At 46.5% G+C, this 115,343-nt stretch carries 92 protein-coding genes, 6 tRNA genes, 1 other RNA gene and 2 pseudogenes (2 of these 101 cut by a window edge); 43 read left to right on the forward strand and 58 right to left on the reverse strand.

All coding sequences use genetic code 11. From position 1 onward, the window contains the following. The 4 genes in view from GA693_RS07335 to GA693_RS07350 are tightly spaced (at most 59 nt apart) and all read right to left on the reverse strand, a layout consistent with a single transcriptional unit that may run on beyond the window. Positions 1-1,298: the 5' portion of an aromatic/alkene/methane monooxygenase hydroxylase/oxygenase subunit alpha gene (locus GA693_RS07335; RefSeq protein ID WP_075168172.1), read on the reverse strand. It extends 229 nt beyond the left edge of the window; only the first 1,298 of its 1,527 coding nucleotides appear in the window; it begins with the start codon at positions 1,296-1,298; the stop codon falls past the left edge of the window. Positions 1,299-1,357: 59 nt separating this feature from the next. Next, positions 1,358-1,627: an MmoB/DmpM family protein gene (locus GA693_RS07340; protein WP_075168171.1), complete on the reverse strand. Its 270-nt coding sequence runs from the start codon at positions 1,625-1,627 to the stop codon at positions 1,358-1,360. An 11-nt stretch (positions 1,628-1,638) separates the two neighbouring features. Further along, a complete protein-coding gene (locus GA693_RS07345; protein ID WP_160241155.1) occupies positions 1,639-2,643 on the reverse strand; it encodes an aromatic/alkene monooxygenase hydroxylase subunit beta in 1,005 nt (334 codons plus the stop codon). 18 nt (positions 2,644-2,661) lie between these two features. Further along, on the reverse strand, positions 2,662-2,952 hold the full coding sequence (locus tag GA693_RS07350; protein ID WP_075168169.1) for a phenol hydroxylase subunit: 291 nt from the start codon (positions 2,950-2,952) through the stop codon (positions 2,662-2,664). Between the two features lie 394 nt (positions 2,953-3,346). On the opposite strand from GA693_RS07350, the gene mobR reads away from it, so the two are divergent. Further along, positions 3,347-5,020, forward strand: a complete 1,674-nt coding sequence (gene mobR, locus GA693_RS07355; RefSeq protein ID WP_160241154.1) for a phenol degradation transcriptional regulator MobR — start codon at positions 3,347-3,349, stop codon at positions 5,018-5,020. A gap of 127 nt (positions 5,021-5,147) precedes the next feature. Here the strand turns inward: mobR and GA693_RS07360 are convergent, their stop codons facing one another. The 5 genes from GA693_RS07360 to GA693_RS07380 all read right to left on the reverse strand — a co-directional run bounded on the left by GA693_RS07360 (position 5,148) and on the right by GA693_RS07380 (position 25,862). Further along, positions 5,148-19,448, reverse strand: coding sequence for an Ig-like domain-containing protein (locus GA693_RS07360; RefSeq protein WP_160246260.1), 14,301 nt, complete (start codon positions 19,446-19,448; stop codon positions 5,148-5,150). A gap of 73 nt (positions 19,449-19,521) precedes the next feature. Then, on the reverse strand, positions 19,522-20,472 hold the full coding sequence (locus GA693_RS07365; protein ID WP_160241152.1) for an OmpA family protein: 951 nt from the start codon (positions 20,470-20,472) through the stop codon (positions 19,522-19,524). Between the two features lie 594 nt (positions 20,473-21,066). After that, on the reverse strand, positions 21,067-22,305 hold the full coding sequence (locus tag GA693_RS07370) for an HlyD family type I secretion periplasmic adaptor subunit (RefSeq protein WP_075167724.1): 1,239 nt from the start codon (positions 22,303-22,305) through the stop codon (positions 21,067-21,069). 59 nt (positions 22,306-22,364) lie between these two features. Then, positions 22,365-24,599: a type I secretion system permease/ATPase gene (locus tag GA693_RS07375; RefSeq protein WP_160241151.1), complete on the reverse strand. Its 2,235-nt coding sequence runs from the start codon at positions 24,597-24,599 to the stop codon at positions 22,365-22,367. 45 nt (positions 24,600-24,644) lie between these two features. Further along, positions 24,645-25,862 carry a TolC family protein gene (locus GA693_RS07380; protein WP_160241150.1) on the reverse strand — a complete coding sequence of 406 codons (1,218 nt, stop codon included), beginning with the start codon at positions 25,860-25,862 and terminating at the stop codon, positions 24,645-24,647. 457 nt (positions 25,863-26,319) lie between these two features. Between GA693_RS07380 and GA693_RS07385 the strand changes: the two genes are divergently transcribed. The 4 genes and pseudogenes from GA693_RS07385 to GA693_RS14965 all read left to right on the forward strand — a co-directional run bounded on the left by GA693_RS07385 (position 26,320) and on the right by GA693_RS14965 (position 28,904). Then, complete coding sequence (locus GA693_RS07385) at positions 26,320-27,027, forward strand: IS5 family transposase (protein ID WP_160246261.1); 708 nt, start codon at positions 26,320-26,322, stop codon at positions 27,025-27,027. A 55-nt stretch (positions 27,028-27,082) separates the two neighbouring features. Next, positions 27,083-27,376, forward strand: a pseudogene (locus tag GA693_RS14955) (transposase); the annotation flags it as partial. Positions 27,377-27,379: 3 nt separating this feature from the next. Beyond that, positions 27,380-28,081 carry an amidohydrolase family protein gene (locus tag GA693_RS14960; protein WP_407646729.1) on the forward strand — a complete coding sequence of 234 codons (702 nt, stop codon included), beginning with the start codon at positions 27,380-27,382 and terminating at the stop codon, positions 28,079-28,081. After that, on the forward strand, positions 28,005-28,904 hold the full coding sequence (locus tag GA693_RS14965; protein WP_171502402.1) for an amidohydrolase family protein: 900 nt from the start codon (positions 28,005-28,007) through the stop codon (positions 28,902-28,904). Before GA693_RS14960 ends, GA693_RS14965 begins: the two co-directional genes overlap by 77 nt. Before the next feature lie 118 nt (positions 28,905-29,022). Here GA693_RS14965 and GA693_RS07400 read toward each other — a convergent pair whose 3' ends face one another. The 4 genes from GA693_RS07400 to GA693_RS07415 all read right to left on the reverse strand — a co-directional run bounded on the left by GA693_RS07400 (position 29,023) and on the right by GA693_RS07415 (position 32,208). Then, positions 29,023-29,316 (reverse strand): DUF4298 domain-containing protein, encoded by a 294-nt coding sequence (locus tag GA693_RS07400; protein WP_228151496.1) that lies wholly within the window; start codon positions 29,314-29,316, stop codon positions 29,023-29,025. 220 nt (positions 29,317-29,536) lie between these two features. Beyond that, positions 29,537-29,626 (reverse strand) — tRNA-Ser (locus GA693_RS07405). An 87-nt stretch (positions 29,627-29,713) separates the two neighbouring features. Beyond that, complete coding sequence (locus GA693_RS07410; RefSeq protein ID WP_171502401.1) at positions 29,714-31,750, reverse strand: NADPH-dependent 2,4-dienoyl-CoA reductase; 2,037 nt, start codon at positions 31,748-31,750, stop codon at positions 29,714-29,716. 104 nt (positions 31,751-31,854) lie between these two features. Continuing rightward, positions 31,855-32,208 carry a hypothetical protein gene (locus tag GA693_RS07415; protein WP_160241146.1) on the reverse strand — a complete coding sequence of 118 codons (354 nt, stop codon included), beginning with the start codon at positions 32,206-32,208 and terminating at the stop codon, positions 31,855-31,857. A 221-nt stretch (positions 32,209-32,429) separates the two neighbouring features. On the opposite strand from GA693_RS07415, the gene argG reads away from it, so the two are divergent. After that, entirely contained in the window at positions 32,430-33,770 is a 1,341-nt protein-coding gene (argG, locus tag GA693_RS07420; protein WP_005179184.1) for an argininosuccinate synthase, read from the forward strand. A 58-nt stretch (positions 33,771-33,828) separates the two neighbouring features. On the opposite strand, the gene GA693_RS07425 is transcribed toward argG, so the two are convergent. Then, positions 33,829-35,100, reverse strand: coding sequence for a GGDEF domain-containing protein (locus GA693_RS07425; protein ID WP_160241145.1), 1,272 nt, complete (start codon positions 35,098-35,100; stop codon positions 33,829-33,831). 148 nt (positions 35,101-35,248) lie between these two features. Between GA693_RS07425 and pyrC the strand changes: the two genes are divergently transcribed. From pyrC to GA693_RS07475, 11 genes are all read left to right on the forward strand, one after another. After that, positions 35,249-36,283, forward strand: coding sequence for a dihydroorotase (gene pyrC / locus GA693_RS07430; protein ID WP_034597856.1), 1,035 nt, complete (start codon positions 35,249-35,251; stop codon positions 36,281-36,283). Then, positions 36,268-36,927, forward strand: coding sequence for a ribonuclease T (rnt, locus tag GA693_RS07435; RefSeq protein ID WP_075167718.1), 660 nt, complete (start codon positions 36,268-36,270; stop codon positions 36,925-36,927). Before pyrC ends, rnt begins: the two co-directional genes overlap by 16 nt. A 20-nt stretch (positions 36,928-36,947) precedes the next feature. Next, positions 36,948-37,023: transfer RNA gene (locus GA693_RS07440), tRNA-Glu, on the forward strand. A 125-nt stretch (positions 37,024-37,148) separates the two neighbouring features. Beyond that, positions 37,149-39,674: a TonB-dependent receptor plug domain-containing protein gene (locus GA693_RS07445; RefSeq protein ID WP_228718922.1), complete on the forward strand. Its 2,526-nt coding sequence runs from the start codon at positions 37,149-37,151 to the stop codon at positions 39,672-39,674. A gap of 83 nt (positions 39,675-39,757) precedes the next feature. After that, positions 39,758-39,916, forward strand: a complete 159-nt coding sequence (locus GA693_RS14765; RefSeq protein WP_168382599.1) for a hypothetical protein — start codon at positions 39,758-39,760, stop codon at positions 39,914-39,916. A gap of 229 nt (positions 39,917-40,145) precedes the next feature. After that, positions 40,146-40,221: transfer RNA gene (locus GA693_RS07450), tRNA-Glu, on the forward strand. 113 nt (positions 40,222-40,334) lie between these two features. After that, positions 40,335-41,753, forward strand: a complete 1,419-nt coding sequence (locus GA693_RS07455) for an amino acid permease (protein WP_005179201.1) — start codon at positions 40,335-40,337, stop codon at positions 41,751-41,753. Positions 41,754-41,843: 90 nt separating this feature from the next. Then, complete coding sequence (locus tag GA693_RS07460) at positions 41,844-42,749, forward strand: alpha/beta fold hydrolase (RefSeq protein WP_171502400.1); 906 nt, start codon at positions 41,844-41,846, stop codon at positions 42,747-42,749. Between the two features lie 133 nt (positions 42,750-42,882). Next, positions 42,883-42,958: transfer RNA gene (locus GA693_RS07465), tRNA-Glu, on the forward strand. A gap of 24 nt (positions 42,959-42,982) precedes the next feature. Then, positions 42,983-43,058: transfer RNA gene (locus tag GA693_RS07470), tRNA-Glu, on the forward strand. A gap of 44 nt (positions 43,059-43,102) precedes the next feature. Further along, positions 43,103-43,178 (forward strand) — tRNA-Glu (locus GA693_RS07475). 256 nt (positions 43,179-43,434) lie between these two features. Here the strand turns inward: GA693_RS07475 and GA693_RS07480 are convergent. The 6 genes from GA693_RS07480 to GA693_RS07505 form a co-directional block, all read right to left on the reverse strand. Beyond that, positions 43,435-44,679, reverse strand: coding sequence for an NADH:flavin oxidoreductase/NADH oxidase family protein (locus GA693_RS07480; protein WP_160241144.1), 1,245 nt, complete (start codon positions 44,677-44,679; stop codon positions 43,435-43,437). 100 nt (positions 44,680-44,779) lie between these two features. Next, positions 44,780-46,366: an ABC transporter ATP-binding protein gene (locus tag GA693_RS07485; RefSeq protein WP_160241143.1), complete on the reverse strand. Its 1,587-nt coding sequence runs from the start codon at positions 46,364-46,366 to the stop codon at positions 44,780-44,782. Further along, a complete protein-coding gene (locus tag GA693_RS07490; RefSeq protein WP_075167714.1) occupies positions 46,341-47,354 on the reverse strand; it encodes an ABC transporter permease in 1,014 nt (337 codons plus the stop codon). Before GA693_RS07490 ends, GA693_RS07485 begins: the two co-directional genes overlap by 26 nt. Next, positions 47,354-48,424, reverse strand: coding sequence for a microcin C ABC transporter permease YejB (locus GA693_RS07495; RefSeq protein WP_005179212.1), 1,071 nt, complete (start codon positions 48,422-48,424; stop codon positions 47,354-47,356). The genes GA693_RS07490 and GA693_RS07495 overlap by 1 nt, the downstream gene beginning before the upstream one ends. A 29-nt stretch (positions 48,425-48,453) precedes the next feature. Next, a complete protein-coding gene (locus GA693_RS07500) occupies positions 48,454-50,292 on the reverse strand; it encodes an extracellular solute-binding protein (RefSeq protein WP_005179213.1) in 1,839 nt (612 codons plus the stop codon). 27 nt (positions 50,293-50,319) lie between these two features. Further along, complete coding sequence (locus tag GA693_RS07505; RefSeq protein ID WP_160241142.1) at positions 50,320-53,529, reverse strand: lytic transglycosylase; 3,210 nt, start codon at positions 53,527-53,529, stop codon at positions 50,320-50,322. Positions 53,530-53,735: 206 nt separating this feature from the next. On the opposite strand from GA693_RS07505, the gene dnaQ reads away from it, so the two are divergent. The 3 genes and pseudogenes from dnaQ (at position 53,736) to nudC (ending at position 57,758) form a co-directional block, all read left to right on the forward strand. After that, positions 53,736-55,223, forward strand: coding sequence for a DNA polymerase III subunit epsilon (dnaQ, locus tag GA693_RS07510; RefSeq protein WP_160241141.1), 1,488 nt, complete (start codon positions 53,736-53,738; stop codon positions 55,221-55,223). 125 nt (positions 55,224-55,348) lie between these two features. Then, entirely contained in the window at positions 55,349-56,992 is a 1,644-nt protein-coding gene (locus GA693_RS07515; protein WP_005179216.1) for a hypothetical protein, read from the forward strand. Beyond that, a pseudogene (gene nudC / locus GA693_RS07520) lies at positions 56,992-57,758 on the forward strand (NAD(+) diphosphatase). Before GA693_RS07515 ends, nudC begins: the two are co-directional and overlap by 1 nt. 11 nt (positions 57,759-57,769) lie before the next feature. Here nudC and GA693_RS07525 read toward each other — a convergent pair. The 4 genes from GA693_RS07525 to GA693_RS07540 form a co-directional block, all read right to left on the reverse strand. Then, entirely contained in the window at positions 57,770-58,654 is an 885-nt protein-coding gene (locus GA693_RS07525; protein ID WP_160241140.1) for an alpha/beta hydrolase, read from the reverse strand. Next, positions 58,644-59,327 carry a BON domain-containing protein gene (locus tag GA693_RS07530; protein ID WP_016659235.1) on the reverse strand — a complete coding sequence of 228 codons (684 nt, stop codon included), beginning with the start codon at positions 59,325-59,327 and terminating at the stop codon, positions 58,644-58,646. Before GA693_RS07530 ends, GA693_RS07525 begins: the two co-directional genes overlap by 11 nt. 61 nt (positions 59,328-59,388) lie before the next feature. After that, positions 59,389-59,811: a YraN family protein gene (locus GA693_RS07535; RefSeq protein ID WP_016659236.1), complete on the reverse strand. Its 423-nt coding sequence runs from the start codon at positions 59,809-59,811 to the stop codon at positions 59,389-59,391. Further along, on the reverse strand, positions 59,812-60,780 hold the full coding sequence (locus GA693_RS07540; RefSeq protein ID WP_160241139.1) for a penicillin-binding protein activator: 969 nt from the start codon (positions 60,778-60,780) through the stop codon (positions 59,812-59,814). Positions 60,781-60,791: 11 nt separating this feature from the next. Between GA693_RS07540 and rsmI the strand changes: the two genes are divergently transcribed. Next, positions 60,792-61,637 carry a 16S rRNA (cytidine(1402)-2'-O)-methyltransferase gene (gene rsmI, locus GA693_RS07545; RefSeq protein WP_005179227.1) on the forward strand — a complete coding sequence of 282 codons (846 nt, stop codon included), beginning with the start codon at positions 60,792-60,794 and terminating at the stop codon, positions 61,635-61,637. Positions 61,638-61,690: 53 nt separating this feature from the next. Here the strand turns inward: rsmI and GA693_RS07550 are convergent, their stop codons facing one another. The 3 genes from GA693_RS07550 to ubiH form a co-directional block, all read right to left on the reverse strand. After that, the gene (locus GA693_RS07550) at positions 61,691-61,939 is read right to left on the reverse strand and encodes a hypothetical protein (RefSeq protein WP_005179228.1); all 249 of its coding nucleotides are present in this window, start codon (positions 61,937-61,939) and stop codon (positions 61,691-61,693) included. A 176-nt stretch (positions 61,940-62,115) separates the two neighbouring features. After that, positions 62,116-63,357, reverse strand: coding sequence for an FAD-dependent monooxygenase (locus GA693_RS07555; protein WP_160241138.1), 1,242 nt, complete (start codon positions 63,355-63,357; stop codon positions 62,116-62,118). Further along, complete coding sequence (ubiH, locus tag GA693_RS07560) at positions 63,354-64,562, reverse strand: 2-octaprenyl-6-methoxyphenyl hydroxylase (protein WP_160241137.1); 1,209 nt, start codon at positions 64,560-64,562, stop codon at positions 63,354-63,356. The genes GA693_RS07555 and ubiH overlap by 4 nt, the downstream gene beginning before the upstream one ends. Positions 64,563-65,050: 488 nt before the next feature. Here ubiH and GA693_RS07565 point away from each other — a divergent pair, with 488 nt between their 5' ends. Next, positions 65,051-65,272, forward strand: a complete 222-nt coding sequence (locus tag GA693_RS07565; RefSeq protein WP_160241136.1) for a hypothetical protein — start codon at positions 65,051-65,053, stop codon at positions 65,270-65,272. A gap of 88 nt (positions 65,273-65,360) precedes the next feature. On the opposite strand, the gene pepP is transcribed toward GA693_RS07565, so the two are convergent. Together pepP and GA693_RS07575 are read right to left on the reverse strand one after the other, a co-directional pair. Further along, complete coding sequence (pepP, locus tag GA693_RS07570) at positions 65,361-66,689, reverse strand: Xaa-Pro aminopeptidase (protein ID WP_160241135.1); 1,329 nt, start codon at positions 66,687-66,689, stop codon at positions 65,361-65,363. Between the two features lie 48 nt (positions 66,690-66,737). After that, a complete protein-coding gene (locus GA693_RS07575; protein ID WP_160241134.1) occupies positions 66,738-67,367 on the reverse strand; it encodes a UPF0149 family protein in 630 nt (209 codons plus the stop codon). A gap of 64 nt (positions 67,368-67,431) precedes the next feature. Between GA693_RS07575 and GA693_RS07580 the strand changes: the two genes are divergently transcribed. The 3 genes from GA693_RS07580 (at position 67,432) to ssrS (ending at position 68,554) form a co-directional block, all read left to right on the forward strand. Beyond that, positions 67,432-67,983, forward strand: coding sequence for a hypothetical protein (locus tag GA693_RS07580; RefSeq protein ID WP_005179239.1), 552 nt, complete (start codon positions 67,432-67,434; stop codon positions 67,981-67,983). Positions 67,984-67,985: 2 nt separating this feature from the next. Next, a complete protein-coding gene (locus GA693_RS07585) occupies positions 67,986-68,273 on the forward strand; it encodes a cell division protein ZapA (protein WP_160241133.1) in 288 nt (95 codons plus the stop codon). Positions 68,274-68,370: 97 nt separating this feature from the next. Then, positions 68,371-68,554: non-coding RNA, 6S RNA (gene ssrS / locus GA693_RS07590), on the forward strand. Positions 68,555-68,763: 209 nt separating this feature from the next. On the opposite strand, the gene GA693_RS07595 is transcribed toward ssrS, so the two are convergent. The 3 genes from GA693_RS07595 to GA693_RS07605 all read right to left on the reverse strand — a co-directional run bounded on the left by GA693_RS07595 (position 68,764) and on the right by GA693_RS07605 (position 72,347). Continuing rightward, a complete protein-coding gene (locus GA693_RS07595; RefSeq protein ID WP_160241792.1) occupies positions 68,764-70,344 on the reverse strand; it encodes a sensor domain-containing diguanylate cyclase in 1,581 nt (526 codons plus the stop codon). Between the two features lie 217 nt (positions 70,345-70,561). Further along, the gene (locus GA693_RS07600; RefSeq protein ID WP_160241132.1) at positions 70,562-71,059 is read right to left on the reverse strand and encodes a hypothetical protein; all 498 of its coding nucleotides are present in this window, start codon (positions 71,057-71,059) and stop codon (positions 70,562-70,564) included. Positions 71,060-71,096: 37 nt separating this feature from the next. Then, entirely contained in the window at positions 71,097-72,347 is a 1,251-nt protein-coding gene (locus GA693_RS07605; RefSeq protein WP_160241131.1) for a YncE family protein, read from the reverse strand. A gap of 274 nt (positions 72,348-72,621) precedes the next feature. Between GA693_RS07605 and GA693_RS07610 the strand changes: the two genes are divergently transcribed. Further along, positions 72,622-73,230, forward strand: a complete 609-nt coding sequence (locus GA693_RS07610; protein WP_160241791.1) for a 5-formyltetrahydrofolate cyclo-ligase — start codon at positions 72,622-72,624, stop codon at positions 73,228-73,230. 126 nt (positions 73,231-73,356) lie between these two features. Further along, positions 73,357-75,783: an endopeptidase La gene (lon, locus tag GA693_RS07615; RefSeq protein ID WP_016659256.1), complete on the forward strand. Its 2,427-nt coding sequence runs from the start codon at positions 73,357-73,359 to the stop codon at positions 75,781-75,783. A gap of 236 nt (positions 75,784-76,019) precedes the next feature. Here lon and GA693_RS07620 read toward each other — a convergent pair whose 3' ends face one another. Then, complete coding sequence (locus GA693_RS07620) at positions 76,020-76,982, reverse strand: M28 family peptidase (RefSeq protein ID WP_005179272.1); 963 nt, start codon at positions 76,980-76,982, stop codon at positions 76,020-76,022. Positions 76,983-77,134: 152 nt separating this feature from the next. Between GA693_RS07620 and rlmH the strand changes: the two genes are divergently transcribed. The 3 genes from rlmH to GA693_RS07635 all read left to right on the forward strand — a co-directional run bounded on the left by rlmH (position 77,135) and on the right by GA693_RS07635 (position 79,423). After that, positions 77,135-77,617, forward strand: a complete 483-nt coding sequence (rlmH, locus tag GA693_RS07625) for a 23S rRNA (pseudouridine(1915)-N(3))-methyltransferase RlmH (protein WP_005179274.1) — start codon at positions 77,135-77,137, stop codon at positions 77,615-77,617. A 112-nt stretch (positions 77,618-77,729) separates the two neighbouring features. Beyond that, complete coding sequence (locus GA693_RS07630) at positions 77,730-78,506, forward strand: dioxygenase family protein (protein WP_075167693.1); 777 nt, start codon at positions 77,730-77,732, stop codon at positions 78,504-78,506. 155 nt (positions 78,507-78,661) lie between these two features. Then, the gene (locus tag GA693_RS07635; protein ID WP_160241130.1) at positions 78,662-79,423 is read left to right on the forward strand and encodes an META and DUF4377 domain-containing protein; all 762 of its coding nucleotides are present in this window, start codon (positions 78,662-78,664) and stop codon (positions 79,421-79,423) included. 78 nt (positions 79,424-79,501) lie between these two features. Here the strand turns inward: GA693_RS07635 and gdhA are convergent, their stop codons facing one another. Then, positions 79,502-80,845 carry an NADP-specific glutamate dehydrogenase gene (gene gdhA / locus GA693_RS07640; RefSeq protein WP_160232379.1) on the reverse strand — a complete coding sequence of 448 codons (1,344 nt, stop codon included), beginning with the start codon at positions 80,843-80,845 and terminating at the stop codon, positions 79,502-79,504. A gap of 341 nt (positions 80,846-81,186) precedes the next feature. On the opposite strand from gdhA, the gene GA693_RS07645 reads away from it, so the two are divergent. Further along, positions 81,187-81,984: an RnfABCDGE type electron transport complex subunit B gene (locus GA693_RS07645; protein WP_104470011.1), complete on the forward strand. Its 798-nt coding sequence runs from the start codon at positions 81,187-81,189 to the stop codon at positions 81,982-81,984. Between the two features lie 3 nt (positions 81,985-81,987). After that, positions 81,988-82,698, forward strand: coding sequence for an endonuclease III (gene nth, locus GA693_RS07650; protein WP_045796358.1), 711 nt, complete (start codon positions 81,988-81,990; stop codon positions 82,696-82,698). Positions 82,699-82,791: 93 nt separating this feature from the next. Here the strand turns inward: nth and GA693_RS07655 are convergent, their stop codons facing one another. From GA693_RS07655 to GA693_RS07670, 4 genes are all read right to left on the reverse strand, one after another. Beyond that, positions 82,792-82,998, reverse strand: coding sequence for a hypothetical protein (locus tag GA693_RS07655; RefSeq protein ID WP_160241129.1), 207 nt, complete (start codon positions 82,996-82,998; stop codon positions 82,792-82,794). Between the two features lie 88 nt (positions 82,999-83,086). Then, complete coding sequence (gene adk / locus GA693_RS07660; RefSeq protein ID WP_005179287.1) at positions 83,087-83,746, reverse strand: adenylate kinase; 660 nt, start codon at positions 83,744-83,746, stop codon at positions 83,087-83,089. An 82-nt stretch (positions 83,747-83,828) separates the two neighbouring features. Continuing rightward, the gene (locus GA693_RS07665) at positions 83,829-85,145 is read right to left on the reverse strand and encodes a hypothetical protein (RefSeq protein WP_005179289.1); all 1,317 of its coding nucleotides are present in this window, start codon (positions 85,143-85,145) and stop codon (positions 83,829-83,831) included. A gap of 62 nt (positions 85,146-85,207) precedes the next feature. Further along, on the reverse strand, positions 85,208-85,726 hold the full coding sequence (locus tag GA693_RS07670) for a hypothetical protein (protein WP_104484164.1): 519 nt from the start codon (positions 85,724-85,726) through the stop codon (positions 85,208-85,210). A 239-nt stretch (positions 85,727-85,965) separates the two neighbouring features. Between GA693_RS07670 and mrdA the strand changes: the two genes are divergently transcribed. Then, positions 85,966-87,978, forward strand: a complete 2,013-nt coding sequence (gene mrdA / locus GA693_RS07675; RefSeq protein ID WP_160241128.1) for a penicillin-binding protein 2 — start codon at positions 85,966-85,968, stop codon at positions 87,976-87,978. Between the two features lie 3 nt (positions 87,979-87,981). After that, a complete protein-coding gene (gene rsmD, locus GA693_RS07680) occupies positions 87,982-88,536 on the forward strand; it encodes a 16S rRNA (guanine(966)-N(2))-methyltransferase RsmD (protein WP_160241127.1) in 555 nt (184 codons plus the stop codon). Positions 88,537-88,588: 52 nt separating this feature from the next. On the opposite strand, the gene GA693_RS07685 is transcribed toward rsmD, so the two are convergent. The 10 genes from GA693_RS07685 to GA693_RS07730 all read right to left on the reverse strand — a co-directional run bounded on the left by GA693_RS07685 (position 88,589) and on the right by GA693_RS07730 (position 96,406). Next, positions 88,589-89,020 carry a hypothetical protein gene (locus GA693_RS07685; protein WP_160241126.1) on the reverse strand — a complete coding sequence of 144 codons (432 nt, stop codon included), beginning with the start codon at positions 89,018-89,020 and terminating at the stop codon, positions 88,589-88,591. Between the two features lie 340 nt (positions 89,021-89,360). Continuing rightward, positions 89,361-89,975 carry an urease accessory protein UreG gene (gene ureG, locus GA693_RS07690; RefSeq protein WP_005179298.1) on the reverse strand — a complete coding sequence of 205 codons (615 nt, stop codon included), beginning with the start codon at positions 89,973-89,975 and terminating at the stop codon, positions 89,361-89,363. Between the two features lie 148 nt (positions 89,976-90,123). Beyond that, positions 90,124-90,789, reverse strand: coding sequence for an urease accessory protein UreF (locus GA693_RS07695; RefSeq protein ID WP_160241125.1), 666 nt, complete (start codon positions 90,787-90,789; stop codon positions 90,124-90,126). Then, positions 90,776-91,261 (reverse strand): urease accessory protein UreE, encoded by a 486-nt coding sequence (gene ureE, locus GA693_RS07700; RefSeq protein WP_160241124.1) that lies wholly within the window; start codon positions 91,259-91,261, stop codon positions 90,776-90,778. Before ureE ends, GA693_RS07695 begins: the two co-directional genes overlap by 14 nt. Positions 91,262-91,388: 127 nt before the next feature. Further along, positions 91,389-91,598, reverse strand: coding sequence for a hypothetical protein (locus tag GA693_RS07705; protein WP_104499707.1), 210 nt, complete (start codon positions 91,596-91,598; stop codon positions 91,389-91,391). Positions 91,599-91,779: 181 nt separating this feature from the next. Then, a protein-coding gene (locus GA693_RS07710) for an IS3 family transposase (protein ID WP_160241123.1) occupies positions 91,780-92,939 on the reverse strand; the annotation gives its coding sequence in 2 pieces (ribosomal slippage) (positions 91,780-92,687 and positions 92,687-92,939; 1,161 coding nt in all). Positions 92,940-93,041: 102 nt separating this feature from the next. Continuing rightward, on the reverse strand, positions 93,042-94,742 hold the full coding sequence (gene ureC, locus GA693_RS07715; RefSeq protein ID WP_160241122.1) for an urease subunit alpha: 1,701 nt from the start codon (positions 94,740-94,742) through the stop codon (positions 93,042-93,044). A 12-nt stretch (positions 94,743-94,754) separates the two neighbouring features. After that, on the reverse strand, positions 94,755-95,063 hold the full coding sequence (locus tag GA693_RS07720; RefSeq protein ID WP_160241121.1) for an urease subunit beta: 309 nt from the start codon (positions 95,061-95,063) through the stop codon (positions 94,755-94,757). Positions 95,064-95,072: 9 nt separating this feature from the next. After that, positions 95,073-95,375 (reverse strand): urease subunit gamma, encoded by a 303-nt coding sequence (gene ureA / locus GA693_RS07725; RefSeq protein WP_005179314.1) that lies wholly within the window; start codon positions 95,373-95,375, stop codon positions 95,073-95,075. Between the two features lie 155 nt (positions 95,376-95,530). Beyond that, entirely contained in the window at positions 95,531-96,406 is an 876-nt protein-coding gene (locus GA693_RS07730; protein ID WP_160241120.1) for an urease accessory protein UreD, read from the reverse strand. 143 nt (positions 96,407-96,549) lie between these two features. Between GA693_RS07730 and GA693_RS07735 the strand changes: the two genes are divergently transcribed. Both GA693_RS07735 and GA693_RS07740 read left to right on the forward strand, forming a co-directional pair. Further along, positions 96,550-97,311 carry a 3-oxoacyl-ACP reductase gene (locus GA693_RS07735; protein WP_016659275.1) on the forward strand — a complete coding sequence of 254 codons (762 nt, stop codon included), beginning with the start codon at positions 96,550-96,552 and terminating at the stop codon, positions 97,309-97,311. Between the two features lie 124 nt (positions 97,312-97,435). Then, positions 97,436-97,768, forward strand: coding sequence for a hypothetical protein (locus tag GA693_RS07740; RefSeq protein WP_127800581.1), 333 nt, complete (start codon positions 97,436-97,438; stop codon positions 97,766-97,768). A gap of 164 nt (positions 97,769-97,932) precedes the next feature. On the opposite strand, the gene GA693_RS07745 is transcribed toward GA693_RS07740, so the two are convergent. After that, positions 97,933-98,526, reverse strand: coding sequence for a 1-acyl-sn-glycerol-3-phosphate acyltransferase (locus tag GA693_RS07745; RefSeq protein ID WP_127800579.1), 594 nt, complete (start codon positions 98,524-98,526; stop codon positions 97,933-97,935). A gap of 264 nt (positions 98,527-98,790) precedes the next feature. On the opposite strand from GA693_RS07745, the gene GA693_RS07750 reads away from it, so the two are divergent. Both GA693_RS07750 and GA693_RS07755 read left to right on the forward strand, forming a co-directional pair. Continuing rightward, positions 98,791-99,255 (forward strand): copper resistance protein NlpE, encoded by a 465-nt coding sequence (locus tag GA693_RS07750; protein WP_160241119.1) that lies wholly within the window; start codon positions 98,791-98,793, stop codon positions 99,253-99,255. A 178-nt stretch (positions 99,256-99,433) separates the two neighbouring features. After that, positions 99,434-100,198, forward strand: a complete 765-nt coding sequence (locus GA693_RS07755; protein ID WP_005179324.1) for a copper resistance protein NlpE N-terminal domain-containing protein — start codon at positions 99,434-99,436, stop codon at positions 100,196-100,198. Between the two features lie 143 nt (positions 100,199-100,341). On the opposite strand, the gene GA693_RS07760 is transcribed toward GA693_RS07755, so the two are convergent. Then, positions 100,342-101,943: an isocitrate lyase gene (locus GA693_RS07760; protein ID WP_005179327.1), complete on the reverse strand. Its 1,602-nt coding sequence runs from the start codon at positions 101,941-101,943 to the stop codon at positions 100,342-100,344. A gap of 637 nt (positions 101,944-102,580) precedes the next feature. On the opposite strand from GA693_RS07760, the gene GA693_RS07765 reads away from it, so the two are divergent. Further along, positions 102,581-103,570, forward strand: a complete 990-nt coding sequence (locus tag GA693_RS07765; protein WP_075167072.1) for a LysR family transcriptional regulator — start codon at positions 102,581-102,583, stop codon at positions 103,568-103,570. 124 nt (positions 103,571-103,694) lie between these two features. Further along, a complete protein-coding gene (locus GA693_RS07770; protein ID WP_005179329.1) occupies positions 103,695-105,011 on the forward strand; it encodes a hemolysin family protein in 1,317 nt (438 codons plus the stop codon). Positions 105,012-105,085: 74 nt separating this feature from the next. Here GA693_RS07770 and GA693_RS07775 read toward each other — a convergent pair whose 3' ends face one another. From GA693_RS07775 to GA693_RS07785, 4 genes are all read right to left on the reverse strand, one after another. After that, a complete protein-coding gene (locus tag GA693_RS07775; RefSeq protein ID WP_016659280.1) occupies positions 105,086-105,592 on the reverse strand; it encodes a hypothetical protein in 507 nt (168 codons plus the stop codon). A gap of 141 nt (positions 105,593-105,733) precedes the next feature. After that, the gene (locus GA693_RS07780) at positions 105,734-106,630 is read right to left on the reverse strand and encodes a helix-turn-helix transcriptional regulator (protein ID WP_160241118.1); all 897 of its coding nucleotides are present in this window, start codon (positions 106,628-106,630) and stop codon (positions 105,734-105,736) included. Positions 106,631-106,798: 168 nt separating this feature from the next. Continuing rightward, entirely contained in the window at positions 106,799-106,969 is a 171-nt protein-coding gene (locus GA693_RS14770; protein ID WP_005179332.1) for a hypothetical protein, read from the reverse strand. 224 nt (positions 106,970-107,193) lie between these two features. Further along, entirely contained in the window at positions 107,194-108,186 is a 993-nt protein-coding gene (locus GA693_RS07785) for an NAD(P)H-quinone oxidoreductase (RefSeq protein ID WP_160241117.1), read from the reverse strand. A gap of 130 nt (positions 108,187-108,316) precedes the next feature. On the opposite strand from GA693_RS07785, the gene GA693_RS07790 reads away from it, so the two are divergent. After that, the gene (locus GA693_RS07790; protein WP_160241116.1) at positions 108,317-108,679 is read left to right on the forward strand and encodes a thioredoxin family protein; all 363 of its coding nucleotides are present in this window, start codon (positions 108,317-108,319) and stop codon (positions 108,677-108,679) included. 469 nt (positions 108,680-109,148) lie between these two features. Here the strand turns inward: GA693_RS07790 and cysN are convergent, their stop codons facing one another. Together cysN and cysD are read right to left on the reverse strand one after the other, a co-directional pair. Then, positions 109,149-110,762, reverse strand: a complete 1,614-nt coding sequence (gene cysN, locus GA693_RS07795; protein WP_160241115.1) for a sulfate adenylyltransferase subunit CysN — start codon at positions 110,760-110,762, stop codon at positions 109,149-109,151. Between the two features lie 103 nt (positions 110,763-110,865). Then, complete coding sequence (gene cysD, locus GA693_RS07800) at positions 110,866-111,780, reverse strand: sulfate adenylyltransferase subunit CysD (protein ID WP_005179347.1); 915 nt, start codon at positions 111,778-111,780, stop codon at positions 110,866-110,868. A gap of 324 nt (positions 111,781-112,104) precedes the next feature. On the opposite strand from cysD, the gene GA693_RS07805 reads away from it, so the two are divergent. Then, on the forward strand, positions 112,105-112,647 hold the full coding sequence (locus tag GA693_RS07805) for a hypothetical protein (protein WP_016659284.1): 543 nt from the start codon (positions 112,105-112,107) through the stop codon (positions 112,645-112,647). 94 nt (positions 112,648-112,741) lie between these two features. On the opposite strand, the gene lysS is transcribed toward GA693_RS07805, so the two are convergent. After that, entirely contained in the window at positions 112,742-114,268 is a 1,527-nt protein-coding gene (gene lysS, locus GA693_RS07810; RefSeq protein ID WP_005179355.1) for a lysine--tRNA ligase, read from the reverse strand. Between the two features lie 256 nt (positions 114,269-114,524). Between lysS and GA693_RS07815 the strand changes: the two genes are divergently transcribed. Then, on the forward strand, positions 114,525-115,031 hold the full coding sequence (locus tag GA693_RS07815; RefSeq protein WP_168384305.1) for a YqiA/YcfP family alpha/beta fold hydrolase: 507 nt from the start codon (positions 114,525-114,527) through the stop codon (positions 115,029-115,031). A gap of 53 nt (positions 115,032-115,084) precedes the next feature. On the opposite strand, the gene GA693_RS07820 is transcribed toward GA693_RS07815, so the two are convergent. After that, positions 115,085-115,343, reverse strand: partial view of an adenine phosphoribosyltransferase gene (locus GA693_RS07820; RefSeq protein WP_005179368.1) — the 3' end only. The gene runs 284 nt beyond the window's last position; only the last 259 of its 543 coding nucleotides appear in the window; its start codon lies beyond the right edge, outside the window; its stop codon occupies positions 115,085-115,087.

Consider the following 115,343-nt stretch of genomic DNA (forward strand, 5'->3'; position numbering starts at 1 on the left):
CGCTCGCCCTGATAGATGCTGTCGCGATAACTGAACATGGTCGGGTCGCCGCCCATTTCGGTAAAGGTCATTGGAATCTGGCAGACCTGACACAATTGCGGTAAACCGGCGCTATAGAAGCGTTTGCCTTCGGCTTCCATCTTGCGGGCCAGTTCCCAGCGTGGACGGTAATATTTGTCAAAGGTGTCCGGATACTTGGCCGACAGCCAGTCCATTTCTTCATCGGTTGGAATCCAGGTGTGGAAACCGGCAGCATGGCCAAAGTTATAGAAAATCCACCAGGCCTGATGCGACACATGCTCTTTTTCTTTCTCGATCACTTCCGAATATTTCGGCATACGGATGCCATAACGGCCCAGGTCTTTAAACAGTGCCCCGCCCGCTTCTTCAAAGTAGGTTTCCCAGGCTTCTTTCCAGGACATGACTTTATTTGGCAGCATGTAGTCCATCATCATGCCGACAATTGACAACAGACGTGTGCCGCGCCAGAACCATTTATCAATCCATTCCTGCACAATTGGCACGTTATCTTCATGCTGTTCCAGCAGGAATTTGACAATTTCCAGGCCCAGGGTCATGTGACGTGCTTCATCGGACTGAGCACTAAAACCAAAAGTCACGGTGGCCATATCACCGTTATAGGCCGCACCAGACATAAATGGCACAAACAGCAGGTTGGTCAGCACATATTCAAAGGCAAAGCTGATCGCCAGCAGGAATTCAAATGGCCCGGCTGAACGTGCATCTTCAAAGAATGATTTAGGCACAGATAAATACCAGACCCGGTCATGCATATGCGCCCAGTCCTGAAAGCCATCAAAGAACTTGTTGTAATGGCTCATGGCATGAATCTGGGTCTGTACATGACGCAGCTCATCAATCGACTGCATTTGCGAGGCAATCCGCGCACCAATACCACTGAACTGACGGCCGACATGGGCATAACCCTGATAGGCCTGATATTCTAGCGGGGTAACCGCGGTTAAAAACAGCTTGATCGCATTTAAATAACGTTCATTGGAGACATTCATCTGACCGTTGTTCTGCGCGAATGCATCAAAAATGGCGTAGAGTTTTTTCTCTTTTTCGGCCTGATATTTCCAGTAGGCATCCATGGTTAAACGGAACGGATCTTCCCATTTTGACCAGTCGGTAATTTTAATGCCTTCAAATTCTTCATACGGAAATGCGGCTTTACGGTCGGCATAGGAAAAATCCCAGTCCAGATCACGGGTCAGCATCCGGTAACGGTCTTTGGCATTCAGTTTTTTCTGTGCAGTTTTGGCTTGTGTATTCATTTTGATCATCCTGTTCAATTTTCCCAGTGCAGGCACTCAGGCCTTGGCATGTTGTCTGTTTAATTCCATTTCAGCTGGAAGCTGTCATCATCTTCCTCGACATTGCCGCCCAGAGTAATCATGTTGAGCTGCAATTCCTGGATGTCCCAATCCTGACCCAGTTTTTCTGACACGGTTTCAGCCCGTACAATCAGACCGGTTTCGCTTTCAATGCGGATCATGGCCGGCAAATACTGGATGCTGGCATCCGGGTTGTCTTGTTCAATCGCTTCGACGATATAGCGTGAGGTGTCGTTATCTTGCAGGGCTAAATAAACTTTTGAGCTCATGAGGCATCTCCTTATGCGGCTGAGGCGTGTTGAATCTGTAAACCGGCTTTCTTGCAGCGTTCCTGAATCAGGTTCATGGCAGATTCCACCGATGTACTACCCAGCGCGAGCGTAGCCCAGCTGGAAAAGGCCTGTTCCACTTGGGGCAGCAGTTCTTCAATCCAGCCCTGAATCAGCTGCTGGTTATGCTCCGATTCTGCGACTGCAGTTTTAAACACACTGTCAGACCATTTACGTAAATCGTTCAGGCAGTCCTGCATAAACTCGGTCAGCATGGCAATATCGCGTGCGCCCTGCTCGACCAGCCACTGATCCAGCTCGCCATACACCAGCTGCTGCAACATGCTGTCGATCATCAGGTTTTGTAATAAAAACAGTTTGAACCAGTCCTGCTCGGTCAGGCTGACTTCACATAAACGGCGCAGCGGCTGCCAGGCGGCATCTTCCATCCAGGCAGTTTTGGCGTGCTGCAAAGCCTCACCACGATTGCCATCGAGCAGCAAACCAATTCGTGACAGATACTGCGCCATGCCCAAACGGTCCATTGCGGCAAAAATACAGGCCTGGGTGATGACCGTGCCATAGCCATAGGCACTGCCCGACATCATGTGCAGATTGGCAGTCTGTTCGACATAACGAAATGGCAACAGGCACTGCATCAGTTTTTGCTGAACTGCCTCGGACAGGTTCGCCACCAGTTCGCGCTTTTCAAAAAAGGCATAATTGCTTTCGGCAATATCCTGCAAACGCGCGCGATGCTGCACATAGGCGCCATAATAAAACTGGCGCGGATCTTTAAAGGCATACCAGTCCTGCATCAGCAGTGCGGTATGGGTTGGATCATTTAAGGTTTTTTCCGGTTTCCATAGCGGACGATAATGGAAATTGGCCGCCGCCTGCACATCAAAGCTGACTTCCTGATAACGTGTGGCCGGTTTGTTGCCAAAACGGCGTTCAATATAGGCATAGGTCTGGCGGATGGGTTCAACGCTGGACGTTTTAATTTCTAAAGTCATCATTATCTCCTTATCGACTTAAGACTGATCTTCTTGATCTGACAGATACTGTGTCGGGCGCACCATGCTCGGTTCTACGCCATAACGCCATTTATCTTCCTGGGCATCATTCCAGGCCTGTTGTGCGGCGCTCATTTCCACCACCTGATGCATGGCACAAAATTCCTGGAAAGCCTGCTGGGGCAGAACCAGCTCGACAAATAGCGTCGGGTCCTGAATGGCAAAATCAAATTCGACAAATTTGGCCTGTGGATCACCGGTAATCCGGATGTATTTGGTCAATGCCGTTGGGCGTACGGTGTGCGTCATCATGACCTTCCTTTTTCATTGCCACCAAAATCATTTCAGTGTGGCAAGCACGGAGCTTGCAGCTTTATTTACTTAAAGCATTTCAAAAGGCGTGCCAACTTTTGTAAATTATTGATATTTATATTTTTATTTAAACTATCTTAAAAATACAGAGATGAGATGGACGAGAATTTTCATGTTTTGCTGAAAGATGTTTTGCTGAATTTCAGCATTTGATGAAATTAAACTCGCACTGAAGTTTTAGACATTTGTATATCGCTAAAATTTCAACCTATTGATTTATAATCACTATATTTAAAAGGTATAAGATTATGCACTTTAAATCCTCACCTCCGTGGTCGGAATTGGTTAAGATCAACCCATGCTTGTGACTTGCCAAAATGGATGATTGGCTATGCCCCATACCCAGGACCTTAAACACTACAAACAGCTGCTGGAACACAATCAGGACATTCAGGATCTGCTCGACAAAATCCAGTTTGATACCGAACACGGTCAGATCTGGTTTGAAGAAAACCGGATGCTGCTGATTCATAGCGGCATCATGGGCTATTTGCGCAAAGACCTGTATCAGATGCTGGGCTATGAACGCACCAAACACTTTTTTATCCGCTGCGGCTATCAGGCCGGGATGCGCGATGCCGAAGTCACCTCACGACTGCGCCCGAACTTAAATGAAGTGGAAGCCTTTATGGCCGGCCCGCAGATGCACGGTATTCGCGGCATGGTCCAGGTTACAGTCAATGACCTGCGTTTAAGTCATGACCAGCATCAGTTTTATGCCGATTTTAACTGGCTTAACTCTTTTGAAGCCGAAGTGCATTTATCTGAATTTGGCGCAGCCGATGAACCGGCCTGCTGGATGCTGCTCGGTTATGCCTGCGGCTATAGCAGCTATGTGATGGGTCAAACCATTATTTATCAGGAAACCCATTGCGTGGCCAAAGGCGATGACTGCTGCCGGATTATCGGCAAACCGCTGGCCGACTGGGAAAATGCCAATGAACTGATCCGCTTTATGTCACCCGATCCGGTGTCGGACAAGATTATTGCCTTGCAGGCAGAGCTGAACCAGCTGAAACAGACCATCTACACCGATGCTGAAGCCGACTACACCATGTTTAATGCTATCGGTGAATCGGCGGCCTATCGCAAGGTCTGCGACCTCCTGAAAAAGGCCGCAGGCAGTAAAGTCGCAGTCCTGCTACAGGGCGAAACCGGGGTCGGTAAAGAAGCCTTTGCCCGCGGGATTCATCAGGCCAGCCAGCGCCGCCAGCAACCGTTTGTCGCAGTCAACTGTGCCTGTATTCCTCCCGACCTGATTGAAGCCGAACTGTTCGGGGTGGAAAAAGGTGCCTATACCGGCGCCAACCAGTCACGTGCAGGCAAGTTTGAACGCGCAGATGGCGGCACCATTTTTCTGGATGAAGTGATTGAACTGTCACCGCGTGCGCAGGCCGCTCTGTTACGCATGTTACAGGAAGGCGAATTTGAACGGGTTGGTGATTATCAGACCCGCAAAGTAGATGTGCGTATTGTCGCCGCCACCAACGAAGATCTGGAACAGGCAGTCAAAGCCGGACGTTTCCGTGCCGATTTATTTTATCGGCTGAATATTTTTCCGGTACAGATTCCGCCACTGCGCGAGCGTCGTGAAGATATTCCGCTACTGGTCAATCATTTCCTGAAACGCTTTGAAAACCTGTATGGCAAAACCCTGCCTGGCCTGAGTGACAAAGCCAAAAATTATGTGATGAGTTATGAATGGCCTGGCAATATCCGTGAGCTAGAAAACCTGCTAGAGCGTGCCACCCTACTCACCGATGATCAGCAGGAAATTAAACTAAGCTGCCTGTTTCCGCAGTTAAAGCAGCAGGCTGAAAATTCAACCTCCTCCAATTCAATTGAAACCCTGTTGACTGAGGATTTTTCTTTGGAACGGCATGAGCAGGAAATTATTCTAACCGCCATGCAGCGTAGCCAGCAGAATATTTCTGAAGCGGCACGTTTACTGGGGATTAGTCGGGCAACACTGGATTACCGGTTAAAGAAATATCAGATGGTTTAAAATTTCAGTAAATATTAGGACCAGCTGAAGATTGAGTGTCCTGTTTAATAGTTTTCCATTTATCCATATATACAAAAAACCCAGGAAGTAAACGCATACTTCCTGGGTTTGGTCAGATTTTTAAAACTTAATACAAAATTTGTCCATTTTGCAGTAATTGCTCAAGATCAGTAGCGACACCCGTTAAAGTTACTAGTGATGTAGCAGAGAATGCCTCTCCACTTCCATCACGATCGACCTTCACTAACGTATTGATTGTACTACCATCAGCAACCTGTTCTAACTGAATGAACTGTGCCATATAACTGAAATAAGCAGTTGCGTCATTTTCTAAAAGCGACTGAGCGTGCGCCTCATCAAATGAATCTGCAATCAATTCTGAAAGATCAAGCATATCTGCATCTGTGTCAAAAGCCACATTAGCGACTTTAAAGCCATTCCAGGTATCTTGACCATGTCCACCTGTTGCATCATTCGCCTGTAAATCGTAGATCACTACATCTTGAGCGCCGCTTGTAGATACAAATGTATCTGCACCCGCACCGCCATTTAAGATGTTAAGTCCAGAACCACCATGAATCGTGTCATCACCTGCACCACCATAAATCAGGTCATTGCCAGCACCGCCATGAATGACATCATTGCCTATGCCACCGTAAATCACATCATTATATGCACTGCCTGTGATTGTATCATCGCCATTGTAACCATAGATTAATACTGACCCACTTGCTGCTGACTGATCCAGATTTGTGTCGCTTTCATCGGTTCCTTCAACCAAATTCACGTCACCATTTAAACGATAGCTGGTTGTCGCCAAATCTAAGTCGAGTAACTTGCCCATCGTTTCTGTTGTGGTCAAATCATGGCTGTCTGTTGCACGGATTTGCATGGTATTAATAACGTCTAAGCTGAGTAGATCGCCATTTACAATTCCAAGATCACCCTCTTGAACCCCAATTTTAACAGTGGCTAAAAGCTGGTTAATCGCACTATTGCTAATATTTAGTTCTGTACTCGCACTAGTGATACGTAAGGTCGTTGTTGGCGCAATAAGCCCTAAAACACCTTCATTTTCGATGACTTCAACTTTTAGACCCAGCTCTTGTGCAAGTCTTGCTGACCAGCCAAATGTTGGTTTCGTTACATTGACCGCTACAATTTGTTGGAACTCAAGTTCTACTTTGCGTAAATCATTATTGATGTCATACACAAAAATATCTTGCTCACCTAAGTTAATCACACTTAATACATCTAGACCAACCAAACCAAGTAAAGAGGTATTTTTACCAAATACCCATGGCGCTTGGTTGTCTGGGTTATAGCCAAACGGCACTAACTCAGTTGTATCAAATGTGATTGCTGTAGTGTCGCTATCACCATCTGTATCGGTCACACTTAGATCAATGTTAGTTGAATTACTACCAATCACTTGATCAACCAATGCCACATCCAACTTGCCTTGTGCAATCAGATTTTGAATCACCTCATAATCTGAGTGTAAGTCGGCAGTAGTTTGTGAAGGAGTCGATTTAAATAAATTAACACCCTCAAGCACGATTACTTGATCCACTAAGTGAGTATGTGATGCTTCCTGATAACCACCGACAAACTCTCCTTCAGTACTAATCTGAATAATAGTTTGATCATTAACTTCGTCATAACTGAAATGTAAATAATTGGTCAGGTTACCTGGCATAAATCCTAAACGACCACCACCATTGAGCAGACCTTTCAGGTCCAGAATGTCACCGCCCAATACTGCTGAGTCTGCATTGAAGTCTTTAATGATGTCTGTCGCAATACCAATGGTCATGACCTGATCACCTTTTTCCCAACGGAAAGTATCCGACCCTTCACCACCATATAAAATATCGTGACCACGACCACCAATGATATAGTCGTCGCCTTCGTTACCCATTATGAGGTCATTACCGTTCCCACCATATAAGTGGTCACCTTCATTTCCACCATAGATTTTATCGGCACCGTCTAAGCCATAAATAGACCACGCTTCTAATGCACCATCTTTAGTTAAGGTTGAACCACGTCCAGCACTATCAACCAAAATGGTAGAAACCGTTTCACCAGATAACAAATCATTGAGTAAGCCAACATTTGCTAATTCCACTGAGTCTTTCGTAGCACGCTCAGTTCCATCCTGAGCATAAGCTGTAATAGAGGTCCAAGGAATAAGACCAACCGTTACCAACTCCGAAAGTCCACCATCAATAGCCACTGTACTCAGTAACTGATTAACTTTATAAGTATCTAAAGCGCTGCCATCTTTCGCTTCAATCAGCAATGTTGCTTCACCTATACCTAAATCTGCTGATGTAACAGTCACGTTAAAACCAAATTCATTGGCTAAAATCGTGTTGTAGATAAATTGCTTTGGATCACCTAATAACGAGCCTAATAAACCGCCTACATCAAGAACATTACCCAAAGCAATTTCAACAGCATAAATACCATCACCTTGTACAGCAAACAGTTGGCTATTTTCAAACTCAAGTAAGCCAGCAACGTCTGCATTTACAGCGCCTAACAAGGTATTTGAACCACCTAAGCTCACGGCAACCGGTACAGAGGTTGAATAATCGCCTGGTAATGGTGCAAAAATACTGTACTGGTATGCGCCTGTATCTAGATCAAACTTAATTAACTCGCCGCGCTCTGTAGTAATTAAAATCTGACCCGCACCCTCTACTGCAGGAATATGGTTATATGCCAAGACTTTGTCTGCAGTGCCCGTTGCTGTTTGAGTAATACTCTGATTCTCATAATCAATTTTGAAGATTGTGCCATCTACATTAATTTCAGCAGTTGTAATACCATCTGCACTGGTTTTAACAAGGGCGTTACCTTCAACAACATACGTTTTGCTTAACGCTTCAGTACGATCTGCAGCAAGAACTGGCACATCATCTGTCACATTCACCGTAATGTATTGTGACTCTGTCACATCACCACGTGCGTTAGCAAAGTTCACACGTACATCAAAGGCTAACTGTGTATCTGTTGCTGTGCTTGGTTCACCATGTTCAATTGCTTGGCTCATGGTTACCGTATATTTACCTTCAGCATTTAATGAAATACGGATCGCCTCTATACCATTCACACTCCCCACAAGCTCTTGAGTATTTTGACCCGTCCAGCTAATCGGTGTGCCATTAACATATAATTCAGTCACAGGCGCTTCTAAATATGCAGTACTCGTACCGCTTGGAAAGCTAATAATTGCACCTGATGCAGAAATGGTTTCGGTATTCAATAAACCAGCTTCTGAGAGTTCAATCACTGTATTTAGAACATCTGTATCTGCAAGTTTATAGATCACCGTTGCGCTATCAGGTGTAGATTTGTTTCCAGCTTTGTCGGTAACAGTGGCACTAATATCTAGTACCTGAAGATCTGTTAATGCCAGTGAAGATAATTGTGCTGGTGTTAAAGTTAAGTTCCAAATAGGTAATGCTGTTTCAGGATCAAGCGCTACAATCGTTGTAAATGTTTGACCTTCCACAGTAACAGTTACTGTTTCACCTACTTCTGCACCTTCTGCTGTACCTGTAATTGTCAGACCTTGATCTGCTTCGATATCGGTTAAGACATTATCACCTGCGATTGGCTGATCAATCGTGATAATTGGGGCAATAGTATCGACAGTAATCGTATGTTGACTATCTGTACGAGTATTCCCTGCTAAATCGGTATTCTTGATGCTAACGTTATGACTGCCATCTGCAAGTGTCTGATTTGCTTCAGTGGTCCAGTTACCATCTGCATCAGCTATAGCAGAGGCAACTACTTCTCCCTCAATTAAAATCTCAATAGCTGAATTTGCTTCAGCTGTACCCGACCAGGTTGGGGTTGAGTCATTGGTCATATACGATGTGCCATCGGGAGTTAGCGCACCATCATCATCTGAAATAGTGTATGTGAGTGGATCTAGTTTAGTGTCAATAGTGACAGTACGTGTAGACACACCTGCTTCTATTGTTCCTAACCCATCGGTTTTATTCACATAGGTTCGAATAGTATAAGTACCATCAACAAAACCACTTAAATCAGCATTAGAAGTCCAATAATTATCTGCACCTATAGATTGACCTAAAGTGAAAATTGAACTCCAACTACTGCCACTTAAGCTTAAAAGGGTGGTGCCACTTGAATTCTTAATTTCACCATAAACATATCTAACTGTGCCATCAGAATCAATAGCACCACCATCAATCTTGATAGATGTTCTATCATCTGAACCATTAATTATATCATCTCCAGAGATAATATTAATTGAGGTTGCATGAGTAGCTATTGTGTAATTCGCTGTTGAAGTTGCCTGATTAGACAAATTACCAGCAAGATCTTCGGTTTTAGCTGTAATTATTACAGTTTCACTCCCCACGCTAGACACTGCTGCTGGTACCTGATAAACCCACTGACCAGTACTGTCAACTGTGACAGGAACTGCAGCCCCACCCCCCACTTGTAATTGGATGATCGAGTTTGGCTCTGCTGTGCCAGTAACTACATAACCTGCAGCTTTTTCACCTTCATCAATACCATTGCCTGCAGCAACACTCGTGATGGTTACTTGAGGTGGAGTGGTATCGACTACAATGGAGTTTACTAATGAAGTAGTAGAACTTTCATTTCCGCTTGCATCAGTTTGTTTAACCTTAATAGTTCCAGCCGGATATGTACCTTCCGCTAAAGTAAATGTATTATCAGTTCCAGGCAACCATGTTGTTCCACCATCAGTGCTGTAACTCCAGTTTGCACCACTTTCAAGATTACCAACACTCACCGTACCGTTACTGGTTACGCCATCTGTAGGTGACGCACCTGTATCACTCAACAGACTTACTGTCGGAGCATCTGGAACTTGCGTATCGCCCGTAATGTTCGTATTTTCGTATACACCACCCACAAGTTGTTGCAGCTGACCTGCTTCACCCAGTTTACCTGTCGTTACACTCACATAACTGTCTGCAGCAACAGTAATATTTGCCGTTAAGGCATCAGTTACAATTGGTGTAAAAATCGCAGTATAAATAAGTGGATTATTTAAATCCTGAGTCAAATTCGACAGTGTACCTGCGCCATTTGTACTGGCATCAGACAACTCAAAACCATTCACCAACTCTGAGAAAGTAAAGGTAATTAAAGTGGTTTGACCTGCGACAATCGAATATTCATCTGAAGTAATGAGCACAGTCGGAGCATCAGCAAAATTAATTAAATCTGTTGCTGTAGCAACACCAGCAGAGTTACCTGCCAAATCCGTAAATGTGTTAGCAGGTAAAGTTACAGTAATATCACCATAATAAGCGTCAGTTGGTGTGAACTGAATTTGACCACCTACAACGTCAAAATTACCTTCAACCGAAGCTCCCAATTTTGCCGCAATATCATTTAACGTTGCTTGTGTATTATTTAAATACAATGGCTCTGTAGGTGTAACGGTTACAATGCCATTTTCTAAGATAGTAATGGCTACACTTGGAGCTTGTGTATCTAAAGTCACATTATCCACAAGTTCAGCAGTATTACCTGCTAGATCGGTTGCCGTACCAGTCACAGCAATTTCACCATCAGCCAAAGTATTTAACTGATCGGTCGTTAAATCAATCGACCATTGACCTGTAATAGAGTCAGCAGTTGCTGTGAAAGGCTCTGTAATACCTTCAACTATAATGCTCAGTGTTGAGCCAGGTTGTGCTGTACCCACAAGTTTGACAGTCTCTGTAGACTCAAGCTCATTGATGACCATGTCATTAAGCAAAATTTCGCTTAAAGGAAGTGTATCTAAAGGCTGAACCCTGTCTAAAGTAACGGTACCTGCTGTAGTGTCCACCAAGATACTATCTTGAAGACGTTCTGTTTGACCCGCAGCATTAATGCCTGTTACAACAAGAATATTTTCACCTTCACGTGCATTGACTGATACTGTGATTTTCGTGGCATCTATATCTGTTTGATTCAAGACATAGTTATAACCATTGACTGAAATCAAGTCACCTACAGCAGCATCAATTCCCAGATTAACATCAAGCTGAATTTGACCATCATTGCCTAATTCAAATGCATTAATGACATCATCAGCATTCAAGTCATCTACTACAACCACGGATTCAATTAGATCGACTAAGGCTGTATTTTCTGAAATAAATACAAGTGATGGATCACTATCATTACCTGCACTGTCTTCAGCATAAATGATAGCTGCACTTACACCTTCTTTTACTAGAGGATTAAATGGTCCATTTATGTCCGCAAAACTCCAAGTACCATCTGGACCAACAGTTGTTTCATATGCCTGACCATCTGCAATCACAATAACTTTCGCGTTTGGTTCTGCTGTACCACTTAACTGCGTTTCATCATTTAGCAAAATGACTGGTAAATCTGGTGCTGTCGTATCAGCGGCTCCCACTAACGTAAAGCTATCAGAAATTTCACCTAGTGCATTTGTTACATAAATTGAACCGATTTCCCCTGCTAAAGGATTTGGGGAAATTGTGAATGTGCCATCTGCTGCTGTAACAGGAATTTCTGTAACAATATTTCCCGACCCATCAAGAATAACTACTGTTTCACCTGCTTTTGCTGTACCAGCCAAAGTTTCTTCAGAATTTTCTGCGATTACAGGTTTGGAAAGGACGTAGGCGTCCTGTCCATCAGCACCTGTCGCAGGCACACCAGTGTCCGTTGTACCAATGAACCAGTTGCCATTCACACCGATCGTTGGAGTTAAACCGTCCGCACCTGTTGCCGCAATGCCGGTATCAGTCGTGCCGATAAACCAGTTACCGTTGGTACCGATATATGGTGTCTGACCGTCTGCACCCGCAGCACCTGTCGCAGGCACACCAGTGTCCGTTGTACCAATGAACCAGTTGCCATTCACACCGATCGTTGGAGTTAAACCGTCCGCACCTGTTGCCGCAATGCCGGTATCAGTCGTGCCGATAAACCAGTTACCGTTGGTACCGATATATGGTGTCTGACCGTCTGCACCCGCAGCACCTGTCGCAGGCACACCAGTGTCCGTTGTACCAATGAACCAGTTGCCATTCACACCGATCGTTGGAGTTAAACCGTCCGCGCCTGTTGCCGCAATGCCGGTATCAGTCGTGCCGATAAACCAGTTACCGTTGGTACCGATATATGGTGTCTGACCGTCTGCACCCGCAGCACCTGTCGCAGGCACACCAGTGTCCGTTGTACCAATGAACCAGTTGCCATTCACACCGATCGTTGGAGTTAAACCGTCCGCACCTGTTGCCGCAATGCCGGTATCAGTCGTGCCGATAAACCAGTTACCGTTGGTACCGATATATGGTGTCTGACCGTCTGCACCCGCAGCACCTGTCGCAGGCACACCAGTGTCCGTTGTACCAATGAACCAGTTGCCATTCACACCGATCGTTGGAGTTAAACCGTCCGCACCTGTTGCCGCAATGCCGGTATCAGTCGTGCCGATAAACCAGTTACCGTTGGTACCGATATATGGTGTCTGACCGTCTGCACCCGCAGCACCTGTCGCAGGCACACCAGTGTCCGTTGTACCAATGAACCAGTTGCCATTCACACCGATCGTTGGAGTTAAACCGTCCGCGCCTGTTGCCGCAATGCCGGTATCAGTCGTGCCGATAAACCAGTTACCGTTGGTACCGATATATGGTGTCTGACCGTCTGCACCCGCAGCACCTGTCGCAGGCACACCAGTGTCCGTTGTACCAATGAACCAGTTGCCATTCACACCGATCGTTGGAGTTAAACCGTCCGCACCTGTTGCCGCAATGCCGGTATCAGTCGTGCCGATAAACCAGTTACCGTTGGTACCGATATATGGTGTCTGACCGTCTGCACCCGCAGCGCCTGTCGCAGGCACACCAGTGTCCGTTGTACCAATGAACCAGTTGCCATTCACACCGATCGTTGGAGTTAAACCGTCCGCGCCTGTTGCCGCAATGCCGGTATCAGTCGTGCCGATAAACCAGTTACCGTTGGTACCGATATATGGTGTCTGACCGTCTGCACCCGCAGCACCTGTCGCAGGCACACCAGTGTCCGTTGTACCAATGAACCAGTTGCCATTCACACCGATCGTTGGAGTTAAACCGTCCGCACCTGTTGCCGCAATGCCGGTATCAGTCGTGCCGATAAACCAGTTACCGTTGGTACCGATATATGGTGTCTGACCGTCTGCACCCGCAGCACCTGTCGCAGGCACACCAGTGTCCGTTGTACCAATGAACCAGTTGCCATTCACACCGATCGTTGGAGTTAAACCGTCCGCACCTGTTGCCGCAATGCCGGTATCAGTCGTGCCGATAAACCAGTTACCGTTGGTACCGATATATGGTGTCTGACCGTCTGCACCCGCAGCACCTGTCGCAGGCACACCAGTGTCCGTTGTACCAATGAACCAGTTGCCATTCACACCGATCGTTGGAGTTAAACCGTCCGCGCCTGTTGCCGCAATGCCGGTATCAGTCGTGCCGATAAACCAGTTACCGTTGGTACCGATATATGGTGTCTGACCGTCTGCACCCGCAGCACCTGTCGCAGGCACACCAGTGTCCGTTGTACCAATGAACCAGTTGCCATTCACACCGATCGTTGGAGTTAAACCGTCCGCACCTGTTGCCGCAATGCCGGTATCAGTCGTGCCGATAAACCAGTTACCGTTGGTACCGATATATGGTGTCTGACCGTCTGCACCCGCAGCACCTGTCGCAGGCACACCAGTGTCCGTTGTACCAATGAACCAGTTGCCATTCACACCGATCGTTGGAGTTAAACCGTCCGCGCCTGTTGCCGCAATGCCGGTATCAGTCGTGCCGATAAACCAGTTACCGTTGGTACCGATATATGGTGTCTGACCGTCTGCACCCGCAGCACCTGTCGCAGGCACACCAGTGTCCGTTGTACCAATGAACCAGTTGCCATTCACACCGATCGTTGGAGTTAAACCGTCCGCACCTGTTGCCGCAATGCCGGTATCAGTCGTGCCGATAAACCAGTTACCGTTGGTACCGATATATGGTGTCTGACCGTCTGCACCCGCAGCACCTGTCGCAGGCACACCAGTGTCCGTTGTACCAATGAACCAGTTGCCATTCACACCGATCGTTGGAGTTAAACCGTCCGCACCTGTTGCCGCAATGCCGGTATCAGTCGTGCCGATAAACCAGTTACCGTTGGTACCGATATATGGTGTCTGACCGTCTGCACCCGCAGCACCTGTCGCAGGCACACCAGTGTCCGTTGTACCAATGAACCAGTTGCCATTCACACCGATCGTTGGAGTTAAACCGTCCGCACCTGTTGCCGCAATGCCGGTATCAGTCGTGCCGATAAACCAGTTACCGTTGGTACCGATATATGGTGTCTGACCGTCTGCACCCGCAGCACCTGTCGCAGGCACACCAGTGTCCGTTGTACCAATGAACCAGTTGCCATTCACACCGATCGTTGGAGTTAAACCGTCCGCACCTGTTGCCGCAATGCCGGTATCAGTCGTGCCGATAAACCAGTTACCGTTGGTACCGATATATGGTGTCTGACCGTCTGCACCCGCAGCACCTGTCGCAGGCACACCAGTGTCCGTTGTACCAATGAACCAGTTGCCATTCACACCGATCGTTGGAGTTAAACCGTCCGCGCCTGTTGCCGCAATGCCGGTATCAGTCGTGCCGATAAACCAGTTACCGTTGGTACCGATATATGGTGTCTGACCGTCTGCACCCGCAGCACCTGTCGCAGGCACACCAGTGTCCGTTGTACCAATGAACCAGTTGCCATTCACACCGATCGTTGGAGTTAAACCGTCCGCACCTGTTGCCGCAATGCCGGTATCAGTCGTGCCGATAAACCAGTTACCGTTGGTACCGATATATGGTGTCTGACCGTCTGCACCCGCAGCACCTGTCGCAGGCACACCAGTGTCCGTTGTACCAATGAACCAGTTGCCATTCACACCGATCGTTGGAGTTAAACCGTCCGCGCCTGTTGCCGCAATGCCGGTATCAGTCGTGCCGATAAACCAGTTACCGTTGGTACCGATATATGGTGTCTGACCGTCTGCACCCGCAGCACCTGTCGCAGGCACACCAGTGTCCGTTGTACCAATGAACCAGTTGCCATTCACACCGATCGTTGGAGTTAAACCGTCCGCACCTGTTGCCGCAATGCCGGTATCAGTCGTGCCGATAAACCAGTTACCGTTGGTACCGATATATGGTGTCTGACCGTCTGCACCCGCAGCACCTGTCGCAGGCACACCAGTGTCCGTTGTACCAATGAACCAGTTGCCATTCACACCGATCGTTGGAGTTAAACCGTCCGCGCCTGTTGCCGCAATGCCGGTATCAGTCGTGCCGATAAACCAGTTACCGTTGGTACCGATATATGGTGTCTGACCGTCTGCACCCGCAGCACCTGTCGCAGGCACACCAGTGTCCGTTGTACCAATGAACCAGTTGCCATTCACACCGATCGTTGGAGTTAAACCGTCCGCACCTGTTGCCGCAATGCCGGTATCAGTCGTGCCGATAAACCAGTTACCGTTGGTACCGATATATGGTGTCTGACCGTCTGCACCCGCAGCACCTGTCGCAGGCACACCAGTGTCCGTTGTACCAATGAACCAGTTGCCATTCACACCGATCGTTGGAGTTAAACCGTCCGCGCCTGTTGCCGCAATGCCGGTATCAGTCGTGCCGATAAACCAGTTACCGTTGGTACCGATATATGGTGTCTGACCGTCTGCACCCGCAGCACCTGTCGCAGGCACACCAGTGTCCGTTGTACCAATGAACCAGTTGCCATTCACACCGATCGTTGGAGTTAAACCGTCCGCACCTGTTGCCGCAATGCCGGTATCAGTCGTGCCGATAAACCAGTTACCGTTGGTACCGATATATGGTGTCTGACCGTCTGCACCCGCAGCACCTGTCGCAGGCACACCAGTGTCCGTTGTACCAATGAACCAGTTGCCATTCACACCGATCGTTGGAGTTAAACCGTCCGCGCCTGTTGCCGCAATGCCGGTATCAGTCGTGCCGATAAACCAGTTACCGTTGGTACCGATATATGGTGTCTGACCGTCTGCACCCGCAGCACCTGTCGCAGGCACACCAGTGTCCGTTGTACCAATGAACCAGTTGCCATTCACACCGATCGTTGGAGTTAAACCGTCCGCACCTGTTGCCGCAATGCCGGTATCAGTCGTGCCGATAAACCAGTTACCGTTGGTACCGATATATGGTGTCTGACCGTCTGCACCCGCAGCACCTGTCGCAGGCACACCAGTGTCCGTTGTACCAATGAACCAGTTGCCATTCACACCGATCGTTGGAGTTAAACCGTCCGCGCCTGTTGCCGCAATGCCGGTATCAGTCGTGCCGATAAACCAGTTACCGTTGGTACCGATATATGGTGTCTGACCGTCTGCACCCGCAGCACCTGTCGCAGGCACACCAGTGTCCGTTGTACCAATGAACCAGTTGCCATTCACACCGATCGTTGGAGTTAAACCGTCCGCACCTGTTGCCGCAATGCCGGTATCAGTCGTGCCGATAAACCAGTTACCGTTGGTACCGATATATGGTGTCTGACCGTCTGCACCCGCAGCACCTGTCGCAGGCACACCAGTGTCCGTTGTACCAATGAACCAGTTGCCATTCACACCGATCGTTGGAGTTAAACCGTCCGCGCCTGTTGCCGCAATGCCGGTATCAGTCGTGCCGATAAACCAGTTACCGTTGGTACCGATATATGGTGTCTGACCGTCTGCACCCGCAGCACCTGTCGCAGGCACACCAGTGTCCGTTGTACCAATGAACCAGTTGCCATTCACACCGATCGTTGGAGTTAAACCGTCCGCACCTGTTGCCGCAATGCCGGTATCAGTCGTGCCGATAAACCAGTTACCGTTGGTACCGATATATGGTGTCTGACCGTCTGCACCCGCAGCACCTGTCGCAGGCACACCAGTGTCCGTTGTACCAATGAACCAGTTGCCATTCACACCGATCGTTGGAGTTAAACCGTCCGCACCTGTTGCCGCAATGCCGGTATCAGTCGTGCCGATAAACCAGTTACCGTTGGTACCGATATATGGTGTCTGACCGTCTGCACCCGCAGCACCTGTCGCAGGCACACCAGTGTCCGTTGTACCAATGAACCAGTTGCCATTCACACCGATCGTTGGAGTTAAACCGTCCGCGCCTGTTGCCGCAATGCCGGTATCAGTCGTGCCGATAAACCAGTTACCGTTGGTACCGATATATGGTGTCTGACCGTCTGCACCCGCAGCACCTGTCGCAGGCACACCAGTGTCCGTTGTACCAATGAACCAGTTGCCATTCACACCGATCGTTGGAGTTAAACCGTCCGCACCTGTTGCCGCAATGCCGGTATCAGTCGTGCCGATAAACCAGTTACCGTTGGTACCGATATATGGTGTCTGACCGTCTGCACCCGCAGCACCTGTCGCAGGCACACCAGTGTCCGTTGTACCAATGAACCAGTTGCCATTCACACCGATCGTTGGAGTTAAACCGTCCGCACCTGTTGCCGCAATGCCGGTATCAGTCGTGCCGATAAACCAGTTACCGTTGGTACCGATATATGGTGTCTGACCGTCTGCACCCGCAGCACCTGTCGCAGGCACACCAGTGTCCGTTGTACCAATGAACCAGTTGCCATTCACACCGATCGTTGGAGTTAAACCGTCCGCACCTGTTGCCGCAATGCCGGTATCAGTCGTGCCGATAAACCAGTTACCGTTGGTACCGATATATGGTGTCTGACCGTCTGCACCCGCAGCACCTGTCGCAGGCACACCAGTGTCCGTTGTACCAATGAACCAGTTGCCATTCACACCGATCGTTGGAGTTAAACCGTCCGCACCTGTTGCCGCAATGCCGGTATCAGTCGTGCCGATAAACCAGTTACCGTTGGTACCGATATATGGTGTCTGACCGTCTGCACCCGCAGCACCTGTCGCAGGCACACCAGTGTCCGTTGTACCAATGAACCAGTTGCCATTCACACCGATCGTTGGAGTTAAACCGTCCGCACCTGTTGCCGCAATGCCGGTATCAGTCGTGCCGATAAACCAGTTACCGTTGGTACCGATATATGGTGTCTGACCGTCTGCACCCGCAGCACCTGTATCTCCTTTTAGTGAAGCCAGCCAGTCAGTCAGCGACAGTGGGGTTTCACCCGCTGCTGTAGCAGTCTCTACATACAGATCATAGGCCGATTTGCCATCCGCACCATTCAGGCCGTCTACACCATCTACACCCGCAAGGCTTGCCAACCAGTTTTCCAGAGATAGTGGGGTTTCTCCAGCTGCAGTCGCTGTCTCTACATACAGGTCATAAGCCGATTTGCCGTCAATACCATCGGTACCAACCAGAGAGTCTAACCAGCTGGCCAGGTCAAGCGGTGTGCCGCCAACGGCAACCGTAGCATCTACATACAGTTCGTATGCTGATTTACCATCTGCACCGTCCGTACCTGCTGCACCCGTATCTCCTTTCAGGGAAGCCAGCCAGTCAGTCAGCGACAGTGGGGTTTCACCCGCTGCTGTAGCAGTCTCTACATACAGATCATAGGCCGATTTGCCATCCGCACCATTCAGGCCGTCTACACCATCTACACCCGCAAGGCTTGCCAACCAGTTTTCCAGCGATAGTGGGGTTTCTCCAGCTGCAGTCGCTGTCTCTACATACAGGTCATAAGCCGATTTGCCGTCAATACCATCGGTACCAACCAGAGAGTCTAACCAGCTGGCCAGGTCAAGCGGTGTGCCGCCAACGGCAACCGTAGCATCTACATACAGTTCGTATGCTGATTTACCATCTGCACCGTCCTGACCAGCAGGGCCAGTTGCTCCTTTTTCTCCCTTAGAAGAAGAGTCGTTACTTGCAACTGCTGCCAACCCCGCCAAAGGAATTAATGCCAATAACCAGTATGGATTAAAGGTATAGGTTGCTGCCGCTAAAGGCTCACCACCTAAGGCCTGACCTGCTGCAATTTCATCTGCGAGCAAACTGACCGCATGTTCCTGTAAACCACTTTCTGGTACATAGGCGTAATAACTACCATTTTCATGCAAACCAATTAATAAATTGGTGCTTGTTCCATCTTGATTGTAATAATCTTCAATGATCAGATCCGTCTCAAATGGATGCTTTCTATCATCTTCAAAAGCCACATGCAGGTCATTGCCGACACGTTTTGTTTTGATATTTTCTGGCGCAAACTGGGTAGCAGCATCAATAAATTCATAGTTTACATTTTTCTTTGCCTGAATAATCACAGGCTGATCAGGTCCTTTTGTTGCCTGAAATGTTGAAATCACTTTGTTGGCATTGTGCAACTTAACAGTAATATTTTGATTTTGCATAATCATCATCCCAATCTTGTTACAACAAGAAGCATCAATATGTTTTTAAAAATTTAAATCTGGAAAAGTTGGTTTATTGCACTTTAAAACCATATGTCACAACCTCTACACGGCGGTTCGGCAAGTTACATTCATCTCTGGCTGTTTTATTATTTGCAAAGCGAGCATCACAATCACTCACCACAAGCTCGTGCTCACCACGACCTTCTGCCAAAATATTTGAATTCGTCACACCTTGCTGAATCAATAGATGTCTTACTGTCTGTGCACGTTGTAAGGAAAGTCTCTGGTTATATTCTTCTGAACCAACAGGATCGGTGTAACCAATTACCGCAATTTGTCCAATATGAACTGCATTTTTTTTGATTTCAGCTGCAATGACTGCAATCTCGCGCTGTCCTTGCGGTAACAGGTTTTGTGAATCTGCCTTGCCATAGGCAAATAATGCACTTGCAGCTAAAGTGTATTTTTTCACAACAGGCTGAGGGGCTTGAGCCTGCTGATACAGTATTTTCGGACAAATACTGCTTTGTTCTAGGCGAGGCAGAGTATGAGTTTGTTCTTGTGTATGCTGTAGAGCTTGCTGAGCTTGCTGCTCGGTTAAAGGTTTAAGAGCCAGTTGATGATTATCGGCTTGAATGACCGAAAAATAATGTATGCGATTGTTGGTCAAATCAAAGGTGTTTTTTTGCTCACGCAGGATTGGATAATTTAGGTTGATATCAGTATATGCCACAGTGATATTGGTTGGCATTGCACATAACGGAATTGCTTTATAACCACCCGATTGTAAAGAGGTCAGGTATTTCCCCTCCACAAAAATATTCGCTGCCGTACCTTCTACAGCACCTGGCTCACGAATGAATACTGCCATTACCTGCTCTGAAGTCAAACTTTCAGTTGCAATTGCGGCATTTGGAATGAAGTTACGCCATTTTTCATTAGAAGATAACTGTCCAGTTGAACTACAACCGACTGCCAGCAATGAGAGACCTAAAATACTAACCAGCTTCTTTGCACCCATCATCAAACCCCACGAATTTCACAAGTTTAATAAAACCTAGATTTAAGTTTTGCTAACAAAAGCAACAAAAATATAATTTCTGAGACAGAATTAACACTTACTCTTTCATAATAGTAAATAAAACAATAAAAATCTAACAAAAATCGAGGATTAAATATAATTTCTTCAAGATTTTTGTATTTTAAATATTATTCTCACAGAAACCTGACAATCATTCTCATTAAAGGATATGAGATTAAAAATATAGCAACAATTCTCTTTATTAATCGAATTGTATTTACAATTCTCAATCTTAAACACAACAATAGCACTTAACAAAATATTAATATCTTTACAACAATCCCATATCTTTATTATGGGATTAAGCTATTTTAAATTCTTAAAATGTTAAGCCATTAAAATAACCTTAAATTTATTATGGATTTAAGATGCTTCATTTAAGTAATAATCAAAATATTAATATTTATAGTTACTTTTTTGATTTTATTCATATAAAAATAAAATAATTAACAAATAGTCAATAAAAAAAGCCAAGCTTAAAACCTGACTTATTTTAGATATACTTCATAATGATAGAAGAGAAAGGATAATGCTTTAGCGCTCCTGTAATGCTTGCTTCATTCGTGTGATCGGTTTAATCAGGTATTGCAGAATGGTTTTTTCACCAGTTTTAACATCCACACTCGCAATCATGCCTGGAATAATCGGCATTGGTTGACCATTTTTATCGGTCAAAGCATTCTGGCTAGTTTCGACCAAAATCCGGTAGTAAGCTTCATCTGGATTCAAATTCAGCTCACTTGGACGGGTTTTATCACGTAAGGTATCTGGACTGATTAAAGTGACTTTGCCTTCAAGTCCACCATAAAGTGAATAGTCATAAGCAGTAATTTTTACAATCGCATCTAAACCTGGACGTACAAAAGCAACATCCTGAGGGCGAATATAAGCTTCTACCAGCAATTTATCATCCAGCGGAACAATTTCCATAATATCCTGTCCCGCCTGAACCACACCACCGACCGTATTGATTTTAATGTTTTTCACAATCCCCCGTAATGGTGCGCGTATTAAACTACGGTCTACCGGGTCGGCTCGCATCGCCATATTTTCTTTGGCCTGTGCCAGTTCAGATTCAATCCGTACCAGTTCATTGTTGGCTTCTGCTGCATACTGATTGCGTTTGTCATCTATTTGCAGGGCCAGGTCCGAAGACTGGCGACGCATACGTAACAATTCAACCTCGGACATTACTCCTTCTGCCACCATTGGTGCAGTAATAGCTATCTCACGGTCTAGCATCGACTTGCTGGTTCTTAGGCCAGACACTGCATCTTCTACCGCACGGCGTCGTGCTTCATAGGCAGCACGCTCACGGCGCTGTAAGTCTAAACTAATCCCTGCGGGAAACTGTATCGCAGTACCATAAGATTCCGCACGTAAACGTGCCGCCATGGCTTCTAGGTTAGCAACCTTGGCTTCACTTTCACGTAATACCGCGGCACTTCTTGTATCGTCCAAGGTTAATAAAATTTGCCCTTTTTCAACTACATCCCCTTCACGCACCCGCATCTCTTTAATGGTGCCAGGATCAAGACTTTGTACAATCTGTTCACGGCTAGTCGGAATTACACTGCCTTGTCCACGCGTGACTTCTTCGACCGTGCTGTTATAGGCCCAAATCACAAAGACCACTAAAAACACGAACAGCAAACCAATCACCCAAAACAGCCCTGTATGCTTTTCTTTTTGCAAAGCTGCATTCAGATCATTAACCAGCTTCAGGTCTTTGGAATGTATCTGCTCAGATGACGGAGCTTGTTTATCTTTCATACATCTTTCTCAATTATTGCAGGCGATGTCACAGGGGTATTTTGCTTCACACTGTTGGCTTAACCATTTTCAGAGGTGGCTACAGTATCGGAATTTGGGGTCACTGCCTGGCTCACTTGAGCTGAACTGCTCGCCCCTGCAGGTCGAATCACGCGTGGTGCAGTCATACGCGCTTTTTGTTCGTTGTGCGCCAGCTTTTTCAGCACAGCATCACGAGGACCATCCATCACAATTTTGCCCTGATCCACCACCACAATCCGATCTACAATACTCAGCACCTGCATACGATGTGTCACCACCAACAGGGTTTTGTCTTTACACCATTGCCCTAATGCTTTCAGGGCTTTCTGCTCGGTGCCCTGATCCAATCCTGTGGTTGGTTCATCTAACAGCACCACTTTAGGATGGCGTAAAGTTAAACGGGCCAGCGCAATAATTTGTTTTTGTCCGCCGGATAAGCCTTGCCCATCTTCACCCAATGGCATATCCAGACCTTTAGGATGGTTTTGGATCACCTGCTCTAAACCAAAGCGTTTCAGTGCATTGAGTAAATCCTGATTGCCTGTAAAGCCATCTTGACGTGCCAAATCTAAATTTTCACGTAAACTGCCTAAAAACAACCGTGGAGATTGTCCCAGCATGGCAATTTGATTACGCACAAAATTCGGATCAAGTTGGCGTAAATCCACCCCATCCAAAGTGATATTGCCCTGACTCGGCTCAAACAAACCACTGGCCAGTTTAAGCAAGGTGGTTTTACCACTGCCAATTTTGCCCAAAACCCCGACTTTCTCACCCGGTTTCAGCTGCAATTGCACGCCTTTGACCACCTCTGGCGTATCATCCTGATATTTAAAGCTCACCTGTTGCAGATTTAACTCACCGGCCACATGCTCCAGACTAATGTATTCACGTTCTGGGTCACGCTCAATTTTACGGTCAATAATACTTTGCAAACCTTGCATGCCGACTTTGGCTTGCTGGAAGCGAATGGCCAGATTGGCAATTTGTGCCAGTGGTGCCAGTGCACGCCCTGAGAGGATTACTGCAGCAATCAAGGCACCCATGGTGATTTTAGAATTAGCATCTGGACTATGAATTAAATAGGTACCGACAATCACTAGCAGTACCGTATTCAATTGTTGAACCCCGACAGAGAAATTCACCACAAAGTTGCTTAAATCACGGGTTTTAATACTGGATGCTGCACTACGGGCGGTATAAAAATCCCACTTTTCTTGTGCCCAGCTGGCGGCATTATTGGTTTTTAAGGTTTCAATCCCTTCAATTGCTTCAACTGCTAGACCTTGACGCTGTGCACCTTCACGCATTGATTCATTAATAAAACGTGCCAATGGACCTTGGGCTAAAAAACCAACCAGCATCACAATAGGAATCAGAATTAATGGCACCAAAGCCAACTTACCAGCGATGAGCCAAATGACCGTAATGAACAGCAATAAGAACGGTAAATCCACCAACACCAATAAACTGGCGCTGGTCATAAAATCACGTACCGACTCAAATTCACGCAAGTTATTGGCATAGGCCCCCGATGACGCAGGCTTTTCCGATAAATCCAGACTCATCACCCGTCTAAAAATAGCAGAACTAATGATCAGGTCGGCTTTTTTACCGGCAATATCGGTTAAATGCCCACGAATCATTTTAGCCACAAACTCAAACAGAATGGCTAAAACTACCCCAATACTGAGTACCCATAACGTTTCATAGGATTTATTCGGAATCACACGGTCATAGACATTCATCACATACAATGAACTGACCAAGGCCAAAAAGTTGATAATAAAAGTTGCTAAAATCACCTGATAATAATAGAAACGGAAACGCCAGATGACTTTCCAGAACCAGGCTTTCGGCATGTGATATTCAGGTAGCTCTGAACGCAAATCACTGGCCAATTTGGGCTTAATAAACCAGCAATATCCCAAATACAATTCACTTAGTTGGGCTTGTGTCAGCTGTTGTTTTAAGCCATCAGTCTGCTGAATTTGATACACCCGCTCATCACCCACCCCTTCAATTTTGGTAATGACAGCTGCATTTTCATCGTGTAATACAATCACTACAGGCATTGCTAAAGATGGAATATCCTGCAAACTGCGTTGCGCCAAAGTGTTGTCAAAACCATGGGTTTTTAAAACCTCGCTCAGCGAATGATAATTCACCTGCAGGTTCTGATCATGGGTCACCTGTGCCATTAAGGTCGCTACAGAAATAGGCGTTCCCAAAAGCTGAGTAACCAAGGCAATATGTTCAATGATGGATTTCATGATCGTTTTAACAACCCTTCTGCTGTCACAAGAGTGGGATTAAAATTAAGGCTGTGCCTTCCAGTTTGAATGAGGTGCAGCCATCGCCCAGCTTGAAATTTTGCCTTGCGCACGTAAATACGCCAAAGCAGCCATACGGAAATCATTTTGTGCCGTCACATAGGCCATTTCTACCGCCGACAGTTCATTATAAGCATTTAAAACATCAACCAAGGTTTTACGTGCAATCTTAAATTGTTTTTCATTGGCCACGACTACATCACGTGATGCTGCAATTTGTTGCCGGCTAATGTCCATTTTTTGCTTGCTTTGAAACATATCAATTTCTGCAGTGCGGGCACGCTCTTCAATATCACGTTGAATTTGTCCTAATCGTGCCTGTGCAGCCACAATCGACTGCCCACCCTGCTCTACTGAATATTTGGCGCCCTGATTAAACACATCCCAAGCCATACTCAAATAGATTTCTCGGTCTTCAGTGGTGACATTACCTTCCAGATTAATACTTGGGTAGCGTTTAGTTTGACGATATTTATGTTCTGAGCGAAGACTGTCTAATTCCGCTTGTTGTGCCTGAAATGAAGGATGTTGACTGCTATCGCTCAGGCTATAACGCTCCACCACATCTGTCACACTAAAATGGGCAAAAGGATCACTTAAACCTTCGGGATTAATATTCGGGGTATATTTTTTTAAATTGCTTAAAGCAAAACCAAGCTCACGCTGCAAACCACTAATCATATGCTCGACCTGCATTTGTCGTGCTTTGGCTTGAATAAGTTCAGAACGGCGTCCCTGGTCATATTGCACAATAATGCCAATATCGCGGGTAAATTTATTATGGCGCTCCAAACTGCGGTTTTGTACCACTAAAGATTCCTGGGCACGCAAGGCTTTAATATATTCACTGCCAATGGTGTAACCCAGTTCTTCTGCTGTTTCACCCGTTTTTTGCTGATAGTAAACAGATTTATTTTTATCTCGCTCGATCTGGGCACGAATTGCGCCAAACGAGTACAGGTTTAAAGTTCCTCGCAATCCCGGAGTCAAATCTTCACTGGTGTAATCAGCACGGTTTTCATGAGATTGACCAAGGATCTGATTGGCCGTGACAGCCAGAACAGGATAATGCAAGGCCTGCGATTCTTTGACTTTACTGATAGCGGCCTGCTCATTGGCTTGTGCCTCAATGATTAGCGGATCTTGCTGTAAAGCCATTTTTAAAATCGTTTGCAGCTCTGCAGCCTGGGCAAGGGAACTCAAACACAATGCGGTGAAAAGAATCTTTGCAGCATCTCCACCAATCTGTTTTGCAAACACTTTACACTTGTTCATACGTGACAAAATGAGTAGATAAATGATTCAAGACATCCCCGGTATTTAAGCCCGTAAATTCCATAAAAGTATGCGATGGCTGTAAAAGTTTGATGGATTTCATAATTCTTTCCAATTCCCCCAAATGTGTCAACCATTTTTAAGCTCTTCTTTACCTTATCTTCTAAGACTTTTCCAATAGATTCAAATGATTTCATCACATCTAGCCAAATGGAATAATCCCTTAGTTTGAATTGTTCAAGGCATTGATTGATCAGCGTTACTGGTTATCATTGATATAACATTCTATTTAAATCATGATTTATTTAGGGTCTGTTGACATTTACTGTGCAAAAAAATAGCGAAAAAGTAGAATTTAATCGCCAAACCAAATCTACTCCTCGCTATGCCTCGTACAATGTTGACTGATCAACACTGGTCTAAGTTAAAAAACATTTTCCGTAATTTTCGTATTTATCTCAAACAAAATCTTCGAAATTTTATTGAAGCTATTCTTTATAGAATCCGTACAGGCTGCCCGCGGCGGGATTTACCTGCTGCCTTCGGAAAGCCAAACTCCATATTCAAGAAATTTTCCCGGTGGTCGAAAGATAATAAGTTATTAAAAATATTTAAGTTAATTTCATCTGATGCTGATCTAGAGTGGGTATTTATTGATGCTAGCCATGTGAAGGCTCATCAGCATGCTACAGGAATCAAGGATCAGGCTATCTCAAAAAGTATCGGTGGAAATAGTTCTAAAATTCATTTGGCAGTTGATTCTCATGGGAACCCTGTTCAGTTTTTGATAGAGGATGGTACGACCCATGATGTAAAAGTGGCACCGAAATTAGTTAACAATATAGACCTGCACGAGACAGAAATTCTCTGTGCCGATAAGGGTTATGACTCTGAATCCTTGAGAGAACAGATAGAAAAAACGGGAACTCAAGCTAATATTCCCAAGAAGTCCAATACACTTTCAAATAATGATCATGTGGATTGGTATTTTTATAAAATCAGATATTTAATTGAGAATGCTTTTGCTAGATTAAAGCAATTTAGAGGAATTGCCACACGCTATGACAAGCTAAAGCAAAGCTATGAAAGGTAGTGTTCAAAAATCTGTGTCATTTCAATAAACTGAATCAAACAGGAAATGACACATCATGGCAAATAACTTTGATTTCGAAGCTGCTTTAAAACAATTACAGTCAGGACAACCCCTCACTGGTGAAAATGGTATCCTGACACCACTGATCAAACAGCTGACCGAAGCAGCTTTAAATGCTGAAATTGAAAACTATCTGGAAGAAAATCCTAAACCAACCAATCGCAGGAATGGTTATTCTCGCAAGACTGTAAAATCATCCTCAGGTTCGTTTGAACTGGAAACACCTCGTGATCGTACTGGTGATTTTGAGCCCCAACTCGTCAAGAAGAATCAAACCAACCAGGCCGATTTAATCTTTGAAAGTGCTGCAGTCTATACCGCCGATGCCAAAGGCACCCAGGCTCAGGCCATTGCAGTCAAAGATGGTAAAATTGTCTATGTGGGTAATAATGCCGGGCTACAAAGCTGGCGCGGTGAGGATACCCGCATCATCAACCTGCAAGGTAAAAGCCTGTTACCTGGTTTTGTCGATACCCATAATCACGCCTATTTACGCGCTGAGTCGATGTATTGGGTGACCTTAACCACACCAAGTCTGGAAGGTTATAAACAGGAAACCCAAGCCTTTTTAGCCACTCAACCTGAGGCCAAACAGATTCGTGGTGTGGGCTGGAATTTAAAATATATTCTGGAACAGGCAGCTGCCACCGGCCGTTCACCTGCGCAGCTGCTTGATGATATTGTCGGCAAAGATATTCCAGCGGTATTTATTACCCATGGCCATCATGAAGTCTGGGCCAATACCCGCGCCATGCAAAATGCCGGCATCACTAAAGCCACACCAAATCCGCCGGGAGCATTTATTGACCGTGATCCGGTTACAGGTGAACCGACTGGTATTTTACGTGAATTCGGCGCCCAGAATCTGGTGATTAGCGCCCTGCCACAGCCAGACTTTAGCGTGGACGAATATAAAAATGCGATTCTGTCGTTCCAGCAAGATCTCGCACCGCAGCGTAACCTCGGTGATTGTCCCGATTCATTATCCAACTGATACCTTTTTAGAAGCCATGCAGGCACTGGACAATGAAAACAAGCTAACCGTGCGTTATGACCTGCTGCAATGGGCCGATGAAAACCGCGGTACCGAGCAGATTCCGGGCTTTGTCGAACGTCGGGATAAATATAAAGGCAAATTCTTTAAAACAGATTCCATCAAGATTTTTGGGACCGGCGCCAGCAGCACTTATGGTTCGGTGGTCTGGAATCAGGAAACCTTAAAGAAAACCGTGGCTGAACTCGACCGGCAAAAATTCCGGGTCTATATTCACAATATTGGCCCGACCAGCACCTACAACCTGATGCTAGATGCCTTTGAATATGCCCTGCAACAAAATGGCCCGCGTGATGCCCGCCACATGATTACCCATGTCAGCGATGAAGCCATCCCGACCATTCCACGTTTTAAAGCTCTAAATATCCGGGCCGATGGCCATCCTTTACCAAAAGCCTTCTTTGATGCCGGGGTACTGGTCAACTCATCCAGTGATTATCCGGTGCGTGAATTCTTCCCGATGACCCGTATTGCCACCGGGGTGAAATCGGGCGTAGCGCTTAATACCATGCTGAATAGCCATACCATTCAGGGAGCAGAAGCCATGTTTACTGAAAAAGAAACCGGTTCAATTGAAGTCGGTAAAGCCGCAGATCTGGTAGTGATGGATCAGGATCTGTTTAAACTCAGCGCCGATCAGCTGGAAGGTTCACAAGTGTTGATGACACTTTTTGAAGGCAAAGTGGTGTATGACAATTTAAATGGCCGTGCAGCTGGCAGTAATGAAATGGTGGTGGAACTGGCAGATGGGCATAAACATTAAACAAAACTGCAAGATGTTTAGCCTATTTACATAAAAAACAGTTGAGTAAAACGCCCCGGCACCTCGGGGCGTTTTGTGTTGTGTAATCATGATTTTTATGGCGGCTTTAAAAATAAAATTAGCTTTCCAGTATTTTTAAACTGAGTCGCATCAGTTGCAAAGCCAGCTGTTTACGCTCATCCAGGCCGTTCCACAAGGTATCTTGACCCAAAATAGAATAATGCCCTTCGCCACACTTAATTTTTAGATCCTGCTCTACATCCTGCAGCCACTGTTCACTCTGATAATATTCCTGCAACTGTGACCAGAGCTGCTCTGCTTGCTGTAATTGCTGCTGGGTCTGCTCCAGCTGCTCCATCAAGTTACGCCATTGTTCATATTTCTGCTGCAGCAATTGAGGATCGAATTTCATCATACCGCCCTGTGTTGTCTTTCTTCTTTTGAGTGTAAAGGATGCAACGCGGGGGATGAATGGTGGTTATGTCACTGGGCAGTCTATAGTTTAATAATGTTTGACGTGCTCAACATCTGGAAATTTATCTGCCGAAATACCGCAAACGAAGATATTGATTAATCCAACCAGAATCAATATGCATAAAAAAAGCCCTGACATTGTCAGGGCTTTTTGAATTTGGCGGAAGCGGTGAGATTCGAACTCACGGAGGACTCACACCCTCGTCGGTTTTCAAGACCGGTGCATTAAACCGCTCTGCCACGCTTCCATGTGCGCCATAATACGAAGCTTTTTTCCATCTGACAAGTAAAAATTACATTCAAGTGACTCAAATGAATATTGTTTCATCAAATGTTTAAAGTTTGGCGGCCAATTCAGCACCTTCGCGAATGGCGCGCTTGGCATCCAGTTCCGCCGCCAGTTTTGCCCCGCCAATAATGTGATACTGCGCCAAGGTCTGCTGGCCATTTTCCGGCATAATCTCTTTGACCGATTCCTGCCCGGCACAGACCACCACGGTATCGACTCGCAATAACTGGTCATGGCCATCCATTTCTACCCATAAGCCTTCATCACCAATGGCTTTATATTGCACCCCGCGTAACATGCGTACGCCGTGCTTTTTCAGTTGTGCACGATGCACCCAGCCGGTGGTTTTACCTAAGCCGGCACCCAATGGCGTGGTTTTACGCTGCAACAAATAAATTTCACGCACAGGGGGATGAATTTCCGGTGCCTGCATACCACCTTCAGACATATAGTGTGGATTTAAATCGACACCCCACTCGCGTTTCCATTCCTCCACAGGTTGCGGCTGTGGCTGCTGCTCCGGTTTTAATAAAAACTCGGACACATCAAAGCCAATGCCACCGGCGCCAATTACCGCCACTTTATGACCGACAGGCGCGCCATTGAGTACTTCGGCATAAGACAGAACTTGCGGTAAATCGCTGCCCGGAATATTGAGTGTACGTGGCACCACACCAGTGGCAACAATCACCTCATCAAAGCCTTCACGTTCCAGCTGCTCGCGGTTAACTTTGGTATTCAGACGTACATCTACGCCAGTTTTTTCCAGCTGCACCTTAAAATAGCGGATGGTTTCGTGGAATTCTTCTTTGCCCGGAATCACTTTGGCCAGATTAAACTGCCCGCCGACATCGGCATTGGCTTCAAATAATGTCACCTGATGACCACGGCCTGCAGCCACCGTTGCAGCAGACATACCAGCGACTCCACCGCCCACCACGGCAATCCGTTTTGGCTGTTTGGTTTTGACATAGACCAGTTCGGTTTCATAAGCAGCACGCGGATTGACCAGACAGGTGGCGCGCTGGTTTTTAAAGGTATGATCCAGACAGGCCTGATTACAGGCAATACAGGTATTGATTTCATCGACCCGGTTGGTGGCGGTTTTATTGACCCAGAAAGCATCGGCCAGTAAAGGACGCGCCATCTGAATCATGTCGGCTTTGCCCGCTGCCAGAATTTCTTCGGCCGTATCTGGCATATTAATCCGGTTAGAAGCAATCACCGGAATCGACACTTGCTGTTTCACGGCTGCGGTGTAATCCACAAATGCCGCGCGCGGCACCGAAGTCACAATGGTCGGAATACGCGCTTCATGCCAGCCAATACCGGTATTCAGTAAAGTCACACCGGCCTGTTCCAAAGCTTTGGCTACCGTGATGACTTCATCCATAGTGTTACCATCATGTACCAGATCCAGCATCGACAGACGGAAACAGATAATAAACTTATCGCCAATTTCTGCACGAATGGCTTTGACAATTTCCACAGCAAAGCGCATTCGGTTTTCAATCGGGCCACCCCAACGGTCATTGCGCTGATTGACATGACGGCTTAAAAACTGGTTTAGCAAATAGCCTTCAGAACCCATGATTTCCACGCCATCATAACCGGCTTTTTTGGCCAGACTGGCGGTTTTCACATAGTCCTGAATGGTGTTTAAAATCTGTTTATCGCTGAGTTGGCGCGGTTTAAATGGTGAAATTGGCGATTTAATCGGGCTAGCCGACACCACAAAAGGCTGATAGCCATAACGGCCGGCATGCAGAATCTGCAACAGGATTTTGGCGCCATGCTTATGTACCGCATGTGTCACCAGTCGATGCGGTGCAATATCCCCCAAGGTATTCATGGTGCCGCCGGCCGGTAATAACCAGCCCTGACGGTTCGGGGAAATCCCGCCCGTAATAATCAGGCCAACGCCGCCTTTGGCACGCTCACCAAAATAGGCCGCCAGTTTCGGATAATTATAAAAACGGTCTTCCAGACCGGTATGCATGGACCCCATCACCACCCGGTTTTTCAGGGTAGTAAAACCTAAATGTAATGGACTGAGCAGATGTGCATAGCTTGTTGTCATCATGTATTCCTGTACGCTGGCTTTGCAACTTGTTGCATAATACTGTAGCGATTTTTTATTATTTGTTTATGGCATTTTCAAAAAATTATCATGACAAACTGCCAATGTCAGTTCTGCCACTGCTTGCTGCTGCTTTTCCATAGCGCAATTGCGCCGAGCACCGTGCCAATTGGAAAACTTAATAACATCAGCACGGCCAAAATACGCGACAGTGTGCGTCCTTCACCATTGCCCCGTTTCACTTTTAAACAGGCGCTGATATTCAGATAAATCAACAGCAGCATCAAGGCTATCACAATGACTAAATTGACTGTGGCAATACTGCGCTGCTGATATTCCAGATACAGGAACACCACCGCACTAAAACTGAGTAAACCGGCATAAATACCATGAACCAGCGCCAGGGTTTCATTGCGGTTATTGTTGGAGATCAATGGGGGCGGTGTGACATTGGGCTGCATCGGCATTTCCTCTCTATGGTTATGAATTGTTCTATCATACTCAAGCCAGGAATGGGCTGCTGTGGCCGAAAATAAACTGAAACCGATGAAAAAAGTCTAACTTTTTTCAGAAAGCAAATTTTTCAGAAAACATCGTTTCGGAAAAGTGCTACAATAGCGCCATTTTCGAATTCTCCTTGGCCACCATTTTGGTTGCCTATATTCATAAGTTAGGACTCGCAATGACTGATAATGCAACGATCTTGCAAAGCGTACCAGTAGGCAAAAAAGTGGGTATCGCCTTCTCTGGTGGTCTAGACACTTCTGCTGCTTTATTGTGGATGAAACAAAAAGGCGCTGAACCTTATGCCTACACAGCAAACTTGGGTCAGCCAGATGAAGATGATTACGATGCTATTCCGAAGAAAGCGGAAGCCTATGGCGCAGTAAAAGCACGCTTAATCGACTGCCGTTTACAGCTTGCACTTGAAGGTATTGCTGCAATTCAGTGTGGCGCGTTCCACATTTCAACAGGTGGTGTGCCTTACTTCAACACCACACCACTAGGCCGTGCAGTTACCGGGACCATGCTGGTTACTGCCATGAAAGAAGATGACGTGAACATCTGGGGTGATGGTTCAACCTATAAAGGTAACGACATCGAGCGTTTCTACCGTTACGGCTTACTGACCAACCCGGCGCTCAAAATTTACAAGCCGTGGTTAGACCAGACCTTTATTGATGAGCTAGGCGGCCGTGCAGAAATGTCACAGTTCCTGATCGACAACGGCTTCGACTATAAAATGTCAAAAGAAAAAGCCTACTCGACTGACTCGAACATGCTGGGTGCAACGCACGAAGCCAAAGATCTGGAATACCTGAATGCCGGTATCAAGATTGTTGAGCCAATCATGGGCGTTGCGTTCTGGAAAGATGACGTTGAAATTGCACCTGAAGAAGTTTCAATTACCTTTGAAGAAGGTTTCCCGGTTGCACTGAATGGCCGTCGTATCGAAGATCCGGTAGAGTTCATTCTGGAAGCCAACCGCATTGGTGGCCGTCACGGTCTGGGGATGTCGGATCAGATCGAAAACCGTATCATTGAAGCGAAATCTCGTGGTATTTACGAGGCTCCGGGTATGGCGCTGCTGCACATCGCTTACGAGCGTTTAGTGACAGGTATTCATAACGAAGACACCATCGAACAATACCGTATTAACGGTTTACGTTTAGGCCGTTTACTGTATCAAGGCCGCTGGTTCGATTCTCAAGCACTGATGCTGCGTGAAACTGCACAGCGTTGGGTTGCGAAAGCCATTACTGGTACAGTGACTTTAGAACTGCGTCGTGGTAATGACTACACGATTATGAACACTGAATCTGAAAACCTCACCTATGAAGCTGAGCGTTTGACCATGGAAAAAGGTGATTCAATGTTCACGCCAATGGATCGTATTGGTCAGTTAACCATGCGTAACCTGGACATTACCGATACCCGTCAAAAACTTGGCATTTATACCGGTGCTGGTTTACTGGCCGTGGGTACAGGTTCTGCTGTTCCACAATTAAAAGACAAGAAATAAGTTGTCTCTATGAAAAAACCGCCTTCGGGGCGGTTTTTTTGTACTTGCTGTTTGGGATTTATTCTAAACCTTGCAGAATATCGCTGACCTGCGCGGTCTGATAATAAATCTGGTTCCGGCCGAGTTTTTTCGCCCGGTACAGCGCCTGGTCGGCACGGCTAATCAGATCATCCTTGGAAATCTCGAGCTCGCCTTTATACACGGTAAAACCCAGGCTGATAGTAATGATATCGGACACACTGGATTTTTCATGCGGAATAGACAGCCGTTCAATCGCCCTAAAAATATTTGACGCCACCGCATAAGCACCATGCGCATCGGTTTCAGGCAGCAACACCACAAATTCTTCGCCGCCATAGCGCGCCACAAAATCCATATGCCGAATCGCGTCTTTAATGGACTTGGCCACTGATGAAATGACTTCATCACCTTTTTGATGGCCATAAAAATCATTAAACAGCTTAAAGAAATCGACATCAATAAATAGCAAGGACAAGGGCCGTTCATCATGCCGCGCCTGCTCATAATAGCTGTTCAGCATTTCATCAAAGTTGCGCCGGTTCGACACTTTGGTCAGTGCATCATGCTGGCTTAAATGCAGCAATTCTTCACTGTTAATCCGGTTAATTTTCTCGCCGAGTTTCGCCTGCTGCATCACCAGAAAGATCATCCGCTCTCGGGTACACAGCATTTTACTCATTAAAAAACCCATCACTACGCTGCCGATGAGCACCCGCGCCATCACCATCACATCAATTGGAATGTAAAAGGTAAACAGCATGACCATGGTCATCACTGCTGCCATTAATCCGGTCAGCAGCATATGAAACGGTTTTACCCCGGTCAGCACATAGCCCATGATATAAATGATACAGATGATCATCATGGCCTGATATTTCAGTGCTTCGGTATACACAGTCATGGTCAGCCAGGTCATCGACAGTATGGCCCAGAACACCAGCGCCATGGCGGCATAGGCAAAATAGCGCCGCAGGATTTTATAATGCGCAAAGAAAAACAGCGTCAGCAGACACAGACCACCATTGAGTAGCCCGAGCAGACAGCGGATAAAATCATGCCAGAAATGTTGCGGCTGGATAATCCAGTAATCCCCGGGAATGACCAGCATGGTCAGAATAAAATAGACCAGCACCCCCGACCAGAAATACTGGTTAATATTATGCCGGGCACGCTCCAAATACTGCTGCCAAAATTCCTGTTCCAGCTGTTTCGGAAACACCTGACCTGCGCTGCGTCGTTGCCGGGCAATCAGTGCCTCTATTTTTTCCTTGTCGTATTGCAATTGGACAAGCTTATATTTGTATTCCATTGACATAAAATATAATTTTTATAGTCGCTTAAAAATAACACAAAATGATAAAAATTAATTCAATATAAGGCATCTTTTGTCTAGATTTGACGTTATCATTGTCAGGTTTATAGATTATCATTCCATTTATTTTTCGATCGGCATCACCTTGAATACGATTACTCTTTTACAGCCAGATGACTGGCATGCTCACTTACGTGACGGTTTAGCATTAAAACGTACAGTTCCAGATCTTGCCAAACAGTTTGCACGTGCGATCTGTATGCCGAATCTTGTCCCGCCTGTAAAAACCGTGGAAGAAGCGATCAGCTATCGTGAACGCATTATGGCGCATGTGCCAGAAGGCGTGGCGTTTGATCCGCGCATGGTACTGTATTTCACCGATCAGACTTCGCCAGCCGAAGTGAAAAAAATTAAAGACTCCGAGCATGTCAATGCCATCAAGCTGTATCCGGCCGGTGCAACCACCAACTCGGACAATGGTGTCAGCGACATCCGTAAAGTCTATGCGGTGATTGAACAGTTAGAAGAACATCAGGTGCCGCTGCTGTTACACGGCGAAGTGACCCATCAGCATGTCGATATTTTTGACCGTGAAAAACGCTTCCTAGATGAAGTATTGGCACCTTTATTAAAACAGTTCCCGAAACTGAAACTGGTGCTAGAACACATCACCACCAGCGAAGCAGCGCACTTTGTTCTGGAGCAGGACCGCAACGTAGCGGCTACCATTACTCCGCAGCATTTGCTGTTTAACCGCAATGACATGCTGGTTGGTGGGGTTAAACCACACTTCTACTGCCTGCCTATTTTAAAACGTCAAACCCATCAGCAGACTTTGCTGGAAGTGGCGACCAGTGGCAATCCGAAATTCTTCCTCGGAACCGACAGCGCGCCGCATTCTAAAAATGCCAAAGAAAATGCCTGCGGCTGTGCCGGCTGCTATAGCGCACCAACCGCCATTGAGCTGTATGCGCAAGCCTTTGACCAGGTCGGTAAACTGGACCGCCTAGAAGGTTTTGCCAGCCACTTTGGCGCAGACTTCTATGGTTTGCCGCGTAATACTGGTACGATTACCCTGGTTAAAGAAGACCAAGTGATTCCTGCAAGTTTAGACTATTTGGATGGTGAACAGATTGTTCCGCTATATGCCGGTCAAACCATCCAATGGAGAAAAGTGTGACAGACGAAACTCTACCTTTAATTGGTCAGCGTTTCCGTGGATTCTTACCTGTTGTGGTCGATGTCGAAACAGCAGGTTTTAATTCGCAAACCGATGCCTTACTTGAAATAGCCGCCATTCCGATTGTGTTTAATGCGGAAGGCCATTTTGTTCCGGGTCAGGCCTATCATGCGCATATTAATCCGTTTGAAGGGGCCAATCTGGACCGTCGTTCACTCGACTTTATCGGGATTGATCCGTTCAACCCGATGCGTATGGCCATGGCTGAAGATGAAAAAACGGCGCTGAAACGTATTTTTAAATCCGTGAATGAAGTGCGTCGCCAGCAAAACTGTACTCATGCAGTGCTGGTCGGCCACAATGCGCATTTTGATCTGGGCTTTTTACAGGCGGCCATTGCCCGTACCAGTACCAAAAACCAGAATCCGTTTCATAGCTTTTCCGTACTCGATACCGTAACCTTAAGCGCAGTGATGTTCGGTCAAACGGTACTGGCCAAATCCTGTATTCAGGCCGGCATTGAATTTGATGGCAAAGAAGCGCACTCTGCCCTGTACGACACACAAAAGACCGCGGAACTGTTCTGTTATATTTTAAACAAACTCACCCCGCATCTACTTGACACCTTGGTGGCGGATCAATAAGATACCGCCATCTTCTAAACGTCCCTATCGTCTAGAGGCCTAGGACATCGCCCTTTCACGGCGGTAACCGGGGTTCGAATCCCCGTAGGGACGCCATCTCATTTCTCTCCCCTCCTGTTTGTTATTCATTCTTCTTTGCACAGCACTGTTGTTTATTTAAGCTGTTATTGCAAATAATTCTCATTTCTATTGATTAAGTCCATCAAGTTAATGATAATCGCTTGCATTATCTTTTACAAAAAACACATCTCATGCGTTTTGCCTATTCCAGCTTGTCTGTGGCCATTTTAAGCAGCTTCAGCTCCCTTAGTTTTGCTGAACAGATTCAAGAATCAGAACCTACCACCCTCTCTCCCTCGCTCAAACTGTCGACCATTGTGGTCGAGGCCAAAGAGGAAAATGCGCTGGGAAAAACAGTCTATAAACAGGAAGATTTAAAGAAAAGCCCGAATAGCAGCAAGAACATCACCGACTTTTTAAAGGTGAATCCGAACGTGCAGCTCGGTCACCGCTTTCGCAGCAGCTTGCAGCAAGGTGAACTGAACGCGGCCGATATCAGTATTAATGGCGGATTGGCTTACGATAACAAGATTCTGATCAATGGCCTCTCCATCAACAATACGATTAATCCGGTGGGCGCACAGCAATCCAATCATCCCAACCAGCTAATGGGCAATTCACAGACTGCTGCCATTAATACCGACCTACTGTGTAAACTGACCGTGTTAGACAGTAATGTCGGGGCGGAATATGGAGAATTTACCGGCGGCGTGGTTTCTGCCGAAACCTGCGCTCCGCAAACTGAAATTGGCAAAATTCACGGTTCGCTCAGTTATGACTACACCTCAGATGCCTGGTCAAAAGTCAATTTCCCCTCTCAGGACAGCCGGGATGCTTTTGAAGATTCGAGCGATGAGTCGGCACAGCCCTACTTCACCAAACAGGGCATTAGCCTGAACAGTTATGGTCGGCTCAGTGAACAATGGGGTTTTAATGCCTTTGCTTCATACCGGCATTCAGCCATTCCCTTAAAAACAGATTTTGCCGAATCAGGGCAATTTGAACAGCAGCGTCAGGCCCGCAATGCCGGTGTGGAATTATTTTATGATCCCTCTGAACGTACTTCGTTTAAGCTGGGTGCGAGCTTTTTGGAAAATGATGGACTGTATTTTAAATCCAATATCCGTGATTCTGAATCGACCCAGCACTCGAACAGCCAGAACCTGTATTTTAATCTGAACAACCAGCTCGACAGTGTCTTGCTGACCCAGCAGCTGAACTATCAACGCCAGCAAGCGGGACGTCAGGCTGCCCAGAATCACTATAGCTGGCTCAACTCGAGCAGCAAAAACTGGGGCAAGGACAAATATAGCTTTGAAGGTCATATGGGCGGCTTAAAGCAGCAAGAAAGCCGGCTGGAATACACCATTAAAGCCCTGTTTGAGCCGATTGAAACCGCATCTTTGCGGCATCAGTTTAAAATCGGGGCCGGCTATGGCCATTATGCTGCTTACTGGCAACGCCCTGAAACTGCCCACGTATATGCTACGCCTTTAAATTTAAACGGTGCCGACTGCCAGTCTGATAATGGCACTCTATATGATGCCTGTGATACTGCGCCAAGTCTGGATGGAAAATATCAAGGCCAGTATTTAAGCAGCAAAACCAGCTATTATGCCGGTCAACTGGATATCCGTCAGGATCGCTGGCATGCCTTTATTGAAGACCAGATTCACTGGAATCAGTATCTGAGCGCAACCTTGGGCTTCCGGAGTGACTATGATTCCATCCATAAACAGAACAATGTTGCCCCCAGAACCGCACTAGAAATCCGTCCTTTTGGTAATGAGCGCTTAACCCTGTTGGGTGGCTGGAACCGCTATTACGGGCTAAATGCGTTTGTGAATGAACTGAATGACCGGATTGACCAGTTTGAGCAAAAATATACACGCACGCAGCTGGAACAAGGCTGGACACCCAAAACCGCAGGAAAGACCAGTTTCACCTATCGCTCCAAGCTACAAACCCCGTATAGCGATGAAACCGTACTCGGCCTGAGTTCCAAACTGAACAATACCGCACTCAGCCTGAAATGGGTCAACCGTGACAATCAGGACCAGTTACGTAAAACTAAAATGAATCTGGAAGATCTGAGTTATAGCTATGACAATCGCGGTCGCTCTGCATCCGATATTTATTCACTTTCCATCCGCAACCTGGCGCCACTGGCATTTTTAGGTGCACAGCATCGTCTGGCCCTGAATGCAGACTATACCGAAACCACGCGCAATTTTGATCATTACGACAGTACCGATATTCTGACCGCCACCCCGCAAGTCTATTATAAGGGGCAACTGATTGATGCCGAGGATCGCCCTGCCCATGAGTTTCATGTGCCGTGGACCGTGCGTCTGAACTGGGAGATGCAGTTTGACCGCCTGCCGCTAACGCTCAGCCATTTCCTGAGTTATCAGGGTAAAGTTGATGCCCTAAAACGTGAGGCCAAAGGCTATACCGACGCACAGGGCGTGCAGCATGATGCCTATACGCCGTACACCACCCAGAACAAGTTTTATTGGGACTTAAAAGCCAGCTACCGGATTCCATCTTTTAAAGATACCCAAACCATTTTGGGTCTGACTATTAACAATGTCACCAACCGCGCCAACAGCTTTATTGACAGCAGCGGCAGCGCCCAGCCCGACATTGGCCGGCAGTTTATTGCCGATGTGACCTTTAAATTCTAGCGTGGAAATATGCACAGGCTTGCACTTTTAGACTGTGCATCCGCTATAATTGCAGTAATTTCCCATGCTTTTTTTATAAGACAATGTTAAAAAAGATTTTTCTGGTTCTGATTATTTTGCTGCCTTCGGTGCTTTATCTGTACATTGTGTCGCGTGATAGCAAAGCACCGCAAGCGCCCGCACCGGCTGAACAGGCCGCGCCGCAGCCACAAGCACCTGAGTACCAAACCCCGGACCACTAAATGTGGTCTTTTTTATCTCCAGTACGATGAGTCGTGCAGATGCTCATGGGTTAAAATCCGGTGCAGATTGAAGTGCTTATTAAAAACCGGGTGGCCATCATCAAACGATAAATTTTCCAACAGCCTAAACAGATACTTTTTAGACAAATAAATCCAAATCATGGAATTATTCCCGTCATCAAATTGACATCTTTGAGGCAAATCCCTAATATAGCCCTCACCTCGCAACGTCCCTATCGTCTAGAGGCCTAGGACATCGCCCTTTCACGGCGGTAACCGGGGTTCGAATCCCCGTAGGGACGCCATCTAAATCGCGCCAGACGACTACTTCTAACCCAATTGTTTTGATTATTGATTGCAGATTTGTAGTTTTTCTCTACAATAGCCTGCTTCTCTATTCTTTTATTCTCCTACTCTTATGCAGACATCTCATTCTCCGAATGATGCTACGCATCAGGGCAATTCTGCGCCTTTAAAACGCGCTATGAGTACTCGACATCTGGTTATGATTTCACTTGGTGGTGCAATCGGAACCGGTTTATTTTTAGGTTCGGGTGAAGTCATTGCACAAACGGGGCCTGTAGGTGCCATTCTTGCTTATTTTCTGGGCGGCGTGATCGCTTACATGGTTATGCTGTGTTTGGGCGAACTGGCTGTCCATATGCCTGAATCCGGTTCTTTTGGTGCTTATGCCAAACGTTATATTGGACCCGGAACAGGCTATACCGTCACCTGGCTGTACTGGCTAACCTGGTCAGTCACCCTGGGGACTGAATTTACCGCAGCCGCCCTGCTGATGCAGGAGTGGTTCCCGCACATCTCGATGTGGTTATGGACCATTATTTTTGGGGTATTTGTCTTTACCTTAAATATGGTGTCTAGCCGCTGGTTTGCTGAATCCGAATTCTGGCTGGCACTGGTCAAAGTCGTGACCGTGGTGGCCTTTATTCTGCTCGGTCTGCTGGCCATTTTCGGCGTGATCGGCTATCAGGGCTATGAATCTGCGCCGCTGTTTAGCAATTTAACCGCACAGGGCTGGTTCCCGGAAGGTTTATTCCCGATTTTCACCACCATGCTGATTGTGAACTTTGCCTTCTCTGGCACCGAACTGATTGGTGTGGCCGCTGGTGAAACCAAAGACCCGGCCAAAAACGTTCCAAAAGCCATCAACACCGCGATTTTCCGCCTGCTGATTTTCTTTGTCGGAACCATTCTGGTTGTGACTGCGTTATTGCCGCATCAGGAAGCCGGTCTGGCCGCTGAGGGCGTGAGTAGCAGTCCATTTGTGACCGTGTTCCAGCACATCGGGATTCCATACGCAGAAGATATTATCCGCTTCGTGATCATTACCGCCTTACTGTCTGCCGCCAACTCAGGTTTGTTTGCAGCATCGCGGATGATGTGGTCATTGTCGTATCAGAAGCAGTTGCCGCAGGTTTTCTCCAAGGTCAACTCGCGTGGTATTCCTTATGTGGCAGTGATGGTCACCATGCTGGGCGCAATGCCAGGCTTGCTGTCTGAGCAGTTTGCACCTGAGCTGATTTTTACCAACCTGCTCGGTATTGCGGCCTTTACCATGGTGGTGGTCTGGATGAGTATCTGCTTAAGTCATTTCAACTTCCGCCGTGAATGGTATAAACAGGGTCGTAGCGTGAAAGAGCTGGGCTTTGCCGCACCATTGTTCCCGATTGTGCCAATTCTGGGCTTTGTATTCTGTCTGATTACCTGTTTGAGTATGGTATTTGATCCATCCATGCGCATCAGTTTCTTTGGCTGTTTAATCTTTATTGCAGCCTGCTATATCAGCTATTACCGTTTTTATCATAAAAAAATCTGATCAGGATTTGCAGTAAAGAGCGGCCCCGGCCGCTCTTTTTTTATTTATACTGTTAAATAAAGCCATTCTCATTCACATGCTGGCCCGACAATGAATATTATTTGCATTCATGGGATGAATCAGCAACACCAGACTGCCGATTCACTGCGTCGACTGTGGTTATCAATACTGGAGCAGGGTTTAAAACGCAGCCAGCAGTCCCATTTTTTTGCCGATTTAAAACAGGCCATCTGCATGCCGTTTTATGGCGATCTGCTCTCCAAACATCATCTGCAAAATACTTTAAATGCCAGCACCCTGATGCCGCAGCACTGGCCGCATTTTCCACTGCTACATCCAGTCAAAATCCAAAAACCGACCACAATGGTGGAAGAACATCGCCCCGGCGATTGCAATATTCCGCATCTGCAAGTCTATGATGCGCTCAACTTTAACCAGAAACTGAAATGGCTCAGTGCCTTAAGCCGGGATATTGCACTGCGTGATTTTGCCCGGCTGATCAATTATTTTCCCAAACTGTATGCCAGCTTGTTGCATAAATTTCTGGTCGAAGCCTATTTATACCTGGCCGATCCGCATTTTATTCAAGAGGTACACAGCCGGATTTATGCCCAGCTCTGTCAGGATGACACCCATATTATTCTGGCGCATTCCTTAGGCACGGTAATTGCCTATAATCTGTTAATTCAGCATCCGGAACTGAATATTGCACGCTTTATTACCCTCGGTTCGCCGCTGGCCTTTCGGGTGATTCAGGAGCATTTACAACAGCCAATTCAGCGCCCGGCTGCCCTGCATGGCGACTGGATTAATTTTTATTCTCCGGATGATTTTCTGACCGCCTTTCCACTGTCGGAACCACCGTTTCATTTTAAACCGGCCATTCTGAACCAGCAGGTACAAACTCCGGTAGATCGTCCTCATGAAGTCTATGGCTATTTACAGCATCCCCAAGTCTTAGAGGCCTTGGTCGAGTTACTGCCAGAAAGTGCTTAAATTGAGGGAATTTTCACCTGATTTATGCAAATTGTTCTAAATTTATTCGCTTAAAAGCCTTGCAGCCAGAAAATTGTAGAAAAGCGTTTGACACCCTCCTTTTTTCACCCTAATATACGCCCACCTCTGAAACGTCCCTATCGTCTAGAGGCCTAGGACATCGCCCTTTCACGGCGGTAACCGGGGTTCGAATCCCCGTAGGGACGCCAATTTCAGAAGTAATATTTTATTAAGTCCCTATCGTCTAGAGGCCTAGGACATCGCCCTTTCACGGCGGTAACCGGGGTTCGAATCCCCGTAGGGACGCCACTTCTTCCAATCAAAAGAAGCGGTTTAAAATATTCTTCTGCACTGTCCCTATCGTCTAGAGGCCTAGGACATCGCCCTTTCACGGCGGTAACCGGGGTTCGAATCCCCGTAGGGACGCCATATTCGGGTCACATACGTGATTCATAAAAAAGCCCAAGCATTGCGACTTGGGCTTTTTTATTGCTACAACTTTTTATTTGTACAGAACGGGAGCTAGGAAAAATACTATCACCCGTTTAAAACAGTCATACCACCTGCACCCAGATCCTCATCCACTTCATACAATCTCCTGTGAATATGGATGGAAATGCTCAAAAAGGCTGAATAAAGCGTAGATGGGGAATCGGGATGGATCACCCTCATTCCCCATTTCTGTTTAGGCCGATTTACGCGAGTTAATCTGCCCTTTAATTACCGCGGTCAAATTGCCTTTTAAATATTTAAAAAATACTTTTAAAGGCGAGAGTTTTGGATTCGGCTGTTTGCCTTGGGCAATGTCCTTGAACTGCGCGGCATACCAGATAATTTCCATAATTGCCATTTTATCAACCAGTGGAATGCCGGTCTTAATTTTATCGACACCATAACGCACGTCTTGCCCTGCCAGCAAACGATGTGCCAGATCTGGCTCTACCGCAAATGGGCGAGCAATCCCGATAAAATCACAGGCGCCGCTGGCCAGTGCCGTATTCATGCCTTGTACGGTCCGGAAACCGCCGGTCACCATTAAATGACAACGAACTTCCTGGCGGATCCGCTCCGCAAACTCCAAGAAGTAGGCTTCACGCGCTAAAGTCGAGGCTTTGCGTTTTTCCGCTTTTACTCCGGCCATGGCCGGTGCTTCATAAGTCCCCCCCGATACTTCAATCAGGTCAATTCCGGCAGCATCAATCGCTTTAAAGACCTGAATCACATCTTCCTCACTAATACCACCGCGCTGGAAATCCGCCGAGTTCAGCTTGACCGAAATAATAAAATCTTCAGAGGTCGCAGCGCGCACCGCCTGATAAATTTCCAGCAAAAAGCGCATCCGGTTGTCAATCGAGCCACCCCAACGATCTTGGCGTTTATTGGTTAGCGGTGATAAAAACTGGCTGATTAAGTAGCCATGTGCGCCATGCAGCTGCACCCCTTCAAAACCGGCCTGCTCACAGATCTGCGCTGCGCAGGCAAAGCGCTGGATAATATCAAGAATCTCATCTTCACGCAGTTCACGCGGTGTGCCAAAGGTGGTGGCCAAGGCCGGGCTAAACGGTACGGCGGAAGGCGCGACGGTTTCTTTGTTCAGGCCTTTCGGACATTGCCGTCCCGGATGCGACAGCTGCACCAGTTGCACCATGCCATACTGCTTGCCAATCTGTGCCCACTGTTGCAACTTGGCCAGATCACGTTCTGATTCAATGGCCACCACGCCCGGTTCATTTTTGGCACGAATATCCACCATGACATTGCCGGTAATGGCACAGCCCAGCCCACCCTTGGCCCAGGCCTCATATAAGCCCAAATGTAACTGGTTCGGCTGACCAGCCGTATTGGCCAGCGCCTCACTCATAGCACCTTTAATGATGCGGTTTTTAAATGTGGTCTTTCTAATTTGAAGCTGATCTGCAATCTGGCTCATTGGTCAATCCTGACATTGTGGTCTAGAGCAAATACTCCATTGAATTACCCCAATGGTCAAGCAAATTTTGACAACTCGTATTGTCAAAAATCGTTACCGCTTAGTATTGACTGGCCTGAATCAGCTGCCGGGTATAGTCAGTTTGTGGCTGTGCAAACAGATCTTCAGTACGCTGGAATTCCATCACCTTGGCATGTTTCAGCACCAATACCTTCTGACACAAGGCCTTGACCACCTGCAAATCATGGCTGATAAACAGATAGCTCATCTGCTCCTGCTGCTGCAAACGCCGCAACAGTTTAACGATGGCGCGTTGTGTGGTGCGGTCCAGCGCCGAGGTCGGCTCATCCAGAATCAGCAGTTTCGGTTTCAGCACCAGCGCACGTGCCAGTGCAATCCGTTGCCGCTGTCCACCGGATAGTTCATGCGGATAACGGGTTTTAAAACTGACCGGCAATTCAACTTTTTCCAGTGCCAGATCAATACGCTGCTGAATTTCGGATGCTGACAGCTTTTGTAAGGCCAACCCTTCGCCAATGGTCTGCTCGACATTTAAACGCGGATTCAGGCTGCTAAACGGGTCCTGAAATACAATCTGAAATTCACTGCGTAATGGCCGCAGCTGCTTTTCCGAAAGCTGGTTCAAGTCCTGGCCCAGCAAATCAATTTTGCCCTCACTGGCAGTTAAACGCGAAATCGCCAGCGCCAGCGAGCTTTTACCGGAACCACTTTCCCCGACAATACCGATGGATTCGCCTTGGGCCAGATTTAAATCCAGCGGCTCCACCGCGACAAAATAATTTTTGACCCGATTGAGTAAACCCTGCTTAATGGGAAACTTCACACCCAGTTGTTGCAGTTGCAATAAAGGCTGAGTCGCCTCTACCTGTAAAGCCTGACCAAAATCATGATGCAGCAGTTCCCGGGTATAGGCCTGCTGCGGCGCATGAAAGACCTGTTCAACCGGCCCCTGCTCCTCGACCTGGCCTTTGTTCATGACAATGACCTGATCGGCATAATGCCGCACCAGATTCAAATCATGGCTGATTAAAATCATGGCCATCTGCCGGCTGCGCTGTAAGCTTTGCAGCAGATCCAGAATTTGCACCTGTAAAGTTACATCCAGCGCAGTGGTCGGTTCATCGGCAATCAGGATGTCCGGATCAAGCGCCAAGGCCATGGCAATCATCACCCGCTGGCGCTGCCCGCCAGACAGTTCATGCGGATAACGCTTCAGTTTATCTTCCGGCTGGGGAATGCCAACATCTTGCAGCAATTGCAGCACGCGTTGCCGGGTTTCCGCCTTGGAATGCCCCTGTAACAGCAGGCTTTCGCCAATAATTTTTTCTACCCGATGCAGCGGATTTAATGCCGTCATCGGCTCCTGAAAAATCATGGCAATGCGCTGGCCGCGAATCTGGCGTAGTTGTACCGGATTCAGCTGTAGCAGATCCTGCCCCTGAAACAGTGCCTGCCCCTGAATCTGTAGCTGACTCGGCAACAAGCCCAGCAAGGCCAGACTACTCACCGATTTACCCGAACCACTTTCACCGACCAGCGCCAGTGTTTCGCCAGCGTGCAATTCAAAATTTAAATTGTGCACCAATAGCTGCTGTTGATGCTGAATCTGGAGCTGCTGTACCGTCAGCACCGGCGTGCGCTTACTGGCGTCTTGGATCGAATGCATCACGGGTCGCCTCTCCAATATAAATCAGTAAAGATAAAACAATTGCCAGGGTAAAAAAGCCCGACAATGCCAGCCACGGCGCATTTAAATTATTCTTGCCCTGTAGCAGCAGTTCGCCTAAAGATGCAGCATCGGGCGGCAAACCATAACCGAGGAAATCCAGTGCAGTCAGCGCGGTAATATTCGCAGTCAGCATAAAGGGTAGTTGTGACAGACTTGAACTCATGGCATTGGGCAAGATGTGCCGGAACATGATGGTACGGTCGCTCACACCCAGGCTGCGGGCAGCACGGACATAATCAAAATTACGTGCCCTTAAAAATTCGGCCCGGACCAGTCCAACCAGGGTCGGCCAGCCAAACAGCAGCATAATCAGAAACAGCCAGTACACACTCGGACTAAACATACTGACCAGAATCATCACCATGAATAGCATCGGTAAACCGCCCCAGACTTCCAGAATCCGCTGTCCCAGCAAATCGACCCAACCGCCATAATAGCCCTGTATCGCCCCGACGATAATGCCGAGCGCAGCAGAGGCCAGCGTTAAGGCAAATCCGAATAGCAGCGATACCCGCAGGCCATAGAGAATCCGCGCCAGTACATCCCGGCCCTGATCATCGGTCCCGAGCCAGTTATCGCTGGTCGGTGGTGACGGCACCGGCACAGCCAGCTCTAAATTCGGCGATTGATAAGAATATTCAATCAGTGGCCAGATGGCCCAGCCCTGGTCCTGAATCAGTTGCTGCACGGCCGGGTCCTTATATTCTGCTTCGGTTTCAAAGACCCCGCCAAAAGTGGTTTCAGGATAAGCCTTGAACACCGGCATATATAAGCTGTTTTCATATTTGACCAGCAGCGGCTTGTCATTGGCGATCAGCTCGGCTGCTAAGGACAAGATAAAAATCAGGGCAAAGGCGATAAAACAGCCAAATCCCAACCGGTTCTGTTTAAAACGCTGGAGCCGCGCCTGCATCAAGGGAGACATTATTTGGCCCCCCGTGATTCAAAATTAATCCGTGGATCAATGACCTGATACAGCACATCGCTGATCAGTCTGAGGACTAATCCTAACAAGGTAAAAATAAACAGGGTGCCAAAAATTACTGGATAATCACGCTGTACAATCGCTTCAAAGCCCAGCAATCCCAGACCATCGAGGTTAAAAATAATTTCAATAAACAGGTTACCGACAAAGAAAATCCCAATTAATGCTTCCGGCAGGCCAGCAATCACAATTAGCATGGCGTTACGAAAAACATGGCCATACAGCACCCGCGATTCGGTCAGGCCTTTGGAGCGTGCCGCCAGCACATACTGTTTATTCAGTTCTTCCATAAACGAGTATTTGGTTAAGTAGGTCAACCCGGCAAATCCACCAATCACCATCGCCAGCAGCGGCAAGGTCATATGCCAGAAATAGTCTTTGATTTTACCCAGCAGACTCAGCTGATCGAAGTTTTCCGAGACCAATCCCTGTAGCGGGAACCACTGAAAATAGGAACCACCGGCAAAAAATACAATCAATAAAATCGCAAAAGCAAAGGCCGGAATGGCATAGCCAATGGCCAGCAAAATAGACGTGGCTTTATCAAAGATCAGACCATGCTGACGGGCTTTTTTTATCCCGAGTGGAATAGACACCAGATAAATCAGCAAGGTGCTCCACAATCCTAAAGACAGCGATACCGGCAGTTTTTCCCACAGCAGCTGGGTCACCGGCTTGTCTTTAAAAAAGCTGGTGCCAAAATCAAATTGCAGATAGCTGCTCAGCATTAGCCAGAAACGCTCATGAATTGGTTTATCAAACCCATATTGCGCTTCAATTTTAGCCACCATTTCATCACTTAGACCTTTGGCGCCCTGATAGGGCGTTGAACCGGCCGCAGCAGTTTCGGCACTGCCACTCCCGCCCATGCCCTGAAAGGCTTCTGCCTGCTGAATTGCCTGCTCGACCGGACCGCCCGGGGCAATCTGGATCACAATAAAGTTAATCAGCAAAATCAGAAACAGTGTGGGAATAATCAGCAACACACGTTTCAGGATATAGGTTCCCATGCGCTCAGCATCCTTGTGGCAAAGCCAGCTTATTGTTTACGCAGATACTGGGCTACTTTTTGCGCCCCGGCTGCATCACTCCACCAGTAATCAAGTCCAATGGAAAGTTTTGGTTTTATTTTCGGTTGTTGGTACATATTCCAGTAGGCCAGCCAGTGCTCGCCTTTGCCATAGGTCGGAATCTGGTAATAACCAGCGCGTAATAAGCGGTCCAGCACTTTGGTCCGGACAATCAGCTGCTGGCGGTCAGGCGCGTAAATAATTTTCTGAATGATGTCATCAATGACCGGATTCTTGATGCCGGCATAATTATAATTGCCCGGCTGATCTGCCGCGGCACTGCTCCAGAATTGCGCCTGTTCATTGCCCGGACTTAAGGACTGTGGCAAGACCATGGTGCTTAAGTCAAATTCTGCCCGGCGCATCCGTTCAATATATTGCGGCACATCGACCTGACGGATATTCACCACAATCCCCAGACGTTTTAAATTGCGCACAAAAGGCATTAAAGTACGCTGCAAGCCATCCTGATGAATTAAAAATTCCAGCTGGATGGTGTTGCCTTTCGGATCAAGCAAACGGCCATCCTTGAAGCGATAGCCGGCATTCAGCAGGATCTGCCGGGCTTTGAGCAGACCGCTGCGGTTAAAACCGCTGGCATCACTGACCGGGAATTTCCAGTTGGCCAGCACCCCCTGACGCTGCACCGGATGCAACTGTTTTAAATACGGCTTTAACAGTGCCAGCTCCGCCGCGCTTGGACGACCTTTGGCTTCCAGTTCGCTATTGCTAAAATAACTTTGCAAACGCTGATACTGTCCGTAAAACAGGGCTTTATTCTGCCATTCAAAATCATAGGCATGGCTGAGCGCCTGACGGAAATGAATATCCTGCATCGGTGCACGCCGGGTATTAAACACAAAACTTTGTGTTGGCACCGGGTTTTCATGCCGGAACTTATATTTCACCACCATCCCCGCTTTCACTGCCGGGAACTGATATTCTGTCACCCATTTGCGCGCGGTATATTCTTCATGCAGCGTGTATTGGCCCGACTTAAAGCCTTCAAAGGCCACATCCATATTGCGGTAATAGACAAATTTAAGCCGGTCAAAGTTATAACGGCCCTTATTTACCGGCAGATCTTTGCCCCAATAGTTCGGATTGCGCTTATAAGTAATACTGCGTCCGGCATCAATCCGTTCAATCAGATACGGGCCTGACCCCAGCATCGGCTGCAAGGTAATCCTGCTAAAGTCCTTGCCCTGCCAGTCTTTCTGGGAATAAATCGGTAAGGCCGATAAAATCAGCGGCATTTCACTGTTGTTATCGGATTTAAAGGTCATTTTGACCTGATGTCTGGATAAGACCTCGGTTTTATCCAAATCGGCAATATACATCTGCAAACCCGGATTAGATTTGCTCTGGAAGGTATCAAAACTGAATTTGACATCAGCCGCGGTGACCGGTGTGCCATCACTAAAACGCGCTTTTGGATTCAGATGAAAAATGACAAATTTAGTCTGCTTCGGGTCATAAGTCACTTTTTCTGCCAGCAGTGGATACATCACCCCCGGCTCATCTAGCGAGCTGGTCATGAGCGAATCAAACAGATAATTCACCCCATCGGTCGCACTGCCCTTACCGTTCATGCTGTTCAGGTTGTCAAAAGTGCCATTGCTGGACTGACTCAGTATGCCACCTTTCGGTGCTTGCGGATTGGCATAGGGCATGGCCGCAAGCTGGCTGTATTTCGGGCTGCTGTGCAGCGCGATATACGGCGTGGTCTGCAGCGCAGCCCAACTCCAGCTTGAGGTCAAGGCCAGTGCTGTTGCCACAGCACTCAAGCCATATAAAGATCTGTTCATGCGGTCACGACTCCTTGTGCCCGGCAATTACAGGTTCGGAACCTTGATGATCTCTCCAATACGCAGCTGCGTATTCGGTTTAATCTCGTTCATATCAGCCAGTTCACTGGTTTCCAGACCATAACGGCTGGCCAGCCCAATCAGGGTATCACCGCGCTTGACCTTATATTCCATAATGGTTTTTGGCAATTGCAGGGTTTGTCCCACTCTTAAACCGGCACGCGGACTCAGGCCATTCAAGGCCGCCAGTTCAGCGACCGAAATACCGGTACGGCTGGCAATGGCATTTAAGGACTCACCGGCTTTAACGGTATAGGCTTCGGTTGCTTTACCCGTGCTGGCGGTGCTCACCGCTGCACTTTCCGCGGCACGGTTGCTACTGCTGTCCAGATCACCTTCAATTTTTAAACGCTGGCCAATCCGCAGTGCAGCAGTACGTGGCAGATCATTTAGTGCGGCCAGATAGTTCAGCTGCAAATGATATTTACGCGCAATACTATTTAAGGTCTCACCCGATTTTACAATATGAATATCAGAGTTTGCCGCAGTTGTGCTGACCTTACTTTCTTCCACTAGCGCTGGCTCACCGCTGAGTTTCAGGCGCTGGCCGGTACGTAAACCGGCAGTCCGGCTGATGCCATTTAAACTGGCAATCTGCTCCAGACTCAGGTTATAGCGGTTGGCAATGGCAGTTAAGGTATCTCCCGACTGTACTGTATAACTATCCGGGATGGTCGAACCGGCGGGAATTTTTAAAGTTTGCCCAATTCGCAGGCCGGTATTGGTCGAAATCTGGTTTAAGGCGGCCAGATCAGCCAGACTCATTTTGCTTTGTGCGGCCACACTCGATAAGGTGTCTCCGCGCTGGACAGTATAGTTTTCCGTTTTAATCTCAGCTGTTGATGTACTTGGCACTGCACGACGACTCTCTGCGGCCGTTTCAGTTTTTGCTTCGGCTTTCGAGTCACTTACAGGCACATTAATCCGCTGTCCAACCAGCAAACTGCTGCCCGCAGTCAGACCCGGAGTTAAGGCTGCCAGTTCTGCATTGGACAAGCCATGACGGTCCGCAATCAGTTTCAGATATTCACCGCGCTTCACCGTATAGCTTTGCGTGGCCACTTTGGTTTCAGCCGCTTTCTGCTCAGCTGCCTTGGCACGCATCTCTGCTGTTTCTTGCAGATTCAGCTTCTGGCCGACAAACAGGCCACTGCTTGTGTTCAGATTATTGTAATCCGCCAGTTGCTTGACCGATAAACCAAACTGATTGGCCACGCCGGTTAAGGTATCGTTAGCTTTAACCACATAGGATTCCGGCTGCTCTTTGGCTTTGGCTGGCGCGGCAGCTTGTGGTTTGGCATCATATAAATAGATGGTGGTACCGGCATATAAAGTCGAGTTTGGATCAATCTGGTTCCATTTTGCCACATCACGCCAGTTCACCCCATTTTTCATGGCAATCAGCACCAGGGTATCGCCGGCCTGTACCGTATAGGTACTGCGCTTGCCTTTTGGCGGCACCACCACCACTTCAGTGTCGGTCTTGATTACGTTCTTGCCCTGGTTCCGCTGGGCTTCATCTGAATCTGGACGGGTGCTATCCGCGACACTTTTCGGGTAAGCAAAACCTTTGGTCAGCTCTTTGCCTTGCTGCTCGGCCACCGACAGACTGGTCTGAATCGCGGTCAGCTTAATTTTGCCATCATAAGGATCGACAATTTCAGTGCCTTGTGGTGCAATTTCTTTTAACTCGGCCACCACCTGCGCCTGTTCAGCCTGAGAGGCCACCGGCTGCAACACCTCTTCTACCGTTTTGTTCTGGTCTTCAGTTTTCACTGCCGCCAGAATCTGTTCACGTTCTGCTGCTGAAATTGGCGGTTCGACCTTCACCGGCTGAATATTCTGTGCCGGGGTAATGGCCACCGGAATACGTGGAGCACTTGGAATATCGGAATTGGCCGCAAAAGAGGCCAAAGCCGATGAACCGCGTGGCGTACTGATCCGTTTGGTGCTGGTTGTAGTCGTGCTGCTAGCAGTTTTGGCTGTGCTCGCTGGTGTAGTCGTAGCAGTACGCTGAGTCACACTGGCCGTCAAAGCGGGTGTGGTGGTTTTTGTAGCTGGGGCACTGGTCGTGGTCTGCGTCGTCACACTAGGACGAGTGTTGCTGGCCAGCAATCCACCACCTTGCAGGTTTTTCAGACGTTCATCGACTGTTGGGCTTAAATCGGCTGGAATCAGAATCCGCATCGGGCTGGCACTGTCAATTCGGTCAGTACGATGGCCCGGGTTCAGTGCATATAACTCGGCACGGCTAAGACCAGTAATATTGGCCACATCATTTAAATTCACCGCTCCGACCGTCACTTCACGGAAATGGGGACGGTTGGCAATTGGCGGCAAACGCACCCCGTAGGCACCTGGATTTTTAATAATTTGCGCCACTGCCAGGAAACGCGGCACATAGTTCATGGTTTCCTGTGGCAATTTCAGTGACCAGTAATCGGTCGGTAAACCGGCAGCCTTGTTACGGTTAATCGCCTGCTGAATACGGCCCGGTCCGGCATTATAAGCGGCCAGAGCCAGCTCCCAGGAACCAAACTGGTTATACAGGCTACCGAGGAATTCATAGGCAGCACGGGTCGATTCGACCACATCACGGCGGCCATCATACAGCGGGGTCTGTTTCAGACCATAAATACGTCCGGTACTTGGAATAAACTGCCATAAACCGGCTGCAGCAGCGCTACTGGTTGCTGCCGGGTCGTACGAACTTTCAATGACTGGTAATAATGCCAGTTCGGTCGGCATGCCACGGCGCTCGGCTTCTTTGACTGTGTGATACAAATAACGTGAAGCACGCGCACTTAAACGGTCAATATATGGCTGACGTGAAATAAACCAGCCGCGCTGCGCTTCAATACGCGGATTCCAGTGTTCCAGATCCATTTTGAAACCTACGGTCATACGCTTCCAGACATCACCGTGTTTTAAAATCAGTAAACGGTCGCCTTCTACCGCGCGCATGTCGGTGGCCGACAATAAATCTTCCAGTGAATCTAAACTGCTGGCGTCCAGATAACCTGAACCAACCTGACTCGACGTTGACGCTTTGCTGGCACTTTGTGTAGAGGTACAGCCGGTGCTGATGCCGAGCGCGGCCAGCGCTGAACCCAAAACTGTAATTTTAAATAGTGCCGGGACCATAGGCTGCCACATGCGTGTGGTTGGTTTATACATAGGAAATCCAAACAACTCGTCTATAAATTATTTTTTAGATTTGACATTGTAGTGAAGCATCACTACGACACAAGGTTTTACTCTAGCGCGATTCTAATATAAATGTTACAAGAAATTAAAAAATTGACATCTTCGGCGTTTCTGATCTGCAATTGCGTTATACAATAGCAGCTCGGTTTTTATTTGGCTCTTTTTGGATCTGGCTTATGTCTCAAACAATCACACTATATGTGGATGGTGCTTGTCGTGGAAACCCTGGCTTGGGCGGTTGGGGCGCATATGTCATTACAGAAACCCAGCAACACAAACTTTATGGCGGTGAACTGGAAACCACCAACAACCGTATGGAGCTGACGGCAGCCATTGAAGGCATTCAGTTCTGCCCGGCAGAGGCCAAACTGATTCTCTGGACCGATTCCAACTATGTCAAACGCGGCATAACCGAATGGATTGCCGGCTGGAAAAAGAAAAACTGGAAAGATGTGAAAAATCCGGACCTATGGCAAAAACTGGATGCCATCTGTCAGGGTCGTGAACTTGAATGGCACTGGATTAAAGGTCACGCTGGCCATGCTGGCAATGAAATGGCCGATCAGCTGGCCAACAAAGGGGCCGATCTGGTATTTGCACAGCAGGTCAAAGTGACGCCGGTACAAATCATTACTGAAGATAAAAGCGCTGAGTCTGAAGTCATCCCGCCGGGCACGGCTAAAAAAAAAGCAGAATCTGACTGGTTGCTCGACGACCCTTTTGGCTTCGATCTAGACGACAGCCAACTAGACGTTGAAGTCGAAGAAGAACTGCTAATGGTGCAGGAGGATCATCTCAGTCTGACCCAGCACAGCATTACCGTGACGCAAACCCTCAGTCAAAATGACAGCCCGAATCAGAACGAAGTCCTGATCCAAGATGAAACCCAGAACCAGAGTGCAACAGCGCCAGCAAACACGTCATCGCATCCCCATATTGTGATTACCCCGGCCACGGTTCAGGCTTATGGTCCACGCCAGCTGATTCTGGATACGGAAACCACCGGTTTTTATTATCAGGATGGTGACCGGATTATTGAAGTCGGCGCAATTGAAATGGTCAACCGCAAACTGACCGGCAGCTCGATTCATATTTATATCAACCCGGAAAAACCGGTCGGTGAATCGGAAGTGGTGCACGGTATTTCGGATGAATTTTTAAAAGACAAGCCGAAATATGCCGAAATTGCTGCAGTGCTGTATGACTATTTAAAAGGTGCGGAAATTATTGCGCATAACGCCACCTTCGATATGAACTTCCTGGATATGGAGTTTAACCGCTGCGGTTTAGGCGATTTATCGGCAGTCTGTGAAGTCACCGATACCCTGGTAATGGCCAAAAACAAGCATCCGGGACAAAAGAACTCGCTCGATGCCTTGGTGAAGCGTTATGAAATTCCGGCGCGTGACCGTACCTTCCACGGCGCCTTGCTCGATGCTGAAATTCTGGCAGATGTCTATCTGGCCATGACCGGTGGCCAGGTGTCCTTTGATATGGATGCCCTGTCAGCCCATCATGAAGAACAAAGCGGTGAATCGGGCCGTCGCAGCATTGAAATGGAATTGCCGGTGATTCTGCCTTCTGCCGAAGAGCTGGAGGCACATGAGAATTGGGTCAAACAATTTGAAGAAAAGCATGGACAGCCCTGCTTTTTTGCCAAATAAAAAACCGACGATTGTAATTTTTTGTATTTAATCTGTTCCTAGTTCAGTTATAGTTAAGATAAACAGGTCTGCTGTTTTTGCAGCAGGCCCATAAACAGATAAAACACTAGGAAAGGTGCAGATACATGTCTTACCAAACCTCTATTCATTTTGATCCGACTGCATTACTGATAATAAAAAATGAGGTTGATAATTCAATCAAATTGGTGGAATCCGCAGTCAGCACCTTGGCAGAAGATCAGACTTTACCTTTCGGGATTGATGATGCCCTTAACCAGTTTGAGCAATGTGCCCAGGTACTGGCCCTGATTGATATGTCGAGCCTGGCAAAAATTGCCCAATATTCAGCAGAATTAATGCGCAAGATTATGGGGAATCCGGCGCAAATTAAAACTGAAGACGTGATTGCCTTAAGTGAAGGCACCACCATGCTCAAGCGCTACATCGAATTTATTTGTCTGCGCGAAGTTAAAATTCCACAGTTCCTGCTCGATACCTTAAACCGTCTGGAACGTGCCTTGGGTAAACCACTCACCCAGGAAGGCCAGCATATTGAATCTCTGCTGGACTGTATTCACCCGGAATTCAAATTGCCACAAGCACCCGGTCTGGAAAAATCAGGCTATGTGCATCAGCTGTATAAACTGTCACTGTACAAACTGCTGAAGCAGGAAGAATCCGAGCTGGATCTGCAAGCCATGAAACTGGTCGGCACCTATTTAGCCGGTCTATCCGCCCAGCATCCAAGCCAACAATACTGGAATCTGGTCTATGTGGCGTTAAACCAGATTGATAACCTGCTGCTGAATGAACCACGTTTACGCACCTTAATCAGTATTGAACTGAATATGCGTCAATACTTTGCCGCACCAGACAGCTTCCAGGCCCAGTTAAGTGATCTGGCCAACATCCTGAGCCTGTGCATTAGCCAGGAAGATCAGGTGGCCCAGCACATCCGCGAACAGCTGAATATTGGTGAAGACCTGCTGACTGACACCCAGTTACAGGTCTTCAGCCGTCATCTGTATGGTCCGGATTTTGAAACCATGCAGACCATCAGTGCTCTGGCGACCAGCGAAATGGCGCAGATTCGCAATGACATCGAATACAACTACCAGAACATGACCCCTGAAAAAACCCAGGAGTTGCAAGCCAAGCTCAAAGATCTGGCCAACATCTTTAAAGTACTGAACCTGAATGAAGCCCACCGTGATCTGCTGGTTCAGGCCGACGCCTTGAGTCAGGCCGAAGTGCTCAAAGAAGAAAGCTTTGCCCAGCAGCTGATGAACACCATTTTATCAGCGATGAACTCGATTGGGGTGCTGGAGCGTCATCATACCTCTAGCCGTTTACAGCTGCGCGTTAACAACATGCACATTTCGCTGGACCGTTTAGATGAAGCGCATGAAGTATTGCTGAGCGAAACCAAAACCTTAATTGATCTGGCTCAGCAGATTCTGGTGCAGCACGTTCAGGATCAGGATGTGCGTTTATTGGAAAACACCTGTACCCAGCTGCGTGAAGTGGCCGGTGCCCTGCTGTTCCTGAATGAAGAAAAAGGCCAGCAGGCGCTGCTGACTGCCGCTGACTTTATCTATCGTAAATGCGAAGCCGGTGAAACGCTCAGTAGTGACGAGCTGAATGCCGTGTTAGACACCTTGGCCGGTGCCGACATGCTGATTGACAATTTAAAAAACAAACAGCCTGTTTTACAGTCGATGTTTGATGTAGCATTGGCAAGTAGCGAAAAACTGAAAGCTGTAGCCTAATGTCTGAACTCTCACTTGCCTATATTTTTCACCAACAGCAACTGCTGGTCGATGAACAGTTTCAACTGCCCCGAGTTGAAAAATTAGCAAGTGACCTGTCTACGGGCAATCAGGTGATTGCCCGCGACTTACTCCCCGATGAGCCCATTCCTGAAGGCTATCAATTATTGCCAATTCGCCAGCTGTTACAGTTCTGGAACAGTGCCGAATTTGAACAGGCCAGCCGTGCAATCCAGTTGCTAGAATGGCGTCGTAATCACCGTTTTGCAGCCACTGCGGCCATCCAACCGAAGCGCATGCCACCGAATATGCCATGGTTTGCCCGGTCTGCCAGTATCGCCAATATCCACGTGTACAACCCTGTGTCATTACCGTCATTACCCGCGGTGAAGATGAAATTCTGCTGGCCAAAAATGCGCGAAACACCACCAATATGTATGGCCTGATTGCCGGTTTTGTTGAGGTGGGAGAAACCTTGGAAGAAGCGGTACGCCGTGAAACCGCGGAAGAAGTCGGTATCCAGCTAAAGAATATTCAGTATCTGGCCAGTCAGCCCTGGCCTTTTCCAAGCAACCTGATGATTGCCTTTAAAGCCGAATATGCCGGTGGTGAACTGCAGTTACAGGAAGAAGAAATCAGCGATGCGCAATTCTTTAAATTTGATCAGCTGCCGAATATTCCGTTCAAAGGCAGTATCGCCCATGCCATGATCAAACACGTGACCGAAGGCTCTGCCGTCGCCGACGACAGCAAAGCCTGGCTCTAAAGAGACACTACTCAGGAATTTAGCGTTTCTTCCAGCGCCTGCATAATCGTGTGCTTGGTCTTGAAATAACGGCTAAACAGACTCGATACCGAGCCCATAATACTGACATGCCCGGTGCGTGAAATGGTGATCAGCTGACTATGATTGCCATGCTTGTTTAGCACATGATCAAAATCAACCGCATTACTCAAATGCACAATCTGGTCATTCTCAGCCACCAGCAAATAGTGACGAATGTGATTACTTTCCACAAAGTAATACGGCATCACATCATGATAAGGAATGGTCTGATCAAATGCATCGGCACAAAGCGGATCATCTTTATAGTCAAAATGATAGGGACCAGCCAAGCCAATCGCAGCCCGAATATTGTCTCGGCAGTTCAGCGCATAAGGCTGCGGATGATACAGCACCGACATGATATTAAACGCACCGGCCGAGTGCCCCATTAGGATAATCTGATCAGTGTTAATCCTTAACTCTGCCTGCTGATCATGCAGATAGTTCAGTGCCAAAGTCAGGTCATCAATATAGACCGGAAAAATATTCTGCGGCGCCAGTTGATAATTAATGACGGCAACATCAAAACCCTGCTGGGCAAAAGCTTCGCCAACAAAGCGGTAGTCTTTTTTATCGCCCCGTGACCAGGCACCACCATGAACAAAAACAATTAACGGCTGCTGGGGACGTGGCTGGGCAGTCCGGTACAAGTCCAGCTGATGGCGTTCATTCGTTCCATAAGCCAGATCGTTCTCTACGGTATAGCCCTGGCGTGGGGTCAACCGGTTCAGGGCATAACTGCCAAAATCATACAGGCGGAATTCCTGATATACACTTTTGGCCTGAACCAGACGATATTGCAGCTGCGTTTTAAACTGGAACAACTTAGAGCGCATTCGTTGGCTCGATCTGGTCCGGATCAATGGCGACCGGGGTTTGTACATCCGGCTGTACATTCATCATCGGGCTGGCAAAACCAGAAGATGTGGCCTGTGAGGCTTCAATATTGTCAATTAAGGTCACAATTTTGGTGACATTACCAACCTGCTGTAACACCTGATTTAAATCGGCGATTTCCGCATTATTCAAACGGCCCATCACATACAGCACGCCATCTTCGGTGTGAATTCGCACTTTACTGTCAGAAACCACCGGCGCTTTCATAATCAGGCCACGGGTATTGGCGGTCACGGTGGTGTCCTGCATGATGGTGCTATAACCAATCTGGTTGCCCACGGTAATATAGTTGTGTACGGTTTTGACATCGCTCATGGCGCGTACATTGTCTTCCGCCAACTGCTTCAGATGTGCATCTGGCACCTGACCGGTCAGCAATACATTGCCGTGGAAACTTTCAATATTAACGCGTGACTGTTTAAAACGGGCATCCAGCTTATATAAATTAATTTTTGCTGTACGTTCAATGGAGTTATCAATAAAGACCTGGCCAAGTGAGCGTGCGCCACTTTCCGTTCCTACAGGTGCAGAACCCGTACCACTGGAAATAAAACTTGCACAGCCGGATAAACTTGCCACACACAGCACTGTGATTGCGATACGATTTAACACTCAGCAAGACTCCTCATTACTTATTCATTTCTGTTTTCAAGCATCTTTGCTTCAATTCTCTTCAAAGATTAATGAACTCTGAATCAAAAGTAAAAGCATTTTCAATCCATTGCAGATCATACGTGAAATTGGAAAAATCTTGCTGTACTGTTTTTGCAATTTGTTCAGTAAAATCAAAACAAATCACATCAAATCGACAATAAAAATCCTGTAATTGTGCAGAATTGCTCAAATAGGTCAGCGCAGTTTTTATCAGCTTTTGCTGCTTGGAGATGGAAACCACCTCCACCGCCCGGCCATAATCGCTAAAAGATCGCGCCTTTACCTCCACAAACACCAGCTGCTGATCCTGCCGGACAATCAGGTCAATTTCACCATAACGGCAATGGTAATTGGCCGCCAGAATCTGATAACCTTGCTGCTCTAATAACACTGCGGCCTGCTGTTCGGCCCACTGCCCCAAACGCGCGCGCTGACTGGCCATTTACAGGATCTGTACCAGCTGTTTCTGCTGCACATAGCATTTCGGAATACGCTGAATCTGGTTGTCCTGAATCCGGATTAAACCAGTTCGCCCTTCAAACTCGATGCGGTTTAATTGCGGCTGCTTCAGATAATAATTGGCGATCTGCCAGGCATCTCCACCAAAGGCCACCAGCCGCTGAAAAGAAAAGTGTTCCGCCTTGGCCGCCTGAATTCCGGCCTGTACATCTGCCCAGTGGGACTGATATAAAGCCGGCGCATCACAAAACTGCAGGCCTTGCGGTAACTGCTGCTGTGACTCGACGGCATTGGCCAGACTGTATAAGCGCTTTTTGGGCAACCTGTTCTGGCGATTGATCCAGCCATTCGAACCCAGCAATAACACCCCCTGCTGACGTTTCAGCCACCTCGGCGGACTGTCTACCACCTCCACCGGATAATCCAGCTGCGACACCAGAGACATCAATAACAGCTCATGTTCAGCTTCGGTGCCCGGTTCACGCAGAATATACAAATGATTGATCTGATCTTTCTGGAACAGCTGTTTTAAGGTCTGCGCATCATCTTTTTTTGACAGGCTAAACTGTAACACCCGTGGATGCTGCTGGATCACCTCGTTTAAGGCCAGTGTACGCACTTTGGGCCGCAGTGCAACTAACTGTTCGACATCGGCACGTGCCAAAGGTCCAATCACCACCCGGGTCTTGGCATTGACATGCTGACGCAGCAAGGGACCAATTTTGCGCTGCTCGGAATTAATCAATTTAACCGGCATTTTCTCACCCGATGCCTGATAAGCGTGCATAAAACCCTGCTGAATACTGAAACCGGCTCGCGCCATAGGACCCGATTCAGGTAGAATGACCAGAATCTCGGCCTGGGCAACTGAAAGTCCTGCGCCCAACAGCGCCGTGGTAATAATTACTTTTTGAAGCTGTCTTTTATTGTTATTAATAATTTGCCTAAACATGGAGAAACCTAATGAGTGCTCAGTTATTTGTTGTAGCCACCCCAATTGGGCACTTAGACGACATGACCTATCGGGCGATTGATGTTCTAAAGTCTGTAAATATTATTGCGGCAGAGGATACTCGGACCTCCGCTCAATTATTAAAGCACTATAATATATCAACTCCGTTAACGGCGTGCCATGAACATAATGAAAGTAACAAAATTGATATATTGGTTCAGCGCCTGCTGAACGGCGAAAATATGGCCCTGATTAGTGATGCCGGTACTCCGCTAATTAGCGACCCCGGTTTTAAACTGGTCCGCGCCGCCCAAGAACACAATATCCGGGTGATTCCGGTTCCGGGAGCCTGTGCCGCAATTGCAGCGCTCAGTGCCGTTGGTTTACCGAGTGACCGCTTTAGCTTTGAAGGCTTTTTACCGTCAAAACAGTCACAGCGTATCTTGAGTCTGGAAAAACTTAAAGACCAGACTGCGACCCTGATTTTTTATGAAGCGCCACATCGGATTCTGGACAGCGTTAAAGATATGGCCAGTATTTTTGGCGCCGAGCGTCCGGTCGGTTTTGCCCGTGAAATTACCAAAACCTTTGAAACCATCAAGAAGATGACGCTGGGTGAGCTGGTCAGTTTTATTGAAGCTGATCATCATCAGCAAAAAGGTGAAATTGTACTGGTGGTTGGTGGTGCAACCGCGGAAAAAGATCTGGAGCAGGAAAAGCTGGATCAGCTGCTGACCCGACTATTGCAGGATTTATCGGTGAAAGCAGCGTCACAACTGGCCGCCGATTTAACCGGAATCAAGAAAAAAGTGGCCTATCAGCGTGCGCTGGAACTGAACCAGAACAATGATGACTGATTCTGGCTGTTGATTCGCAATAAAAAAAGCATCACCGGAGTGATGCTTTTTTCTTATTGGCGTGCAGCCTCATCTGGTGGGACTTCAGTAATTTTTCCCCCACGTGCCAAGAAGGCCGCAATTTCATCTTCTAACGCTTGGCGTTGCTTCTGTTTAGCGGTTACGGTTAAGGTTTCTGCTTCCGCCACATCACCATCGTTTACGGCATCTTCGCTGTCCAGTGCACCTTTTTCAGCCGCTTTTGCCTCATCGTCATCGACGGTGGTATCTTCTACATCATCATAATCGTTCATATCCGTCATTTTAATCTCCCCGCAAATGACCTCAATTGAGTCCTGGTGAACGTTGTCATGCAATTAGGAAGAAATTTATCAATCTCTGCGCCTTTCGCCTAGAGGTAAAGACAAAAAAATCGTGTCTTTTTTAACCAAATTCGTAATCATGTATTAATGAATGTTTAAAAAATAACTATTTCTAGCTAGACCGCATACCGCGTGTCTTTCAGCAGATGCAAACCATTGGCCTGCGCCATAAAAGCATCCTTTAACACCGGCAGCTGTTCAACCTGCTTCAAGCCAAAATTACGTCCCCAGACCAGCGGGAATAACTGGGTGGTTTCCAGCCAGCCTATTGCAGACATGCTGTGCATCATTGCATCATTTTGACCTTTACGACGATGCTCATAACGCTTCAAGGTCTGCTCATGCGCCCAGACCCCACGTGCCCGGTCATGCAGCAGAACATCACACAAGACTGCGGCATCCAGACAGCCAATATTGACGCCCTGCCCGGCCAGTGGATGAATCACATGCGCCGCATCGCCAATGAGTGCCAGTCCCGGCTCGACATAGTGCTGCGCAGCACGGGCTTTTAAAGGGAAACGGGCACGTGGTGTAGCTTCCAGTACTTCACCCAACATATGATGGCTTTCACGGGTCAACAGCTGGGTAAATTCCTGATCGGATAATGCAGCATATTCTTCTGCATAATCCTCTGGTAGCGTCCAGACAATAGATTGCCAATGGCCATCCTGTTCAGGCTTGAGGCTGCTCATCGGCAGGTATGCCAGCGGACCGGTTTCCAGAAAAATCTGGCGCGCCACATGCTGATGCGGCTGGGCAGTTCGGATGGCACAACTGATGCCTGCCTGCTGATAATCCAGCACATCCAGATCAATAAAGGCCTGTTCGCGGACAAAGGAATTGGCCCCATCTGCGCCAATTAACAGTGTGGTCGTCAGTTTTGTGCCATCGGCCAGGAAAATATGCCAGACGCCAATGCCCTGCTCAATCCGGGTGACTTTGACCTGGGTACGATAATCCTGAATCTGCGTCAGCATGGTTTGCTGAATGGCCAGATTTAAAATGCTGGGTTCCACCATCGAACCCAGCGCCTGATCCACTCCGGGTGTTTTTTCTGCCGGCTGACCAAAATTGATTTCGCCATAGCCATTTTTATTCCAGACCTGCATGCCGGTATAAGGTTGCTGACGCGCCAGTTTATCCCAAACACCCACATTTTTTAGCAGGTGGATGGTGGCTTGGCTTAAAGCCAGTACGCGCGGATTGGCCACGCTTAAGGTTTTTTCTGTATCCAGAATTGGGGCGGCATCCAGCACAGTGGCCTGTACCCCACCTTGGGCCAGTAATAATGCAGTTAAGCCACCGACCAAACCACCACCCACAATAACGGCATCTAATACGTGTGCTGTCTGGTTCATGCTTTTAGTCCCATGGCATAGTTGGCAACAAGTGGTTTAATTCCCGGAATGGTATCAAAGGCAATCAGACCGGTATTTCTGAGCAGTTTCAGCACCGGATTCTGGTTACTAAAGCCACGCACCACGCTATCACAGAATTTGATCACGCGCTGCTGATCGGTCAGACGGGATTTTTCATAATCTTGCAGCATGGCGGCATCGCCCAAATCGGCCTGTTGAGCCAGCTGTTCTTTTAAATAACGCACCAACACATAAGCATCGCGCATACACAGGTTAAAGCCCTGTCCGGCCACCGGGTGAATGGTATGTGCCGCATTACCCATCAGTACTACTCGGCCCACTGCCTGTTTTTCTGCCAGCACCTGCGAAAGCGGGAAGCTAAAACGGCGTCCGGTTTTCTGGAATTTTCCAGCCCGATCGCCATAAGTCTGCTGCAAGGCATTAAGGAAATGCTGGTCATTGTCTTCCCCCACCCATTCATGTTCCGTGCCTTTTTTCACCGGCCAGACCACCGAACGACGATATTCGCCCGGCAAAGGCAATAACGCCAGCGGACCTAAAGGACTGAAACGCTCAAAACCGACATGATTGTGTGGTTTAGAGGTTTGTACGGTGGTTACAATGGCGACCTGATCATAATCATGTTCATCCACCCCAATGCCTAGGGCTTTACGGCAGAATGAATCGCGGCCATCGGCAGCAATCACCAGTTTGGATTGCAGTTTTAAGACTTCACTTCCACGCTGCGCTTCCAGATAAGCCAGATCTGCATCTTGGGTCAGCGAGGTGACTTTTACCCCATCAATCAGTTCAATTAAAGGCTCTGCGCGCACCTGAGTCAATAACACCCGGCCTAACCAGGCATTTTCAATCACCTGTCCAAAACTTTCGACTTTTTCCTGTTCGGCTTGCAGACGCGCTTTCCCAAAACTGCCCTGCTCGGTAATGTGCACTTCCAGAATCGGGACAGCATGTTCCTGCAAGGCATCCCATAGGCCCAGTTCCTGATAAATCTGTACGCTACGACGCGACAGCGCACTGTTTCGTGCATCAAAACTGGAGTGATACGGGGCAAGATTGGCATCATCATAATTCGGGTATTGAATTGCTTCGAGCAGTTTGACCGCAATATTGGATTTGGCCAACATGAGCGCCAAACTCAGCCCCACCATACCGCCGCCCACGATGATGACTTCTTGTTGCATGCTTGAATCCTTATTTGTGGTATCTCAAAAGTTTAGATACATCTTAATCATGATTGATTTTATATTACATCAAGGGATTGGATTTTTATAATGATTCGTGTGGATGGCTGGAATTTCTGAGCTTCAGCGCTTGCGTGTTCTGACCATAAATCCCGTTTAAAAGATGTTATTCCATAAGATGACACTGGAATGGTATGCAATATAACATCTATACAAAGCCTGGAGCGCTAGACTTAAGCTGAGCAAGCGACAGCCCTAACGTAGATAAAATAAATTAAAGAATTCGTATCAGCTGTATGCTATTCATTGTAGAAAATTTAAAACATGAAGAAATTAGAACTTATCTTTTTAGTCGTTTTAATCTTGGTTCTGTTGTGGGGCATACAATGGATGTTTCATGGCTTTCCGGCCGCAAGTTAAGTCTTCTATTATTCAATCTAAAAGCCATACTATAATTTCTTAAAATAATTAGAATGTTAGGATAATAAATGGATCATACTGAACGTTTTATTACAGCATTTTACTACGCTGTCGCCGGGATTTTTTTGGGGCTAGGGTTAGCAATTTTTTCATCCCTCTATCTCAGCCTTACAATAAGCTCAGCCCATATTGTAATTTTTACAGTCATTTGCTATTTTGTTTTAGGCTATGTATTTCCTCATAGCGTTGGCAATATTTTTAAATGGGTTTGGCATATTTTCGTTCATTAGTCTGGATGTCTATCTCTATTTAACCCATTAACGCTGATTCAAAATCAAAAAAGCCGATCTTCTGACCGGCTTTTGAGCTGTACGGCTTTTATTTGGTCGCAGCCATCAACGCTTCAATCTCGTCTACAGTTTTCACTACTTTCGCAGTTAAGTTCAGTGGTCCATTTTTGGTCGCGACAATATCATCTTCAATCCGGATGCCAATGCCACGCCATTTTGGATCTACCGTTTCATCATCCGGGGCAATGTATAGACCCGGCTCAACCGTAACCACCATACCGGCTTCATAAGCACGCCATTCGCCATCAACCTTATAAGTTCCGACATCATGCACATCCATGCCCAGCCAGTGGCCTGTACCATGCATATAGAACTGACGATAGCTTTCTGACGCAATAATCTCGTCCAGATCACCCTGCATAATGCCTAAATCAAGCAGGCCCTGCACCAGAATACGTACCGCAACATAATGCGGTTCTTTATAGGAGTTGCCAATCTGTACGGCATTAATTGCTGCAAGCTGAGCATCTAGTACAAGGTTATACAGCGCTTTTTGCTCGGGGCTGAATTTGCCATTCACCGGAAAGGTCCGGGTAATATCTGAAGCATAGAACTGATATTCACAGGCGGCATCAATTAGCACCAAATCGCCATCTTTCAGTTCTTTGTCATTTTCTACATAGTGCAGAATGCAGGCATTTTCACCGCCGCCAACAATACTGTTATAAGATGGAACACAGCCATTTCGGCCAAACACATAATTCAGTTCGGCTTCCAGCGCATATTCCATCATGCCGGGGCGTACCGTTTGCATGGCCCGGGTATGCGCTTCGGCAGAAATATCTGCCGCAATTTGCATCAGTTCCAGCTCTTTGGTATCTTTGTGCAAACGCATTTCATCGACCAGACGGTCGAGCTGCACCACCTGCGCTGGTGCCGAGGTGCCACGGCGGCTTTCGCCATTGGCAGCTGCAATCCATTTGGCCACCCGCGCATCAAATTCGGCATTCTGTCCAATACGGTAAAAGAGCTGGTCTTTATCCAGCAGTTTTTCCAGAATTTCTTCATCGAGCAGGTCAATGGCATAGGCTTCATCGGCCTCATACTGTTCAATGGCACCATCAATACCAGCACGATAGCCATTCCAGATTTCCATCTCCCGGTTACGTTCGCGGCAAAACAGGCTATAGGTATAGCCTTCATCTATAGATTCATAGGTTTCAATGACCGCGACCGCTTCAGGTTCTGCAAAGCCGGTCAAGTAGAAGAAACTGCTGTCCGTTCGATATTTATAGTCAGCATCCCGGTTACGCATGGCCACCGGACTGGTGGCAATAATGGCAATACTGTGTGGGCCCATCAGTTCAGCCAGACGGTCACGACGTTCTTTAAATTCTACCTGGGTCAGTTTCTTCATTAATTTTTCTTCGCAGCCTAAATAAAAGGGAGGATGGTATCGCCCGAATCAGCTCGGACGATGTGGGGTAAACATTTCAACAATACTGCCGCTTTCTGGCGCAGCCACCTGACGTGACTTGGCATGTACGTTTTGTAACAAAGAACTTTCATCAACCGCTATTTTCTTGCGGCCAACCGACAGGCTGACCGGAATCAGGCGGACAAATTCATATAATTCCTGATAGCTTTCTTCGCCTTCTTCATCATTGTCCGAGTCTTCAAACTCGACTGCTGCCACATCTTGCAGATGTTCAATCAGCTCCAGCTCATCACTGCGGATATGTCCGGACGCCAGGCCAAAGCCCAGAACTACGCCGGCACACCAGTCGGCCAGCGCCTGTACCCGCTCCTGTAATACGTGTTCATCATCCGGTAACAGGGGCAGATAATCCAGTTCATCTTCAGATAAAGCATGCGCTACATCTTCCGCTTCACCGGTTAAAATATCCAGCGCTTCCGGGCTAAGTTCGGGCACATTCAGGGTCGCCAGAATCTGTTGCCACTCGGTTTCAGTTGGTGCATTTGTCACACAAACTATACCGGTCAGTAAACCATGTAACTCACTTGGACTTGAAATTTCTTCAATCGTGAAAAAATTGCGGTACCATTCGGACCAACCTGAAATATCGTCTTGCATTCGCTTATCCAATCTCTATACTTCGTATATATTACCTTTGTTTGCAAGACTGTGCGACCACGATATGTTAGAAGAATTACAGCGTCTACAGGCGCATATTGGTGTTTTAAAAACACGACTTGCGCATTATGAGAGTGAAACTCAATCTTTAGCTGAAGCCAAGCAACAGGCTGAAGAGCAGCATCATGCACAAATTGTGCAAAGAAATGGGGTGATTACCCAAAAACAAGAAGAAATTGAGTCTTTAAGTGAACAGCTCAGCACCAGTCAGGCCCAATTTCAGCAGTTAAATCAGGATGCGACCGCATTGGCGGACCGTTATAGCCGTCTGGAAAAAAGCTGCACCGATCTTAAAAACCGCTTTCAGGAATTGCTGGCCGAACGTAACGAGCTACGCGTCATTAAAGAAAAACTGCAGAATGAACAGCGTCAGACTTTGCAGAATGTGCAATCTTTGCAGCAAGAACGTGAGCGTTTATTGCAGAAGAATGAGCATGCCAAAGCCAAAGTCGAGGCAATTATTCAGCGTCTGGCCATTTTAGGAACTGCACAAGACCAGAATGCCCAGGAAATTCAGCAATTGGCCCATCCAACTGATGTCAGCGAGGAAGCTTAAGCATGAGTGAACAAATTCCTGTAGATTTACGCGTTTTAGGACACAGTTTCAAGCTGGCCACGACTCTTGAAAAACGGCCGGATCTGGAACGTGCAGCAGAATTGCTGAATGAAAAATATGATGAATTCCGTCGTAAAGCACCACGTATGGAACCAAGCAAGCTGATTATTATGGTGGCTTTAGAGCTGATGCAGGAAGTGCTGTCGATGAACAAGTCCCTGCAGGAATATGCCCATTGTGAACGCTTGCTGGCCACAATTCTGGAAGAAGTCGAAACACTGACCGAATAAGGCTTTGACTTGCATAAAGCCTGTGCAAATGACACTTAAATTTACAGTTCTGTAGGCCGATAGGTTTGCGTCTAAAGCTGAATCCTTTATACTGAGTCTAACTCTGAGGTGTTCGCCAGCAGGTCTATTCCCCTGCCGATACTTAAACTTATGGATTGCGTTCTGTATATTTAGAGTGCATGCCCACCCTGAGTGGGAAGCCCAGCAAGTATACGTCGCGTCCACCTTGAACTCATCGGGTTCAGGGTAACGACACATGCAGCGGCACCGTCGGAGGGTTTAGCTGATTTATCCTCTATTCAGTCCTCAGAATTTCTATATTTCCTCTTTTTTATAAGTAATGATTCTCTCGCTCTAATCTTTTAAAGCTTCCAACTAACCGTTAAGCCCTCTTGTAGATACAACCCATCTTAAAAGAACGCCATCCCGAATTAAATCAGTAAGATCGATTTGATTAACATCTTCACAAGATTGCAGTTCAGCAAAATTTTTAAGCAGACGACTTGACTGTAGAACGGATGCAATTCCGCCCACTATGTTTTGCTTCATAAAGTTTATTATCTGCAATTTTTAGTACTGCAGCCACATCGACGGCATCTTTTGGCCAGAACGCGATGCCAATAGAAATCGTGATTTGTCCCATCTGGTTAATCTGGTTGTCTTGCATGGTTAGTCTGAGTCGTTCAGCGGCTTTATGTGCTACAAGCGGATCTGCCGTGGTCATCAGTACCAAAAATTCTTCACCACCACTACGACAGCAAATATCATGTTCCCTAAAATTAGTTTGCATTATTTGCGCGAGCGTTTTTAGTACCACGTCACCTTGATCATGCCCATACTGATCATTAATTTTCTTAAAAAAATCAATATCAATGGCCAAGGCCGCAAATGCGGTCTGGGTATTGACCAGCTCCTTTAAAAACACCTCCATACCACGGCGATTATATAAACCGGTCAAGGGGTCGGTATTGACATGCTGTTTCAGCTCCGTAATCCGGTTTCTAAAATTTTCCGAGCTAAGTAATAACGAGGTTCTGAATTTTAAGACCTCAAAATACCAGGGATCGACTTTTTTAATTTTATCCTGAATATCATGCTGATTCAGCATACTGGCCATTTTGGCCAAGCGGTTTAAAGGCGATGAAATAAAGTTGGAAATCCACCAGACCAGCAAAAAGATAAACAGATAGAAAATAAAAATGCCCACCGATACTTTGAACAGTAAAGTATGCGCTTGTGCCAGCAAGGCATCTGTTGGTTGCTGTGAAATCACGATCCAGTTAACACTGGGAATATGGGCAAAACCGGCAAGATTATCGACACCCAAACTGTTGGTCAGCTGAATGGAACCTTTCTGATGCTGTCGAATATAAGCCAGTCCGCTATTATTGATAATTTTTTCGCCAATACGATTTTCATCGGGATGGAAAATAATCCGGTCATCCTGATCCAGTACATACAGATGACTGTTTTTATAATCATATTGGGTCGAGAGCATGTCATTAATGACATTTTTCTGTTGTAGATAAATGGTCCCGCTAATCATGCCCAGATACTGCTGCTGATGATAAATTGGCTGTGACATCAGAATGACCAGATTGCCCTTTACCGACCAGTAAGGCGATGAAATATAGGTTTTTTTCTGCTGTAAGGACTCAATAATTCCGGGCGTGCTATAGGTTTGCTGAAAACTTAAAGCTAAACTTTTGGGTGCATAGGCCAGCATCTGCTGTTGAGGATCGACCAGTAAAATGCTGTTAAAATTATCTGACTGATATTTGAGCCGCTTCACTTCGGCATAGGTTAATTCCGGATTATTAATATCCTGTTCTAATTGTTTGGCACTATATTCCAGCTCTTTAAGCATGTCACTAAAGTGCTGGTTGGCGCTGACCGCTATTTTTTCTGCATATTTTTCATTTACTGATAGCGAGTTTTGAATTAACTGATCTTTAATCACATAATTCAAAATAAACAAGCTCACCACGAATAAGCCCGACACACTTAAAATGGTCGAGTACAGAATCAGTTTACGCAGATTTAGCCTTAGTGATAAAAGTAAACGCTTCAGCAACACTAACCCCAAACCAGACAAAAAAGCGTGATATGTATCACTTTATCATAATTTTATATTTTGATATCTAAAATTAAGGTTTTAATTTGACCATTTTTAGTTGTACTAACAAATAGCCACGCTGCTCTTGCGGAAGATGAGAGATGTTGTGATGTGCTTGAAAAGTCTTAACCTTATCTCTATTACCATCTTAATAAATATTTAACTTTTCTTGCTATTTAATCCCTTCAATCTCCCTTTTATTCTGCTCAATTTCATGACTCATTTCAGGTAAGACCTGCTGTAAAAAATCCAGCAGACTGATGGCTTCTGATTTTTGCACAACCCTTGCTGCCACCAGCACTTTCTGCTCTGCCAGCAATTGACTAACGGCACGCAACTCCGGCTTTTGCCCCTGCCCGAAGCCAGTACTGATTTCAGCAAATTGCCGATATAATTGCTCACGGCGTGCCAATAATTCAGGTGAATGCTCTGTACTGGTCTCCACTACCGATTCAGAAACATTTGGCTCTGCCTGACTTACATCTACCGCTGGATTCACAGCAGTAACAGAGGATGAAACTGGCTTAGGTTTAGCAACAGCCTGTTGCGATGCTGGCCGGAAAAACCACAAGATCAATCCAGTTAACAGCACCAACAGGCCAATTCCAAGCCACAATCCAAGATTGATTTTTTTCATAGGCATATCAACGGGCAGAATCAGCCAGCGCATTCCTGCTGCTGTCTGACTCCTCCTCACAGCTCAACCATTAAGGCGTCGACCAGTCGGCTGGCACATAACCAACACGAACCCGTTGCGGATGGTTCCCCACTGGCACACTCAGCACTTTATTGCCCGTTGCAAAATCAATCACGGTCACTACATCAGTTTCACTTTCTGAAATTACACAGCTTCTGCCATCTGGACTGCGCGTAGCCCAATACGGTTTACCGGCCGGAATGAGCTGAGTGGCCTGTAAGGTGCGCCGGTCCACAATAGTGGCATAGTCATCCATGGTGCCTGCTACACAGAGCTTTTCCCCATCGGCACTAATGGATAAACCATGATGGCGCGAGTCATTGACCCATTTGGTCCGGTCTTTAGGAATAGTGCTACTGCCCGGCAGCTGGGCGATGCGAGTAATCTTGTCCTGATTTAAATCATATTCGACCAGACCATTAAAGAAAGATACCTGCGCATAGAGCTTGCTTTCATCTTTACTGAACACCATCGGACGTACCGAGTTCGACAGGTCTTTACGTCCAAAAGCATCTAAAGCCGGACGCAAATCAATTTTTTTCAGCACCTTATAGGTATTGGCATCGGCGATGGTAATATAGCGTTTGCCCTTGGTGAAATCCTGCCACTGTGCATCGAGTGAGGTTTCCACATTCCCAATCGCCGAGTTCAGAATTTTGCTGCCATTGGCAAAATAGATATTTTCATGTGGCTTATCGCCCGTTGCAAAACGGCCCAGCTCTTTACCGGTATGAATGTCCAAGACATGCACCACATTACCAGAAGAAGCTGACACCGCCACACGCTGACCATCTGGTGATACCGCCATATGATCCGCACGGAAGCCTTCTACCGGTGTGCGCCAGTTAATTTTTCCGGTTTTGATATTAATTGACACCACATCGGCAAAGCTTGGCCGCGAGGCCACAATTGACTGGCCATCTGGAGTGGAGTACATATCATCGACCAGCTGGTCATTGCCCTCGCCCGCGGTTTGCTGAATGTAGGTATAGGCAATTAGCTTGATTGGATTTAAATGAATTTCCAGCAGCCGCTGTTTGCGGTCCGGAATCATATTCACCACCCCAATCTTGCCAAAATCACCGGAAGGACGAATCACTGTGACCGTTCCATCCCAGTTATTGCCCACAAAGAAAACCTGTTTGGAATTGGCCGGTGCAGGCATTTCTGTAGAGGCTGCCTGAGCAACGTTGGCGCTGAGTGCCGTGACAGCACAAACGGCCGGCAGCAGATATTTACGCAGGGTATTTTTATAGTCCATGTTATTGTTTTCCTAACCATGTGTTCATTTTTAATTTGTTCTTGTCATACTCACGTATCAACACTGCATCAGCATAAAGACAACAGGCCCTAGAAATCTATCCGCTTGCTGTAAAATCCGACGGAAGCCCATTTGATCTTGCAGATCGAGCATCAATAAGCTCCGGTTTTTGCAATACATCTTATTAGTGAAAATCTGTAACGGTCCTGCTCCCTTTGCAAGTTGTGCAGAAAGGATTAAACTGCGGGCACCACTTGTTTTTATGCCCTGCTCTGTGACCCACGACCTGATCCAGCTCCGTAAACAGCTGCGCAAACAACGCCGCCAGTTAAACCGCTTTCAGCAGCGTCAGGCTGAACAGCAGGTATTGCAGCGGTTACGTGCTTGGCCGGCGTATCGGCAGGCTCAGAAAATTGGCGTGTATTTGCACGCCTTTGGTGAAATTCATACCACTAAAATCATTGAACTCTGTTTTGCCCAAGGTAAACAGGTGTATTTACCAATGATCTGCAATATGAATGACCGGCTGGTCTGGGTGCGTATTCAGCAGGGTCAATATCGCCATAAACGCTTTGCTCACCATCGTTTGGGTATGCAGGAACCGATGGCCAGTCGTGGCCGGCATGTCTCCGAACTTGATCTGCTCTTGATGCCTTTACTGGCCTGTGACCGACGCGGAACCCGGATTGGGATGGGCGGCGGCTATTATGATAAAACGCTGGCCAGCGCCCCGACCACACCGCTGCGGGTCGGGCTGTGTCATGATTTCCAGATTGTGGATGTCCCTTTGGCGCGTGAGGCCTGGGATCAGCCGCTAGATGCCCTGATCAGTCCACATTTCCAGTATTCTTTTCAGCGCAAGTTTGCGATTTATAATCATTAACAATAAATTAAAATCATCAACTTAGCTAAATTTCCAACAATTTATAGGCTTCGGCCCTTGTAATTTTTAAATTACCCATCACTATAAAAAACATGGCAACACCGTTGTCACTCATTAGGAGTGCCCATGTCTGAAATTATTATGAATGAACAAACCTTAGAGCCTCAGGTTCCAAGTGTATTACCGCTTTTAGCGCTACGTGACGTGGTGGTTTATCCGCACATGCAAATTGCGCTATTTGTAGGTCGTGAAAAATCGATCAATGCAGTTGATGTGGCTCGTAACAGTGACAATCTAGTATTTGTAGTTGCGCAAAAAGATTCGCTTACAGAAGAAATTGATCACGACAATTTATATCAATACGGTACTGTCGCGAAGATTGTGCAAGTTGTGAATCACGAAAATGATGAGAACTGCATCAAAGTCCTGATTGAAGGTCTACATCGCTCGAAGCTGGTCGAAATTATCGAAGAAGAGGACCATCTAAAAGCAGAACATCAGTTAAGCCCAATGACGGTTGCGGTAGACAGTGAGGTTCAGGCCACACGTGTGCTCGAATTGCGTGCCCTGTTTGCACAATATGCCGAAGCAAAATTACGTAATGCGCGTGAACTGATTGCTGCGGTCAACAAAATTGATGACCTGCTGCAATTGCTGTTTTTTGTGGCGACCCGCGTTCCACTGAATATCGAAGTGAAACAGAAATTCCTGGAACACGACGAGTTTGAAGCACATTTACAGGAACTCATGACCTATTTGCTGCAACAGTCTGAAGAACAGCAGATTGAGCAAACCCTGCATGATTCTGTCAAACGCCAGATGGAAAAAAACCAGCGCGAATACTTCCTGAATGAAAAAATGAAAGTCATTCAGCGCGAACTTTCCGATATGAATGGCGGTGCGGAAGATGACGTTGCGGAAATTGAAAAACGTTTGGCCGAAGCTGATTTACCAGAACACGTGCGTAAAAAAGCCGAATCTGAACTGCGCAAGTTAAAAGCCATGCAACCGGCGTCGAGTGAAGCGGCGGTGGTCCGTAACTATCTTGAAGTAATTCTGGATACGCCGTGGAACAAGGCCAGCAAAGTCAGCATCAACCTGAATAAAGCGCAGGAAATTCTGGATGCCGATCACTATGGTCTGGACGAAGTCAAAGAACGCATTGTGGAATATCTGGCAGTTCAATCACGCGTGAAAAAACTGCGTGGCCCGATTCTGTGTCTGGTGGGTCCTCCGGGTGTTGGTAAAACCTCTTTGGGTGAATCAATTGCCAAAGCCACTGGCCGTGAATTTGTGCGCATGGCGCTAGGCGGGGTCCGTGATGAAGCGGAAATCCGTGGTCACCGTCGTACCTATATTGGTGCAATGCCGGGTAAAATTGTGCAGTCTTTAACCAAAGTTGGCGTCAAGAACCCGCTGTTCCTGCTCGACGAAATTGACAAGATGGCGCAAGACTACCGTGGCGATCCTGCCTCGGCGATGCTGGAAGTACTCGATCCATCACAAAACAACAAGTTCAATGATCACTATTTAGATCTGGACCTGGACCTGTCTGAAGTGATGTTTATCTGTACCGCCAACAGCATGAATATTCCTGAAGCACTTCTGGATCGTATGGAAGTGATTCGTCTTCCGGGTTATACCGAAGAAGAAAAAGTGAATATTGCCGATCGTTATCTGGTGCCAAAAGCCATCAAGAATAACGGTTTACGTGGCAAAGAACTGACCGTACATGAAGAAGCGATTCGTGACATTGTACGTCGTTATACCCGTGAAGCCGGTGTGCGTAGCCTGGAACGTGAAGTCTCTAAAATTGCACGTAAAGTGGTCAAAGAAGCGGTCAGCAAAAAAGCCAAAAACCTGCAGGTTGAGGTCAACGCGGGCAACTTGCCAGACTACTTGGGTCCACACAAATTCGACTTCGGCATGGCGGAAGAAGAAGCAGAAGTGGGTCGCGTAAATGGTTTGGCCTGGACCTCTGTGGGCGGTGAATTACTGACCATTGAAGTGGCGACCATGAAAGGCAAAGGCACTTTCATTACCACCGGTTCACTCGGTGATGTCATGCAGGAGTCGATTAAAGCAGCCATGACTGTGGTGCGTACCCGTGCCGACTCTTTAGGCATTGAGTCTTCAGTCTTTGCTGAAACCGATGTACACGTGCATTTACCTGAAGGTGCTACACCAAAAGATGGTCCATCGGCAGGTCTGGCGCTGACTACCGCGCTGGTATCAGCCTTTACCGGTATTCCAATCCGTCCGGATATTGCCATGACCGGTGAAACCAGCTTGCGTGGTCGTGCTATGCGCATTGGTGGCTTGAAAGAGAAACTGTTAGCCGCACACCGTGGTGGTATTAAACTGGTGTTTATTCCACAGGAAAACGTCCGTGACCTGGCGGAAATTCCGGATAACGTCAAAGACGGTCTGGAAATTAAAGCAGTGAAATCCATTGATGAGATTTTACCGCTGGCATTAACCTCAATGCCAAAACCACTGGTGAAAGCGCCGATTGTAAAACCGGTAGAAGAAGGTAAGGCTGCACGTCACTAAGTGGTGCCTTCATATCTTCTCCACAAAAGAGAGCTTCGGCTCTCTTTTGTTGTTTTCGGGTGATGAAATGTTCCACTTGAAAAATTTCCGTTCATCTCCATCTATAATAATACAGAGCATATTGCTGTAAGTTTCTTTCTTTATTCCTGCTCATCGTATGGCCATTCAAACTCCAGATGAATGGCCTGTTTGACCGCAGTCCTACTCTATTTCAGGGCTGCGTTTTTTATGGCCGCTTATGGCGTTGCCCCGAGCAGTTGATGAATCAGCCCATCAATCACCTGGCCCATTTTGGTGACATTTAAAGTATCCAGCGTATCCTTTTCGGTATGATAATTCGGATTACGATAATGCGAAGTATCGGTAATCAGTAGCGCCGGAATATCATGCTGCCAATAACTGCGATGATCCGAGAAACCGGCTGCACTGACAAACGCCGGCATCACCAGCCGTTCACACTGCAATTTATCTAACAGGCGCATCTGTTGACAGTATTGCTCACCCAGCGCATTGGACTGAAAATTACTGATCGCGGCAATATAATTGCCATGACTTGGATAAATCCATTTTAACCCCATCGGATACTGCTGGATTAAACGCGAATCATAGTAGCCAATCATTTCCAGCACATAGACTGCCTGAATATGCTCTTTTTCGGCCAAAATAGATTTGGCATGTACCTGACTGCCCATAAACTCGGTCTGATAATACGGTGCTTCTTGCAGGGTATAAAAAACAAACTCGACATTATGCGGCAGCTTGGTTTTTTCCTGGCTTAAAATACGCGCTATTTCAATTAATCCGGCCACACCGGAAGCATTGTCATCGGCGCCCTTCTGGTTGCCATGCACATCATAATGCGCACCTAAAATCACCCGATCTGAACGGCCCACCTTTAAATGACAGACCACATTGCGATAACTTTTTCCATTGACCGGATAAGTCTGGTACTGGCATGGAATGCCGAATAAACGCATCTGCTCTTTAATCCAGGCCGAAACCCGGTTCAATTCTTCAATATTTTTATGATTGCGGTACACACCCGGCGGCCCGATAATCTGCTGCAAATAGACTTTCAAATTTTGCGGATCAGCCGGTTCATATAATGAAATGGCGGCGGATAGCGGCTGCATCCAGCCCAGCAGCAAAGTACAACCCAATATCCCTAAACCGTTTTTAATCTGTTGAAATAACCACATTTATTATTGTTCCATACAAAAGCAGGTTTTATTGTCCTGTGGCTCATTAAAGCAACAGCAGCATACAGATTACAATTTCAAATTGTGTCTTTTCTCCTGCACAAGCGGCTTTCAAGGTTATAATTACTTTTCATTTTCTTGCCTGTTTTATTATGAAAATCCGTATTCTGACCATTGGTCAAAAAATGCCGGCTTGGGTACTGACTGGTTTTGAAGATTATTTCAAACGTATACAGCCTTTTGTACAAACCCAGATTATTGAATTGCCGATGGCCAAACGCGGCAAAAATGATTCAGAAGCCGATATTTTAAAATACCGGCAGATTGAAGGTGACAGCATCTTAAATGCCCTGAAAGCCAATGAAACCCTGATTGCACTGGAAGTGGGTGGGCGTGAATTCAGCACCGAAAAACTGGCTGAAACCATGAAAGGCTGGATGCTGGAAGGCAATGATATTGCCTTGGCGATTGGCGGCCCGGATGGTCATTCGGAAGCAGTACGTAAAGCTGCAGCATGGCACTGGTCTTTATCTAAACTGACCCTGCCACATCCACTGGTGCGAGTGATGCTGATTGAACAGCTGTACCGGGCCATGAGCATTAACCATAATCATCCTTATCATCGGGCGGGTTAAGAAAACCCTACCCATTGTTTCGTATTTAGAACATTCTGTTGAACCCGACCCGGTTTAATAAAGCATGTCGCTTTGACATGATAGGATCAGAATCGTGACATAGGCTTTCATTATGAATTTACAGACCCTTCCCGGCTTATTTATATCGCATGGTTCGCCTATGCTCGCGCTCAATCCTGAACAGGTCGGGCCGGCGCTTGCCCGTTTAAGCACCAATCTGCCCAAACCGCAGGCGATTGTGGTGATGTCGGCGCATTGGGAAAGTCGCAGTCTTGAAGTCAACACCGGTATTCGTCCAGAAACTTGGCATGATTTCCGCGGCTTCCCGGAAGAGCTGTACCAGATTCGCTATCCGGCGCCAGGACAACCTGAGCTGGCCGAAGAAATATTACAGCTACTGGCCAATGCCGGTTTTAATGCGCATGCCAACAGCACCCGCCCGCGCGATCATGGGGTATGGATGCCTTTGCTGCATATGTATCCTGAAGCCGATATTCCGGTAATTGAAGTGTCGTTGCCGATGCATCTGCAAGCTGCAGATCTGTACAAGATTGGCCAGACCTTGGCGGTGTTACGTGAACGCCAAATTCTGCTGATTGGTTCAGGTAGTATTACCCACAATTTAAGAGAGCTATCTTGGGACAACCAGCACAGCGCGGTGCCGGAATGGGCTTCGACCTTCCGTAATTATGTGGTCAGCAAACTGGCACATCAGGACTATGATGCGGTACTGGACTGGCCGACCATTCCGTATGTCAATCGCAACCATCCAACCATCGAACATCTGGCACCCCTGTTTTTTAGCATGGGCACCGGTCATCGTTTTAGTATTGTGCATAGCAGTTTTACCATGGGTGCACTGGGTATGGATATTTACCGTTTTGACTAAAATCTAGCGCGACCAAACATAATTTTTTCTTATTTATTAACAAAAAATTATTTATGGATACATTTTGCAACCGGAAAGGGGCAAATGTATCCATTTTTTTAAATAGCAAATCGGTTATATTCTGATAAATTTCCGATAAGTGCTTTATTTATAAAATGAAACTCAAATATTTAGCTATTTTACTTTTCCCTTTAAGCTTGGCCGCTTGCCAGAGTAGTGATCTGCAACGTGCGGGAGATATTGCAGTGTCTGTATTACAACAACAAAATACCGATAAGATTGTCAGCGCTTACCAATGGTCTTTAGATACCGGCACAGCCAAACCCTTGACCCTGAATTTTAATGACAATGGCCGTTTAAGTATTGGCACCAGCTGTAACCAGATGGGCGGTAACTGGCAGATTAACAACAACCAGTTGCAGGTCGGTATGTTAATCAGTACCGAAATGGCCTGTGAAGCCAGCGCCATGCAGCAGGAACGTTTTGCCGCTGCCCTGTTCCAGAAACCTGTCAGCGTGCAGCTGGACATGAAAAATACGCAACAACCGAGCTTAATCTTGACCGCTGCAGATGGCCAGCAACATACTTTTCAGGGCAAAATGACGCCGGAAACCAAATACCAGTCGGCCGGTGAAACCATCTTCCTGGAAATTTCCCCGGAAACCAAAGCCTGTACCGGCGTTGCTCCACAAACCTGCTTGCTGGTACGCGAAGTCAAATACAATGAACAGGGTCTGAAAACCCAAGTTGATCAGGACTGGACTTTATTCTATGACCAAATTGAAGGCTTTCAGCACAATCCGAATGAACGCCAGATTATTCGGGTCAAGCGTTATGAACTGAAAAACCCGGCGGCTGATCAATCCAAATATGCCTATGTACACGATATGACGGTTGAAACTGGCCGGATCAATTAACAGCAGATCTTAAAAAATAACCCATAAAAAAAACCGAGGTCAGTGCCTCGGTTTTTTCAGCTTATACGCAGTTAAAACTTAGTATACGCCTTGAGCCAGCATTGCATCAGCAACTTTTACGAAGCCTGCAATGTTTGCGCCGTCTACGTAGTTAACAGTACCATCTTCCTGAGTACCGTATTTCACGCAGTTACGGTGAATTTCTTTCATGATTGCGTGTAAACGCTCATCTACTTCTTCAAACGTCCAGCCCAAACGTAATGCGTTTTGAGACATTTCCAGACCAGAAGTCGCTACACCACCAGCATTTGATGCTTTACCTGGTGCATACAGAATTTTCGCCTCAACGAATTTCTCAACTGCGTCTAAAGTAGACGGCATGTTGGCACCTTCAGCCACACAGATTGCACCGTTAGCCAGTAATACCTCAGCATCTTCACTGTTTAACTCGTTTTGAGTTGCACATGGCAGCGCGATGTCACACTTGATACCCCAAGGACGTTTGCCTTCCAAGTATTCAAAACCGTGTTTAGACGCAAATTCAGAGATACGGCCACGTTTGATGTTTTTCAGATCCATCACTTCTTTCAGCAATTCGTCTGTGAAACCATCTTTCACATACACAGTACCGTTAGAGTCAGACAGTGAAACCACTTTCGCGCCCAGGAACATGGCTTTTTCAGCAGCGTATTGCGCGACGTTACCTGAACCAGAGATTGCTACGACTTTGTCTTTGAAGCTGTCGCCACGAGTTTTCAGCATTTCCTCAGCGAAATAAACTGTACCGTAACCTGTTGCTTCTGGACGTGCCAAAGAACCACCAAATGTTAAGCCTTTGCCCGTGAACACACATGAAGTGTCATTGCTCAGCTTTTTCATCATACCGGCCATATAGCCAACTTCACGGCCACCTACACCAATATCACCCGCCGGGATATCTGTGTCTGAACCTAAATGACGATAAAGCTCGATCATTAACGCCTGGCAGAAACGCATGATTTCGCCTTCAGATTTACCTTTAGGGTCAAAGTCTGAACCGCCTTTACCGCCGCCCATTGGCAAAGTAGTTAAGGCATTTTTGAAAGTCTGTTCAAAACCTAAGAATTTCAGGATAGACAAGTTCACTGACGGGTGAAAACGCATACCACCTTTGAATGGACCAATTGCCGAGTTGTATTGAACACGGAACGCACGGTTCACATGAGTTTGACCCTGATCATCTACCCAGGAAACGCGGAACTGGATCGCACGTTCTGGCTCGACTAAACGCTCTAACAGACCATGTGCAGCGTATTGAGGATTCTTTTCAATGAATGGCCACAGGCTGGTCATCACCTCTTCTACTGCTTGTAGAAACTCTGGTTGATAGGCATCACGTGTTTTAACGTAATCTAGGAAATCGTTAAGGCTGTTATATTTCAACGCTTAATCCTCAGCAGAATGTTGGATCAAAATTGGGCAAAATTTCAATCAATGATTTATTTTGGCGCAAAATATTAAATATCTTTTGTTAACAATCTACAATAGTTTTTTTCAAAAAACTTTATTTAATCCATATTTTCAATAAATTAGATTGATCAAAATTGAAAAATTATTCCATTTTTTGTAAGCAAATATGTATTTAAAATTGGCCATTTTGCCCAAAAATAAAGCAGATTATGGTCCAACTTTGTACACAAGCTTAATGCTTGAAAACATGCTAGAATCTGCGGCTCAGGTTTATTGTTCGCTTTCTCTGCGCCCTTCGCAGCCGTGGTTTTTACATGAATTCGCAAATTGCTCTCATCCAGAATATTGATGCCTTGCTTCCTCAAACCCAATGCGGTTTATGTGGACATCGGGATGGATGTTTACCCTATGCAAAGTCGATTGCCGAAGGTGAAGCCGCCAATAAATGTGTACCGGGCGGTCAACCGGTTGCCGATGCGCTGGCCAAACTGCTAGGCAGAGAACGCTTAACTGCCGAAGCCAGTGTCTGGCCCATTCAGTCCGATGGCCGTCCGCAGCGTATGAAAGCGGTGATTCGTGAAGATGAATGTATTGGCTGTACCAAATGTATTAATGCCTGCCCGGTCGATGCCATTTTAGGTTCCGGTAAACTGATGCACAGCATTCTGACCGACCTGTGTACCGGCTGTGAACTGTGTATTCCACCCTGCCCGGTGGACTGTATTGATCTGGTTGAAGATGTCAAACCCGTACCCACAGACGCGGAACGGATGAGCGAGCAGAAGGATTTACGCCAGCGCTATTATGCGCACATTCAGCGTGAAGAGCTGCGCCGCCTGCACCGTAAAGGGCCCGTGGTGCGTGCTGAGATTGATACCGCGCTGTTCGCCCAGTTCTCGCAGCAGACCGATGCAGTGCCTGAAATCCAGATGGTTGAAAAAGCCGATCATCCGGCTGTCACCCACGATGCCAAAACCACCATCGAGCTGGCCAAGCTCAGAACCCAGATCAAAAAATTAGAAAAACAGCTGAGTGTGCGTGAAGATGCCAACAAGCGCGCGCAACTGGCGCAGCTTCAGCAACAATTACAGCACTTACAGGGAGAGGCCTAATTCATGAGCAGCGCAGTCAAACCGGTAAAAAACTTGACCCGAAAGCAGGTCTATACCTTTTTTGAGCGCTTGCGTGAACAGCGTCCGCATCCAACCACCGAACTGAATTTCTCCTCACCGTTTGAATTGCTGGTGGCAGTGACCTTATCGGCGCAGGCCACCGACGTCAGCGTGAACAAAGCCACAGATAAGTTATTTCCAGTAGCGAATACTCCGGAAGCGATTTATGCACTGGGGGTTGATGGGCTAAAGGACTATATCAAGACCATTGGCCTATATAATTCCAAAGCGGAAAATGTGATTAAGGCCTGTAAAATCCTGATTGAAAAGCATAACAGTCAGGTACCGGAAAATCGGGCCGATCTGGAAGCCTTACCGGGTGTGGGGCGTAAAACAGCCAATGTGGTGCTGAATACAGCGTTTGGTCAACCGACCATGGCAGTTGATACCCATATTTTCCGTGTCGGCAACCGAACCGGTTTAGCGGTGGGTAAAAATGTGCTGGAAGTGGAACACCGTCTGGTGAAAGTGATTCCCAAAGAATTTATCGTTGACGCACATCACTGGCTAATTCTGCATGGCCGCTATTGCTGTATTGCCCGCAAGCCCAAATGTCATGAATGTGTGGTGGCCGATGTCTGTAACTGGCCAGACCGGTTTGAGTTTGGAGCTGCGCGCCAGATTGCGGTCAAAAATATTGAAGCTGAATCCTGAATTCAGCTTTTTTATACTTGAAGATGACCTGCGCTGCATATTCGAGGTAGATCATTCAATAATGCTGATGTAAGTCGGGCGATAAAAACCCGCTTAGTCTTGTGCGTCTTTATCCTGTGCTTTTTTCTGCTGCTCTAATTGCGCCTGCAATTTAGGATGTAATTGACGCTGATGTGGCTGGTTGGCATTTGCAGCACGTTCTTCCTGACGCACTTTTAGCAGCATTTTATAGCTGATATAAAACAGACCCACCAACATGGCCAGGAACAGCACCATTAAAATTAACATACCAATTTTCACCGAGGCAGTTTCCTTATACGCACGCAAATAAAAAAGGAGCCCTACTATGACCGAGGACTCCCTTAAAGTCAAAACAATCAGCGGGTGATTATTTTGCCTGATCTAAAATTGCGAACAGATCCGCTTGTACATCTTCAATTGGACGTAGACCGTTAAGTTTGTCATACGTCGGTGCATTTTCACCTGTCGCTGCGCGGCCTTGGTAGAAACCAACCAGTTGCTCAGTTTCAGTGTGGTAAGACGCTAAACGCTTACGAATGGTTTCTTCCTGGTCATCTGGACGTTGTACCAGATCTTCACCCGTTTCATCATCTTTACCTTCCACTTTTGGCGGATTGTAAACGATGTGATAAACACGACCAGAAGCCGGGTGCTGACGGCGACCAGACAGACGCTGTACGATTTCTTCGTCCGGTACATCAATTTCAATCACGTGATCAATGTTGATACCTTCTTTTTCCAGCGCTTCCGCTTGTGGAATAGTACGCGGGAAACCATCAAAAATGCAGCCATTGGCACAATCAGGTTGAGCAATACGCTCTTTCACTAAACCGATGATCAATTCATCTGAAACCAGACCACCGCTTTCCATTACGTTTTTAGCCTGTAGACCTAATTCAGTACCTTCACGAATCGCAGCACGGAGCATATCACCGGTTGAAATTTGTGGGATATTGTAGCGCTTACAGATCAACTGAGCTTGTGTACCTTTACCTGCTCCAGGTGGTCCGAGTAAGATAATGCGCATAAAAAAACATCCTCATTTTTAACAATGTACATGACACTTTGTTCATGACGAACTCAGGTTCGACATGCTGTCCAGCATCCAATTATAAGAAAGCGACAAACAAATGTATTAAACCAGCAATAAAACCGGTTACCCCTCCCAATACAATCAAGATCCATTCATCTTCCTGAAAGGCAGGACGCAATAAATTTTGAAACTCTCTTGGTGTAAGTTCAAGAATACGTTCTCTAAACATTTGATAGATTTTCTGTGCACGGCTCGCATTAAAGGCTGGGTCGCATACAGGCACCATCGTAATTTCAATTGAGCGATCGATCAAGTCTGTCTTGAGTTTTGCGTATTCTTTTGGCCCTAAAGACAATTGTAAAGAGGTTCTGACCAGTGGGGTTTCCATAATTTCATTAATATGGCGTTTAACAATCCGACGGGTCTTGTCTTTTTTACTGCCATACATCATTTCGGTCATAATGGATTTTAAAGTAATTAAATCTTCGGTGACCACACTGGCAAATACATCAGACACCTCTTCCTGGCGCTTCATAAAGGCACCCTGAACATTATAGGTGCCAATGCGCGGAATAACAGGTTTAATCCACGGAAATTTGCGACTCTGTGTTCGCGTAAAAAATTGTGGATACTTCACATAATGCGGTTCAATCGGGTTGAACACCATCCAGATCGCAATCCAGTTGGTTAAAAAGCCCCAGATGGCGGCCCAGAATGGTACGGTCCAGTGCCACGGCACAATAAACCAGACAATCATCTGGAATATACCAAAGAACATCCCGATTAACGCACTGATATGCCAGATAAAGTTAATTTCTTTCTGGCCCACTTTCAGGAACATGCGCACCATTAAACGGCGGTCGCCTTCCATCTGGCGTACCACCATTTCGCGCATATCCACCAGTGACTCGACATTCAAAGTCAGTTCAGTGACCAGTTCACGTAGCACCGCAGGCAGCTGTTTATGTGCCTGGGCATAAATGCGGCGTTTAATTGAATAGGGCAGGTTCTCCCACAGCACAGCATTGCGGTCGATCATCACCTCATCAATTAAATGCTCCAGCTCGAAACCGACCTGCTCGCCAATAATCCGTGCCATATCTTCCGGGTCCATGGCATCCAGAAATTCGCGCAATGAGCCCAGTTTAGACAAGGTATTGTCGGTAATAATGCCTGAAATACGCCCGGCTTTTCTCGGCACAATCCCCTGCCAGCCCACCGGCAACGGCCCCAGATGAAAGCCCCAGAAATTAATGGGATAGAACACCATTTTCAGTGCCATCCACACGTGGGCCCAGGTCACAAAAGCGGTGACAGGGATAATGCTGAGCACAGCCCAAAAATCCGGGCGATTCAAAAAGGTTTGCCACAACTGATTGATGTACTCAAGCATGCATATTTTCCATATTTATTTCTAATTACCGGATTCTAAAAGCATTTAACTCGCTATTCTGGCTATAAACCCACACTTAAAGTATAGGAAAATTGTAGTTTTGGCTCGGTTTCTGCAATCACCCGACCGGCCCGATCTTCCAGTTTTTCACCTGCACCAATCCCCACACTAAAGGTACTGATCCGTTCACGGCTCAGCAAGACATAAGCAAGATCTACACCAGCGCCCAGACGTGCTTTCTCTTTCTGGTCGACCACTTTGGATTCAAGATGACCCGCATAAGCTCCGATATAATAACCATTTTTATCTTTACCGGTGAAATGATATGGCAAGCGAAAGCCAATTTGTCCACCCGGTTCATGATCCCCATTTAAAAATGCCCCGGCTTTGGCATAGGCAATGCCGTAGGGATTGACCCATTCTGCATTTAAATGAAGTAATTTTTGTGTAATTCCTGCCCCGATATTCCAGGTTTTTGTATCTTCCCCGGTCAATTTTGCCTGTGGGAAAAAAGAAGATTCTTCGGCATAGGCCACATTGCACAGTGCAATACATGCCACTAAGGAATATACTTTTTTCATTATTTTCACCAAGTTCCTTAATTCTAATTGTAAAACAATCCTGTTTTATTTTTTTGACTGTAGCAGATTTACCCGGATTCTTATATACAGCAGCCGATCTTTTTATTGTCGCAAAAGTCAAAAACCTAAATCACATTATTTGTGTCGAATCGGTCATGCAGGCATACGCAAAGCGCTGTGTTATCGGCTAGAATAACAGCCCTATTCTCATCTCCTTGATCTGTTTAAGCCGATTGCATATGAAACAGCACTTTCCTTTAAAAAACGTTCAGCAAGAAAAGCGCATTTTTCGCAATCGGGTATTCATCTCTATCGGGCTGGTCAGTTTCTTTTTACTGCTGCTGGTGGTACGTTATGCCTATCTGCAAATCAGTAGCTTTGATGAGTTTGCCACCGCATCTGACAAAAACCGGATTCGCCTGCAACCCTTAGCGCCCGCACGCGGTTATATCTATGACCGTAATGGGGTGTTGCTGGCCGATAACTATCCGGTCTTTACCGCGACCTTAAGCCGGGCCGATGTCGAAGATATTGATGCCACCATCGAACGGCTGACCCCGATTCTGGAACTGACTGAAGAAGATATTGAACGCTTCCAGAGCCGGATTAAAACCGCGCGTAAAACTGAACGGGTCTCCATTAAACTGAATCTGAACGAAACCGATATTGCCCGTTTCAGTGAAGTAAAATTCCAGTTTCCCGGGGTGAATATTGAAACCCAGATGACCCGTTACTATCCACATGGTGAGCTGTTTGCGCATGTGATTGGTTATGTGGGCCGGATCAATGACAAAGAGCTGAAAGAGATTGATAAAGATGCCTACGCCGGCACCAACCTGATTGGTAAAATTGGCGTAGAAAAATCATATGAGCATTTACTGCACGGCGTACCGGGTAATGAATCGGTCGAGGCCGATGCACACGGTAATGTACTGCGTCATTTGGGCCGTAAAGATCCGGTTCGCGGTAATGATCTATACCTGTCCTTAGATTATGGCCTGCAAGTGGTGGCCTCTGAACAGCTGGCTGGCCGCCGCGGTGCGATTGTCGCGCTTGATCCACGTACCGGGGAAATTCTGGCGCTGGTGTCGAGCCCCAGCTTTAACCCGAACCTCTTTGTCACCGGCATCAGCCATACCAACTATGCCGCCCTGCGTGACAATATTGACCAGCCGCTGTATAACCGTGCCGTGCAAGGGGTGTATCCGCCCGGCTCGATCATTAAGCCAATGTTTGGTTTAGGCGGGATTCATTATGGTCTGGTCGACTGGAGCACTGCGATTCAGGATTATGGCTATTTCACCTTACCGGGCGATAGCCACCGTTTCCGTGACCATAAAAAATCGGGGCATGGCATTGTCAATATGCACACCGCTCAGGTGGTGTCCTGTGATACCTATTTCTATGTATTGTCCTACCGGATGGGCATTGAAAAGATGAATGACTGGATGCGCCAGTTTGGTTTTAGTGAGCGCACTGGCGTCGATTTACCAAGTGAAAGCACCGGCCTATATCCAAGTCCGGAATGGAAGATGCGTACCCGCAATGCCAAATGGATGCGCGGCGAAACCATTTCAGTCAGTATTGGTCAGGGTGCCTTTACCGCGACACCATTACAACTGGCTATGGCCACGGCCATTACCGCCAATCAGGGCTTTAAAGTTACACCACACGTGCTGCGTGAAAGCCGCGGTGCGCGTCCATTTAAGGTGCATAATGGCACCAATGGCCGCATTGAATTTAACGGGACAGATGAAGACTGGATTAAAATGCGCGATGCCATGGTGGATGTCATTCAATCGGGCACCGGTAAAGGCATTAAAAGCGGCCTACAATATTCAATTGCCGGAAAAACCGGAACCGCGCAGGTCAAAAGTATTGCCCAGGGCAAACGCTACAATGAAGCACTGCTCACCGACCGCCAGCTTGACCATGGTTTATTTGTCGGCTTTGCCCCGGCAGAAAAACCTGAAATTGCCATTGCGGTGATTCTGGAAAATGGCCGTGGCGGGAGTGCCGCCACTGCCCTGGCCCGTCCAATTCTGGATTACTGGCTACTCAACAAAGACAAGAATCCGATTCGTCCATCTGCGACCCAAATTAGTGGTGGCCTGATGACCGCCGGCCTGAAACCAAGTGAACTGCCAAGTGCCGAAGGCGCTCGTAGCACCACTACTCCGGCTCAGGACACCGCTGCATCTGCGCCAGCAACACCGGCTGCTGCCCCATCTGCCACAATAGAGAGTGACTAAACCATGAAAAACCAGCTACGAATTATTGGTGGAGACTGGAAACGTCGCCAGTTGGCCTTTGCCAGTATTGATGGTTTACGCCCGACGCCGGACCGGGTGCGTGAAACCCTGTTTAACTGGCTGATGTGGGATGTGCAAAATGCCAAGGTACTGGACCTGTGTGCCGGCTCGGGAGCGCTTTCCTTTGAAGCGCTATCACGTGGTGCTGCACAGGTCACCATGATTGAACCGGACCGGACCCAAGCCCAGTTCCTGACCCAAAACTTAGAGCTGTTAAAAGTCACCAAAGCCCGGGCTCAGTTAAAAATCAGTACTGCACAGCAGGCGCTGGCCAGCCTGAAAGACAGCTATGATCTGGTGTTTCTTGATCCGCCTTATAACCTGGATTTATGGGAACAGCTGGCACAATTGGCTGATCCATTAATTCAGGATAAAGGCTTGATTTATGTCGAGGCCGACCGTGATCTAAACCAGCTGAAACTGCCGGCCTCCTGGCAGCAAATCAAGGAAACCAAAGCCGGTACAGTCCGCGCCGGACTGTATCAGAAATCACTTTAACGTTTGATTGAACGGTTATAAAAAAAGGATTCCAGATGGAATCCTTTTTGATTTATACGCCCGGTCGTAATGGACGCTGCACTCCAGAAGTCGGCGGCAAAGCCGTCACTGGTTTGGCCTTAGCTGGATTACTCACCTGTGGCTTCTTCACGGGCGGCTTGTTGGCCACCGGACGATTTGGCTTTACCGGTTTGCTTTGTGCAGGTTTACTCTGTGTCGGTTTATGTGCAGGACGATTGGCCTGACCCGGTTTTTGCCCATGCGGACGTTGAGCATGTGGACGATTCACTGGCTTAACCGATGGACGCTGCTGAAGATACACCGGACGGCGTTCATGTTCCCAACGCGACACGGTATATGGATAGTTTGAATAGCCTCGATCATAACCGGTATAGACGCTATGTCGTGGACCATTCTCATACGGCGTGACCACACACCCGGTAAGCGCCACCGCCACCAGCGACACAAAAGCCAGCTTTTTCATGCAATTTACCCCCTGTTCAGATGGCTGCATTTTCAGCAGTCAGCATGAATTTACTGGCAATTTTTTGTTAAGTTCCTGTATGTGCAAGTTCACATTTCATCCATATCTTGGCTATTTTTCTGGTGGATAAAAGAAAAGACTGGCCGAGCTTCTGTCCAGTTAAGGTTTTATCTGCTCTTCCCAATCTAATATTTAAATATAGATATAGAATTGACTTAGGATAAATGTGCTTTTGACTCGATATTCAAGCAGCACAAATATTGAATGCACAAAAGAAAAAAAAGACAGCCGTAGCCATCTTTTTAGAATCAGGGAAAATTGGTTATATTGCTTAGGCTATTTAGTTTTTAAACAGGCCCTGTTTTTCAATAAACTCAATAATCTGCTCCAAACCATCTTTGGTTTTCATATTGGAAAATAAAAATGGTTTATCACCACGCATGCGCTTGGCATCCTGATCCATTACTTCCAGACTGGCGCCGACCATCGGGGCTAAATCGGTTTTGTTAATAATCAGCAAATCAGATTTGGTAATGCCCGGCCCACCTTTACGTGGAATTTTTTCACCACCGGCCACATCAATCACATATAAAGTCAGATCGGATAATTCCGGACTAAAGGTTGCCGCCAAGTTATCGCCACCACTTTCAATAATGATCAATTCCAAGCCATCGAACTTTTCACACAAGTCGTCAATCGCTGCCAGGTTAATCGAAGCATCTTCACGGATGGCAGTGTGCGGACAGCCACCTGTTTCGACACCGACAATCCGGTCTGGGCTCATGGCTTCGTTGCGGGTAAGAAAGTTGGAGTCTTCCTTGGTATAAATGTCATTGGTGACCACCGCCATGTTATAGCGCTGGCGCAAGGCCTGACATAAATTGAGAGTAAGTGCAGTTTTACCTGAACCGACTGGACCACCGATGCCGACACGTAATGGAGAACGTTCTGTCATGTTGATTTTCCTTTTCTTGTCCCTCTCCTCTTAGGAGATAAGCAGTCATACTGCGCTAAGGTGAGGTGATTTCCCTCTCCCATAGGGAGAGAGAATATTGATTAAATTTTTGAGCCCTCTCAATCTCCCTTTTAAAAGGGAGACTTTCTTAGGATCTAAATAATCGTGAATACTGTGTTTCATGTGCCATACTGAGCATGGCGTAATTGGGTAAGGCGCTACTGAGCTGCTCATATTCCAGCGTTAAGGCTTTTTCGATGGCTGCCGGAACCTGCTCATGTAAATACCATAAAATCCGTTGCCCACTCATCTGCCCCAGCGGGACAGTTTTCACAGCCGCCAGCACCTGATTTTCCAGCACAGTAAAGGTATAAGCGGTTAATACATCTGCGTCATTGAGACCCAACTGGCCGCAGAGCTGGGCATAAACCGGCACAAAACCTAGCTGTTTTTTCACCGTCACCGGCATTTTCAGCACATCTTTAATCCATGCATTAAGAGAAAATGCCAGCTGCTGTGATTCTGCTAAAAGTTCACGGCTTTCCCGACTGGCACGATAAATCTGCGCCCAATGATCAAACTGTGTGTCATCATCATAAAATTGCATCAGCCGTTTTAAGACCGGTAGTTCAAAACGTACCAGTAGCATCTCCAAGACTTCTTCAAAGTAAGCAATGCTACTGTGTTCATCGTGAATTAAGCCTTGCTCAATGGCACTTTCCACACCTTGCGAGTAGCAATATGCTCCGACTGGCAATGCTGTCGATGACAGTGTCAGCAGTTTCAGTAGTTGTGCTGCATTAGTGATGGGCATGCGCGTGAATCGCTTTGATTGGGCTTAAGCGGTGGTCGTGTGCATGTTGTGCGTATGCGCCACTTTCCGGTTCAAACGGATGTTCAACTTCATTCACGGCGAGTCCTAAACCGACCACCATTTCTGCTAAAACGTGGTCAGGCTCAAAATAGAGTGCACTTGGTGTCAGCATCAGTGGTACATGGCGATTGCCTAAGTGGTAAGCCGCTTTGAGTAAATCAAAATCGGTTTTTGCCACCACTTGCATCAGGCGTTCAGGTTTAGCATCGACTCTTAAAATGTCGCCGTGTTCTGTGGCAATAAATGAGCCGCTACGCAAAATTCCTGTGCGTGGTAGGTCTGCACCAATATCTGTTCCGTTTTTGAGTGTTGCACGAAATCGGCTCTTTTGGCGGGTGTCGAAGCTGAGTTCAACGGTTTCAAAAGTGCTTCCCTCTGAAATGTGTTCTATTCGCTGAGTGTAGATTTTCATGCTATTCCTTTTGTCACGAAGATGTTTTGCTTTGATTTATGTTTTTCAATTTCAAAGCAAAATATCTGTAAATTTACGCATCAAAAGTAAGCAGTTTTTATGCCAATTATGAGTTTTTTTGGTGCATTTACTTCCTAAATTCACTCACTAATTTAGCAAGTTGTTCCATACCATCAAATGTGGTTGGGATTTTGTCATCTGATGATACAAGGGGTGAAAAGATAATATTTTCAAATTTCTCAAAGCCTGCTGCATTTTTCTTATGTAGTTTTTCTGAATCTTCAGCATAGTTATGAATAAACTGACAAAGTGTCATTCGTAGTTCAAGCTGCATCATTTGAGATTGTACAGAACGGACGTGCTGTAAACTCACTCTTACAAAATACAGAATAATCAGCATAAATGTTGAAACAGGGAACATTACATATAACAGGTACTTTAGAATATCCTCACCTTTTATTAGAAATCCCAAAAAAAGAAAATATGATCAGAGTCAATGGAGTAATGGCCTGTAGTGGTCAACAAATATTGGACACAGTTTTAAGTTTTTGTTCAGCCTCATAAGGGCTGACCCCTTGATTAAAATGATGTGGTCGGATGCGGTTGTAGTACTGCATTAAATAAAAACCAATGTCTGCTTTGGCTTCTTGAATGGAATGGTAACCAAGTTTTGGGATCCATTCCGTTTTAAGACTTCTAAAGAGTCTCTCTGTAGGTGCATTATCCCAACAATTCCCTCTGCGGCTCATACTCTGCACCATTGCATATTGCTGAAGCCTATATCTGAACAGATAACTTTTATACTGACTGCCTTGATCGGTATGAAATATTACGCCTGTAGGTCTACCTCTGGATCGCCAAGCATCTTCTAAAGCATTAGTCACTAAATGCTGACAGGCTTGATCTGACATAGACCATCCAATCACCCTGCGTGCGTAAAGATCGAGTACAACCGCTAAATATGCCCAGCTTTTATCTATCCAAATATAAGTGATGTCACTCGTCCATACACGATTTGGCCACGTAGGATTAAACTGTCTATTTAGTACATTGTCTGTATGGATATCATCGCCTTTACTACCTTGATATCTATGCTTTCTGCGCTGTTTTGAAATCAATCCTAGACTGCGCATAAGTTTACGTATTAGGTATCGCCCCACCTTGATGCCTTGGCTTTGTAAGACGTATCTGATGCCACGGCTTCCTAAAGAACCACGGCTTTGCTTAAAGATACTGGAAATCAACACCTTCAACTTAACTCTGCTTGGACGGCAGAGATCACGTTGAGCACGATAGTGATAGTAACTTGAACGCAGAATACCAAAGGCACGACAGACCAACTCAACAGGACGTAACTTTCTTAACTGGTCTATCAGTGCATATGTTTGAACTCGTCTGACATTAAGAGAGCTGTAGCCTTTTTTAGAATCATCTTCTCCTGTTCGAGCTGATAAATACGGGCTTCAAGTTCTTGTATCTTGCGCTGTTCAGGAGTTAAAGCATTTACTACTGGAGTTTGTCCGCTACGTTCGAGTTGAAGCTGGTCAACCCAGCGTCTCATAGCAGTTTGACCAACATCTAAAGCGCGGCAAGCCTGTAAGATAGAATAGCCCTGATCGAGTACAAGGCTAGCAGCTTCAACTTTAAACTCTGGAGTAAATGTACGTCTTGGTTTCATAAGCACCTCATTGGTGAATCTATTATCACCTAATTTGGTGTCCAACTTTATTAAACCACTACAGAAAGTCCCTCTTTTTTAAAGAGGGATTTAGGGAGATTCTTAAAACAAAAAATACCGCTGTGCCATCGGCAACACTTCCGCAGGTTCACACGTCAGTAATTTCCCATCCGCCCGAACCTCATAAATTTCAGGATCAACTTCCATCACAGGGCAGTAAGTATTCAGCTTCATATCTTTCTTCTGAATATCCCGTGTGCCTTTACATGGGCTAATCAACTTTTTCAGCCCTAGCTTTTCATGCACACTCGCATCAATCGCCACTTGCGACAAAAACGCAATACAGGTGTTATGCACACCACGGGCATTGGCACCAAACATCGGACGATAATGCACTGGCTGCGGTGTTGGAATTGACGCATTAATATCGCCCATTGGCGCTGCCGCAATCATCCCGCCTTTAATAATCATCGATGGTTTTACACCAAAAAATGCGGGCTTCCACAACACTAAATCGGCCAGTTTACCGACTTCCACCGAGCCAATTTCATGACTTAAACCATGGGTAATCGCAGGGTTAATCGTATATTTGGCGATATAACGCTTCACACGATGATTGTCATGCGTGGCATTGTCACCCTCTAAAGGTCCACGCTGCACTTTCATTTTATGTGCGGTTTGCCATGTGCGTATCACCACTTCTCCAACACGCCCCATCGCTTGCGAATCCGATGACATCATGGCAATTGCGCCCAGATCCTGCAAAATATCTTCCGCAGCAATGGTTTCACGGCGAATACGACTTTCCGCAAATGCCACATCTTCCGAAATGGCAGGGTCTAAATGGTGACAGACCATCAACATATCCAAATGTTCATCAATGGTGTTGATGGTATAAGGACGGGTTGGATTGGTGGATGATGGCAATACGTTTGGCTGACCAATGGCTTTTAAAATATCAGGTGCATGTCCACCACCCGCCCCTTCGGTATGGTAAGTGTGAATGGTCCGATTTTTAAATGCCGCCAAAGTTTCTTCCAGGAAACCGCTTTCATTTAAGGTATCGGTATGAATTGCCACTTGCACATCATATTCATCGGCAACACTTAAACAGTTATCAATCGCAGCCGGTGTCGAGCCCCAATCTTCATGCAGTTTTAAACCCACTACACCTGCACGAATTTGCTCGGCAATCGATTCAGGCTGACTGAGGTTACCTTTACCCAATAAACCAATATTCATGGGTAAATCGTCAATGGCTTGCAGCATGGTGGAAATATGCCAAGGACCCGGAGTCACCGTCGTTGCCGATGTTCCTGCTGCAGGACCTGTACCACCACCAATCATGGTGGTTACACCAGACATTAGTGCTGTTTCCACTTGTTGCGGGCAAATCCAATGAATGTGGGTATCAACACCACCCGCGGTGAGAATCTGCCCTTCACCCGCAATCACTTCCGTTGCCGCACCCAGGGGAATAGTAATATCAGGTTGAATATCAGGATTACCGGCTTTACCTATCTTCCAAATACGTCCGTTCTTTAAACCTACATCGGCTTTAACAATGCCCCACCAATCTACAATTAAAGCATTGGTAATGACGGTATCGGCAACGTCATCAGCCAAAAGTTGTGACTGCCCCATTCCATCACGAATGACTTTACCACCACCAAATTTAACTTCTTCACCATAAGTGGTGAGGTCTTGTTCCACTTCAATAAACAGTTCGGTATCGGCCAAACGAACCCGATCGCCTACCGTTGGACCAAACATTTCCGCATAGGCACGGCGTGACATTTTCATTTTAATTTTTCCTTAATCCAATGGACCCATGACACGACCGGCAAAGCCATAGACTTCGCGTTTACCGGCTAAAGCCACCAGTTCAATATCCCGGCTTTGACCCGGCTCAAAACGTACCGCTGTGCCTGCGGCAATATTTAAACGAAAACCTCGTGCCGCTTCACGGTCAAACTGCAAGGCATCATTGGCCTCATAAAAATGAAAATGTGAACCGACTTGAATCGGACGATCTCCGATATTACTGACGGTCATTTTTAAGGTCTGACGCCCCACATTCATTTCAATGTCTGAGTCTGGGGTAATCACTTCTCCAGGTATCATGTTTGACTCCTAGACAATCGGTTGATGCACAGTGACGAGTTTTGAGCCATCTGGAAAAGTCGCTTCAACCTGAACTTCGGCAATCATTTCCGGTATACCTTCCATCACATCTTCACGTTTTAATAACGTGGTACCGTAATGCATTAGCTCACTCACGCTCATACCATCACGCGCGCCTTCTAACAACGCGGCAGAAATATAGGCAATCGCCTCGGGATAGTTCAGTTTTAGCCCACGTGCTTTACGGCGTTCGGCCACCAAGCCCGCAGTAAAAATTAGCATTTTGTCTTTTTCAGTGGGATTGAGTTCCATATCTCGTTCCTAAATTTGTTCTAAAGGGTGTAATGCAAAATGTGTGCTAAAAAATGATGTTCCCTCTCCTTTCAGGAGAGGGTTAGGGAGAGGTAATAAACCCAATGTATTTACCCTCCCTCTAGCTCCCTCCCATTGGGAGGGAGAACTTCATTTTATGTCCGCCAAATCCTCGGAAATTCTTCATCTAAATCAAACCAGTCACGGCGCAGCTTGGCACGTATTGCGGCAAAGGCATCATGACACTGGCGTACGTCATCACCCAGATAACGTGCTGTCACCACATCATCCAGCAGGGTTAACGTCACCTTAATATCCATGCGCATAATCAGCTCACGGATTTGATCAATCTGCTGATCTAAATAGAATTTTGAGCGGAATTTTTCTGGCGGCACTGCCCAGAAGCTAGCCATGACTGCATGACCGTTCATTCCCAAACAGGAGCTGAGCCAGCGGTCATTGCCACTAAAACTCAAACGGTCAGTGACCAGTAATTTATTGTTCCGGTACAGCTGAAATCGATTTTGATAACTGCCCTCGATAAATGTTTCATGGCGCGCCTGACGGCCCAGTACCAACATATCCCAACCAATAAAACTGGCGGCATCCTCCAAAATAACTCTGGTTTCAGAATTGGCATGTGCACCATTAAAGAGCATGGTTTCTTGTGGTAGCCATTCAAAAATAGAGGCATCTTTAACTGTAATATCAATATGTTGGAAAGCCTGTTTTTGATTGGTCTTGTACCATTTTCCTGCACCCGGCGTGGTCACCAAGGCATGTGCGGCCTGCTCTGCCGACATCTGAAAGGTTAAATGATCACCCCCGGCAATGCCTGCCGGTGGATGCACAATAATGGCGTGGCACACCCCGGTTTTTTCCGGCCACAGCATTTTTTGCACCCGAACAGGACCATGATGTTTACGATGATCCAATACGGTGCGATTTTCTGCGCCTTTAAAGCCAAGTTCGAGCTGTGCAAACCAATATTGCACCGCAGGCTTCACTTCTGTTGCCACCAGCTGATTCATTTTGCTCAATTCGTATCTTTTTGAAGTCTATGCCCTGGCATTAAGCAATAACTGCACCAGTTTCTATCGGCGCAGATTTCGCTTTGGCTGACTGCCATTTCTTGCTATGGTGCATCTGCATAGGGAATGAGGATGTGAACAATATGCAAATTCGTGATCAAATTGTTTTAGTGACTGGCGGCGCACGCGGTTTAGGCCTGGCGATTACCCGAACCTTATTGGCGGAAGGGGCGCGTGTAGTGGTAAATTATTTAAACAGTGCCGCTGCTGCCGAGCAGCTGGTGCAACAGTATCCAGAGCAGGTCTTTGCCTATCAGGCCGATGTCACTGACAAAGCCCAGGTGCAGGCTCTCTTTGCCGCAGCCAAGGCGCGTTTTGGTCAGGCCATTCATAGTGTCATCAACAATGCCTTAATCAACTTTGAGTTTAATGGTGATGCCCGTCCCAAAGTTGAAGACCTGACGCCGGCCATCATGCAGCAACAGTTTGATGGTGCAGTTGTGGCTGCCCTCAATACCACCCAAGCAGCGCTTGAGGATATGAAAACTGCCGGATTTGGCCGTATTGTGAATATTGGTACCAACCTCGTGCAGAATCCGGTGGTGCCTTATCATGACTACACCACCGCCAAAGCCGCACTGTTGGCCTTTACCCGTACTGCAGCGCATGATCTGGGCCAATATGGTATTAACGTGAATATGTTGTCTGGCGGTCTGCTCCAAACCACCGATGCCAGCAAAGCCACGCCAGATGCGGTATTTGATTTAATTGCTGCCTCGACGCCACTACGCCGCGTTACCACCCCAGAAGAATTTGCCGCAGCTATTATGATGTTCCTGTCACCGTATTCGCGTGCAGTCACCGGGCAAAACCTGATTGTTGATGGCGGTCTGGTCAAAGGTTAACTGCAGTTTTGTGTGACTTTTATCACAATAAACTAATTTTTAAGCAGTTAAACCGGTTTGTCATGCTAGAGGTGGGCTGAATTCGCTAGACTATGGTCCATCCTCTCTTCACTATTTTGCTAACATGAAACCCCTGTTTGCTTTGGCCTGCTGTACCCTGCTGAGCGCCTGTATGTTCGGTAACTCCCAAGAATTAAAACGCGCTGAACAATTGCTGGCGCAATTTGAATGCCACAATATTGAAACAACGCTGATGACCCATAGTGCTATTAACAGCTATCACGAACATGCGCTGGTTGCCGCCCGGCAAAAAGCCAGCCGTTATGTCGAGCAATATCGGGAAGGTGAACAGCAATCCAGCCTGGCGGTGGATGAAATTGTGCAGCAGCAATATCATCTTTATACCGCTGCCTGCCAATCATTGGGCGGAATTTTTCCCAAAGCAGAACAGCCTTAAATCAAAATCAGATATTTAGAAGTTTGATCACACAAAACAGCCGATCAATCAGAGAGAAGCTTCAACCTCTCGCATCTTGATGTACTGCTAATTTCGATATTGAAAGCATATAAATAAAAAGACAGGGTCGATGCCCTGTCTTCTGTTTTTTTAACAATGAGTGACTATTCAGCCGGTTCTGCATAGTAACGAGTATCGACACTAAACTGTTCCGGGAATTTGGCGGCAATGCTGGCATAAAACGCCATGATTTCGGCCATGTCTTTTTCCATATCTCCCGATGGATAGACAATTTTACCCACGCCACATTTTTTCTGGGCGTAGTCCATATAGGCCAGTGCAATTGGCACGCCAGCCGTTACCGCCACATGGTAAAAACCGGTTTTCCACTGTTCCTGTTTGGCGCGTGTACCTTCTGGCGTGACCAGCATCACCAGCTTAGGATGCTGCTTGAACAAATCACTCATCAGCTGCACCATGCTCGGACGCTGCTCACCGGCTGCCTTCGGACGACGGTCAATGCCAATTCCGCCCATTGCACGGACAAAAGGCCCAAACGGAAACTTCATATAACTGTCTTTAATGGTCAGGCGAACATTCACGCCCAAGGCTTTAAGCGCCAAACGTGCATATAGTGCATCCCAGTTACTGGTATGCGGCGCGGCAATCATCACACACTGGTCCAAATCCAGCGGCCAGTGATTGTCAATTTCCCAGCCCATCAACCCCAAGCTCTGTTCTGCCAACTTCTCAAACACAAGCACAATCCACACAATAAAAATTGCGCGAAGTTTAACAACTCAACAGATTTAAAAAAGAGCAGATTGCCGAATATTTAATCAATTAATATATAAATGTATACAATTAGCCAAACCGTCAATCGCCATTCCTGCCAATCTTTCGGGTTTTTCTTAAATAAACCGGATGCCGGAAACTGAAAATAAATACTCACAGAAACCCAACAGGGCAATTTTTACAATCAGGCTATGCTGACCCTATCTGTCCTGTCAGGAGATTGATCGGTGAAAATAAAAATTCTGAGCCTTGCCCTCACGGCGCTGTTACTGGCCGCCTGTGATAACAATAAAACCCCTGAAACCGCCCGCGATGCAGAAACCACCTCGCCTGCCGCAGCCACTGACATGAGCGCCAATGATACAGCCGCCACCGCACTGGACTGGCCGGGAGAATATAAAGGGGTCTTGCCGTGTAGCGACTGTCAAGGCATTGAAACCGAGCTTGAGCTAAAAATGGATAAAACTTATGAGCTGAATGAGGAATTCCTAGGCCGCGCCAATGGTCAGGAGTCCAAAATTACCGGTACATTTGAATTTGACCCGAATGATCCTGCCGTTATTATTCTGGATCAGGCTGCCAATAACCGTAAATTCTTTGTCGGTGAAAACTTTATTGAAGCGCGCGATGTCAACAATGGCGACAATATTGATGCCAGCCAGAATTATCGTCTGCAAAAAGACCTGCAATAAAGCACAAGATCTAGCATCGCTAAAAGTCACCACTTTGGTGGCTTTTCTTGTTTCAAAACGGTTTTTTGCCCGCGATAAAATTTGCTACAAAACAGCGGCTCAATTTAGCCCTCTGCTCTAGGCGAATATGCCCGAAAAGTTTATGTTTAATACCTTATCCAAAGATTGATCTGTTGCCATGTTATCTCGTCCTCTTCTTGCAATTAGCACCTTGTCCTTGTGTTTAAGTGGTTGCGGTGGGCAAGCTGAAAAAAGCAGTACCATGAGCAATGCCCAGGCCCAAACTGAAACCCAACCGCAAGACAGCTTGATGCCTGCTGCTGAAACAGCAGCACCACAGCCGGAGCCGCTGGCCGGTCACTACAAAACCATCCTTGACTGTGATGATTGCCAGCAGCGTATTCTTGAGTTAAAGATTCATCCGGATCAGAGCTACAGCCTGCAAGATACCCGTATCTATGCTCGCCGTCAGCGTAGCCAGAATACACAAGGTCAGGTCAGCTATACCAATGAACAGACTGCCCAATTAATCAGTACCGATCAGCAGATTCAACAATTGCAGCCCACAGCAAACGGGCTGGAACTTGTAGATGCCTCATCCAAACAGCCAGCACTAAAACTGGAACGTGTTGCGACCATTGAAGTCAGCAATGCGCTGAAACATGCCGACATTCAGGCCGAACATATTGATAGCTTAAGCTTTCGCGATATTACCGATACCGTCAAAGCGCATGACTACTATATGCGTATTCATAACCAGTCAGATCAGCCGCTAAAACTGAAAGTCAGCGATATTATTCTGGTCGATCAAAACTATCAGGAATATAACGCGCTGGTTGATGAAAGCTTTTTAGAACCTATTCCGGCCCAGCAAACCCGCTACAATAAAATCAGCTTTAATTATCCGGACAATGCGGTGGCGGACTATATTAAGGTGAAATAGCTTTTCTTTTTTCTTTCATTTTCTATTCTGCCGTTTCTTTTTATCTTGCTGTACTGATCTTCTTTTTTCTTTCTTATTTATTCTTTTTATTCAAGCATAAAAAAACCCTGCAGATGCAGGGTTTTTTCTAAACCGTCTAACGATTAGCCGTTGAACTGGTTCATTGTGTTTTTCGCATCGTCACCCGCTTTAAGCGCGTTGTCACCAGCGAAGATTTCTTTGTGGTCATCACCGATATCAGAACCCGCCATTGCTTGGTGTTTCACACAAGCGATACCGCCACGGATTTCTTTACGTTGTACGCCAGCAACATAAGCCAACATACCTTCAGAACCGAAGTAACCTTGAGCAAGCTCGTGAGTAGACAGAGCAGCTGTGTGGTAAGTCGGAAGTGTGATTAAGTGATGGAATACACCCGCTTCACGAGAAGCATCTGCTTGGAATGTACGTACTTTTTCGTCAGCTTCAGCAGCTAATTCAGTGTTGTCGTACTCAGCACTCATTAACTTAGCACGGTCGTATGCAGATACATCTTTACCTTCAGCAACCCAACGGTCGTACGCTTGTTGACGGAAGTTTAAAGTCCAGTTGAACGATGGAGAGTTGTTATAAACAAGCTTCGCATTTGGCACAACTTCACGTACACGGTTCACCATGTGAGCGATTTCTTCAACGTTAGGCGTTGCAGTTTCGATCCAAAGCAGGTCAGCACCGTTTTGTAAGCTGGTTACACAGTCAAGTACAACGCGGTCAATTTGAGTGCCTTCACGGAACTGGTACAGGCCAGATGCTAAACGCTTAGGACGGTGTAATTTACCATCACGCTTGATCAGGATTTCGTCTTCTTTCGCTTCAGAGATGTCAATTTCTTGAGTGTCTAAGTAGCTGATGTATTGAGAAGCGATGTCGCCTGGCTCTTTAACCACTGGGATTTTTTGAGTCAAGTCAGCGCCTTCAGAGTCAGTACGTGCAACGATGATACCGTCGTCAAGACCCATTTCCAGGAACGCATAGCGAAGCGCGTGGATTTTCGCGATGAAGTCTTCGTGTGGAACAGTTACTTTACCTGCTTGGTGACCACATTGTTTCGCATCAGAAACCTGGTTTTCGATTTGCAGTGCACAAGCACCCGCTTCGATCATTTTCTTCGCAAGTAAGTAAGTTGCTTCTTCGTTACCGAAACCAGCGTCGATGTCGGCAATAATTGGCACAACGTGAGTTTCAAAGTTGTCGATTTGAGCAGTGATTTCAGCTGCTTTAGCAGTATCACCTGCGTCTTGTGCTTTTTTCAGTGCACGGAACAAATCGTTTAATTCTTTTGCGTCAGCTTGACGTAAGAAAGTGTAGATTTCTTCGATCAATGCAGGAACAGAAGTTTTTTCGTGCATAGATTGGTCAGGAAGTGGACCGAATTCTGAACGAAGTGCAGCAACCATCCAGCCAGACAGGTAGATATAACGCTTAGAGGTTGTACCGAAGTATTTTTTGTTCGCAATCATTTTTTGTTGCGCAACGAAACCGTGCCAGCAACCTAATGATTGAGTATACTTGCTGCTGTCTGCATCGTATTCAGCCATATCACGACGCATAATCGCAGCTGTATATTTAGCAATGTCTAAACCAGTTTTGAAACGGTTTTGCATCTGCATACGCGCAGCATCTTCAGGACTGATGTCTGCCCAAGTGTTACCGAATTTCGCTTTCAATTCGCGGATTGCATCAATCGCTGTTTGGTATGTAGTCATGATATTTTCCTGTATTAATTTTAGGATTTTCTCCAACGAAATGACTAAAATCATACCTCTGGATGTGTTCAGATTTAGAGCACTTCGTCGTGTTGAGTACAGATTAGAGTGAGTTAGAAAATTAATCCAATATCCTCAAAGAATCTTCACTATTTATTTAAAAAATATGTAGATCAAAGTCGTATCCGAAAATTTATATTACAAAACAAATATTTGATTTTTATTAAATAAATTTTATTTTACAATTCAAATAACCGATTAAAAAACACACCATTTGCTTTTTTTATATTCATTATACTTAAGTCGGGTACGGCTTTTTCCGTACAAAATCAAGGCAATATCCGGCTTATTTTTAGCCTGGTAGACCCAACCTGACAGTGAATAGAAGAAGACCATGCTTGTGTTGAGTCGCTCAACTCAAGCATTTCTGCAGGTGGATGCGATGAGGTTTGAATCAACCCGACACGCGCTGATTTAAGCCGCTTAAACCCCGCGCGAATTGGGCCGAAAAACCCGGTAAATATGCAGGAATTGATCCGATCAGGGAACAGGCTTTTTCGGTAATTGTTCTACCCAAGCCTTCAGGCTTATGGCATAATCCAAATAATTTCTTGGGTTTATTTTCGGTATTTTTTTTATGAATCTGGAGCGGGTCGATCTCAACCTTCTAATTTACCTGGACGTATTACTTCGCGAAAAAAATGTCACTCGAGCAGCTGAACAATTGGGCGTTACCCAACCCGCCATGAGTAACATTTTACGTCGTCTACGTAACTTATTTAATGATCCCCTGCTCATCCGTTCATCTGAAGGGATGACCCCGACCGAACGCGCACTTGAATTACAACCGCGTATTCGTGATGCCCTGTCCGATTTATCCATGATTCTGGAACCCCGTACCGAGTTCCGCCCGTATACCTCCAATCGCGTATTCCGGATTATGACTTCAGACTATGCCGAAGCCACTCTGGTGCCGCGTCTGGTCAAAGCCTTGCGTTCTGAAGCGCCGAATGTGGTGCTCGACTTTCTGACCCCAAGTGATGTGTCCTATCGTGACATGGAACAAGGCAAGGTAGACCTAGCCATCAACCGCTTTAATGAAATTCCGCAAAGTTTCCACCAGGTACTGGTCTGGCGTGACAGTTTTTCCTGTCTACTCAATCAGAAACACCCGGCGGCCAGTAACCTGAACCTCAAAAGCTATTTAGATGCACAGCATATCTGGGTCTCTAAAACCGGTATGGGCGTTGGCTTTGGCGTTAATCCTGAAAAACAGGCCGGATTAGGCTGGATTGATCAGGCACTGGAGCGGATTGGTCAAAAACGCAAGATTTCGGTATTTACCCGTCATTATCAGATGCCGGCACTCTTGGCATCCAATGTGGATCTGGTAGCTACCTTACCGACCCGAATTGCCCGTTTACAGGCCAAAAGCCAGAATCTGCTGATTAAAGACCCGCCGTTTTATATTCCGGAATTTGAATTGAAGATGGCCTGGTGTCCGTTACTGCATCATCATCCGGCGCATCGCTGGTTACGCCAGCTGATTCTGTATGTGGCCCGTCAAATGATTGAAGAAGAAAACCGTGAGTTTTTAATGAATAACTCACAATTTTCTCAATTTTGACAAAAAACGCTCATAAATCTCTCTTTTTAAACCTTATACTAAGATGAACATGAGTAGTGCCCGGTGCACTACTCGATGTTTTTGACGTTAAAAATATTCAGAATAAAAATCCGCAGGTGGATTCGTGAGCCTCTTCCAGAACATTGTTATTATTTTCATACTGATTGCAGGAGCAGGTTTTTTATCACTGACCGAGATCGCTCTGGCCGGTGCGCGTAAGGTCAAATTAAAAATTCTGGCTGAAGCCGGAGATGAACGTGCGCAAAAAGTGCTGGATTTACAGGAAAACTCGGCAGACTTTTTTGCCGCCTCGCAAATTGGCTTGAATGCGATTGCCATTTTAGGCGGTATTTTAGGTGAAGGTGCTTTTCGCCCGTATTTCTACGATTTTGTCACCCGTTTCTATACCGGACCGTGGGCCGAAACCCTTAGCTTTGCGCTGTCTTTTACCTTGGTCACCTCTTTATTTATTCTGTTTGCCGACCTGATGCCGAAACGCCTGGCCATGATTGCACCAGAGAAAATTTCTATTTCCGTGATCAATCCAGTACAGGTATTTATTACCGTCTGCAAACCGCTGGCCTGGTTTATTAATGCCATCGCCAATATGCTGTTCCGGCTGTTTAAGGTCAATACCATCCGCGATGACAATATTACCTTTGATGATATTTCCGCAGTGATGGATGCCGGCGCCCAAGCGGGTGTGTTGCAAAAACAGGAACATCACTTTATTGAAAACGTGTTTGAACTTGAAGAACGTAATGTCCCGTCCAGCATGACCACGCGTGAAAATGTGGTGTACTTTACCCTAAATGAAGCCGAAGACAGCATTCGCCAGAAACTGGCTGAATTCCCCTATTCCAAATTTCTGGTCTGTAATGAAAATATTGATCAGGTGATTGGCTATGTTGATGCCAAAGATATTCTGGTGCGGATTCTAAATAACCAGAAAATCAACCAGCTGAACGAATCAACCATTCGTAACGTACTCACCATTCCCGATACCCTGACCCTGTCTGAAGTGCTGGACCGCTTCCGCTCGACCAAAGAAAAATTTGCGGTGGTGATTAATGAGTACGCACTGGTGGTCGGCGTCATTACCTTGTCCGATATTATGATTACCGTAATGGGCGACTGGGTAACCCCTATTGAAGAAGAACAGCAGATTATTAAACGTGATAATAATTCATGGCTGATTGACGGCAGTACCCCAATTGAAGACATGAAACATGCGCTTGAAATTGAAGAAATGCCCGATGAAGAAAACTATGAAACCTTAGCCGGTTTTATGATGTATCAACTGCGCAAGATTCCGCGTCCAGCCGATACCGTGTTATATGGCGGTTATAAATTTGAAGTGGTCGATGTCGATCATTTTAAAATTGACCAGCTGTTGGTGACACGTTTACTGGAAAATAACCAACCGCCGGAACAGGAATAATCTATCTTTCTCTAATCAAGAGCGATAAAAAAACCTTCTAGACTCTAGAAGGTTTTTTTCATGCAGCAATTCACTTAAAACTGACGCAGCAATTCATCCAGCACCGCCTGATAGTGAATGGCAATGTCATCTTCCAGAATTTTATAGGCGCTGTCGAACTGCACCATTGGCCAGCCTTCTTTCCAGAACGGGAAAATATTGTGCAGGTCATGGGTCACAATCGCATCTTCACGGACAATAGCTTGTGCAATTTGTGCCAGTACCTGGGCGGTTTCTGCGCCATCAATGGCCAGATAATCAATCTGACGGGCTTTTAAAATACGAATCCGATCTTTTTTATAGCGGATTTTTTTGGCTTGGGCTTCATTTAGGCTCAATGCCAGCGTCACCGCTTCAACAAATTTTTCTTCAAAAGATTGATGCAATGCCACCAAGGCCTGTTTATGCGCTTCCTGACGTCCCACTTTTCCACCTTTGCGGATAATCTCTTTGGCTTCGCTATTGAGCACATCATTCTTCATACTCTGAAGGATGTCTATAATTTCAATATCGCTTAAAGATTCAGGAGACTGGTCAATCATGAAATAGCCTTGGGCAAAAAGTAAAAGACTATTTTCGCATAATTTCGCTTAAAGCTCGACAGATTCCGTAGCAATTATGACAGGAATAAGGGGGCCAATTTTAATGGTCATCAAAACTCAAATGCATACCCACAATACGAATTAATGCAGATAATGGCTAAGGCTCTGCTCCAGCTCGGTTTGTAAATGCAGCGGCGCTACAATTTTGACATAGGGAATCCAGTAGCGTACCACCGGATAAAGCTGAATATGATGGCGAATCTGGCAGGAAATCAACAGGCTGCCACACGGCTTTTCTTCCAGAATCTGCTGCTTTGGAAACAGCCGGCGCTGTTTAAAATACAGCGCGGCATCTGCCGCAACCGATAAATGCACTTCCTGCTGTTCATGACCAAACCAGATACCTTCTTCATCTTCCAACTGTTGCAGAATAGCCGGATCATGCTCAAACGGGTCCAGTTCATAACTGAGTTCAATCTGCTCAATCAGGCTCAGGCGATACACTTTTAAAGTGTCCGAATGCACCGCAGCCAGATACCAGTTACCATGATGATGAATCAGGCGATAAGGCTGCACCCGACGGGACTTGTTTTTATAGACAAAGCCAATGTACTGACGCTGCTGAATGGCTTGGGTCAGGGTTTTAAAATGTTCGGCATATTGGCTACTGTCTTCATAATCATAACCTTTGGCGGAAAACACCAGATTGGCACGATGATCCATCAGCTCACGCAGGAACGAAATATCCAGCGAGGGATAAAGATCGCTAATGCCCGACAACTGGGCAAAGTTCTGGATATCCTGAAGTTTAAACCGTCCCAAATAGGAAGCATCAAGATAGTATTTTTTGCTGCGTTTGTCCTGCAATAAAGGTAGATAGGCATTCAGCCGATCAAAGTCACGTTCAATGGTGCGGGTGCTGACTTTAAATTCCTGGGCCAGTTCCGGAATACTCAGCTGATGCCCTACATTGAGTTTGGTTAAAATACTGACCAGCCGTTCAGCCAGTCGTTCATGTGTTGAAGTAACACACTTCATGATACCCTCATGGTGCTGTTTTAAGGCACTGTTTTTTCTATCAATTAAACAACCGTAAATTAAAATTTATTAAATAAAAATCATATAAATAATTAGACCAAAACTTTAAATACATTTACGTTAAAAGTAAATCAAAATACGTATCACAAGGCTGCATTCAGCTTAAACTTAAGGCTTATTCTGATCTAGGCGATCAACATAACGCTCTAAATGCAGCATGGCACTATACACCCGGTGGATATCTGCCAGACCTATTTTTTGACGGATAATGGCCCGATGAATGCGCCTTAAAGCACGTATATTCTGGGTGGTGGTATATGCTGTAGATGAAATTCTCATGATTCTGCCCTCTGTCTCTTCATTGAAATATCCAGTTTATTTTTATGATGTCTGTTTTGGATGTGGGCTAATGTACAACACAGTTTCGACAGGTTGTGTCAAATACATCACATATATTTTAATTTTTAGTAAAACTTGTACAGTTTAAGTAATAAACATCAATGTACTAACTTGAGATGAGCATAAAAAAGACCGGCTATAGCCGGTCTTTTTTAGATGCCGAATTAAATAATTTCTACCACAACCTTGCCAATATGATCACCGGTATCCATGGCCGCATGCGCTTCCTGGATCTGATCAAATTTAAAGGTTTTAAAAATCATCGGCAGACATTCACCTTTGCTCAATAATGGCCACACTGTGTCTTGCAAGCCTTGGGCAATTTCAGCTTTTTCTGCAGTATTACGCGCACGCATGGTCGAACCGGTAATGGTCAGGCGCTTCATCATAATCGGGCCAAGTTTCACATCTTTGGCTTTGGCACCGCCCAAGAACGCGATATAAACCAGACGACCATCACGGCGTAACAGGTTCAGGTTACGTTCCAGATAAGGTGCACCAACGATATCTAAAATAACATCGACGCCGCCATTGTCAGTCTGCTCATTAATCACCTGCTCAAAATCTTGTGTCTTGTAGTTAATGGCGGTGGTCAGATGGGAAATAGCCTGTACTTTTTCATCTGAACCGACAGTGGCAAAGGTTTTCATGCCCAGCGCATTACATAACATCAGCGCTGTGGTACCAATACCGCTGCTACCCCCATGGACCAGTACTGTTTCGCCAGCCTTGGCTTGCCCCATCTGGAACACGTTGGCCCATACGGTAAAGAAGGTTTCCGGAATAGCCGCAGCTTGTACAAAACTCAAGCCTTCAGGAATGGTCAGGGTCTGGCTTTCCGGAACCACGCAGTATTCTGCATAGCCACCGCCATTGGTCAGGCCACAAACTTTATCGCCGACTTTAAATTTGCTGACCTCTTCGCCTACCGCTACCACTTCACCTGCCACTTCCAGCCCCGGCACAGGCGTCACCCCTTTCGGCATTGGATAAAGGCCTTGGCGCTGCAAGATATCCGGGCGGTTTAAACCAAAGGCATGAACCTTAACCAGCACATCATTGGCTGCCGGTGTCGGAATAGCCACACTTTCATAGGCCAGTTTTTCCGGGCCGCCTGGTTCTGTAATAATGACCTGCTGCATCGTCGCTTGTGACATGGATTTTCCTTAATTGTTCAGTGCAAGTTTTCTGTGCTCTATTTGAACATAGATAAATGACGGAATGAAGCCAAGCCGGACTTATGTATAATGAGATGTATATTTCGCAGATTGATAACTCAGGTGAGCCATGGCCCAAGTCATCGACTATAACGAAAATAATTACAGTGAATTTGAATGGTTTGATGGCTTTGCCGTGATCCGCTTTTATGCAGACTGGTGTGCACCCTGCGTACAGAATTTTCCGGTGTTTGCCGAACTGGCCGGCTATTATGCCCACCATCAGCCAGAGATTAAATTTGGCAAGATCAATGTCGATCAATCTCCTATTCTCACCCTGCGTTATCATGTCTATGGATTACCTTCGACCCTGATTTTCAAGCAGGGACAGATCATCCACAGAATTGCAGGGGTCAAAAGTCTGACAGAGATGAAATCTATTCTAGCGCAGCTTTTGGATGATTCTTCTCAGCCTGTAGATTTAAGAGAATAAATGCTATTTTCTATTTCACTGAAGTTTAGATTGCCCACCTTAAAATTTAGTGGGTTAAAACCACGTCTGATCGCCCTTGAGCATACGCTCACCCCTCTCCTCCGGATAGTAAAGTGGTGAATAGTCATCCGCCCGATGATCAGCACTATGCTTAGCGCAGCGACTGCTATTTTTTGCACTATGATAAGCAGATTGAAAATTCTCCTGATCACTCTCGATGGATTTTTCAATTATTCGTCATTTAATCGTAACCACACTTTGATTGCTCTGCCTGAACTCTACTGGCACAGCCAAACATAAGCGCAATATAAATAAAATCTTGTGTATCTTCCCGCTCTACACCAGATTGTATAGAGTAAGAATATTCGCGTAGATCATTAAGTTTGAAATAGACACAGCAGTCCCACCAAGAATCTAAAAGCCATAAAAAAACCCACCTTGCGGTAGGTTTTCTTTAACCAGCCCAGTCTTATAGACGAACCAGCTCCACAATTTTCTCAGCCAGTTCTTCAACGGCTTCGGTGCCATAGCTTACGTCAGTGCCTTCAGCAACATCGGTGACCACCACAACACCAGTTTCACGAAGTAATGCCACTTGATCAGCATTCAGACCCGCTTTTGCAATTGCAACTACACCTTGCTGAATCAACAGACTTTCCAGCGCTTGTGCATTTTCCAGTGCTTGTGCTGTTACAGTCACCGCAGCAGGTTTTTGACCTAAACGGGCAGCACGGTCTTCCGCAGTCACAGGTTCATCATGCGCAGTCCATTCTACCGCTGCTTCCACCATGCCCGCACCAACGGTCACGTTGCTTAAACGGTCAATGAAAATAAACGAGCCGGTATAACGGCTGTCCTGATAACGGTCAAATACCACTGGCGCATCAAACTCGATCTGAACATCAGCAATCGCGTTCAGTTCCAGCTGCTCTACCTGGGTTTTTTCCAGCGTATTCACGTTTACACGGTAGTTAATCTCAGCAATTTTGGCAGGAACAGTTTGTGTACCGAGCTTAATGTTGTACAGCTTGCCTTTGACCATTGGCTGATCATTCATCCACACCACAGTTGCGCGTGCAGAACGTGAAATTTCCGGTTGATCGCCCGCTTTGACCAGCAGGTTACCGCGTGAAATATCAATTTCATCATTCAGGGTAAGGGTAACGGCCTGACCGGCAAATGCACGTTCTAAATTGCCATCAAAAGTCACAATGTCTTTGACAGTAGAACGTTTACCTGATGGTAAAGCGACAATTTCATCACCCACACGGATGTCGCCCGAAGCAATGGTGCCAGCAAAACCACGGAAGTCGAGGTTTGGACGGTTGACATATTGCACCGGGAAGCGGAATTCGTTTTTACCTGAAGTCCGGCTAATTTCCACGTTTTCCAGCGTTTCCATCAAGGTTTCGCCGTTGTACCAAGGAGTATTGGCCGACTTGTTCACCACGTTATCGCCATTCAGGGCAGAAATTGGGGTGAAAATGATATTGGCCGGTTTACGATCACCAAGCTGGTTCACGAACTCGTTATATTGCGCCTGAATTTCATTGAAGCGTGCTTCAGAGAATTCCACCAGGTCCATTTTGTTGATGGCAACAATAATGTTCTTAATACCCAGCAGGCTGGCAATAAAGGTATGACGACGGGTTTGGGTCTGCACGCCATAACGTGCATCAATTAAAATAATCGCCAGATCCGCAGTTGATGCACCAGTGGCCATGTTACGGGTATATTGCTCATGTCCCGGGGTATCGGCAATGATGAACTTACGCTTTTCAGTCGAGAAATAGCGATACGCCACATCAATGGTAATACCCTGCTCACGTTCTGCCTGCAGGCCATCGACCAGTAAAGCCAGGTCAGGTGCATCCCCTGTCGTCCCGACTTTTTTCGAGTCACGGGTTACCGCTTGCAACTGATCTTCATAAATCAGTTTTGAATCATAAAGCAGACGACCAATTAAGGTCGATTTACCATCATCGACGTTACCGCAGGTCAGGAAACGCAATAAGTCTTTATTTTCGTGCTGTTTTAAATAGGCCAAAATATCTTGGCTAATGAGTTCTGATTGATGAGACATTGCTCAAACTCCACAAATTCTTTAGAAACCGGTTTAATCTCCCTGTATCCCCCTTTTACCCAGAGGGAATTTCCTCTCTTGTCTAAAGAGAGGTCGGGAGAAATTAGAAGTAGCCCTCTTGCTTCTTCTTCTCCATCGAGCCGGCTTCATCATGGTCAATCATACGACCCTGACGTTCCGAGCTGGTGGCCAGCAACATTTCCTGAATAATTTCAGGCAAGGTATCTGCGCCTGACTCAACTGCACCGGTCAGTGGGTAACAGCCAAGTGTACGGAAACGTACCGATTTCATTTGTGGTACTTCGCCTTCATGTAAACGCATACGCTCATCATCAACCATAATGAGTGTACCACTACGTTCTACCACTGGACGTTCAGCAGCAAAGTACAATGGAACAATTGGAATCTGCTCGAGATAAATGTATTGCCAGATGTCCAGCTCGGTCCAGTTCGACAATGGGAACACACGAATGCTTTCGCCCTTGTTGACCTTACCGTTATAAAGGTTCCACAGTTCTGGACGCTGGTTTTTCGGGTCCCAACGGTGTTTGGAATCACGGAAAGAATAGACACGTTCTTTGGCACGTGATTTTTCTTCGTCACGGCGCGCACCACCAAATGCAGCATCAAAACCGTATTTGTCCAGCGCCTGTTTCAGCCCCTGGGTTTTCATGATGTCGGTGTATTTTGAGCTACCATGATCAAATGGATTGATTCCGGCGTCACGGCCTTCCTGGTTCTGATGCACAATCAGATCAAAACCATGTTTCTTGGCCATGTTGTCGCGGAATTCAATCATATCTTTGAATTTCCAGCCTGTATCGACATGTAACAGAGGGAATGGAAGTTTTGCAGGATAGAAGGCTTTCAAGGCAAGATGCAGCATCACCGCAGAATCTTTACCAATCGAGTACAGCATAACCGGATTTTCAAACTCGGCAGCAACTTCACGGATGATATGAATACTCTCAGCTTCAAGCTGTTTCAGATGAGTAAGTCTTTCCTCATTTAATGACATGGACAACACCAGCTTAAATCAACGTGTACTTATTACACTTTATAAAATTTATATTCATTATAGAGATTTAGTTATCTGTACTATTGCTTGTTTTATTATATTAATATGCAAAAACGTCATATACAGGATTACTGATATTGCTATCAAAGTTTACTCATACCCTGCACAGCATCGCTTATTTTTAGCCTAATCACTATTTTCCAGTCGCCGTTTTTATGCTCACTTCTATCTATTGAGTTATTGTTAAAAGCTCTAATAGATCGCTTCATTTTCCAAGTGAAACACCTAAAATAAAACAAATTTTAATTTTTTCTGATTGCTCCCATGCCTTATAGTCATTACGATTTAGCCACCTTAAAAGCCCAGCTGGAACAGGCGCAGCTTGCCGGCTTTCTGTATCAGCATCAGCAGCACATGCTGGTGTTGCAGGAAGCGTTTGATGAAGATGGTTCTGCACTAAATACCTTTGTCCAGCACGAGTTCAGTGCCGATCAGATCGGGCTGCAATTTGGTCTACGACTTTCGGACCATAATATCGAGTTTTTGATTGGTCTGACCCACAGTAATCAGGATCGCGGTTATGAAATTGGTGCCGGCAATTTAAAAGGTGACCAGAAAGCCTTTAACCTGATGTATGCCTTTTATAACTATCCAAAGGCCTTTTATCTGGTCAGCATGCCACTGGCCTCCACCTCAAGCCAGCTGGAACAGGCCATTGAACAGCAACTGTTCCAGCGCCCGGAACTGGCCTTCCTCGACACCGCAGTCAAAACCAATCCAATGGGTGAACAGGTGCAGTGGATGAAATCCTTTATTGTGCAGCAAAGCCTGAACATGAAAGTGCGTATTCAGACCAGTTTAATCTAAGCGATTCTTCTGATCTGTGCTTTACGTATAGCTTGATGATACTCAAACAAAAAAATAACCCGCGAGATTCGCGGGTTATTTGATGTAGCAGATTTTAGTTCTTGTGACGCATATGCGGGAACAAAATCACATCACGGATACTTGGTGCATTGGCGAATAACATCACCAGACGGTCAATCCCGATCCCTTCACCTGCTGTAGGTGGCAAGCCATATTCCAGTGCTTCAACGAAGTCTGCATCGTAGTGCATCGCTTCATCATCACCAGCATCTTTCTCAGCCACCTGTGCCTGGAAACGCTCCGCCTGATCAATTGGATCATTTAACTCTGAGAAGCCGTTTGCCAGCTCACGACCACCAATGAAGAATTCAAAACGGTCAGTGATGTGCGGGTTCTCATCATTACGGCGAGCCAGCGGTGAGGTTTCTGCTGGGTATTCAGTAATGAAGGTTGGCTGACGCAGTTGAGTTTCAACCGTTTCTTCAAACACGATGGTTTGCAGCTTGCCTAAACCAAAGCCCGGTTTTACCTGCTCTTTCAGTTCGTTTTGTACGAAGTTGGCCAGAAATTCACGGTCATTGACGTTTTCAGGCGTGAATTGCGGGTTGTGCTCAAGAATCGCATCAAACATCGAGATTTTCTTGAACGGACCTTTGAAGCTATACACTTCATCGCCATACGGCACATCGGTCGAACCCAAGATGTCGATGGCCAGTTTCTCCAGCATCTGCTCGGTCAGTTCCATCAAATCTTTGTAGTCTGCATAAGCCTGATAGAATTCAATCATGGTGAATTCCGGGTTATGACGGGTCGATACACCTTCGTTACGGAAGTTACGGTTAATTTCGAACACGCGTTCAAAACCGCCCACCACCAAACGTTTTAAATAAAGTTCTGGCGCAATACGCAGGAATAATGGCATATCCAGCGCATTGTGATGGGTTTCAAATGGACGCGCCGATGCACCACCTGGAATCACGTGCATCATTGGGGTTTCGACTTCCATGAAACGTTTTTCAGTTAAAAACGCACGGATGCCCGATACCACTTTGGCACGAATTTCAAAAGTCTTACGGGTTTCTTCGTTTACAATCAGGTCCAGATAACGCTTACGATACTTCACTTCAGTATCGGTCAGGCCATGGAACTTGTCTGGTAATGGACGCAGCGATTTGGTCAGCAATTCAAAGTGCTCGATATGCACATATAAATCGCCTTTGCCTGAACGGCCGATATAACCTTTAACAGCAATAATATCGCCCAGGTCCAAACCTTTAATGGTTTCCAATGTTTCAGGGCTAAGTTCTTTACGGGCCACATACAGCTGGATACGACCGGTCATGTCCTGAATTACGATAAACGAACCACGGTTGAGCATGACACGGCCAGCCACCGACACATACACCTTATCGCCGCCTTCAATTTCTTCTTTAGATTTGTCGGCAAACTGTTCTTGTAAATCTTGCGCGTAATGTTCACGCTTGAAGGTGTTCGGCCATGGGCTGCTGTTGCTTTCCTGAGCCTTTTCTTGGATTTGCTTTAACTTGGCATGACGCTGTGCAATTAAATCGTTTTCGGAAATAGTGGGTTCAGAAGTCGACTGAGCGTTTGGTTGCGTCATCTCTGCCTCGAAAATTACTAAAAAATGAAGTGCAATAGCATAGCAGATTTATTTGGCTTTTCGTATGCTCTGCTGAATCCTAAGCCATTTTTTTCATTTTCTAAACCTCTGCTAAACAGCACCTCGCCTTTTGCTGAACTGTTAGACCAATAGCTAACTTCTTTCTTGCGCCACCACTCTTACAATAAGCAGGAGAAATTAATTGAAAAGGGAACTTTTCAACTATTCAATAGACGCTTGAGTGTGAATGAAAACAATGAATAGATGCACCTCGAAAATCCTATTTCTGCATGGGCTGGATTCCTCACGTGAATCGAGTAAGTTTCATGCCATCTGCGCAGATAAAAAATACTGTATTACCGTGGATTATCGCAATCTGAACTACCAGACGGTGGCCAGTTTCTATAACGATATTATTGTTAAAATCCAGCCTGAAATTATTGTCGGACATAGCCTCGGCGGCTATTGGGCCTTAAAGATGTCGGCGCTGCATGGTATTCCCTGCGTCATTGCCAACCCGAGTTTACAACCCGACTTCCGACCGGACTATCCGCAGATTTCCGAACAGGAACTGAACCATGATATTCCACAGCTGGCCTATCTGGAACTCGGCGATGAACAGCTGGACATGCACTGGGTACAAACCCAGCTGGAAAATTACATGCCAATTCATGCTTTTAAAGGCGGTCATCATCGACTGGTGTGTCCTGAAAATATCAATCCTTTAATCTGGCAACTGGAACAGCAATCACTGCACAAATAAAAAAGCCTTGCACTCGGCAAGGCTTTCTATGTTTTACAGGGTAGTGCTCAGACTTAAGCCACTGCTTCCACCGGCTTAGAGCGTTCATCCAGTACCGACCAGATGTTCAGACCTAAATCTGCGTGTAAATCTGGTAAATCCAGGAAAATGCTCGCACCCAGAATTTCATGCTGACATTTTTCCGCCAGTTGTTTCACTGCTTTTAAGGTACCGCCAGTCGCTAATACATCATCCACAATAATAACTTTCTGACCGGTGACATCTGCCGCCATTTCCAGACGGTCCAGACCGTATTCCAGGCTATAACCCACA

Source organism: Acinetobacter indicus (genome assembly GCF_009914475.1).
Taxonomy (GTDB): Bacteria; Pseudomonadota; Gammaproteobacteria; order Pseudomonadales; family Moraxellaceae; genus Acinetobacter; species Acinetobacter indicus.

Excerpts from the sequence above, each read along its gene's own strand:
- GA693_RS07425 (WP_160241145.1), bottom strand. The coding sequence starts at position 35,100 with ATGGAATACAAATATAAGCTTGTCCAATTGCAATACGACAAGGAAAAA.
- GA693_RS07775 (WP_016659280.1), bottom strand. The coding sequence starts at position 105,592 with ATGATTGACCAGTCTCCTGAATCTTTAAGCGATATTGAAATTATAGAC.
- GA693_RS07790 (WP_160241116.1), top strand. The coding sequence starts at position 108,317 with ATGGCCCAAGTCATCGACTATAACGAAAATAATTACAGTGAATTTGAA.
- pepP (WP_160241135.1), bottom strand. The coding sequence starts at position 66,689 with ATGAAGAAACTGACCCAGGTAGAATTTAAAGAACGTCGTGACCGTCTG.
- nth (WP_045796358.1), top strand. The coding sequence starts at position 81,988 with ATGAGCAGCGCAGTCAAACCGGTAAAAAACTTGACCCGAAAGCAGGTC.
- GA693_RS07555 (WP_160241138.1), bottom strand. The coding sequence starts at position 63,357 with ATGAACCAGACAGCACACGTATTAGATGCCGTTATTGTGGGTGGTGGT.
- dnaQ (WP_160241141.1), top strand. The coding sequence starts at position 53,736 with ATGTCTCAAACAATCACACTATATGTGGATGGTGCTTGTCGTGGAAAC.
- GA693_RS07340 (WP_075168171.1), bottom strand. The coding sequence starts at position 1,627 with ATGAGCTCAAAAGTTTATTTAGCCCTGCAAGATAACGACACCTCACGC.
- GA693_RS07400 (WP_228151496.1), bottom strand. The coding sequence starts at position 29,316 with ATGAAATTCGATCCTCAATTGCTGCAGCAGAAATATGAACAATGGCGT.
- cysD (WP_005179347.1), bottom strand. The coding sequence starts at position 111,780 with ATGTCATTAAATGAGGAAAGACTTACTCATCTGAAACAGCTTGAAGCT.
- rsmI (WP_005179227.1), top strand. The coding sequence starts at position 60,792 with ATGAGTGCTCAGTTATTTGTTGTAGCCACCCCAATTGGGCACTTAGAC.
- GA693_RS07360 (WP_160246260.1), bottom strand. The coding sequence starts at position 19,448 with ATGCAAAATCAAAATATTACTGTTAAGTTGCACAATGCCAACAAAGTG.
- GA693_RS07460 (WP_171502400.1), top strand. The coding sequence starts at position 41,844 with ATGAATATTATTTGCATTCATGGGATGAATCAGCAACACCAGACTGCC.
- GA693_RS07550 (WP_005179228.1), bottom strand. The coding sequence starts at position 61,939 with ATGACGGATATGAACGATTATGATGATGTAGAAGATACCACCGTCGAT.
- GA693_RS07740 (WP_127800581.1), top strand. The coding sequence starts at position 97,436 with ATGAAACCCCTGTTTGCTTTGGCCTGCTGTACCCTGCTGAGCGCCTGT.
- GA693_RS14965 (WP_171502402.1), top strand. The coding sequence starts at position 28,005 with ATGCGATTCTGTCGTTCCAGCAAGATCTCGCACCGCAGCGTAACCTCG.
- GA693_RS07760 (WP_005179327.1), bottom strand. The coding sequence starts at position 101,943 with ATGACTACATACCAAACAGCGATTGATGCAATCCGCGAATTGAAAGCG.
- rlmH (WP_005179274.1), top strand. The coding sequence starts at position 77,135 with ATGAAAATCCGTATTCTGACCATTGGTCAAAAAATGCCGGCTTGGGTA.
- GA693_RS07535 (WP_016659236.1), bottom strand. The coding sequence starts at position 59,811 with ATGGCCAGTCAGCGCGCGCGTTTGGGGCAGTGGGCCGAACAGCAGGCC.
- mrdA (WP_160241128.1), top strand. The coding sequence starts at position 85,966 with ATGAAACAGCACTTTCCTTTAAAAAACGTTCAGCAAGAAAAGCGCATT.
- GA693_RS07490 (WP_075167714.1), bottom strand. The coding sequence starts at position 47,354 with ATGTCTCCCTTGATGCAGGCGCGGCTCCAGCGTTTTAAACAGAACCGG.
- lysS (WP_005179355.1), bottom strand. The coding sequence starts at position 114,268 with ATGACGCAACCAAACGCTCAGTCGACTTCTGAACCCACTATTTCCGAA.
- GA693_RS07665 (WP_005179289.1), bottom strand. The coding sequence starts at position 85,145 with ATGCTTGAGTACATCAATCAGTTGTGGCAAACCTTTTTGAATCGCCCG.
- GA693_RS07565 (WP_160241136.1), top strand. The coding sequence starts at position 65,051 with ATGGATCATACTGAACGTTTTATTACAGCATTTTACTACGCTGTCGCC.
- lon (WP_016659256.1), top strand. The coding sequence starts at position 73,357 with ATGTCTGAAATTATTATGAATGAACAAACCTTAGAGCCTCAGGTTCCA.
- GA693_RS07515 (WP_005179216.1), top strand. The coding sequence starts at position 55,349 with ATGTCTTACCAAACCTCTATTCATTTTGATCCGACTGCATTACTGATA.
- GA693_RS07695 (WP_160241125.1), bottom strand. The coding sequence starts at position 90,789 with ATGCCCATCACTAATGCAGCACAACTACTGAAACTGCTGACACTGTCA.
- argG (WP_005179184.1), top strand. The coding sequence starts at position 32,430 with ATGACTGATAATGCAACGATCTTGCAAAGCGTACCAGTAGGCAAAAAA.
- adk (WP_005179287.1), bottom strand. The coding sequence starts at position 83,746 with ATGCGCATTATCTTACTCGGACCACCTGGAGCAGGTAAAGGTACACAA.
- GA693_RS07540 (WP_160241139.1), bottom strand. The coding sequence starts at position 60,780 with ATGTTTAGGCAAATTATTAATAACAATAAAAGACAGCTTCAAAAAGTA.
- GA693_RS07765 (WP_075167072.1), top strand. The coding sequence starts at position 102,581 with ATGAATCTGGAGCGGGTCGATCTCAACCTTCTAATTTACCTGGACGTA.
- GA693_RS07370 (WP_075167724.1), bottom strand. The coding sequence starts at position 22,305 with ATGAAAGATAAACAAGCTCCGTCATCTGAGCAGATACATTCCAAAGAC.
- GA693_RS07580 (WP_005179239.1), top strand. The coding sequence starts at position 67,432 with ATGTTAGAAGAATTACAGCGTCTACAGGCGCATATTGGTGTTTTAAAA.
- GA693_RS07350 (WP_075168169.1), bottom strand. The coding sequence starts at position 2,952 with ATGACGCACACCGTACGCCCAACGGCATTGACCAAATACATCCGGATT.
- GA693_RS07585 (WP_160241133.1), top strand. The coding sequence starts at position 67,986 with ATGAGTGAACAAATTCCTGTAGATTTACGCGTTTTAGGACACAGTTTC.
- GA693_RS07365 (WP_160241152.1), bottom strand. The coding sequence starts at position 20,472 with ATGGGTGCAAAGAAGCTGGTTAGTATTTTAGGTCTCTCATTGCTGGCA.
- GA693_RS07620 (WP_005179272.1), bottom strand. The coding sequence starts at position 76,982 with ATGTGGTTATTTCAACAGATTAAAAACGGTTTAGGGATATTGGGTTGT.
- GA693_RS14770 (WP_005179332.1), bottom strand. The coding sequence starts at position 106,969 with ATGAGAATTTCATCTACAGCATATACCACCACCCAGAATATACGTGCT.
- GA693_RS07685 (WP_160241126.1), bottom strand. The coding sequence starts at position 89,020 with ATGAAAAAGCTGGCTTTTGTGTCGCTGGTGGCGGTGGCGCTTACCGGG.
- ureA (WP_005179314.1), bottom strand. The coding sequence starts at position 95,375 with ATGGAACTCAATCCCACTGAAAAAGACAAAATGCTAATTTTTACTGCG.
- GA693_RS07805 (WP_016659284.1), top strand. The coding sequence starts at position 112,105 with ATGCCTTATAGTCATTACGATTTAGCCACCTTAAAAGCCCAGCTGGAA.
- rsmD (WP_160241127.1), top strand. The coding sequence starts at position 87,982 with ATGAAAAACCAGCTACGAATTATTGGTGGAGACTGGAAACGTCGCCAG.
- GA693_RS07375 (WP_160241151.1), bottom strand. The coding sequence starts at position 24,599 with ATGAAATCCATCATTGAACATATTGCCTTGGTTACTCAGCTTTTGGGA.
- mobR (WP_160241154.1), top strand. The coding sequence starts at position 3,347 with ATGCCCCATACCCAGGACCTTAAACACTACAAACAGCTGCTGGAACAC.
- GA693_RS07500 (WP_005179213.1), bottom strand. The coding sequence starts at position 50,292 with ATGAACAGATCTTTATATGGCTTGAGTGCTGTGGCAACAGCACTGGCC.
- GA693_RS07415 (WP_160241146.1), bottom strand. The coding sequence starts at position 32,208 with ATGCAGCCCAATGTCACACCGCCCCCATTGATCTCCAACAATAACCGC.
- cysN (WP_160241115.1), bottom strand. The coding sequence starts at position 110,762 with ATGTCTCATCAATCAGAACTCATTAGCCAAGATATTTTGGCCTATTTA.
- GA693_RS07755 (WP_005179324.1), top strand. The coding sequence starts at position 99,434 with ATGTTATCTCGTCCTCTTCTTGCAATTAGCACCTTGTCCTTGTGTTTA.
- ubiH (WP_160241137.1), bottom strand. The coding sequence starts at position 64,562 with ATGCAACAAGAAGTCATCATCGTGGGCGGCGGTATGGTGGGGCTGAGT.
- GA693_RS07525 (WP_160241140.1), bottom strand. The coding sequence starts at position 58,654 with ATGCGCTCTAAGTTGTTCCAGTTTAAAACGCAGCTGCAATATCGTCTG.
- GA693_RS07485 (WP_160241143.1), bottom strand. The coding sequence starts at position 46,366 with ATGCATTCGATCCAAGACGCCAGTAAGCGCACGCCGGTGCTGACGGTA.
- GA693_RS07495 (WP_005179212.1), bottom strand. The coding sequence starts at position 48,424 with ATGGGAACCTATATCCTGAAACGTGTGTTGCTGATTATTCCCACACTG.
- GA693_RS07785 (WP_160241117.1), bottom strand. The coding sequence starts at position 108,186 with ATGTCACAAGCGACGATGCAGCAGGTCATTATTACAGAACCAGGCGGC.
- GA693_RS07815 (WP_168384305.1), top strand. The coding sequence starts at position 114,525 with ATGAATAGATGCACCTCGAAAATCCTATTTCTGCATGGGCTGGATTCC.
- GA693_RS07635 (WP_160241130.1), top strand. The coding sequence starts at position 78,662 with ATGAAACTCAAATATTTAGCTATTTTACTTTTCCCTTTAAGCTTGGCC.
- GA693_RS07720 (WP_160241121.1), bottom strand. The coding sequence starts at position 95,063 with ATGATACCTGGAGAAGTGATTACCCCAGACTCAGACATTGAAATGAAT.
- GA693_RS07645 (WP_104470011.1), top strand. The coding sequence starts at position 81,187 with ATGAATTCGCAAATTGCTCTCATCCAGAATATTGATGCCTTGCTTCCT.
- GA693_RS07455 (WP_005179201.1), top strand. The coding sequence starts at position 40,335 with ATGCAGACATCTCATTCTCCGAATGATGCTACGCATCAGGGCAATTCT.
- GA693_RS07605 (WP_160241131.1), bottom strand. The coding sequence starts at position 72,347 with ATGGACTATAAAAATACCCTGCGTAAATATCTGCTGCCGGCCGTTTGT.
- GA693_RS07780 (WP_160241118.1), bottom strand. The coding sequence starts at position 106,630 with ATGAAGTGTGTTACTTCAACACATGAACGACTGGCTGAACGGCTGGTC.
- rnt (WP_075167718.1), top strand. The coding sequence starts at position 36,268 with ATGGAGAAAAGTGTGACAGACGAAACTCTACCTTTAATTGGTCAGCGT.
- GA693_RS07705 (WP_104499707.1), bottom strand. The coding sequence starts at position 91,598 with ATGATGCAGCTTGAACTACGAATGACACTTTGTCAGTTTATTCATAAC.
- GA693_RS07730 (WP_160241120.1), bottom strand. The coding sequence starts at position 96,406 with ATGAATCAGCTGGTGGCAACAGAAGTGAAGCCTGCGGTGCAATATTGG.
- GA693_RS14765 (WP_168382599.1), top strand. The coding sequence starts at position 39,758 with ATGTTAAAAAAGATTTTTCTGGTTCTGATTATTTTGCTGCCTTCGGTG.
- GA693_RS07670 (WP_104484164.1), bottom strand. The coding sequence starts at position 85,726 with ATGAAAAAAGTATATTCCTTAGTGGCATGTATTGCACTGTGCAATGTG.
- GA693_RS07480 (WP_160241144.1), bottom strand. The coding sequence starts at position 44,679 with ATGAGCCAGATTGCAGATCAGCTTCAAATTAGAAAGACCACATTTAAA.
- GA693_RS07630 (WP_075167693.1), top strand. The coding sequence starts at position 77,730 with ATGAATTTACAGACCCTTCCCGGCTTATTTATATCGCATGGTTCGCCT.
- ureC (WP_160241122.1), bottom strand. The coding sequence starts at position 94,742 with ATGAAAATGTCACGCCGTGCCTATGCGGAAATGTTTGGTCCAACGGTA.
- GA693_RS07345 (WP_160241155.1), bottom strand. The coding sequence starts at position 2,643 with ATGACTTTAGAAATTAAAACGTCCAGCGTTGAACCCATCCGCCAGACC.
- ureE (WP_160241124.1), bottom strand. The coding sequence starts at position 91,261 with ATGAAAATCTACACTCAGCGAATAGAACACATTTCAGAGGGAAGCACT.
- GA693_RS07410 (WP_171502401.1), bottom strand. The coding sequence starts at position 31,750 with ATGATGACAACAAGCTATGCACATCTGCTCAGTCCATTACATTTAGGT.
- GA693_RS07600 (WP_160241132.1), bottom strand. The coding sequence starts at position 71,059 with ATGCGCTGGCTGATTCTGCCCGTTGATATGCCTATGAAAAAAATCAAT.
- ureG (WP_005179298.1), bottom strand. The coding sequence starts at position 89,975 with ATGACAGAACGTTCTCCATTACGTGTCGGCATCGGTGGTCCAGTCGGT.
- GA693_RS07505 (WP_160241142.1), bottom strand. The coding sequence starts at position 53,529 with ATGTATAAACCAACCACACGCATGTGGCAGCCTATGGTCCCGGCACTA.
- GA693_RS07385 (WP_160246261.1), top strand. The coding sequence starts at position 26,320 with ATGCCTCGTACAATGTTGACTGATCAACACTGGTCTAAGTTAAAAAAC.
- GA693_RS07575 (WP_160241134.1), bottom strand. The coding sequence starts at position 67,367 with ATGCAAGACGATATTTCAGGTTGGTCCGAATGGTACCGCAATTTTTTC.
- GA693_RS07735 (WP_016659275.1), top strand. The coding sequence starts at position 96,550 with ATGCAAATTCGTGATCAAATTGTTTTAGTGACTGGCGGCGCACGCGGT.